This is a genomic window from Delftia sp. SD018, assembly GCF_017355445.1.
Lineage (GTDB): Bacteria > Pseudomonadota > Gammaproteobacteria > Burkholderiales > Burkholderiaceae_C > Comamonas > Comamonas acidovorans.
Map to the genome: position 1 here is coordinate 1 of NZ_JADDRN010000006.1, position 110774 is coordinate 110774.

Genomic DNA, 110774 nt, shown 5'->3' on the forward strand with positions numbered 1-110774 from the left:
TGGCGCTAGCCTGCCTGGCGTCCTTGCCCGGTGCCGCTTCGGCGCAGTCCAAGGTCGAGATCTTCGGCGTCGTCGATGTCGGCGTCACGCACCTGAACGGCTCCGGCCCCTCCAAGACCGGTCTGTCCACGGGCGGCGCCAACATCAGCCGCCTCGGCTTTCGCGGCACGGAAGAGCTGGGCGGCGGCCTGCGTGCGGGCTTCTGGCTGGAGGCGGGCATGGACGTGGACAGCGGCTCGGGCAAGGCCAGCGGTGGCGGCCTGAGCTTCAACCGCCGCTCCACCGTGAGCCTGTCGGGCGACTTCGGCGAAGTGCGCCTGGGCCGCGATGACTCGGCCACCTTCCTGAGCACGCTGATCTTCGACCCCTTCCTCACCAACGGCGTGGGCGGCACCATGGGCTTCACCATGCTGGGCATTCCCGGCACGGGCACGGCCACGGGCGGCGCGCCCATCCAGATCAGCAACGCGGTCAGCTACTTCCTGCCGCAGAACCTGGGCGGCTTCTACGGCCAGGTGCAGGTGGCCATGGGCGAGCAGGCGCGCAGCGCGCCCAACAAGAACCAGGGCGACTACCGCGGCCTGCGCTTCGGCTACCGCCAGGGCCCCTTCAACGGCGCGCTGGCCACGGGCAAGTTCTATGGCGACAGCGATGCGACCAACCTCACGGCCAGCAACGTGGGCCTGAGCTGGGACTTCGGCGTGGCCAAGCCCATGCTGCTGTGGGCCAGCGAAAAGCGCGGCGCCCTCAAGGTCACCGCCCTGCAGCTGGGCGTGACCGCGCCCGTGGGCATGGGCGAGTTCAAGGCCTCCTACGGCCACTACAACACCGACGGCAGCAATGCCGACTGGAACAAGATCAGCGTGGGCTACGGGCACAACCTGTCCAAGCGCACCCAGGTCTACGGCACGGTGGCCTTCCTCAAGAACAAGGACGGCGCGGCCAAGTCCATCGGCGTGCAGGGCCTGTCGGCCCCGGGCACCACGCTGGGCGGCCGCTCCTCCGGCTTCGAGGTGGGCGTGCGCCACTTCTTCTGATACAGCCCATCGGGCGATAGAGACTTGCCATGAAAGATATGCGTGCGGCCCGCTGGTGGGGGGTGATCAGCCTCTTCATCATCGTCGCCATCTCCTATGTGGACCGGATCAACCTTTCGATCCTCATCCTCGACCAGGGATTTCTGGACCACATCGGGCTGACGCACGACGACCGCACGCGCCAGGGCCTGCTGGCCACGGCCTTCATGGTGGGCTACGGCGTTTCTTCCTTCGTGTTGACGCCGTTTTGCGCGGCGCTCTTCGGCGTGCGCCGAAGCCTGGTGGTCGGCCTGCTGCTGTGGGGCGCCGTGTCCTTTCTGTCCCCGGCCATGAACAGCTATGGCCTGCTGCTGGCCTCGCGCATCCTGCTGGGCATCTCCGAAGGGCCGCTGTACTCGCTGGCGGGCAGCTACATCAAGGCGCATTTCCAGAGCCACGAGAACGGCCTGCCCAACTCCTTCGTGAACATGGGCACGGGCCTGGGGCTGGCGGTGGGCTATCCGCTGATCGGCTACCTGGTGGCCGGCCATGACTGGCAGACCTCGTTCCACGTGCTGGGCCTGATCAATGTGGCCATCGGCATCCCGCTGGTGCTGGCCTTCATCCGCATGCCCCGAGTGGACACCGGCATGCCGCGCCCGCGCTCGCTGGGCGAGGCGGTGGGCCAGGTCGGGCAGATCGTGCGCGGCGCCATGCACACGCGCTATCTGGTGCTGGTGGCCGTGCTGTCGGCGGCCTTCTTCTCCTACCTCTGGGGCAGCAGCAACTGGCTGCCGGCCTATCTGGAGTCGCGCGGCTTTTCGCTGCGCGAGATGGGCTGGCTGGCCTCGCTGCCCCAGTACGCCACGGTGCTGGCCGTGCTGGTCGGCGGCATCGTCATCGACCGCCTGCCGCGCCGCCAGGTGCCGCTGATCTTCGTCGGCGGCAGCCTGGGGCTGGCGCTGGCCATCTGGCTGGCCATCCACATGGACGACCGCTACGCGGCGGCCTACTGCCTGATCGCCGCCAACTTCTGCTGGGGCCTGATGAGCCCGGCCATTCCCAGCACCGTGCAGTACTGCGCGCGGCCCGAGCATGTGGCCAGCGCCTACGGCGTCGTCAACGGCACGGCGACCCTGGTGGCAGGCTTCATGCCTGCGCTCATGGGGGCCGTCATCGGCTGGACCTCGCATTCGGCCGGTGGCGGGTTCGTCGCAGGCTTCAGCCTGCTGGTGGGCACGCAGCTGGTGGTCATGGTCTGCGGCCTGGTGCTGTGGCTGCGCGAGCGCGGCCAGGGTACCGACGGTGCCAGCGATGCCCGGGACACGTCCGCGCGCACGGCCTGACCTGCACTACAGCGCGCCCGCTGCGGCGCACTGCTCCAGAAACGTCACCAGAGCCTGCACGCGCGCCGTGCGGCCCTTGCGCGTGGGCACCAGCAGGGTGACCGGCGCGCTGCCGAAATGCCAGTCGGGCAGCACGCGCACCAGCCGGCCCTCGGCAACGGCCTGCTCCATGTCCCATTGCGAACGCAGCACCAGGCCCAGGCCCTGCTCGGCCCAGTGGCGGGCCACGCCGCCATCGTTGGTGACGTAGGACGGCGTCACGCGCAGGGTCTGGCCGTCCGCGGCGCGCCGGCTGGCGGCCGGGCGCAGGTGCCACAGCGTCACGTCTTCCTCGTTCTCGCGGATGCAGATGCAGGCGTGCTGCAGCAATTCGCGCGGCGTGGCGGGCGTGCCGTGGCGGCGCAGGTAGTCGGGGCTGGCGCACAGCCAGCGGTCATTGGCGGCCAGTTCGCGCGCGACCCAGGAGGAGTCGCGCACCGCGCCGATGTGGACCACGGCATCGGCATCGTGGCGGTCGGGGAAAGGCGTTTCGCGCAGGTCCAGCTGCAGTTTCAGTTGCGGGTGCTGGCGCGTGAAGGGCACCAGGGCCGCGGCCAGCCGGCTGCGCCCGTAGCCAAAGGGCGCGGCAATGCGCAGCGTGCCGCCCAGCTGGCGGGCATCGCCGTGCAGCGAGTCGCGCAACTCCTCGATCTGGCCCAGCAGCCGCACGGCCTCGCGGGCGAAGCGCTCGCCCTCGGGCGTCAGCGCCAGGCGCCGCGCGCTGCGGTTGGCCAGGGACAGGCCCAGTTCGGCCTCCAGCCGGCGCAGCCGCATGGACAGGGCGGGCGGCGTCACATCGAGCGCACGGGCGGCGGCGCTCAGCGAGCTTTCGCGCAGCAGGGCGGCGGCAAGCTGCAGGTCTTCGATGGCAATCATTCAATTTGCCTTAACGATTGATGACGGCGGATTTAACCACGGGCACAGGTTCCATCCGTACAGTTCCAGGCCATGAACACCCCAGCCCCACTGACGGAACCGACCGCCGCCGCCTGGCCCCGTGCCGTGCTTTTTGACCTGCTGACCGCCTTGCTCGACTCCTGGACGGTATGGAACAGCGCTGCCGGCAGCGAAGCCGCCGGGCGCGACTGGCGCGCCGAGTACCTGCGCCTGACCTATGGCTGCGGCGCCTACCAGCCCTATGAAGACCTGGTGCGCGACGCGGCCCGCAACCGGGGCCTGCCCGCCTCGGCCGCCGACCGGCTGGAGGCGCAATGGGACCAGCTGCAGCCCTGGGATGGCGCGCGCGAGTTGCTGGCCGCCCTGCGCCCGCACTGCCGCCTGGCCGTGGTGACCAATTGCTCCGAACGCCTGGGTCAGCGTGCCGCCGCGCTGCTGGGCGTGGATTGGGACGTGGTGGTCACCTCCGAAGCAGCAGGCTTCTACAAGCCCGACCCCCGGCCCTACCAGCTGGCGCTGGACCGGCTGGGGCTGCCTGCGGACCAGGCCGCCTTCGTGGCCGGATCGGGCTATGACCTGTTCGGCACCTCGGCCGTGGGCCTGCGCACCTTCTGGCACAACCGCGTGGGTCTGTCGCGGCCCGATGGAGCGCCTGCCGCCGAAGCTGAAGCTTCCACGCTGGCCCCCGCCTTGCCCTGGCTGCGCGGCTTTGCCGCAGGCCGCTGACTGTGCCAAGTCTTTTTCAGGAGCCACCATGCAAGACACTCTTTTGACGCTGGACACGCCCGCTGCCGTGATCGACCTCGACCGCATGCAGCGCAATATCGCCCGCATGCAGCAGCGCATGGACGCGCAGGGCGTGCGCCTGCGCCCCCATGTGAAGACCAGCAAGAGCGTGCCCGTGGCCGCCGCGCAGCGTGCGGCCGGGGCCTCGGGCATCACGGTCTCCACCCTGAAGGAGGCCGAGCAGTTCTTTGCGGCAGGCACCACCGACATCCTGTATGCCGTGAGCATGGCGCCGCACCGCCTGCCGCAGGCCCTGCACCTGCGCCGGCGCGGCTGCGACCTCAAGCTCATCGTGGACAGCGTGGCGGCGGCCCAGGCCATTGCCGTCTTTGGCCGCGAGCAGGGCGAGGCCTTCGAGGTGTGGATAGAGATCGACACCGACGGCCACCGCTCCGGCGTGGGCGCAGACGATACGCCGCTGCTGCTGGCCATTGGCCGCACGCTGCACGACGGCGGCATGCGCCTGGGCGGGGTGCTCACGCATGCGGGCTCCAGCTACGAGCTGGATACGCCCGAGGCGCTGCAGGCCCTGGCCGAGCGCGAGCGCGCCGGCTGCGTGCAGGCTGCCGAGGCCCTGCGCGCGGCCGGCCTGCCGTGCCCCGTGGTCAGCGTGGGCTCCACGCCCACGGCGCTGGCGGCCAGCCGGCTGGACGGTGTGACCGAGGTGCGCGCAGGCGTCTACGTGTTCTTCGATCTGGTGATGCGCAACATCGGCGTGTGCACGGCTGAGGACGTGGCGCTGTCGGTGCTGGCCACCGTGATCGGCCACCAGGCCGACAAGGGCTGGGCCATCGTGGATGCGGGCTGGATGGCCATGAGCCGCGACCGTGGAACGGCCCGGCAGAAGCAGGATTTCGGCTACGGCCAGGTCTGCGACCTGCAGGGGCGGGTGATGCCGGGCTTCGTGCTCACGGGCGCCAACCAGGAGCACGGCATCCTGGCCCGGGCCGATGGCACGGCGGAGGCCGACATCGCCACGCGCTTTCCCCTGGGCACGCGGCTGCGCATCCTGCCCAACCATGCCTGCGCCACGGGCGCGCAGTTCCCGGCCTACCAGGCGCTGGCGGCAGATGGCTCGGTGCAAACCTGGGAGCGGCTCCATGGCTGGTGAAAACGGGATCGATCTGCGCCATGCATCGCCGAACCTGCCTGCGCCGGGCGGCCACTACAGCCACACGGCCACGGGCCAGGGGCTGGTCTTCGTGTCAGGGCAGCTGCCCATACGGCCCGACGGCACGCGCCTGGTGGATGCCGGTTTCGAGGACCAGGCCCGGCAGGCGCTGGCCAACCTGGCAGCGGCGCTGGAGCTGGCCGGCAGCGGTGTGCCGCGGCTGCTGCAGGTGCGCGTGTACCTGGACGACATGGCGCACTGGCCGGCCTTTGACCGCATCTACGCGGACTGGGCCGGCGCGCACCGGCCCGCGCGCGCCGTGGTGCCCACGGGGGCGCTGCATTTCGGGTTGAAGGTGGAGATCGAGGCCGTGGCGCTGGCCTGAGAAGGTGTTCCGGCCCGAGGGGGGCCGGCTGCCGCTACTTCAGCCAGCCGCGCTTGCGGAAGTAGAGCATGGGCCCCACGGCGCTGAGCACCATGAGCCCGATGACGTAGACATAGCCGAACTCCCATTCCAGCTCGGGCATGAACTTGAAGTTCATGCCGTAGACGCTGGCGATCAGCGTGGGCGGCAGCAGGGCCACGCTGGCCACCGAGAAGATCTTGATGATCTTGTTCTGGTTGATGTTGATGAAGCCGACCGTGGCATCCATCAGGAAGTTGATCTTGTCGAAGAGGAAGGCCGTGTGGCTGTCCAGCGATTCGATGTCGCGCAGGATCTGGCGCGCTTCCTCGAACTGCTCGGCATTGAGCATCTTGGAACGCATCATGAAGCTGACGGCGCGGCGCGTGTCCATGACGTTGCGGCGGATGCGACCGTTCAAGTCTTCCTGGCGCGCAATGGCGCCCAGCACCTCGCGGGCCACGTCGTCGGTCACGTCGCCGGACAGCACCATCTGGCTGGCTTTTTCGAGGTCGTCGTAGATGCGCTCCAGCGTGTCGGCCGAGTATTCGGCGTCGGCGTCGAAGAGCTTGAGCAGCACGTCCTTGGCCTCGTCGATCAGGCCCGGCGCGCGGCGTGCGCGCATGCGCAGCAGGCGAAAGACCGGCACGTCCTCGTCGTGGATGGAGAACAATACGCCGCAGCTGCGCAGGTTCTTGTTGTGCTCGTTGACGATGAAAGCCACGCGCACCGAACGCGGGTCCTCGTCATCGTCGATCAGGAAGTCGCTGCGGATGTGCAGCTCGCCGTTGTCTTCTTCGTAGAAGCGGGCCGATTCCTCGATGTCGTCGTCCATCGCATCCTCGGGGATGGACAGCTCGTAGTGCTGCTTGATCCAGCGCTTTTCCTCGACCGTGGGCGACTCCAGGTCCACCCAGATCGGCTTGAAGCGGGACAGCTCCTCCAGCGACTCGATCTCTTCTTGAACCAGGCGGCCATTGGCCAGCGTAAAGATGTTGAGCATAGGCTCACTCCAGGTGTTCTTCTCAGGCGTGCGGGGTATCGGAGGTGCTTTCAACCCCACAGGCCAACCGGGAGTTGAAAGCTACCAACTGGGGTAGGTTTCCACGGAGCTTTCTCCAAGATGCAAAGCGTTGGATTATGCAGCGTTGCGCTGCAGCATGCGGGCCGGCTGCGCTATTCGGAAGCGGCTCCAGGGGGCATCTGGCGGCCTGTCACAAAAGCCTGGGCATGGCACAGGTCGGCCCAGGCGCCAGCCTTGGCCTGGGGCGCGCGCAGCAGGTAGTTGGGGTCGTAGCTGACCACGGCGGGCACGCCCGCAATGCGGTGCGGCTCGGCGCGCAGGCGGCCCAGCGCCTCCTGGCGCTGCAGCACGGCACGCGCCGTGGCCAGGCCCAGCACCAGCACGCAGGCCGGGCGCAGATCGCGCAGCAGCGCCTCCAGCGATGGCTGCAGCGCCGGTACCTCGGGCGCCTCCTGTCCTTCGGCCGCAGGCTGCACGCGGTGCAGGGCGGCGCTGTACAGGCGCGGATGGTCCTGCAGGTTCAGCGCGCGCAGCATGTTGTCCAGCAGCCGGGCCGCGTCGCCTTCCAGCGCGGTGCGCGCGCAGTCGGGGCCGGGGCGCTGGGCGGGTGGCAGGGGCAGGGAGTTGGCGGGCGGCTCCAGCAGGATCAGCCAGCCGCCTTCGCCGCCATCACCGGCAGGCGGCGTTGCCGCATAAACGGGCCGCACGGGGCCCAGCCGCCAGCCCAGCCCCGGGGCGCCGGCCACGGGCTGCTGCACGTAGCGGCGCGGCGGGCGTTCGCGTTCGGGAATGACGGGTGCGGGAGGCGGCGGCGCCTGGACAGGCGCCTGAACAGGCACCTGAACGCGTGCGGGCGTTGGCGCGGCGACAGGCGCCCGTGCAGCAGGCGCCGGGGGGGGCGCCTCCTGCACGGGCGGCGGCACGGGGCGGGCCGCCGGCGGATCTGCCAGGGGCGCCGCTGCAGGCGCATCGGCGGGCGCAGCCAGGGCCTCGGACAGCACGGCGGGTGCGGTCTCGGGCTCGGGCAGCCAGACGGTGATGCCCATGGCGTGCAGCATGGCCCGCTGGCGGGTGTCTAGATTCAGGGCCATAGCTTGAGGCTCATGAGCACGGCATGCTCGCGCGGGCCGTCGTGCATGGGGTAGTAGTTCTTGCGCAGGCCCACCTCCTGGTAGCCATGCGCGGCGTAGATGCTGCGTGCGCGGACATTGCTCTCGCGCACTTCCAGCCAGATCCATTGGGCCTTGCGCTGGCGCGCCCACAGGGCCAGCGCGTCCAGCAGGATGCGGGCCCAGCCCTGGCGCTGGCGCGACGGGGCCACGGTGATGTTGAGCAGGTGGACCTCGTCGAGCACGATCATGGCGACGAAGTAGCCCACCAGTTCGCCCCGCGCATCGACCAGCAACTGCGCTTCATTGCCGGCCGCCATGGCATCGATGAAGTTGCCACGGGACCAGGGATGCGAGTAGGCCTGCTGCTCCACGGGCAGCAGCATGTCGAGCGACAGCACGTTCAGCGGCTCGAAGCGCACGCTGTCCCGCTCCGGCGCCGGAGCGTCGGTCAGGGGCGGCTGCGGCCGCGAGGGCTGTGGCGTGTGCGTGCTCATGGTGCGGGCGGGGTGGCCTCTGGAGTGGGCGTGGCCAGGGCCAGCGCGGCGGCCGCCTTGGCAGCCTCCCGCTCGGCCGTGGTCTGCGCGACTTTATCGCGGATGTAGCGCGGCAGGGCCTGGTCGGCCGGCAAGGCGCGGTCGGCCGCCAGCAGGGCCGGGGCCAGGCGCAGCATGGCGGCGGCGGTGGGCAGGGCGGCCAGGTGGCTGGCCTGGGGCGCCAGGCGCTCGCCGTAGGCGGCCAGGGCGTTGCCGGCCACCACGGTGCCGGGCGGCAGTTGCAGGGCCTCGGGCGCGCACAGGCCGAAGTCGCCGCTTTGCTCGCCAATGTCGTTCCAGCGGCCGCCGCTCCAGTGGTAGGCGGCGTGATAGACCTCGTTCATGCGCGCATCGATCACGGCGATGAGGTCGGTGCAGCCGTATTGCATGCGGGCCTGCTCGGCCAAGGCCAGCAGGCTGTCCATGGGCAGCACGGGCACGCGGGCGGCAAAGGCCAGCCCCTGGGCCACGGAGCAGGCCGTGCGCAGGCCCGTGAACGAGCCCGGACCCCGGCCGAAGACGATGGCCTGCAGCTCGGCGAATTCCAGGCCGGCCTGGGCCATCAGCGCCAGGATGGCGGGGATCAGCTCGGTCGAGGTCTGCGGGCCGCCGGGGCCGCTGTGCTCCCAGACGGCATCGCCGCGCTGCACGGCGATGGAGAGGGTGTCGGTACTGGTGTCTAGGGCAAGAAGATTCATGGCTTGGGGCAGGCGGCGGTGCCGCAGCAAGTGCAGGATTATCGGTGCCCCGCCCGTCCCGCGCCCGGCAGGGCTGCAATGACCGGCGTAGACTTGCCGGCCATGTTGCATCTTTCGCCGTCTTCTTCCCTTATTTCCTCGATTTCCTCCGCCTTCTCACTCGGAACGCCGCTTTCACGCCGGGGCCTGGCGGCCGCGCTGCTGGCGGCGTCTGTCCTGCCCGGCGTGGCAAGCGCCCAGGCCGATGCGCCCACCTCGCCGGCCTCGCTGTCCACCAAGACTGCACGCGAAAGCCGGCTGCCCCCGGCCGTGGAGGCGGCGCTTGCGCGCGCCAAGCTGCCGCGCGACGCGGTCTCGGCCCTGGTGGTCGAGGTCGATGGCCGGGCCGCCCCGCGCCTGGACTGGCAAAGCCACGTGGCCATGAACCCCGCCTCGGTCATGAAGCTGGTCACCACCTATGCGGCGCTGGACCAGCTGGGTCCTGCACATGTCTGGCGCACGCCCGTCTTCCTGGGCGGGCCGGTGCAGGACGGCGTGCTGCGCGGGCCGCTGTACATCCAGGGGCAGGGTGATCCCAAGCTTGTGATGGAGCGGCTGTGGCTGATGCTGCGCCGCCTGCAGGGCATGGGCATCAAGGTCATCGTGGGCGACATCGTGCTGGACCGCAGCGTGTTTTCCGTGAGCGGCCATGACGCGGCCACCTTCGACAACGAACCCTGGCGCCCCTACAACGTGGCGCCCGACGCGCTGCTGGTCAACTACAAGGCCGTGACCGTGGGCTTCACGCCCGACGCGGCGGCGGGCGTGGCGCGGCTGCAATACGATCCGCCGCTGGCCGGCATCCAGCAGCAGGAAACCGTGCCGCTGGCGCCGGCCGGCAGCGAATGCGGCGACTGGCGCGCCCGGCTGCAGCTGGACATGGCCGACCCGCTGCGCATCGCCTTTGCCGGCCCGTTCCCGGCCAGTTGCGGCGACAAGAGCTGGTCGCTGGCGCCGGCCCAGCCCGAGGCCTTCGCGGCCCGCGCCATCGAGGGCATGTGGCGCGAGCTGGGCGGCAAGCTCACCGGCACCGTGCACGACGGCCGCGTGCCGGCCGGGCTGCAGCCAGCGTTCCAGAGCGAATCGCCTTCGCTGGCCGAGGTGGTGCGCGACATCAACAAGTACAGCAACAACGTCATGGCCCAGCAGGTGTTCCTGACCATGGGCATGCAGCGCACGGGCGTGGCCAGCTTCGAGTCCTCGCGCCAGGCCCTGGGCCAGTGGTGGCAGGCGCGCTGGGGCGCGGCCGAGCAGCCCGTGGCCGACAACGGCGCCGGCCTGAGCCGCGAGGCGCGCATCACCGCCTCCGGCCTGGGCCGCATGCTGCAGCAGGCCTGGGCCTCGCCGGTGATGCCGGAGTTCGTGGCCTCCATGCCCATCGTCGGCGTGGATGGCACGCTGCGCCGCAGCCTCAGCCGGGCCCAGGGCATGGCGCACCTGAAGACCGGCACGCTGCGCGATGCCTCGGCCCTGGCCGGCTATGTGGACGGGGCCAGCGGCCGCCGCTACGTGCTGGTGGCCATGGCCAACCACGCCAACGCCCCGGCCGCGCGCGCGGCCTGGGATGCGCTGGTGGACTGGACGGCGCGCGACCGCTGATCGGGCGCCTTCGCGTCTTGTGCAGGGCCTGCTTTCGCAGGCCCTTTTTCATTGTTTTCCCAGCAAGGACGTTGTCCTACCCACGGGCGATGCGGCGGTCCTTATCGTCTGTTCGCCCGCGTGCGAATTGCCTTGTCGGCGTGCGATTTCTATCCGTAGTTGCCCGGTGTCGCCAATGCGCAAGTGTCGTTACGATGGCTTTAGCAAAAAAGCACGGTCGTGCTATTCATAACACTTCACGGAGATTCCATCTTGGCAAATCGTTATCGAATCCTCGCGGCCGCTCTGGCCACGGCCGGCCTGCTGGCCGCATGCGGCGGCGGCAGCGGCGCTGACACCACCCCCCGCGCCAAGATCACCTCCGTCAAGGTGATGGGCGACAGCCTCTCCGACAGCGGCACCTTCGGCTACAAGTTCACCGTGCAGAACGCCACGCTGACGGGCGCCGGCTCCAACCAGGTCTGGGCCGAGCGCGTGGCGGGCCTGTACAACATCTCCCTGTGCCCGCGTTTCAACGGCACGGCCTTCACGCCCAACACGGCCTGCAACAACTACGCCGTGGGCGGCGGCCGCATCAACTACACCAGCGCGCCCACGGCGCCCATCTCCATCACGCAGCAGATCCTGCTGGCCGGCGCGGCAGGCTTCACGGCCGATGACCTGGCGGTGATCGACGGCGGCGCCAATGACGCGGCCGATGTGATCGGCGCCTTCCTGGCCGCCTCCAGGGACCAGGGCGCCAACTTCAAGGCGCTGCTGTCCACCAAGATCGACGCGGCCACGCTGGGCGCGCTGCTGCAGCAGGGCCAGACCGGCATGGCCCAGGCCGGTGGCCTGTACATGCAGAACCTGGCCAAGGGCTTTGTCTCCAGCATCCAGACCAATGTGCTGGGCAAGGGCGCCACGCGCGTGGCCATCCTCAACGTGCCCGCCATCACGCTGACGCCGCGCTTCCAGCTGGTGCTGCAGTCCGTGGCCCAGCAGCAGGGCTCGGCCGCCGCCGCGCAGCTGGAGACCGTGTTCGACGGCTGGGTCAAGGCCTTCAACCAGCAGGTCGCGGCCGGTTTCACGGGTGAGAACCGCGTGGCCATCATCGACTTCTACAGCGAGTTCCGCCAGCAGATGGCCGACCCCGCCCAGTACGCCTACACCAACGTGAAAAAGGCGGCCTGCCCTGCCACCGGCGTGGGCGCCGACGGCCTGCCCACCTACAGCTTCCCGACCTGCACCGAGGCCGCGCTGTCCGCCTCCATTCCCGTGGGCGAGACCAGCGCCAACTGGTGGAAGAGCTATGCCTTTGCCGACAGCTTCCACCCCACGCCCTATGGCCACCAGCAGATGAGCCAGCTGGCCTCCCGCACCCTGGCCCGCGCAGGCTGGCTGTGATAGCAGACACGCAGCACGAGGAGACACATCCATGAAGACATTCCTGCGTATCACCGCCGCCGTGGCGATGGCCACGGCCTGCATGGCCGCCACCGCCCAGTCCGCCGGCACCTGGAGCGTGCGCCTGGGCGCCACGCGCATCGATCCCCAGACCAGCAGCGGCTGGCTGAGCACGCCCAGCTTCCCCGACACCCGCGTGGACGTGAAGGCCAACAGCCAGCTCACGGGCGGCGTGACCTACATGGTCACCAACAACTGGGCCATCGATGTGCCCATGGGCCTGCCGTTCAAGCACGACTTCGTGGGCGATGGCGCCATCTCCGGCACGGGCAAGCTCGGCCGCACCAAGGTGCTGCCCGCCACCGTGTTCGCGCAGTACCGCTTCGGCGAGGCCAACTCCGCCTTCCGCCCCTACCTGGGCCTGGGCGTGACCTATGCCAAGTTCTTCGGCGAGCGCACCACGGCCTCCCTCAACGGCCTGACTGGTGGCACGCTGGCCAACCCCACCACGGCCTCGGTGGACAGCAAGTGGGGCCTGACGCCCCAGATAGGCTTCGTCTACAACTTCAACGAGCGCTGGTTCCTGGACGTGGCCTACTACAAGAGCTTCCTGAAGACCACGGCACACCTGTCCTCGGGCCAGAGCGTGTCGCTCAAGCTCAACCCGAACGTCTACGCCATCGGCATCGGATACCGCTTCTGACAGGTCGCAGTCCCCAAAGAAAAACCAGCCCGCGGGCTGGTTTTTTCATGGAGCGGGCCTGTGCCTACTTGGCCGTGGGCATCACGAATTCCGCGCCCTTGGGCGTGCTCTCGGGCCAGCGCTGCATGATGCTCTTTTGGCGGGTGTAGAAGCGCACGCCTTCCTCGCCGTAGGCATGCATGTCGCCGAACAGGCTGCGCTTCCAGCCGCCAAAGCCGTGCCAGGCCATGGGAACGGGAATCGGCACGTTGATGCCGACCATGCCGACCTCGATGCGGCGGCCGAACTCGCGCGCCACGTTGCCGTCGCGTGTGAAGCAGGCCACGCCGTTGCCGAACTCATGGTCGTTGACCAGCTGCACGGCCTCGGCGAAGTCCTTGGCGCGCACCACGGCCAGCACGGGGCCGAAGATCTCTTCCTTGTAGATGCGCATGTCGGGCGTGACATGGTCGAACAGCGTGCCGCCCAGCCAGAAGCCGCCCGAGGTGTCGGTGCCCGTGGCGGCGCCGGCCGCCTTGCCGTCGAAGCCCCGGCCATCGACCAGCAGCTGCGCGCCTTCCTTGACGCCCAGGTCGATGTAGCCGCTGATGCGCTCGTGCGCGGCGCGCGTCACGATGGGGCCCATTTCCGCAGCCAGGTCCTCGCCGTCCAGCACCTTCAGCGCCTTGGTGCGCTCGATCAGGCGCGGCAGCAGCTGGTCGGCCACGTCGCCCACCAGCACGGCCACACTGATGGCCATGCAGCGCTCGCCGGCCGAGCCGTAGCCGGCGCCGATCAGTGCGTCCACGGCCTGCTCGATATCGGCGTCGGGCATGACCACCATGTGGTTCTTGGCGCCGCCCAGGGCCTGCACGCGCTTGCCGTGGCGGGCTCCCGTCTCATAGATGTAGTTGGCAATGGGCGTGGAGCCGACAAAGCTCACGGCCTTCACCTGGGGATGCTCGATCAGCGCATCCACGGCTTCCTTGTCGCCCTGGACCACGTTGAACACGCCGTCGGGCAGGCCGGCCTGCTTGAGAAGGTCGGCGATCAGCAGCGAGGGCGTGGGATCGATGGGGCTGGGCTTGAGCACGAAGGTGTTGCCCGCCGCAATGGCCACCGGGAACATCCACATCGGCACCATCACGGGGAAGTTGAACGGCGTCACGCCCGCCACCACGCCCAGCGGCTGGCGCAGCGTCCAGTTGTCGATGCCGGTGGAGACCTGGTCGGTGAAATCGCCCTTGAGCAGTTGCGGGATGCCGCAGGCGAACTCCACGATGTCGATGCCGCGGCTGACCTCGCCCTGCGCATCGGTGAAGACCTTGCCGTGCTCGGCCGTGATGGCGTGGGCCAGTTCGTCCTTGTGCTGGTTGAGCAGCTCGAGGAAGCGGAACATCACGCGCGCCCGGCGCAGCGGCGGCGTGTCGGCCCACTTGGGGAAGGCCGCCTGGGCGGACGCCACGGCGGCATCGACATCGGCGCGCGAGGCCAGGGCCACGCGGCCCGTGACCTGGCCGGTGGCCGGGTTGGTCACGTCCTGCTCGCGGCCGCTGGCACCTGCCGTGCGCTGGCCGTTGACGTAATGGACGATGGAAGCGAAGGAGGTGTTTGCGGTGTTCATGCCAGCCAGTCTAGGAGTGCGCCTTCGGCCTGCCTAGGCGCTGCGCTTGAATTGATTGTTCATTTTGCTGAACAATCCCTGCATGGCAAATGAAAAAACCGATGCCAAGGCCGAGGCCTTGTGGAGCCACCTGCACTGGCTGGTCGTGCTGGAGCAGCAAGGCAGCTTCACCTCGGCCGCCGCGCGCCTGGGCGTGAGCAAGGCGGCCATGAGCCAGCGCGTGGCCGAGCTGGAGCGCGCGGCCGGGGTGGCCCTGGTCACACGCACCACACGCAGCGTGCGCCTGACCGAAGCGGGCCAGCGCCTGGTGGACGAGACGCGCGGCGCCTTCGAGCACATCGCCGACAGCTTTGCGGGCGTGCGCGACCTGGCGGCCGAGCCGCGCGGCCTGCTGCGCGTGACCGCGCCCGTGGCCTTCTCGCGCCAGCAGCTCATGCCCCGGTTGCCGGCCTTCCTGCGCGCCCATCCGCAGATCCGGCTGGAGCTGGACCTGTCTGACCACCTGCGCTCGCTGGCGATGGAGGGCTTCGACATCGCCGTGCGCCATGCCTCCACCCCGCCCGAAACCCATGTGGCCTGGGCGCTGGCGCCCACGCGCTCGCTGCTGGTGGCCAGCACGGACTACCTGGCCGCGCACGGCACCCCGGCCACCCCGCAGGACCTGGCCGCGCACCAGTGCCTGCACTACCCGCGCACCCAGGGCGCCATGGCCTGGAGCTTCGTGCCCGCCTATGCCGGTGCGGACGCCGGTGCAGACGCCAGTGCAGACGCAGTACGCACCGTCGTGCCCGTGGCCGGCGGCTTTGCCGCCAACAACAGCGAAATGCTGCGCGACGCCGCCATGGCAGGCCTGGGCATCGCCCTGGTGCCCGACTTCAGCGCCCAGTCGGGCCTGGCCTCCGGCCATCTGCGCGAGGTCCTGCCCGGCTGGCGGCCCGTCGATGCCTTCGGCGAACACCTGTTCGCGATACGCCCCTACGCCAGCCACGTGCCGCGCGCGGTGGCGGTGTTCGTGGAGTTCCTGCGGGCGTCGTTTGCGGCGGGGTTCATCCGCTGAGGGCGAGCCCTCAGGCCTTGATCCCCAGCTTGTCCACCAATTGCTTGAACACCGCGTTGTCGCGGTCGATCACGGCCTTGAATTCGGGCTGGTCCAGGTAGCCCTCGCCCATGTTCTGCTTGGCCATGGTTTCGCGCAGGGCGGGGTCCTTGAGGGTCAGGGCCATGGCCTTGCGCAGGGTCTGGACCACGGCGTCGGGCGTGTTGCGGGGCACGGCCAGGCCGCGCCAGCCGCCGATGAGCAGGTCGATGCCGCGCTCCTTGAGCGTGGGCACGGCTTCCCAGCCGGCCTGTATGCGCTGCTCGGCCATGATGGCCAGCGGGCGGATCTTGCCGGCCGCCACATAGGTGGCCACCTCCACGGGCGTGACGGCCACGGCCTCGATGTGGCCGCCCAGCAGGTCGAGCACGGCAGGGTTGGCGCCGCGGTAGGGCGCGTGGTTGAACTTCACGCCCGCCTTGTCCTGCAGCGCGGCGGCGGCCAGGTGGCCCAGCGAGCCCGGGCCGGCATTGCCGATGCGCACGGCGGCCTCGTCCTTGCGCGCGGCGGCGATCAGTTCCTCTATGCTGCGATAGGGCGAGTCGGCACGCACGGCGATGGTGGCGGGGTCGGCGTTCAGGCGGGCCACGGGCAGCAGGGCGTCGGAGCTGATCTTGGTCAGCCCCATGTGCGGGATCATGGTCAGCTCGACGGTGATGATGCCGATCTTGTAGCCGTCCGGCCGGGCATTGGCCAGCTCGGTCCAGCCCACGGCGCCGCTGGCGCCTGCGCGGTTGAGCACGATCAGGTCCTGCGGCAGGTGCTTGCGCGCCACCTCGGCCAGCGCGCGTGCCAGCACGTCGGTGCCGCCGCCAGCGGCAAAGGGCACGATGAGTTCAATGGGGCGCTGGGGCCAGGCGCCGGCCGGTGCCTGCGCCATGGCGGGCAGGACCGGCGTTGCGGCCAGGGCGGCCAGCGAGTGGATGAATTGGCGGCGGGATGCGAGGGTCATGGCTTGTCTCCGGGATCTTTTTTATGTGGCGATGTCTGCGCTTCAATCCATTTTGATGTTGGCGGCCTTGATCACGCCGCTCCACAGCGCCTGTTCCGAGCGCACGAAACCTGCGAACTGCTGCGGCGTCATCTCCATGGGCTGTATGCCGATCTCTTCGAGCTTGGCACGCGTTTCGGGGTGGCGCAGGGCGGTGGCCAGGCTTTTGTTCAGGCGCTCGGTGAGCGCGGGGCTCAGGTGGGCGGGGCCGACGAAACCCTGCCAGGCATAGGCTTCGAAACCGGGCACGCCGGCCTCGGCCATGGTGGGCACGTCGGGCAGGATGGGCAGGCGCTGGGGCGTGGCCACGGCCAGCACGCGCAGCTTGCCCGCGCGGATGGCCGAGATGCTGGGCGGCAGGTCCACGAACATGGACTGGATCTGGCCGGCCATGAGGTCCTGCAGCGCCGGGGCCGAGCCCTTGTAGGCCACGTGCAGGATCTGGGTGCCCGTGCGCTGCTTGAACAGCTCCAGCGCCACGTGCAGCGGCGAGCCCGGGCCCGACGAGGCCGAGGAGATGCCACCCGGCTCCTTGCGCGCCATGGCCAGGAATTCCTGCACGTTCTTCGCAGGGAAGGACGGGTGCACGGCCAGCACCAGCGGCATGCGGCCCAGGCCGCCGATGTAGCTGAAGTCCTTGCCCGCGTCATAGCTCAGGCGCGCATACATGGCGGGGTTGAAGGCCAGCGTGCCCGAGTCGGCCGTGCCCAGCGTGTAGCCATCGGCCGGGGCGCGTGCGATCAGCGTGGCGCCGATGATGCTGGCTGCGCCGGGACGGTTGTCCACCACCACGGGCTGGCCCAGGTCCTTGCCCATCTGCACGGCCAGCTGGCGCGCGATCACGTCGGTGGTGCCGCCTGGGGCGTAGGGCACCACCCATTTGAGGGGCTGGGTGGGCCAGGCTGGCGCACTCTGGGAGGACGGGGCTGGGGCGGATTGCGCCTGGGCGGTGCCCATGCCCAGCGTCAGCAGGGCGCAGGAAAGCCAGGCCTGGCGGTGCAGGGCCATTGGGTTGAACAGCATTTTTTGTCTCCGGTGGTTTTTATGGGTGTCTGCTGCGCCGTGCGTCAGCGCGGCCGCAGCATCCATTCGTGCGCGGGGTCGTTGCGGAAGGCCCAGCGCCGCTCGGGCCCGGCCATGGTGTTGAGGTAGTAGAGGTCGTAGCCGTGCGGGGCCACGCAGGGGTGGTAGCCGCGCGGCACCATCACGGTGTCGCGGTGCTCCACCGCCATGGCTTCGTCGATGCTGCGGTCATCGGTGTAGACGCGCTGGAAGGCAAAGCCCTGGCTGGGGTTGAGCAGGTGGAAGTAGGTCTCCTCCAGCACGGTCTCGGCGTCCGGCGCGGCGGGGTCGGCGCTGTCGTGCTTGTGCGGCGGATAGCTGGACGAGTTGCCTGCGGGCGTGATGACCTCGACCACCAGCAGGGACTCGGCCGCCTCGGTCTCAGGCAGGATGTCGCAGACATGGCGCGTGTTGCTGCCCTGGCCGCGCACGCTGCGGCGCATGCTTTCGGGCGCGATCACGCGCGTGGCGTGGCGGCCCGTGGCGGGTGCGGCGCTCAAGGCAATGTCGGCCGGGCCGCGCGCCGTGATGCGCAGGCTTTGGCCGGGCGGCACGTAGACGGCCGTGGGCGCACTCTCCTCGAACACGCTGGCGCGGCTGCCCAGGGCGCTGAACGCCTGGCTGCCGACCTGCACGTCCACCTGGCCGGTGAGCACGGTGATGCAGTATTCCAGCGGTCCCGTGGACAGCTCCTCCTGCTCGCCCGCCTGCAGCCTCAGGGCCTTGAAGTGGATGTGCTTCCAGCCCGCACTGGCCGGCGTGATGTCGGTGACGATGCGGCCGGGCGCGGCCTTGACGAGCAGGCTCATGCCGCAGCTCCTTCGGTGATGTCCTGGGAGGTTTCCACGCGGCTGGCATCCCAGCCCGCGATCAGCGCACGGAAGTTGGCGGCGACGGCATCGCGCAGGCCGGCATCGTCCAGCTCGTTGCGCAGCCACTGCAGGGCCGGGCCGGCCCAGACGCTGCGGCCGATCATGAAACCCTTGACCACGGGCGCCTGCGCCTGGGCAAAGCCCTGCACCAGTTGATCCACTGGCTGGGACAGCCCCAGGATCACGGCGCCCCGGCACCAGGGGTCGCGTTCGTTCACCAGGGTGTCCAGCGCCTCCCAGTTCTCGCGCGCCATGGTGCCGACCTTCCACCATTCGGGCTTGAGGCCCAGGTCGTAGAAATGGCGTATGGCGCGCAGCACGGCCTCGCCCCGGTCGTCGGGCGCCAGCGTGTCCTTTGGCGGGATCACTTCCAGCAGCAGCTCATGGCCGCTGGCGCGCGTGGCGGTCCAGACCTGCTGCAGCCAGGCATCCTGCTCGGCGCGCAGTGCGGGCGTGTCGTCGGGGTGGTAGAAGACCAGGCATTTGACGGTATGGCTTTGCGGCCAGTGCAGCAGCTCGGAAGCCAGCGAGTCCGTGCCGTCAAAGCGCAGCGGGCGCGAGCCCGGCAGCTCGATGGGCCGGCCTATCCACCAGCCGCGTCCCGTGGCGTCGTGCAGCGCGGCCTCGCCCAGGTGATGGCGGCCGTCGATCAGCACGCCCATGCGGCCCGCGTTGCCCGGATCGCGCTCGACCTGGGCGACCACCTCGTTGATCAGCCGCTTGAGCGGGCGCAGCCGCGCGGGCGCTGCGCCGGCCTCGCGCGCCAGATCGTCGAACTGGCTGCGGTGGTCATAGGCCAGCACGCACAGCGCGGGCCACTGCGGCCGCGCGCGGCTGACGCGGTGCAGGTGGGACAGCTCGGGGTCCTGGTCGGGACGCGGATGGCGGTGGCCCGAGAACCAGTGCGCCAGCTCGGCCTGCGTGGGCATGGCCGGCGCGCAGCCATGGCGCGAGACCACGATGGCGCCGCAGGCGTTGGCAATCGCCGCAGATTCCTCCAGGCTCTTGCCGCGCAGCAGACCCGACAGCAGGCCCGAGGCAAAGGCATCGCCCGCGCCCAGCACATTGAGCACTTCCACGCGCTCGCCCAGCACCGTGGGCGCATCGGCGATCGCATCGGGCACCTCGCCCTCGATCAGCGAGCAGCCCAGCGGCCCGCGCTTGACCACGAAGACGGCGCGGCTGCATTCGCGCACGCGGCGCAGGCTGGCGATCAGGTCGCCCTCCACGCCGCCGGCGATCAGCCATTCCTCTTCGGTGCCGATGATGAGTTCGAACTGGCCCAGCTCGGCCTGCAGCCTGCGGCTGACCTCGGCGCTGGCCACATAGCGCGTCTCGCCGTCGCCGCGCGAGGCCAAGCCCCACAGCACGGGCCGGTAGTCGATGTCCAGCACGCGCACCAGGCCGTGGCGGCCTGCCATCTCCAGTGCCTTGCGGCTGGCGGCCAGCACGCCGGGTGCGCTCAGGTGGGTGCCCGTGATGGCCAGGCAGCGGCAGCGGGCCAGGAACGCCTCGCTGATGGCCTCGGCGTCCAGGGCCATGTCGGCGCAGTTCTCGCGGGCGAAGAGCAGGGGGAAGGTCTCCTGGTCCTTAATGCCCAGCAGCACCATGCCGGTCAGGCGCTGGGCATCGACCTGCACCTGGCTGGTGTCGCAGCCCTCGCGGCGCAGCGTCTCGACCAGGAAGCGGCCATTTTGTTCATCGCCCACGCGCGAAATCATGGCCGAGCGCAGCCCCAGGCGCGCCGTGCCGAAAGCCATGTTGCCCGAGGAGCCGCCCAGGTACTTGGCAAAGCTGCTGGCCTCCTCCAGGCTGCAGCCGATCTGCTGCGCGTAAAGGTCCACGGCCAGTCGGCCCAGGCAGGCCACGTCCAGCGGCCGGTCGGAGGGAAAGTTCAGCATGCTCATCGTCTTAGGCCTGTGCGTTGCGGACACCCGCGTGCGGGCCTGTCCATAATCGTTGCGTGCATGCGATCATAGATCGAAATAGAAAAAGTTTTCCATATATATGAAAAATAGAAAAACCCTTGGCGATGCAGGCGCCCCCTCGCTGGCCGGCCCCTACGCCGACCGCGCCGCCTTCCTCACCGTGCTGCGCGAAGGCTTCGAGGCCCTGAGCCGCCAGCTCAAGGCCATCGGCCGCCATGTGGAAATGCAGGGCGATCGCCTGGCCTTCGACGGCATCCAGGCCACGGCCGAGCAATGTGGCGTGCAGCCTTCGGCCGTGGTGCGCTTTGCCAAGCATTTCGGGTTCTCGGGGTACTCTGAACTGCAGGCGCTGTTCCGCGCCGATGCGGCGCGCCAGCTCTCGGCCCAGCATGACTACCAGGACCGCATCCGGGGCCTGATCGCCTCGGGCAACGAGCCACGCAGCAGCGCGCGCCTGGCGCACGAGGTCATCGAAGGCAGCATCGAAAGCCTGCAGGCCCTGCAGCGCGGCCTGCCGCCCGAGCAGTTCGAGGCGGCGGTGGACCTCATGCTGGATGCCCCCTCGCTGTGGCTGGCCGCCTCGCGCCGGGCCTTCCCCGTGGGCGCCTACCTGGCCTATGCGCTGCAGCACACCGAAAAGCCCGTGCACTGGCTGCACGGCCTGGGCGCCATGCAAAAGGGCGAGCTGCGCGCGCTGGCGCCCGGCGACGTGATGCTGGCCGTCTCCTTCGAGCCCTATGCGCCCGAAACGCTGGAAATGGTGGACGCGGCCCTGGCACGCGGCGCGCGCCTGCTGGCGCTGACCGACAGCCAGCTCAGCCCCCTGGCATCCCGCGCCACCGTCACCCTGCTGGCCCAGGACGCAGCCACTTTCGGCTTTCGCTCGCTGACCAGCACGCTGACCCTGGCGCAGTCGCTGTTCCTGGCGCTGGCCTACCGGATGGAGCTGGCGTACGAGCCGTCCCGCAAGCCTTAGAAGAGGGTGTGGGTGTTATCCGGCCGCCGCCGCGCGCAGCAGCCGGTCGCGCACGCCTTCCCAGTCCGGCGTGTCGGGCGGGGTCTCGATCCAGATCAGCCGGGCGCCGACTTCATCGAAGTCGCGCAGGGCGCCGAACAGCTCGCGCGCGGTGGCGGCGGCGTCGGCGGGCATGGCGCGCAGCGTGACGGCGCGCGAGGCGGTGCGCAGCGGTGTGCGGTGGTAGACGGCCAGGTTCCTGGCGTCGGCGCCCAGCACGTCCAGCCCGGCCTGCAGCTGCTTTGCGTCCATGAGGCGCACCTGGGCGTTGGGCGCGTAGTGGGCCAGCAGGGTGCCGGAGGCGCGTGGCGTGTTCTCCTGCAGCTCTTCCTTGGACAGGGGGCGCTGGCCGCAGGCACGTTCTATATCGTCGCGCGTGATGGCGCCGGGGCGCAGCAGCACGGGCACGCCGCGCGTGCAGTCCACGATGGTCGATTCAATTCCCACTTCGCAGGCGCCGCCGTCCAGCACCAGCAGCGTGTCGCCGAACTCGCCGGCCACATGGGCCGCCGTGGTGGGGCTGACGCGGCCGAACTTGTTGGCGCTGGGCGCCGACACGCCCCAGACGGGCGGCTGCAGCTGCTGGCAGGCGGCCAGCACGGCATGGGCGACGGGATGGGAGGGGCAGCGCAGGCCCACGCTGTCCTGGCCGCCGGTCGAGGCCCGGGCGGCCTGCGGCAGGCGCGGCAGGATCAGGGTCAGCGGGCCGGGCCAGAAGGCGTCGATCAGCTGCTGCGCGAACAGCGGCACTTCACGCGCATAGCGCGTAATGGCGCCGCTGTCGGCCACATGCACGATGAGCGGATGGTTGGGCGGCCTGCCCTTGGCGGTAAAGATCTGCGCGACGGCCGCGTCGTTGTCGGCGTCGGCCGCGAGGCCGTAGACGGTTTCCGTGGGCAGGCCCAGCAGTTCGCCGCGCTGCAGCGCCTGTGCGGCGGCCTGGACAGAGGCCGCCAGCGTTCCATCAAGAATCATCGCGCGGGCCTTCAGAACGGCTCCAGCCCCAAGATGGCAGCGGCCTGCAGCGCCACAGCGCGCACCGCTTCGGGCGTGGGTCCGGTGACGTTCAGGTGGCCCATCTTGCGGCCGCGCTTGGCGTCGTGCTTGCCGTACAGGTGCAGGTGACAGCCGGGCAGGGCCAGGACCTGGTCCCAGGCCGGCGCCTTGGCCTGTTCGCCGTCCTTGAACCACAGGTCGCCCAGCAGGTTCAGCATGATGGATGGGCTGTGCTGGCGCGGCTGCGTCAGCGGCAGGCCGGTCATGCAGCGCACCTGCAGCTCGAACTGCGAGACATCGCAGGCGTTCTGGCTGTAGTGGCCGCTGTTGTGCGGGCGCGGCGCGATCTCGTTGACCACGAGCATGCCGTCCTGCAGCACGAAGAATTCGACGCAGAGCACGCCCACGTAGTCCAGGCCATCGGCCACGGAACGTGCGGCGGCCAGCGCCTGCTCGACCTGGGCCTGCGGCAGGTTGCCTTCGTAGACCTCGGTGACGGAGAGGATGCCTTCGCGGTGCAGATTGCGCTGCACGGGCAGGTTGACCATGGAGCCGTCACGGCCGCGCGCCACGATGACCGAGCATTCATGGGCCAGCGGCAGCATTTTTTCCAGCACGCAGGCCACGCGGCCCAGTTGCTCCCAGGCGGTGGCCAGCTCGGCGGCGTTCTTCACGCGCACCTGGCCCTTGCCGTCGTAGCCCATGCGCGCGGTCTTGAGGATGCCGGGTAGCAGGCTGGCGTGCACGGCGGCCAGCTGGGCGGGCGTCTCGATCACCGCGTAGGGCGCGCAGGGCACGCCGCAGCGCACGAAGTGGGCCTTTTCCTGGGCGCGGTCCTGGGCAATGGCCACGGAGGAGCCAGCCGGCGAGACCGGCCGCTGGGCGGCCAGCAGGTTCAGCGCCGCGGCGGGCACGTTCTCGAATTCGGTGGTGACGGCGGCCGACAGGCGCGCCAGTTCGGCCAGACCCTGCGGGTCTTCGTAGCCGGTACGGATGTGGTGGTGGCTGACCAGGCCGGCAGGGCTGGTCGGGTCGGCGTCGAGCACGGCCGTGAAATAGCCCATGGCCTGGGCCGATTGCACGAACATGCGGCCCAGCTGGCCGCCACCCAGCACGCCCAGCGTGGCGCCCGGCAGGATCACATCTGCGCTCATACGGCCACCGGGGGAAGCGTCATCGCGCGCGCTGCGGCGGTCTGCTCGGCGCGGAAGGCTTCGAGCCTGGTGCGCAGGGCCGGGTCCTCATTGGCCAGCAGGGCCACGGCGAAGAGGGCCGCGTTGGCCGCACCGGCCGCGCCGATGGCGAAGGTGGCCACGGGCACGCCCTTTGGCATCTGCACGATGGAGTGCAGCGAGTCCACGCCCTGCAGGTGGCGGCTGGCTACGGGCACGCCGAGCACGGGCACCACGGTCTTGGCGGCGATCATGCCGGGCAGGTGGGCAGCGCCCCCCGCACCCGCGATGATGGCCTTCAGGCCACGGCCGGCAGCGGCCTCGGCGTAGGCGAACATGTCGTCGGGCATGCGGTGGGCCGAGACGACCTGGGCTTCATGGGCGATGCCAAATTGCTGAAGAATGGCAACTGCGTGCTGCATGGTCTCCCAGTCGCTGCTGGAGCCCATGACCACACCGATCTGGATGGAGTTCATGTCGTGAGGGCGCCTGCGGCCCGGCCTAGTGGAACCCGCGATTTTACTTTTTTAGTCCGGATCGGCCCGCATCCCCCTGCAAATCACCGCACGGCCGTGTGCTGCTCGCGCGCAAAACCCAGCACGCGCTGGCGAAACACATGGGCCAGCCAGGCCAGGGCCAGCCCCACCTGCACGGCCAGCGACAGCCACATTCCGCTGGTGACGGGCTTTGTCAGGCCGGCTGCCAGCGGCTGGGCCAGCACGGCGGCATCGGCCCCGGCCAGGCCAAAGGCCAGCAGCGGCAGCACGATGTTGACCAGCAGCCAGGTGACGGCAAACGCGGCCAGCGGCGATTTGATGCGCCCGGCCAGCAGGGAAAAGCCCGTGGCCAGCGCGGCATCGCGCAGCAACTGCGCCGTGGCCAGCGCCGCCAGTTGGGCCGCGCCCGGCACCATGGGCTGGCCGCCCGCGGGCCACAGCAGCCACAGCGCGCAGGCCAGCACGGCCAGCAGCCAGCTCACGGGCCACAGCGGCAGTGCTTCGAGCGCGCCACGCCAGCGCCCCTGCAGCACGCACCACTGCACCTGGCGCCAGCTGCGCAGGCCCTCGTCCATGCCGTGCAGGCAGACATAGGCCGTGCCCGCCAGCGCCAGCCCGGTGGTCCAAGCGAAGAAAGAGGCCGGGCCGGGGCCCTGCAACTGCATTGCATCGAGGTGCATGCCTCCAAAGGCCAGACCCGCCACGCACAGGCCCAGCGGCCAGGCCCAGGGCAGGGTGCGCACATCCAGCCGCGTGCACAGCAGCCGCCACAGGGCCAGCAGGCCCAGCCCCAGCGCGATGGCGCCGAACAGGTAGATGGCGCCGCGCCCGTGCAGCGGCACGGACCACCACAGCACAGGGCGGCCTTCTTCGCGGCCCAGCTGCTCGGTCAACCGGCCCAGGATGGGGCCGGGCAGCACCATCACGAACAGCAGCGGCACCAGCACGAAGCGGATGCGGCGCGCGGGCTGCTCCTTCGGTCCCCAGCCCATGAGCACGGAGTGCATGCTCCAGGCCTGCAGGGCCAGGCCCCACAGCACGGCCTGCAGCACGGCGTGCACGCCCCAGGCCAGCCCGCCCGGCTGGCCCGCCGAGGTGGCCAGCACGGCCAGCGCGCACCACAGCATGTACAGCCAGGCCGCCAGCGGGGCGCCCAGCAGTTTGCCCCAGGCCATCTGCCAGGGCGTCAGGGCCGACAGGCGCTGCCAGTCCCAGGTGTGCTGGTGCGCCTCTTCGTTGAGGCCGCGCCCGGCCAGCACGCTGCCCAGGCCGGCCGCGGCGATCCACATGCCGATCAGGGCGGCGACCAGCAGGGCATGCAGGCGGTCTTCGGGCTGGACCAGGACCATTGGCGTGGCCAGCAGCAAGGCGGTGAGCAGCAGGCTCCAGCCCAGTTGGGCGGGCCGCCAGTTGAGCCAGAGCTGGCGCTGGAATTCGGGGTTGTGCGTCATGGCTGCTCCGCAGGGCTGAGGGGGGCTGCGGCCTGCAGGCCGCGCGCGTAGCGGTCCTGCAGGCGCTCGCGCACAGGCGCCAGGCTGGCCACGGGCAGGCCGGCGCCAACCAGGCGGGCCAGCAGGTCGGCGCGTTCGCGTGGCGGCGTGGGCAGCCACAGCTGCAGATGGACCAGGCCCTGGTCATCGGGCTGCGGCACGGGGGTGTCGGGAAGGACCTGGTGCAGCTGCCGCGCCAGCGACCCGGCCGAGGCACCCAGGGGCGGCGCAAGCTCCAGCGCGTACAGCGCCAGCGGCACATCGCCGCCGGCGGCCGGCGCCTGAATGCCGCCGTGCAGGGCCTCGTGGCTTTCCACGCGGCCGCCGCGCAGGCTCAGGATGTGGGTGCAGTACTCGTCGAGTTCGCTGAGGATGTGGCTGGAGACGATCAGAGTCATGCCCTGGGCCTGCAGCGCCCGCATCAGCTGGGACAGGCTGGCGCGGGCCTCGGGGTCCAGGCCGCTGGCCGGCTCGTCCAGCAGCAGCACGCGCGGCTGGTGGACGATGGCCTGGCCGATGGCCACGCGCTGGCGCTGGCCGCGAGACAACTCGGTGGGCAGGCGCTCCAGCAGATCGGCCAGGCCCAGCTGCCCGGCCACGTGCGCCACGCGCTGCGGCGCCTCGGACGGGGGCACGCCCATGGACAGGGCCGCGTACTGCAGGCAGCGCCGCACGCTCAGGCGGTCATAGAGGCCGAAGAAATCCGACAGATAGCCCAGGTGCCGGTGCACTTCGCGGGGCTGCTCCTGCACCGCAATGCCATGCACCTCGACCTGGCCCGACAGCGGCTGGTCCAGCCCGGCGATGCAGCGCATCAGCGTGGATTTGCCGGCGCCGTTGGGCCCCACCAGGGCCGTGACGGTGCCTGCGGCGATATGGACGCTGACGCCATCGAGCGCGCGGTGGCCTGGGTACTCGAACACCAGCTGCGAAACCTTGATCAAGGCGAGCCCTCCCTCATTGCGTTGATGGCAGGCCGCAATGGCGGCACAGCGCGCCAATATAGCCCAGCGCTGCCACGCCGCGCCCTCGGCCGGGCGGCTTGAAATGCGCGCAGCCTGCTCCCATCTGGGGTGGCTGCCGCCCATGGCGTTCACGCCCTGGGCCTTGGAATTGCTGGAGAATCACACGGTCCGCATCGGAGGCATTCGGCCGCCGAACTCCGAACCGCCACAGTCCGCGCGCCCTGGCCGCGCGCCTTGCCACAGGGTCTGATCACATGATTGATGTCACCATTGAGAATTTCGAAGCCGAAGTCGTCGCCGCCTCCATGCAGGTGCCGGTGCTCGTCGACTTCTGGGCGCCCTGGTGCGGCCCGTGCAAGACGCTGGGCCCCATCCTGGAAAAGCTCGAAGTGGCCTACGAAGGCCGCTTCAAGCTGGTCAAGATCGACTCCGACCAGGAGCAGCAACTGGCCGGCATGTTCGGCATCCGCTCCATCCCGACCTGCATTCTGATGATGGGCGGCCGCCCCGTGGACGGCTTCATGGGCGCCCAGCCCGAAGGCAAGCTGCGCGAGTTCCTCGACAAGCACCTGCCCTCCGAAGGCGAGCTGGCCGCCGAGGCCGAAGCCGACGAGGCCCACCAGTTGCTGGAAGCCGGCGACACCCAGGCCGCCCTGCAAAAGCTGGCCGACGCCCTGGCCGCCGACCCGGCCAACGACGATGCGCGCTTCGACTACGTGCGCCTGCTGATCGCCACGGGCGGCTACGAAGAGGCCGGCGCCCTGCTGGCCGAGCCGCTCAAGCGCATTCCCCAGGCCACGCGCTTCGAGGCACTCAACCAGTGGCTGCAGTGCATGCTGTTCGTGCACAACGACGAGCGTGGCAACTGGGAGTTTGCGCAGTTCGACGCCGTCATCGCGCAGAACAAGCGCGACTTCGACACCCGCTTCGGCAAGGCCCGGGCCCTGGCCGCCGAAGGCCAATGGGCAGCCAGCATGGACGAACTGCTGGAAATCATCATGCGCGACAAGGATTGGAACGGCCAGGCCGCGCGCAAGCTCTACGTGGGCATCCTGGAGCTGCTTACGCCCCCGAAGCCCAAGAAGCAGGACGCCATCCCCGGCAAGAGCAGCGGCGGCATCGAGCTGCTGGGCAAGGCTGGCGCCGAGCAGGACGAAGCCACGCAACTGGTCAACAGCTATCGCCGCAAGCTCAGCATGGCGCTGAACTGAGACCGGCGCTGCACGGTGAAGAGACGGGGGAGCCTTGCGGCTCCCTTTTTTCATGGCGAGGGCTCAGGGTGCAACCAGTTCCTCGGCCTCATGCGCGCGGTGCAGCAACTGCACGAAGCCGGGCGCATCGGGCAGATGCACATCGGCCAGGCGCCTGACCGGAATGCCCGGGGACCACGAATTCATCACCACGGCGCCGGCCAGGGATGGCAGGTCGGCCCGGGTCAGCACGGCCTGGCGCTGCGCCACGCCCAGGCGCTGCAACTGGCGCCGCAGCATGGACTCGGTCGTGCCCGGCAGCACCTGGGCGCGCGGCCAGACCACGGCATCTCCATCCCAGAAGGCCAGGTTCCAGATGGTGGCCTCGCCAATGCGGCCGTGGCGGTCGGCAAAGGCGGCGTCGTCAAAGCCCTGGGCCACGGCGCGGCGCAGCAGGTGCGTCTTGGCCACCTCGCCCACATGCTTGAGGTGGGGCAGCATGCGCTCATGCTCGAACAGCGCCAGGCTCAAGGGCCCGGCGGGGCCCGAGGCAGGTGCCGAGGTGCGCACCAGCATGCGCGGCCGCGCATCGGCGGCCGTGAATTCCCCGGCAGGCGAGTACACCGTGGCGGTCAGCGACACATCCTGCGGACCACCGGCAAGCGCCGCCCGCAGCTGCGCCTTGACATGGTCATCGGACAAGGCCTGGCCGTACAGCTCCAGCGAGGCCTGGCGCAGGCGCTGCAGATGCAGGTCCAGCCCGCGCAGCCTGCCGCCGCGCACCTGCATAGCCGTGAAATGGGCATGGCCGGCAAAGGCCAGGGCGACGAGTTCGGCCGCCGTCGCGGGCTGCCCATCGATAAGGCTGGTGAAGAAAGAGGCGGTTTCCATGGGTTCATCCATCAAGTTTTCTTGATTGTTCGATGGCAGTCCCAAAAGAGGAAGCAAGTAGTATTCGGGGCTTCATCAAGAAAAATTTGAAGATCCATGCGCCAGCTTCCACCCGGCACGCGCGCTCTGCGCAGCTTCGAGGCTGCAGGGCGCCATCTGAACTTCACGCGCGCGGCCGACGAACTGGGGCTGACCCCGGCGGCGGTCAGCCACCAGATCAAGGAGATGGAGGAACAGCTGGGCCTCGTCCTCTTCACGCGCAACAGCCGCAGCATGCAGCTCACGCCCGCAGGCAGCGTGCTGCTGGAGGCCACGGCCGAGGCGCTGGGCCTGCTGCGGCGCGCCACCGGCCGGGCGCGCCCGCTGGCCCGGGGCGAGACGCGGCTGCGCCTGTCGCTGGGCGCGCGCTTTGCCACGCAGTGGCTGCTGCCCCGGCTGCCGCGTTTTCGCGCCGCGCATCCGCAGATCGAACTGAGCTTCGACATCTGCGACGAGGTGCGCGACTTCGACGCCGATGACATCGACGCCGCCATCCGCTTCGGCACCGGCCGTGATCCGCACACCCTGGCGGTGCGCCTGTTCGATGCCAGGGTGATCCCCGTCTGCAGCCCGGCCCTGCTGCAGTCCGGCCCGCCGCTGGCCCGGCCCGTTGATCTGCTGGCGCACACGCTGTGCCATGTCGATTGCCGGGTGGACGGCCAGGTCTGGCCGAACTGGCCCATGTGGATGGCGGCGGCCGGCGTGGAGGGCCTGGACGCAGGCCGCTGCATCGCCTTCACCGACTCCAGCCACGTCGTGCAGGCCGTGCTGGACGGCGGCGCCGTGGGCCTGGTCGAGCAGGACCTGGTGGCCGAAGACCTGGCCCGTGGCCGCCTGGTGCGCCTGTTCGACATCACCGTGGGCCTGGGCCCGGCCTACGCCTACCACCTGCTCTACCCCCGGCGCAGCCAGGGCCAGCCGGCCATCGAGGCGCTGCGTGCGTGGGTGCTGCAGGAGGCCGGGCTGGCAGGAGACGGGCCGCTGCCCGCCTGAGCCTGCGATTCAGGTCTTCGCAGGCTTGACCTTCTGGAACTGGAAATAGCCCTGGTTGAGAAGCACGGGCAGCAGCGGTGCCAGATAGACGATGAAGGCGCGTTCAAAAGCGTCCATCGCATGCTCTTCGGGCTCCCAGCCCAGCAGGGCGTGGACCACGGCGGGCTCGCGCCAGTACAATCCGGCCCAGATCAGCCAGAAGACCAGCATCGCCAGGCCCAGCCAACCGCGCCAGGCCGACTTGGGCTGGTCTGGCAGCAGGGCGGCTGCGGCGTTGTCAAAGCACAGGCTGCTGAACAGGGACACCACGGGTATGGCGAAGACCGTCAGCGGGATCAGCCAGGCGCGTTGCTCCAGGCTTAGCGCGCACACCGACAGGCAGAGGATGGCAATCACGAAGTGAGGTGACTGCGCCGTGCCCAGCACCATCAGGCGGTAGGGCAGCGCCAGGGTCCGTCGCAGGCCGATCAGCAGGATTTCGAGCATTCCCCGCAGGCTGGATGTGGCGCTTTGCCGCTCTCCATGGGCTTTTGCCTGGGTCTGGCGAAACCCATGCCATGCCAGCTCCAGGCGGTCGCCGTGGAAGCTGTGCACGATGGCACAGACCAGAAACCAGGTCGCGCCGGCCAGGGCTCCGGTCCAGGGCATGCCCTTGAACCATGGCAGGGCCTGCACGGCCAGGGCGCACCACAGCAGCAGAGGCGGCAAGGCCCTGCCAGCCGGGCTGGCGGGCAGCAGCGCCAGCCAGTAGGCAACCAGCACCAGCATCACGGCCACGAAGAGCAGCGGCGTGCTGTCCACCGAGGTGAAGAGCACGGGCCACATGCGGGCCTCCCAGATGCCGAAAATGGCCGTCGCCGTCACCATGAGCGCCACGGCAGTCCAGACCATCGCCAGCATCCTGTTGCGGCTGAGCCCCCCCTTCCACAGTGCCGCGTGCTGGGCGTGCTTGACGTGCAGCACCCCGCGATAGGCGTAGCCGGCCATCACGAACGTGCCATACCCGATGAGGAGGACCGCCATGAGTCGGACCCACCAGGGCTCATGGGCATATTCGCCCCAGGACATCAGCACGGACGAGAGAAAGACCACCAGGGCAGTCCGGAAGGCGCAGCCCATTTCCATGGCGTGGTCGGCAAGTGAATGCAGCGGCGGCTTCGGGACGCCGAGCGCATAGCGCTGCCCCGGGCTGAGCTCGTTCCACAGGCGGGCAAGCCGGCTGGGGGCGAGCATCGCCAGCAGGTAGATGCGCCACTTTGCAAGCTGCTGCACCAGTTGCCCGAACAGCGCGATTTGGCCGTAGTACTGCCTGAAGGCAGGATCGGGGTAGAAACGGGATTCCAGTTGGTCCAGTTGCTCCCGCAAGGCGGTGGCGCGGGCCTGCCCCATCCATTGCCAGGCGCGGAAATCCGTCTCCCAGGCGAAATACTCGGACAGGGCGCGCGCAAATGCCGGCGGAAGCTCGGGCACCTCGATCACCAACTGCGCAAACCAGTTGCAGGCGTCAGGACGCTGTGACAGGGGCAGCTTGTCCAGTTCCCGCCGCAGATTGGGCCAGCCGTTCAGCAGTGCATCAGGCCCTGCCTGTTTAAGGTAGTTGAGCGTTTCGTGCGCCAGATCCCTGGGCGGGATGAAGGCGGCTTCCTGTGCCTGGGGTTCTGCTGCGTCCGGGTTGCCGTGCAGAGGCTGAGTCCCGGGGCCCGGCGCCGGCTCCGACAGCGGTGCAGGCTCCTGTTCCTGCTGCGCAGGCTTGGCACTGGATACCTGCTCGACCGCAGCCGTGCTCGGCATCTGCGGATCGCCCGTGGCCGGTCGCCTGGCGTGCTGCAGGGCCAGGTCATAGGCCTCGCGCAGTGATTGATAGGCGGCCGCATCGTCATCGGGCCGCGTGTGCTTGAGCCTGGATGCGTAGGCCTTCTTGATGGCCGGCAGGTCGGTCGTGGCTTCAATGCCCAGTATTTGCCAGAAGCTCATAGCACGAAGCCCTTGTCGATGCTGTCCAGGTACTTCCTGAACTCGCCGCGCCACTGGCGGATCTGCTGCTCGTCCTGGCTGTCGAGAATGGCTTCGAAACGCGCCAGCGCGTGACCTATGTCCTGTCGTGCAGGGCCCAGCCTGTCTTCGTACAGCCGCTTGGCCCGGGCGACCAGATAAGCGTTTTCCTGTTTGTCGCGCGGATGGATCTTGAGTGCGCGCAGCTTGAGCAGGGCCTCCTGGATCTGCTCGTCGCTCAGGACATGATCGCTGCGCTTGATCAGCGTGCTGGTGGTCTGGCCGGTTGCCGGAATATGCCCTTCCACTTCGAGCAGACCATTGACGTCATAGGTGAAGCGGATATTGATGCTGATCTCGCCGCGTCCCTTCGCCGGTATCTCGACTTCCAGGTCGCCGAGTTTCAGGTTCTCGCTGCCCATGGGTGACTCGCCCTGGCGCACGTCGATGACGATGCGCGTCTGTCCATCCTGAACGGTGCTGTAGGTCTGGACACGCGATACCGGCACCGGCGTATTGCGTTCGATGATGGGTGAAAAGCGGTCGCTGTAATGCCGTCCATCGATATTTTCCGAACTCACGACTCCCAGCGAATAAGGCATCACATCGGTCAACACGATTTCGCTGAGTGCGGCATTGCGTGATTTGAGGCCGGCCTGAATGGCTGCGCCGTGTGCAATCGTTTCATCGGGATGGATGGTGCGCAGCGGCAGTCGGCCGAACAGGCGCGTGACCAACTGGCGGACCATGGGCATACGGCTGGCGCCCCCGACCAGTACCACTTCGTCCAGATTGGCAATGTCCAATTGCGCATCGAGCATGGCGCGTTCCAGCGGCCTGCGCAGTCGCTGCAGCAGGTCTGCGCAGCGGTTTTCATAGTCGACACGGCTGAGCGTCAATGCATGCGGCGTCTCCTGGTAGGTAAACCGCATTTCAGTCGACTCGCTCTCGCTGAGGTCGCGTTTGGCCTGTTCGGCGGCATGCCAGAGCCCCCCGTCCGAAGACAGGGTCTCCCGCGGAACGCTGCGCATGGCAGGCGTCTGCTCAATGAACCAATCTACCAATACCTGCGCGAAGTCCTCGCCGCCCAGGCGTGTGTCCCCGGCGCTGGCGCGCACTTCCACCACGCCTTCGAAGTACTCGAGCACGGAAACGTCAAAGGTGCCGCCGCCCAGATCGAACACCAGAAAGGTCGAGTGATCCGGCCTTTCCTGCAGGCCATAGGCGAGGCCGGCTGCCGTGGGCTCGTTGAGCAGCCGTTCCACCTTGATACCTGCCAATTGGCCAGCCGCCTGCGTGGCTTTGCGCTGTACATCGTTGAAATAGGCCGGCACGGTAATGATTGCCTCGGTCACGGGTTCGCCCAGATAGGCTTGCGCATCCGCCACCAGTGCGCCAATGACCAGCGCGCTCAATTCCTCGGCGCGCAGACGCTTGGGCCCCAGCACAACCGTGTGGTCCGTGCCCATCCAGCGTTTGAACGCCATGGCCGATTGTTGGGGATGCGTGGCAACACGTTCCCTGGCCGCCAGGCCCACCAGAATGGCACCATCGTCCGAAATGCTGATGGCCGACGGAGTCAGGAAATGGCCCAGCGAATTGGGTATGAGTTCGGTCTTGCCATCGCGATAAATGCTGATCAGGCTATTGGTGGTGCCCAGATCGATTCCAACTAGCATTGCGCTCCCTCTCAATGATGTGGGGAGGCATTTTGTCCGATGTCATAGGCCCCGACTATGGGATTTCGAGGGCTGGGCTGCCGCGATCAAAGAGTGTCGGCAAATCGCATCAACCCGCGCACCACGGCCTGCACGGCCGGGTCTTGTTGCGCGGCGCTGCGGCAGGCCAGGCCCAGCGGGCGTGTCAGGGCGGGGCTGAGTCCGCGCTGCTGCAGCGTGCGGCTGACGGCGTCCATGGGCTTCTCGCGCGGCAGGACCGTGGGGCCGTGGCCTGCTGCGACCAGGGCGCGTATGCCTTCGGGAAAGCTCATTTCCATGCGCGGCTGGGGCAGCAGGCCCGCCTGGGCGAACCATTGGGACAGCAGGCGGTGCATCTGGGTGCCGGCGGCAAAGCCAATCCAGGGCTGGGCGTTGAGCCATTCGGGCGTGATCTGGTCGGGCAGCGGCATCTGCGGCGGGGCAAACAGCTCCATGGGGTCGTTGCGCCAGGCCCGCATTTCCAGGCCTGAAGGCACGGGCTGGGGCAGCCCGACCAGGGCCAGGTCCAGGTGGCCAGTCGCCAGGCGCTGCATGGCCTGGGCGGAACTCGCGACTTCCAGGCGCAGTTCCACGCCGGGCGCGTGCTCGGCCAGCCATTGCAGCAGTTCGGGCAAAAGCAGGGGGCTGACGCCGGCCGAGGCGCCTATGCGCACGCTGGCGCCAAAGCCCTCGGCACGCTTGCGCACCTGGCGCAGCAGGGCCTCGCTATCAGCCAGCAGGCGGCGTCCGCCTTCGGCCAGCAAAGCGCCTGCGGGCGTCAGCTGCGCCTGGCGCTTGCCGCGCACCAGCAGCGGTGTGTCCAGGCGCGCTTCCAGCTCCTGGATGTGCAGGCTGACGGCGGGCGGCGACAGGTGAAGGGCCTGGGCGGCGGCAGCCAGCGTGCCCAGGTCGGCCACGGCCACCAGGGTCTGGAGCTGGTCAAGGTTCAGGCGTCGCATCAGGTTTCCTGAAGATGATGTTCCGAAGATTCGACTTTATCTAATCTGGGTGCGAATCCATCATCCCGTCCCGTATCAAGAACGAGGCCATGGAATGGAATTGAGCAATGCGGTGCTGGCCGCGGCCCTGGGGGCCGCGCTGATGAATGCGGGATGGAACAGCGCCATCAAGCTGGGCGGCGACAAGATGGTCGCCATGGCGCTGACCACGGGGCTGGCCAGCCTGTGGTCGCTGCTGGTGCTGCCCTGGCTGGACTGGCGCGCGGCGGGGTTGTGGGACGCATCGGTGTGGTGGTGGCTGGCGGCCTCGGTGGCCGTGCACACCGTCTACCACTTCGTGCTGCCGCGCGCCTACCAGCATGGCGAGTTCGGCGTGGTCTACCCGGTGGCGCGGGGCAGTGCGCCACTGTTCGTCACGCTGGGCGCGGCGCTGCTGGCCAGTGAGTGGCCGGGCGCGACCGGGCTGGCCGGCGTGCTGTGCCTGTCGCTGGGCGTGCTGGCGCTGTCGTTGCGCAGCGGCGCGGCCAGCGGTTATGGCGGCAGCGGCTATGCGCTGGCCACGGGAGCCATGATTGCCTGCTATACGGTCATCGACGGGCTGGGTGCGCGCGCATCCGGCTCCGCGCTGCTCTATGCAGCCCTGCTCACGCTGGGCGATGGCCTGGCCACGGTGCTGATCGTCGCCTGGCGGCGCGGCCCCGTCGTGCTGCGTGCCGATGCACGCACCTGGCGCCTGTGTGCCCTGGCCGCCGCCATGCAGCTGAGTGCCAGCTGGATGGCGACCTGGGCGCTGTCGCAGGCGCCCATGGGGCTGGTGTCTGCGCTGCGTGAAAGCAGCGTGCTGTTTGCGGGCTGGATTGCCGCCTGGCTGATGCGCGAGCGCCTGGGCCGCGTGCGCATGCTGGCCTCGGCGCTGGTGTTCGGCGGCATCGTGCTGGTGCGCTGGGGCGGTTGAGTCGCCCGGCGCCAACATCCGCTGCGTGCTCAGCCGTGGCTGATGCGCGTGCCCAGGAGCGTCAGGAACTGGGCGATCCAGGCCGGGTGTGCGGGCCAGGCGGGGGCGCTGACCAGGTTGCCTTCGGTATGCGCCTGGTCCACGCCGATGTCGGCGTAGGTGCCGCCGGCCAATTCGACTTCGGCACGGCAGGCCGGGTAGGCCGAGCAGGTGCGGCCCTTGAGCACGCCGGCTCCGGCCAGCAGCTGGGCGCCATGGCAGACGGCGGCCACGGGCTTGTTGTTGTCGAAGAAGTGGCGCACGGCGGCGCGCACGGCGTCGTAGTTGCGCAGGTACTCGGGGCCGCGTCCACCGGGAATCACCAGGGCGTCGTACTGCTCGGGCTTGATGTCGGCGAAGCTGGCGTTGAGCGTGAAGTTGTGGCCGGGCTTTTCGCTGTAGGTTTGCGCGCCCTCGAAATCATGGATGGCCGTCTTGATGTGTTCCCCGGCCTTCTTGTCGGGGCAGACCGCATGCACCGTGTGTCCCACGGCCTGCAGGGCCTGGAAGGGGACCATGGTTTCGTAGTCCTCGCAGTAGTCGCCACAGATCATCAGAATCTTCTTGCCAGCCATGTGCTTGCTCCTTCAGAAAAAGTCAGAGGAAGCGAACATTGTGGCAGCGTCGGTGACGCAGGCATGACCGGCTGCAAAAACGCAGGCCCGCAACGAAAAAGAGAGCCGAAGCTCTCTTTTGCGGGGAAAGGCGCGCGGGGCCGGGCTACGGCGGGCCGTCAGGCCGTCAGGCGCTGCAGGGCTTCGCGGTACTTGGCGGCCGTCTTCTCGGTCACTTCCTGGGGCAGGCGCGGGGCCGGAGCCTTCTTGTCCCAGGGCTTGCCGTTGACCTGGGCCTGCTCCAGCCAGTCGCGCACGAACTGCTTGTCGTAGCTGGGCGGGTTCTCGCCATTGGCCAGGGCCTGGGCATAGCCCTCCACGGGCCAGTAGCGCGAGCTGTCGGGCGTGAGGACTTCGTCCATCAGCACCAGTTCGCCGTTCTCGTCCAGGCCGAATTCGAACTTGGTGTCGGCAATGATCATGCCCTTTTCGAGGGCGATGGCCGCAGCTTCCTTGTAGATGCGGATGGCCGTATCGCGGATCTGGGAAGCCAGCTTCTCGCCGACCATCTCCACCGTGCGCTCGTAGGTGATGTTCTCGTCATGGTCGCCCATCTCGGCCTTGGCGGCCGGGGTGTAGATGGGCTCGGGCAGCTTGGCGGCGTTGGTCAGGCCTTCGGGCAGGGGCACGCCGCAGACCGAGCGCGATTCCTGGTATTCCTTCCAGCCGCTGCCGGCCAGGTAGCCGCGCACCACGGCCTCGATCAGCACGGGCTTGAGGCGCTTGACCAGCATGGAGCGGCCCGTGACCTGGGGCACTTCGGCGGGCGTGACCACGGACTCGGGCGCTTCGCCGGTCAGGTGGTTGGGGCAGATGTGGCCGAGCTTGTCGAACCAGAACAGCGCCATTTGCGTCAGCAGCTCGCCCTTGCCGGGGATGGGCTCGCCCATGATCACGTCGAAGGCCGACAGGCGGTCCGAGGCCACCATCAGGATGCGGTCATCGCCCACGGCATAGTTGTCGCGCACCTTGCCGCGCGCGAGCAGCGGCAGCGAGGCAATGTTGGAAGTGTGCAGGGCGGAGGGGCGGGACTGGGTGGTCATGTGAGGCAAGGGGCAATCTGGCAAAGAGGCTGCAGCGGCCGGATGGCTGCAAGCGGCACGCGCAGGAGCGCGATTCTAACCAACGGCGCCTCACGGTGACGGGCGGCCGTTGGCAAGCCCCACCCCAGGGGCGCAGCCTGGCAAACCCGCCGATTGTGCGCCCAATTGCATGGCGCGCAAAACCCGCCTCCAAGGCCCTGCACCGTCCTGCGCTATCGGCTTGCGGCGTTGCTTTTGGGCAGACCCCGGCGCATAGTGGATTCGCAAGCAAACGAATGCGCATTCCGGCCTGCAAGCACCTGTCCCTGCGGATCGTCTCCCGGTGGACCGGGCTGTCTTCATCCAGAGCAAGGAGTGTTTAGATATGAATCTGACGATTAGTGGGCATCACCTGGAGGTCACTCCCTCGCTGCGCAGTTACGTCATGGCCAAGCTCGAACGCATTCTTCGACACTTTGACCAGGTGGTGGATGTAAAGGTCTTGCTGACCGTTCATAACCAAAAGGAGAAGGAAAAGCGCCAACGTGCCGGTTGCACGCTGCGCGTCAAGGGCCAGGATCTTTTTGTCGAGACCTCTCACTTCGATCTCTACGCCGCCGTCGATGCGCTGGCTGACAAGCTGGACCGCGTGGTGGTGCGCTACAAGACCCGCCAGCAGGGCAGCCGCTATGGTTCGGCCAAGCGACTCGATGATGCTGGGCTGACCTTGGCGTCAGTCGGGTGACAGGTAAGGCGCCAGCCCTGTGCGGGCGCTTACAATACCTGCGCTTTTGTGGCTGATGAGCCACGCACGACCACCGCCCTTCGGGGCGGTTTTTGATGGGGGTCAGGGTTTCCCCACGGTTTCCGGCACTGCGGTGCATAATTGTTTCCCGAACCATGAACCGTCTTGCCTCCATCCTGCCCGCCGCTCAAGTGCTCGTGAGCGTCGACGTCACCAGCAAAAAGCGCGCTTTCGAAGAAGCAGGTCTGCTCTTCGAGAGCCTGCATGGCCTGTCCCGCGCACTCATCACCGACAGCCTGTTTGCACGCGAACGCCTGGGCTCGACGGGGCTCGGCCACGGCGTGGCCATTCCCCATGGGCGCATCAAGGGCCTGACCGCTCCCATGGCGGCCGTGTTCCAACTGGACAATCCCATTGGTTTCGATGCCCCCGATGAGCAGCCTGTGGGCCTGCTGATCTTTCTGCTGGTTCCCGAAGCGGCCACCCAGAAGCATCTGGAAATCCTGTCCGAAATCGCCGAGCTTCTCAGCGACAGCCAGCTGCGCGAGCGCCTGAAGTCCTGCGCCGATGCGGCCCGGCTGCATGGAATGATTGCCGGCTGGCAGTCCTCCGCTGCGCCCCTGGTCTAGTCTTCCAGACTTTTTCCTTCCCTTTTTCACGGGCCTTGCCATGAGACCCAGTGCCATCAGCGCCGATGTCCTGTTCGAGGAGTTCCGCTCCAGCCTGCGCTGGGAGTGGGTGGCGGGCCTGGGAGCCTCGGAGCGCCGTTTCGACGAGATGGCCGTGCGCTCGGCGCGCTCCGGCGCGGACCTCGTCGGCTACCTGAACTACATCCATCCCTACCGGTTGCAGGTGCTGGGCGAGCGCGAGATCGCCTATCTGAGCAATGCCACGCCGCAGGACTGCCAGCGCCGCGTGGCACGCATCGTCACGCTGGAGCCGCCCGTGCTGGTGCTGGCCGACGGGCAGACGGCGCCCGAGGCGCTGCTGTCCATGTGCGAGCGCGCCCACATTCCCATGTTCTCCACGCGCGAGCAGTCGGCCTTCGTGATCGATGTGCTGCGCGCCTACCTGGCCAAGCATTTCGCCGACCGCACGACCATGCATGGCGTGTTCATGGACATCCTGGGCATGGGTGTGCTGATCACGGGCGAGTCGGGCCTGGGCAAGAGCGAGCTGGGGCTGGAACTGGTGACGCGCGGCAACGGCCTGGTGGCCGATGACGCGGTGGACCTGTACCGCATCAACCAGACCACGATCGAGGGCAAGTGCCCCGAGCTGCTGCAGAACCTGCTGGAGGTGCGCGGCATCGGGCTGCTGGACATCCGCGCCATCTTTGGCGAGACGGCCGTGCGCCGCAAGATGCGCCTCAAGCTCATCGTTCACCTGGTGCGCAAGGAAACCATGGAGCGCGAGTACGAGCGCCTGCCGGCCGAGCCGCTGACGCAGGATGTGCTCGGCGTGCCCGTGCGCAAGGTGGTGATCCAGGTGGTGGCGGGCCGCAACATCGCCGTGCTGGTCGAGGCCGCCGTGCGCAATGCCATCTTGCAGCTGCGCGGCATCGACACCTACCAGGAATTCGTGCAGCGCCACCGCCGCGCCATGGAGCGCGGCGACACCTTCTAGCGACCTCTGGCGTCGCCGAGGGCGGGCCGCCTGTTGCCTGGCCCCCACTGTTTTCAACGCGATTGTTTGCTGGCCGTGCGCCCATGTTTGCGCGCGGTGCGTTGTTGCCGCTTTCTTAATAAGAATAATTCTCATTTTCTATAATTCGGGCAGATGCCGTATCCGGCCTGTGTCCGAGTGGCTCCGGGCTGGATGCGGCGCATTTCCTTCCGTCTCGAAAGCCCTCCCGGATGTCTTCCCGTACCCGCATCGGCCTGCCGCGCACAGGCGCCGTCAGCCCCTTCACCCCTGTTTGCACCCCTGTTTGCACGCTCCACCGCCTGGGCACCATCGCCCGTGTCTGCGCCATGGTGACTGCCGCGGCGCTGCCCGCGGGCGCCTGGGCCGCTGACGCCGAGCTGGGCGAGGTCACGGTGCGGGGCACCACCGATCCCCAGACCCTTCCCACGGTGGCCCCGGGCGGCCAGGTGGCCAAGGGGGCGGGCCTGGGCGTGCTGGGCCAGCGCGATGTGATGGACACGCCGTTCAACATCACTTCCTACACGGCCGAAGGCATTGCCAACCAGAACGCGGCCACGCTGATGTCGGTGCTGGAAAACGATCCTTCGGTGCGCTTCACCACCAACACCGGCCATGCCTACGAGAACTTCACCATCCGCGGCCTGGGTGTGAATGCCTCGGAGCTGGGCTTCAACGGCCTGTATGGCCTGGCGCCCGACGGCCACGTGCCCGTCGAGATGATCGAGCGCGTGGAGGTGCTCAAGGGCCCCGGTGCGCTGATGAGCGGCATGACGCCCGGCGGCGCCGTGGGCGGCACCATCAACCTGGTGACCAAGCGCCCGCTGGCCCAGGATCTCACGCGCGTGACCACCATGTTCAGCAGCGGCTCGCAGCTGGGCCTGCAGGCCGATGTCTCGCGCCGCTTCGGCCCCGAGCGCCGCCTGGGCATACGCGTCAACGGCAGCACCTCGAGCGGCGACACCGAGATCGACGGCCAGAACCGCCGCCATGGCCTGGGCGCGCTGGCGCTGGACTACCAGGGCGACGGCTTCACGCTCGGCCTGGATGCCTACAGCTACCGCTCCACCATCCGCGATGGCAGCCCGATGATGGTCAGCATGCAGAACCTCAAGCAGGTCATCGCGGCGCCCGACGCCACGACCAACCTGTTCCCCGGCATACACGCCAAGCAGCAAAGCGATGCGCTGATGCTGCGCGGCTCGGTGGACCTGGGCGCGGACTGGACGCTGTTCGGCTCCGCAGGCACGGCGCAGCATGCCTACGACGGCATGCTCAACGGCACGCGCGTGGTGCTGCGCGCCCAGGGCGACGGCTCGGCCGTGGGCCAGACCTACAACCAGTACGGCTATACCGACAGCACGGCGGCCGAGTTCGGCGTGCGCGGGCGCCTGCGCACGGGCGGCGTGAACCATCTGCTGGTGGCCTCCCTGAACTGGATGAACCAGAAGGGCGGGCGCGCGGCCGTGGCCACCAGCGCCAGCTACATCACCAACATCTACAACCCCGCGCCCATCACGCTGGCCGGCCCCTACGGCGCCATCAAGCAGGAGCGCGACGACGTGCTCAGCAGCCTGGCCCTGGCCGACACGCTGAGCTGGGGCGGCGATGCCGTGCAACTGACCGTGGGCGCACGCCTGCAGCGCGTGAACCAGAAGATGGCGGGCTACAACGAGCAGGCCGTCTCGCCCGCGCTGGGCCTGGTGGTCAAGCCCTGGGGCGATGCGGTCTCGCTGTATGCCAACCATGTGCAGGGCCTGAGCGCGGGCTCCATCGTCGGCGCCACCTATGCCAATGCCGGCGAAGTGTTCGCGCCCTACAAGACCAAGCAGTTCGAGATCGGCGCCAAGTGGCGCACGGGTGATTTCACGCAGACGGTCTCGCTGTTCCAGATCGAGCGGCCCTCGTCCGTGGTGGAGACCGCGACCAACCGCCTGCTGATGGATGGCGAGCAGCGCAACCGGGGCCTGGAGTGGAATGTCTTCGGCGAGCCGCTGCGCGGCACGCGCGTGCTGGGCGGCCTGGCCTACACCCAGGCCATCCAGAGCAAGACCCAGGGCGGCGCGCGCGATGGCTTCGGCGTCTACGGCGTGCCGCGCTGGACGGCCAACCTGGGCGGCGAATGGGACGTGCCCGCGCTGCCGGGCGCCACGCTCACCGGTCGCCTGATCTATACGGGCGCCCAGTGGGTGAATTCGGCCAACACGCTGAAGATGCCCAGCTGGACCCGCGTGGACGTGGGCGCGCGCTATGCCACCCGCATCGCGGCCAAACCCGTCACCTTCCGCGCCACGGTGGAGAACCTGTTCGACAAGTCCTACTGGGCCGGCAGCTTCAACGACAACTTCGCCACCACGGGCGGCCCGCGCACGGTGCGTGTCTCGGCCACGGTGGACTTCTGACGCCATGGCGCAAGCTGCACGACAAGGCCTGTGCCTGGCCGCCTCGCTGCTGTGCCTGCTGGGCGCAGCCGTCCATGCCGGTGAAGACATGACGGCAGCCGCATCGCGGCAGGCCCTGGCCGCACGGCCGGGCACGCTGGCGCCGGGCCAGGCGGCCACAGGGGTCCTGGCTGCCGGGGGGCGCGAGTCCTGGCGCGTCGATCTGCCCGCCGGCCACGTGGTCCAGGGTGAATTCGAAGGGCAGGGCGTGGCCCTGGACCTGGAGGATGCCCAGGGCCGGCACCTGCGCCGCCTGGCGCGGCCCGATGGCGGTGCGCAGTCGCTGATGTGGGTCACGGAGGGAGCCGGCAGGCAAAGGCTGGTGGCGCGCCACATCGCAACGGACGCGCTGATGGCCGGCGAGGTGAAATCCGCAGCCGGCCGCTTTGCGCTGCGGTTGACCTCCAGTCTTGCGCCGTTGGGCGCCAAGGCTGTGCAGGCCTCGGAGCGGCCTGCGCTGGAAAGCCCACGCCTACAGGCCCTGGCGCAGGCCATCCAGCGCGGCGCGGGTTCGGGCGTGGCGGCAGACGCCTTTTGGCGGCGCGTGCAGGAGGAGGGCACGCCGATGGTGGAGCCGCTGCCCGGCGGCCAGTCCCTGGTCACCTTCCTGTGGCGTGGCCAGCCGCGCGCCGGCATGCAGGGGGTTCGCCTGTTCGGCAGCCCGGCCGGCAATCACGATCCCTTGCAGCACCTCGACGGCAGCGATGTCTGGTGGGCCAGCTTCCGCATGGCCGACAACGCGCGGCTCAGTTACCGCCTGGCGCCCGATGTGCCGCTGATCGCAGGCTCGGCCATGGAGCAGCGCCGCGCCCTGCTGGCCACGGCGCAGCGCGATCCGCTCAATCCCAAGGTGTTTCCGCAGCCCCCCGAGGGCGGCTTCATCGACGCCTTCCAGGGCGCCTCCGTGCTGGAGCTGCCCAAGGCACCGCCCCAGCCCTGGGTGGCGCCGCGCGCGGGCGTGGCCCAGGGGGCGCTGGTGCAGCACCGCCTGTCCAGCCGCGTGCTGGGCAACAGCCGTGATGTCTGGACCTACCGCCCGGCGGGCGGCCAGGCGCCCGAGGCGCTTCTGGTGCTGTTCGACGGCAACGCCTATGCGAAGCAGGTGTCCACGCCCACCCTCATCGACAACCTCATGGCCGACGGCCTGATCCCGCCCACGGCCGTGGTGCTGGTGGACAACGCCAGCCCGCAGGCGCGCGGCAAGGAGTTGCCGCCCAACACCGCCTTCGCACGCTTTCTGGATGAGGAACTGATGCCCTGGGTGGGTGAACAGGGCCTGGGCCAGCCGGCGGCGCGCACGGTGATCGGTGGCTCCAGCTTTGGCGGCCTGGCCTCGGCCTATGCGGGTCTGGTCAATGCGCGCTGGTTCGGCAACGTGCTGAGCATGTCGGGATCGTTCTGGTGGTCGCCGGCCGGCGAGGTGCCGGGCTGGGTGCAGCGCCGCTATGCCCAGGAGCCACGCCAGCCCGTGCGCTTTTATCTGGATGCGGGCCGCTACGAGCGCGCACGCGGCGGGCAGGACGGCATCCTGGAAACCAACCGCCACCTGGCCGACGTGCTGCGCGCCAAGGGCTACGAGGTCACCCAGGCCGAGCACGAGACCAGCCATGACTACCTGCAGTGGCAGGGCTCGCTGGCCTGCGGCCTGGTGGCCCTGCTCAACCCCGGGCGCTTTGCCCAGGGCCTGCCGGCCTGCGAGCGCATGCCGGACGGCACGCCGGCACTTCCCTGATGCCGCAAAGGCCAATGTTTGAACTTCCTGGCAATACAGCAATCATTGCAAAGATGAACACCATGAATGCAAATCATTCCCGTCGCCGGATCCTGGCGAAGATGGGCCAGGGCCTGGGCTTGCTGGTAACGCTGCCGCTGGCGGCGCAGATGTCCCATGCCCAGACGGCAGCGGCTGGCAAGACCGTGACCGTGCCGCATGCCAAGGGCGAGATCCAGGTGCCCTTCAAGCCCGTGCGCGTGCTGGTGTTCGAGCTGGCGGCGCTGGACACGCTGCAGGCGCTGGGCGGCGAGGTGCGGGGAGTGCCCGAGTTCAAGATGCCGCCGCTGCTGGCCCGCTATGCCGATGCGAAATACGCACGCATCGGCAGCCTGTTCGAGCCCGACTACGAATCCATCAAGGCGCTGTCGCCCGACCTCATCATCGTGGGCGGCCGCTCCGAGGCCAAGTACAAGGAGCTGTCGCGCTTCGCGCCCGTGCTGGACCTCAGTGTCAGCGACCAGCACCAGATGGCGGACATCTACCGCAATATCCGCACGCTGGGCGCCGTCTACGGCCTGCAGGACAAGGCCGAGGCCGAGGTCAGGTCGGTGGAGCAGGCCATCGCCGCGCTGCATGGGAAGGCGCGGGACGCCGGCAAGGGGCTGGTGCTGCTGACCTCGGGCGGCAAGCTCAGTGCCTATGGGCCGGGTTCGCGCTTCGGCATGCTGCACGATGTGTTCGGCGTGAAGCCGGCCATCGACAACCTGACGGTGGCGCGCCATGGGCAGGTGGTCTCCTTCGAGTTCCTGCTCAAGACCAATCCCGACTGGCTGTTCGTCATCGACCGCGACGTGGCCATCGGCCAGGATGGCAAGACCGCCCAGCAACTGCTGGACAACCCGCTGGTGCGTGCCACCAAGGCATGGCGCGGCAAGCAGGTGGTCTATCTGAATGCGGCCAACTGGTACACCCTGTCCAACGCCGGGCCCGGCGCGCTGAAGGCCAATATCCAGCAACTGTCGGATGCCTTTGCCCGCACATGACCTCAAAGCATTGAGCCCGCCTGTCACCACCGCGGACGCCGCGCCCATGTCACGCCCCTCTCGCCAGGCCCTTGCCTGGCTTTTCGCGCTGGGCCTGTTGCTGGCGCTGTCGCTGGCCAGCCTGATGGTGGGCGCGGGCGACATGCACTGGAGCGTGCTGTGGTCGCGCAGCGAGGACGACCTGGCCAGCCAGGTGCTGGTGTACAGCCGCGTGCCGCGCACGCTGGCCCTGGTGCTGGCCGGCGCATCGATGGCGGTCTGCGGACTGCTCATGCAGATGCTGGCGCGCAACCATTTCGTGGAGCCTTCCACCGTGGGCACGGTGGAGTCGGCCAGCCTGGGCATGCTGGCCGCGTTTGTCTGGGTACCGCATTGGCCGGTGATGGCCAAGATGGGCATCTCGGCCGTGGCGGCGCTGCTGGGCACGGCGCTGTTCCTGGCCGTGCTCTCGCGCATCCGGCTGCGTTCGTCGTGGATGGTGCCCCTGGTCGGCCTGGTGCTGGCCGGCGTGCTGGAGGCAGCCGCCAGCTTTCTGGCGCTGCAATTCGACATGATGCAGGCGCTCAAGTCCTGGTCCAACGGCGATTTCTCGCTGGTGGTCCAAGGCCGCTACGAGTTGCTGTGGCTGTCGCTGGGCGTCACGGCCCTGGCCTGCCTGGCGGCCGACCGCTTCACCGTGGCGGGCCTGGGCGAGAGCTTTGCCACCAACCTGGGCCTGAACTACCGGCGCCTGGTGTGGCAAGGGCTGGTGGTGGTGGCCGTGGCCACCTCGGCCGTGGTGGTCACGGCCGGCAGCCTGCCCTTCGTGGGCTTGATCGTGCCCAACGTGGTGCGCCTGGTCCTGGGCGACAACGTGCGCCGCAGCGTGCTGTGGGTGGCGCTGATCGGCGCGGGCCTGACCGTGCTGTGCGACCTGGTCGGGCGGCTGCTGATCGCTCCCTATGAAATCCCCGTGGGCACCGTGCTGGGCGTGCTGGGCAGTGCCCTGTTCCTGGCGCTGATCCTGCGCCGCCGCAAGGACCGTGCATGAGCAGCGTGCCGCAATCCGTTGCTTCCGATGGGCCTGCAGCGCGCAGCTGGGGCCATGGCGCGCGCCTGGCGCTGCTGGGCGCGCTGGCCCTGCTGTGCCTGCTGGCCTTCATGACCGTGGGCGTCAAGACCGACTGGGCCTTCGTGCTGGAGCACCGGGGCGCCAAGGTGCTGACCATGGCGCTGGTGGCCTGTGCCATCGGCCTGTCCACCGTGGTGTTCCAGACCGTGTCGCACAACACCATCCTCACACCTTCCGTCATGGGGCTGGATGCGCTGTACCTGTTCGTGCAGGCGTCCATGGTGCTGATGCTGGGCGCGGCGGGCGTGTCCGCCATGGGCGAGGTCGGGCGCTATGCGCTCAACATCGTGCTGATGATGGGCTTCAGCGTGCTGCTGATGCGCTGGCTGTTCGTGGGCCATGCCAGCAGCCTGCATCTGATGCTGCTGGTGGGCATGGTGGGAGGCATCTTCTTTCGCAGCCTGGCCGGGCTGGCCATGCGCGTGCTCGATCCCAATGAGTTCACGGCGCTGCAGGACCGCATGTTCGCCAATTTCAACGCGGTGAACCTGCAGCTGCTGCTGCCGTCGCTGCTGCTGATTGCCCTGGGCAGCGCCTGGATCTGGCGCCAGCGCCGCGTGCTGGACGTGATCTCGCTGGGGCGCGATGCCGCCGTCAGCCTGGGCCTGGACTACGAGGGCCGCGTGCTGCGGCTGCTCGCCGTGGTGGCCTGCATGGTGGCCGTGTCCACGGCCCTGGTCGGCCCGGTGATCTTCTTCGGCCTGCTGGTCAGCAACATGGCCTATCACGCCATGGGCACGCGCCGCCATGCCTGGGTGCTGCCTGCGGCCGTGCTCTGGGGCTGCGTGCTGCTCATGGGCGGGCAGGTGCTGCTGGAGCAGCTTTTTCAATTCAATACCGTGCTGAGCATCGTGGTGGAGTTCCTGGGTGGAATCGTCTTCATCGTGCTGCTCATGCGCAAGGGGACCCAATGATCGAGGTGCGTGATCTGCTCAAGCGCCATGGCGGCACGGCAGTGCTGCAGGAGCTCAATTTCGATGTGCCCGAGCGGGCGCTGACGGCCATCATCGGGCCCAACGGGGCGGGCAAGTCCACGCTGCTGTCCCTGGTCAGCCGTCTCATGCCCATCACGGCGGGCAAGGTGCGGGTGGCCGGCCTCGACGTGGCCACCACGCCCACCGAGGCGCTGGCGCGCATCATGGCCATCCTGCGCCAGGACAACCAGAGCGCGCTGCGCCTGACGGTGCGCGACCTGGTGGGCTTTGGCCGCTTTCCGCACAGCAAGGGCCGGCTGGGCCCCGAAGACCTGCGCCATGTGGACGAGGCGCTGGAGTACCTGCAGCTCACGCCGCTGGCCGAGCGATTTCTCGACGAACTGTCAGGCGGCCAGCGCCAGCGCGCCTACATCGCCATGGTGCTGTGCCAGGACACGCCCTTCATCCTGCTGGACGAGCCGCTGAACAATCTGGACATGGCCCACGCCGTCAGCATGATGGGCCTGCTGCGCCGCGCCGTCACCGAGCGCGGCAAGACCGTGGTCATGGTGCTGCACGACATCAACTTCGCCTCCTGCTACGCCGACCACATCATCGCGCTCAAGGACGGCCGCCTGGCCGTGGCGGGCACGCCGGCCGAGGTCGTGCAGGACGAGGTTCTCAGCACCCTCTACGGCATCCCCGTCAGCGTGCATGAGGTCAAGGGCCGCAGGCTTTGCCATTACTTTGGTTGAACATGCGGCGTTTCGGGCTTGGCGCTTGAACCTGGCGCGGCCTGAGGCGAGGGACACCAAGCAAGGGCCTAAGCCGGCCGCGCCGCCCCGCCGCGAGGGTGTCGCCGGCTGCCCTTATGCCCCCCTCCCTCGCGAAGCGAGTAGAGAGGCGCCGTGCAACGGGGGGGGAAGGCGCGAAGCGACTCAGGGGGTGCTTTTCTTCTTCAACAGCATGGAATCGCCATAGCTGAAGAAGCGGTACTCCTTCGCAATCGCATGGCGGTACAGCGCCATCACCTGCTCGTAGCCCGCGAAGGCGCTGACCAGCATCATCAGCGTGCTCTTGGGCAGGTGGAAGTTGGTGATCAGCAGATCGACCACCTGGTACTCGAAGCCGGGCGTGATGAAGATGCGCGTGTCGCCGGAGAACTGGCCTGTCTGGGCCCAGGACTCCAGCGTGCGCACCGTGGTCGTGCCCACGGCGACGACGCGGCCGCCGCGCTGGCGGCAGCGTTCCAGCGCAGCCAGCGTGGCCAGCGGGATCTCGTACCACTCGCTGTGCATCTGGTGGTCGGCCAGGTTCTCGGTCTTCACGGGCTGGAAGGTGCCGGCGCCCACGTGCAGCGTGACGCTGGCGCGCTCGATGCCGCGCTCGGCCAGGCGGGCCAGCACGGCGTCGTCAAAGTGCAGGGCGGCCGTGGGCGCGGCCACGGCGCCGGGGCGGGCCGCGAAGACGGTCTGGTAGCGCTCGCTGTCTTCGGCGGCATCGGGGTCGTTGCCGGTGTCCTGGTGGCGCTCGATATAGGGCGGCAGCGGCAGGTGGCCGAAGCGCTCCATCAGCTCGTGCGGCGTCTCGCCGCGCGGGCCTTCGAAGCTCAGGTGGAACAGCGGGCCGTTCTCGTCGGGCCAGCGGCCGCGCAGCACGGCGTCGAAGCCGCCGCGGTTCTTGCCGCCGCACAGGTGGATGCGTGAGCCGGGCAGGGGCTTCTTGCTGACGCGCATGTGGGCCACGACATCGTTGCCTTCGAGCACGCGCTCGACCAGCAGCTCCAGCCGGCCGCCGCTGGCCTTCTCGCCGAAGATGCGCGCCTTGAGCACGCGCGTGTCGTTGAACACCAGCAGGTCGCCGGGCTGCAGCAGGTCGGGCAGCTCGTGGAAGATGCGGTCGATGGGCGGGGTGGCATCGTCGCGGCCGTCGAGCAGGCGCGAGGCGCTGCGCTGGGCGGCAGGATGCTGGGCGATCAGGTTCTCAGGAAGCTCGAAGTCGAAATCGCTGAGCGAAAACACACGGGACAGGGAGGACATGCAGTGCTTGAGGGCCGGACATGGCCCGTTCCAAGTTCGTTGAACGGAAGTCCGCCATTGTCGCAAACCCTGGGGTCATCCCCGGAATTTCGCGGCGGTCACTTGGCCATCTGGGCCTGCGTCTGGGGCTGGCGCTCGAACTCCAGCCACAGCGTCTCCAGATCCGGGAAGTCCCAGTTCGCCGGGTCTTCGCGCGCGATGATGCGGTCGTTGCCCTGGCTCTCGGACAGGTCCTCGATCTCGGGCGTGACGCGGCAGGCCTGGCGCAGCGAATAGAACACCTTGACGCGCGGCGCCAGCAGGCTGCCCGGCGAGGCATCGACCACGACGGCCAGGCGCTGCGAATGCAGGCGCACCAGCGAGCCCAGCGGATAGATGCCCACGGTCTGCACGAACTGCTCGAACAGCCGCTTGTCGAAATGGCGGGGGCTCCACTCGGCCATGCGCCGCAGCGCCTCCGAGGGCGGCCAGCCCTTCTTGTAGGGCCGGTCCGAGGTGATGGCGTCGTAGACATCGCAGATCGCCGTCATGCGCGCCAGCAGGCCGATGTCGCCCTGCTGCAGTCCGTCGGGGTAGCCGCTGCCGTCCACCTTTTCGTGGTGGTGCAGGCAGGCATCGATGACCTCGTCATCCAGGCCCAGCGGGCGCAGCAGCTGCTCGCCATGGCGTGGGTGGGCACGCATCAGCGCCCATTCCGCATCGTCCAGCGGCCCGGGCTTGTTGAGCACGGCGACCGGGATCGCGGTCTTACCCAGGTCATGCATGAGACCGGCCATGCCGGCCTTGCGCAGGCTGTGGTCGTCCAGGCCCATGCGCTTGGCCAGGGCCACCATCAGCGCGCACACGGCCAGGCTGTGCATGTAGGTGTAGTCGTCGGCCGTCTTCAGCCGTGCCAGGCCGATCAGGGCGTGGGGATTGCGCGCCACGGAGGCCGTCACATCGTCCACCAGCTGCCCGGCGGCCGTGGCGTCCACGGGCCGGCCCAGCCGCGCGTCGCTGAACAGGCGGCTGAGCAATTGCTTGGCCTGCACGCAGGTCTGGGCGGCGCGGCGCAGCTCGGTGGCGGTGGAGATGGGGGCCGTGCTCTGCTCGGAGACAGGGCGGGCGCTGTCCGGGATCTGGTGGCGAAGCTCGTCCTGCGGGTCAAAGCGCAGGCAAGGCACCTGGACACCCACGTCCAGGCCCTTGCGCACGTCGATCCAGACCTCCTGGATGGAGGTGGAGCGCAGGCGCTGGAGGTCGGCCTCGGAACGGAGCAGGAAACGGGTTCGCCAAAAAGGATGCTCCATCCAGGAGCCGCAGAACTCGTGCAGGAACATGCCCAGAGTGACATGCTGGACATTGATACGCTTCAACATGGCATTCGGTGGCGGGGTAACACTACGTAACGTCAGCGTGCATGGTAGCGGCTTCCCCAGAGACCCGGGGCCTCAAGGGTGCTTTGGGCAAGGGCATCCGGCATGAACGTGGCGTGTTGCCTACACCTGTATATTCATACACTATGCTGCATGCCCGCCCATGTCCATGCGCATGCTCTGAAACAGGATAGCCCATGCCCTTGAACGTCTCCTCTGCCTTCCCAGATCTGGGGCGCGACGCCCCCGGCGGCAAGGCCGCGCGTGCCGGCAAGGGAAAGGCCGCAGGCAAGGGCGGCAAGGCAGCGGGCAAGGCAGGAGACAAGGCAGGAGACAAGCCCGCAGCGCCCGCCAAGCCCGCAGCCAGCGCCGCGCAGAAGGCGCTGCAGAAGATGGGCCTGGTGCGCGACATCGATCTGGCCCTGCACCTGCCGCTGCGCTATGAGGACGAGACGCGCATCACCCCGCTGCGCAATGCCCGCGAGGGCGACACGGTGCAGATCGAGGCCACGGTGACCCACAGCGAGGTGCAACTGCGCCCGCGCCGCATGCTCAAGGTCACGGTGGACGATGGCACGGCCGAATGCGTGCTGACCTTCTTCAGCTTCTATCCCTCGCACCAGAAAACCCTGTCCGTGGGCGCGCGGCTGCGCATCCGCGGCGAGGTCAAGGGCGGCTTCTGGGGCCGGCAGATGCTGCACCCGGCGTTTCGCGCGGCGGGCGGCGACCTGCCCACGGCGCTCACGCCCGTCTATCCCACGGTGGCGGGCCTGCCCCAGGCCTACATCCGCCGCGCGGCGGTCACGGCCATGCTGCGCGCCGATCTCTCCGATACGCTGCCCCAGGGCGAGCATCCGCCCGTGGCGCAGTTCCATGGCAACGGCGGGCTGCCTCCGCTGTTCAGCCTGCGCGATGCGCTGCAGTTCCTGCACCACCCCACGCCCGATGTGGCCCTGGCCACGCTGGAAGACCATTCGCACCCGGCCTGGCAGCGCCTGAAGGCCGAGGAGCTGCTGGCCCAGCAACTGTCCCAATACGAGGCCAAGCGCGAACGCGCGCGGCTCAGGGCGCCCGTGCTGCGCGCCCAGCCCATGGACAGCGCCCAGGGCCTGGCGCGCCAGTTCCTGGACCAATTGCCCTTTGGCCTGACCGGCGCCCAGCAGCGCGTGGTGGCCGAGATCCTTGCCGACATGGAGCGCCGCATGCCCATGCACCGGCTGCTGCAGGGCGATGTGGGATCGGGCAAGACCGTGGTGGCGGCGCTGTCGGCCGTGGCCTGCATCGAGGCCGGCTGGCAGTGCGCGCTGATGGCGCCCACCGAAATCCTGGCCGAGCAGCATTTCGGCAAGCTGGTCGGCTGGCTGGAGCCGCTGCTGGCCCCGCTGGGCAAGCGCGTGGCCTGGCTGGCCGGCGCGCAGAAGAAGAAGGAACGCACCGCCATGCTGGAGCTGGTCCACAGCGGCGAGGCGGCCCTGGTCGTGGGCACGCACGCCGTCATCCAGGACCAGGTGCAGTTCAAGAACCTGGCGCTGGCCGTCATCGACGAGCAGCACCGCTTCGGCGTGGCCCAGCGGCTGGCGCTGCGCCAGAAGCTCGCGGCCTCGGGCATGGAGCCCCATCTGCTGATGATGAGCGCCACGCCCATCCCGCGCACCCTGGCCATGAGCTACTACGCCGACCTGGATGTGTCCACCATCGACGAGCTGCCGCCGGGCCGCACGCCCATCGTCACCAAGCTCATTGCCGACAGCCGCAAGGACGAGGTCATCGAGCGCATAGGCGCCCAGGTCGCGGAAGGGCGACAGGTCTACTGGGTCTGCCCGCTGATCGAGGAAAGCGAGGCGCTGGACCTGTCCAACGCCACGGCCACCCATGCCTATCTGAGCGAGATGCTGCCTGACGTCATGGTCGGCCTGCTGCACTCGCGCATGCCCACGGCCGAGAAGAAGGCCGTGATGGAGCTGTTCTCCGCCGGGGTCATGGGCGTGCTGGTCTCCACCACGGTGATCGAAGTGGGCGTGGATGTGCCCAACGCCTCGCTCATGGTCATCGAGCATGCGGAGCGCTTCGGCCTGTCGCAGCTGCACCAGCTGCGCGGCCGCGTGGGGCGGGGGGCGGCGGCCTCGGCCTGCGTGCTGCTGTATTCGGTGGGAGACAGTGGGCGCCTGGGCGAGACGGCCAAGGACCGGCTGCGTGCCATGGCCGAGACCAATGACGGCTTCGAGATCGCGCGGCGCGACCTGGAGATCCGCGGCCCCGGCGAATTCCTGGGCGCGCGGCAGTCCGGCGCGCCCATGCTGCGCTTCGCCGACTTGGAGCAGGACCTGATGCTGCTCGACTGGGCCCGCGAACTGGCGCCGCGCATGCTGGAGCAGCACCCGCAACTGGCCCAGCGCCATGTGGGCCGCTGGCTGGGCGGCAAGGCCGAATTCCTCAAGGCCTGATCGGTTCGTTCCATTCCTGCCGGGTGGTTGTGTTACGTATTTTTACGTGTCCAGGCGCTGCCTGGCAACGTCATCTTCCCCAGGCCCGCAGCCCGCGCCAGACATGGTTTCCACACGCGTTGTAGCCATCGAAATGGAGCGCTTCATGCCGTCCTGGCGGTGACAGCACCGTCCCGTTACGGCATTGAATATTTGTGACCTTTTGGTACATTGAGTCACAAAAAACAGGGTAGCTCCATCCGGGAGGGGATGGCCTGCCAAGCCTCCCCCACGGGGAGGACGGCCGCGATCACTCTTGTGTTGTCCCATTTTTCTGCGAATGAGGAGCTGCCAACATGAATGAAGCCGTTCAAGCGAATGAGATCGTCGAGACCTCCTGGCGCATGGGCCTGGTGGTCCTGTCCTATGGCATTGCCGTATTGGGCTCCTTCGTGGCCCTGACTGCGGCGCAGCGCATCCGGGGACGCGAGGGCATCAGCTGGCTGAACCTGCTGGCGGCAGGCACGGCGCTGGGCGGCATCGGCGTGTGGTCCATGCATTTCACGGGCATGCTGGCGCTGAACCTGGGAATGGGTTCGGGCTACTCCATGGTCGAAACCCTGCTGTCCCTGTGCGCCGCCGTTGCCGCCACCTCGGTGGCGCTGGCCTTTGTCGCGCGGCGGCCCGAAAGCGGGGCGCGCGTGCTGGGCGCGGGCACCCTGCTGGGCCTGGGCGTGGCCTTCATGCATTACCTGGGCATGTATGGCATGCGCTTTCCGGGCTTCATCGTCTGGTCCGTTCCCACCGTGCTGCTGTCCGTGGGCATTGCCGTGGCCGCGGCCAGCGCCGCGCTGTGGCTGTCGTTTCGCACCAGCTCGCTGGGCATGCGTGCGCTGGCCGCCGCCGTCATGGGCGCAGCGGTCTGTTCCATGCATTACACCGGCATGGCCGCAGCGGACTTCGTATGCATTTCAGAGACACAGCGTTATGCTAGGCCGCAAGGCTTTGCCGTGATCAGCGCCCTGGACCTTCCGGTCTTTACCGTGATCGTGGCCATAGGCCTGGCTGCATTGATAGGCATGGACCAGCTCATGCAGCAACGCGACCGGATGCGCCGGCCGTTGCACTAGGTGGATAAATACAAAAAGCCGGCGGGTCGGGGAGCGCGCAGTGGTCATGCGCGGACGAGGACTGGCACAATCGAATTAGGACAAATCCTAGAACCTGTGCAGGAACTTTTGAGGGGAGCACCCCGGCAAGCGGGCCGCAAGGCCTGATTGCACAAAGGTTCCGGCACAGGTTCTTGGTGTAAGACCATCGTATTTTCCGAGGCTCCCTCCCAGACACAGCTCGCCAATGACACTTACCGAACTCAAATACATCGTGGCCGTGGCACGTGAAAAGCATTTTGGCCGCGCCGCCGAAGCCTGTTATGTGTCCCAGCCCACGTTGTCCGTGGCGATCAAGAAGCTGGAGGAGGAGCTCGATGTCAAGCTCTTCGAGCGCAGTGCCGGCGAAGTGTCGGTCACGTCGCTGGGCGAGGAGATCATCCGTCAGGCGCAAAGCGTGCTGGAGCAGGCCGCCGAGATCAAGGAAATCGCCAAGCGCGGCAAGGACCCGCTGTCCGGCGTGCTCACGCTGGGTGTGATCTACACCATCGGCCCCTACCTGCTGCCGGACCTGGTGCGCAACTCCATCATGCGCACGCCGCAGATGCCGCTGATGCTGCAGGAGAACTACACCATCAAGCTGCTGGAGATGCTGCGCACCGGCGAGATCGACTGCGCCATCGTCGCCGAGCCCTTCCCCGACACCGGCCTGGCGCTGGCTCCGCTGTACGACGAGCCCTTCATGGCCGCCGTTCCCAGCACCCATGCGCTGGCCCAGAAGGACCATGTCTCCACCAGCGATCTCAAGAACGAGACCATGCTGCTGCTGGGCTCGGGCCACTGCTTCCGCGACCATGTGCTCCAGGTCTGTCCCGAGTTCGCACGCTATGCCAGCAATGCCGAAGGCATTCGCCGCACCTTCGAAGGCTCGTCGCTGGAGACCATCAAGCACATGGTGGCCGCCGGCATGGGCGTGACCCTGGTGCCGCGCCTGTCCGTGCCCGCCGATGCGCTGGAGACCACGGCGCGCCGCCGCAAGACCGACGAGCCGCACATCCGCTACCTGCCCATCCTCGAGGACGACGGCTCGGCCCCGCCGACACGCCGCGTGGTCCTGGCCTGGCGCCGCAGCTTCACGCGCTACGAGGCCATCGCCGCCCTGCGCAACGCCGTCTACGCCTGCGCCTTGCCCGGCGTCAAACGCCTGTCCTGATGACCGCACCGGCGCGTGCGCCGGGCCTGTGGGGCCGCCGCGCTTGCGTTATCGTTGCAACTGGCTCCCGGGCGACCTGCCGGGAGCATCTTCCGTTTGTACGAAGCTGAAAGGGATCCCATGGCCAAAAATGCCAGCAAAGACAAGTCCGGTGCAAAGAAGCCAGAGGCCGTGCAGGCCGACAAGGCAGTGCAGCCTGCAAAGGCCGCCCTGGCCGACGTGGCACCGGCGTCCGTGCGCTCCTCCGCCATCCATATCGGCATCAGCGACAAGGACCGCGCGGCCATCGCCAAGGGCCTGTCGGCCCTGCTGGCCGACACCTACACGCTGTATCTGACCACGCACAATTTCCACTGGAACGTCACCGGCCCGATGTTCAACACGCTGCACACCATGTTCATGGGGCAGTACACGGAGCTGTGGAACGCCGTCGACCCCATCGCCGAGCGCATCCGTGCGCTGGGCCATTTCGCGCCGGGCTCCTATGCCGACTTCGGCAAGCTCACCAGCCTGGCCGACGTGCCCCACGACCCGCCCAAGGCCCTGGAGATGGTGCGCATCCTGGTCGCCGGCCACGAGGCCGTGGCCCGCACGGCGCGCAGCCTGTTCCCCCTGGCCGACAAGGCCAGCGACGAACCCACGGCCGACCTGCTGACCCAGCGCCTGACCGTGCACGAGCAGACCGCCTGGATGCTGCGCGCCCTGCTCGAAGACTGATGCTGCGCAAACCCCAGTCTTCCCGCGTACCCACCCTGGCCCGGGAGTGATGCCACCGCATGCTCTGGACCTGGATTGACGCACACGCCGCCACGGGCGGCCTGTGCCTGGTACTGGCCGCCCTGGGCGGCCTTTTTTTCTATCTGCGCCTGCCTGCCACGGCCCGGCTGCGCCACGCAGGTCTGCCCATGCCGCGGGCCGCATGGCTGGGCCTGGCTGCCGCCGGCGTGCTGGCCTTGCTGGCACTGGCCGTGATGGTGCGCGACATGCTGGGCCTGGCCCAGCCCGCAGGCTGCGCCAACTGCACCGACTGGCCGGTGCTCGACGAGGCCCTGCACCTGTGGCTGGCCGGCCATGCCACCGATGCCTGGGTGCGCCCCGTGGTCGCCTTCACCCAGCTGGGCAATGTGGCCTGGATGGTGTCGCTGTCGGCCGCCGTGCTGGCGCTGCTGCTGTGGCGGCGCGACTGGCTGCATGCGGCCGCCTGGGTGGTGGCCACGGCTGGCGTGGGCCTGTGGATACGCGCCATCAAGACCAGCGTGGGCCGTCCGCGCCCCGTGGGTGGCTGGGTGCCTGAAGGCGGCTTCAGTTTCCCCAGCGGCCACAGCGCGGGCACCTTCGTGCTCTATCTGATGCTGGCCTGGCTGCTGCTGCCGTACCTGCGCCCGGCCTGGCGCTGGCCCGTGGGCCTGGCGGCCCTGGCTGTCGCCCTGGGCGTGGGCGCCAGCCGCGTGGTGCTGCGCGTGCACTATGCCAGCGATGTGCTGGCCGGCTGGCTGCTGGGCCTGGCCTGGATGGCACTGGTGATCTGTGCCGTGGAGTGGGCGCAAACCCGCGTTGCCGGCAGGCGCTGCTGAGGCGCGCCGCCGAGCCCGCCCGCCCAGCGGCGACAATGCGGGCATTTTCGAATGTGATGCGTGCGATGGTCGGCCCACGGCCGCCATCGGCGCCCAGACGCCATGCCCACCACCTCCTCTACGCCCATGCCTGCGCCCCGGCGCAGCAAACTGTCGCTCTATCTGGACCTGGTCCGCTTCAACCGGCCGGCCGGCTGGCTGGTCCTGGTCTGGCCCACGCTGGCCGCACTGTGGGTGGCAGCGGGCGGGTTTCCGGGCTGGCATCTGCTGGTGGTCTTCGTGCTGGGCACGGTGCTGATGCGCAGCGCCGGCTGCTGCATCAACGACATTGCCGACCGCGATTTCGACCGCCACGTCAAGCGCACCACGCAGCGGCCCATCACCTCGGGGCAGGTCTCGGTCAAGGAGGCCGCGCTGCTGGGCGCGGCCCTGGCCCTGGTCTCGCTGGGCCTGGTGCTGACCACGCGCTGGGAGGCCGTGGCCTGGTCCGTGCCCGCCGTGCTGTTCACCATCCTCTACCCGTTCACCAAACGCTTCTTCGCCATGCCCCAGGCCTTCCTGGGCATTGCCTTCAACTTCGGCATCGTCATCGCCTTCGCCGCCGTGCAGGGCCAGGTGCCGGCCACGGCCTGGATTCTGTGGCTCGCCAACATGTTCCTGGTGCTGGCCTATGACACCGAATACGCCATGGTGGACCGCGACGACGACCTCAGGATCGGCATGAAGACCTCGGCCATCACCCTGGGCCGCTTCGACGTGGTGGCCGTCATGGGCTTTTTCGTGCTCTGCGGCCTGCTCACTATCTGGGCGCTGGCGCCCTATGGCCTGGCCTGGCCTTTCTGGCTGGGCCTGGCCGTGGCCGCGGCCCAGGTGATCTGGCACTTCACCCTGATCCGCCACCGCACGCGCGAGGGCTGCTTCGTCGCTTTCAGCAAGAGCCACTGGATCGGTGCCAGCCTGTTCGCGGGCGTGGCGCTGGGGTTTGCGCTGCGCTGAGGGCTCAGCGCTGAAAAAACAAGGGAGGCCGGTGCCTCCCTTTTGCATGGAGCCTGGGGCGCGCTGCGCCGGGCTCAGCGGCCGAATTCGGCGGCCAGCTCCTTGGCCCGTGTTTCCGCTGCCCGCATGGCGGCCACGAAATGCTCGGGCACCTGTTGCGCCTGCATGTGGGTGATGGCGGCGTGGGTGGTGCCGCCCTTGCTGGTCACGCGCTGGCGCAGCACGTCGGCGCTTTCGGTGGAGCGGGCGGCCAGCTCCGATGCGCCCTGGAAGGTGGCCACGCCCAGGCGGTAGGACTGCTCGGCCGTGAGGCCCATGTCCACGCCGGCCTGTGTCATGGCTTCGAGAAACAGGAAGACATAGGCCGGTCCCGAGCCCGACAGCGCGGTCACGGCATCCAGGTGTGCTTCCTGGTCCACCCATACGAACTGGCCCGTGGTGGCAACGACCTGCTCGATGGCGCTCTTGCCTGCGGCATCGATCTCGGCGCGGGCGAACAGGCCCGTCATGCCCTTGCCCACCAGGGCTGGCGTGTTGGGCATGGCGCGCACGATGCGGCCCGTGCCCAGCCACTGGGCGATGGCGTCCGTGGGAATGCCGGCGGCCACGCTCAGGTGCAGGGCCTGGGCGGTGTGCGGCGCCACGGCCTGGGCGGCTTCCTTGAAGGTCTGGGGCTTGACGGCCCAGACCACGATGCCGGCACCGTCCAGCGCGCTGGCGGCGGCCGCGGCATCGGCATGCGCCGTGATGCCGAAGTTCGTGCGCAGCGCGTCGCGCGCAGCCTCGAAGGGTTCGACGACGACGATGCGGTCTGCGGATTGGCCCTGGCCGATCAGTCCGCCGATGATGGCGCTGGCCATGTTGCCGCCACCGATGAAGGCGATGACAGGGGAGGCTGTGGAAACGGTGTTCATGCTGGTGGCGGTGGAGAAGGAAAACGAAGAGTTTAGAGCGTGTTCCCACCGTGCCAGCGCATGTCCACGCCATGGCTGGCGGCCAGGTCCAGGGGCTGTGCCGGGGCGCCGGGCCGCTGGCGCAGGGTGAGCGCGCAAGGGCCCTCTCCGCGCGTGGCAAGGCGCTGGCGCAATGCGTCGGAGGCCGCCAGTGCCTGCGCGCCTTGCAGCAGCAGGTCGAACCCCGGCAATGCCAGCCGCGCGCCCTGGTTGTCCAGCCTCTGCAGCTGCAGGCCCGGGCCCAGCAGCGCCCGGTAGCGGTCCAGGCTGGCGTCCAGGTCGTGCACGGCGACGGTCAGCGAGGCCACGCCCAGCGCGCCGTTGGGATGCTCGCGCACGCTGCCTTCGGGCACGCGCAGGGCGCGCGGCGTGACGTCGCCGCACAGGAAGGGCAGGTCGGGCGTGGCGTGGCGCGCCGTCTGCCACAGCAGTTGCGCGCCATCGGGGCGCACGCGGCCTCCGTCCACGGGGCCGACCAGGGTATCCAGCCCCCGCCCGCGTGCCTCGGCCAGGGCCTGGGCGGTGCTTTGGGGCAGCAGGGCGAAGTCCACCAGCCCCTCGCCATGGTCGCGCAGCGTGCGGTACCAGCGCTCTTCGGGCGCCGGGGCGGTCCAGGCAATGATCTCCAGGTAGGCGCCGTCGGCAAACACGACCAGTGCGTTGTGCGAGGTGCGGCCCGGATGGCGGCCGCCGATGGCGACCTGGAAGCCCAGCGCGCGGTAGTCCGCCACGGCGGACTCGAGGTCGTGCACGGCGATGACGATGTGGTCCAGCGGAAGTGCCATGAATGCTCCTGTGTGGTGTTAGGGGGGTGCCGTCCGGATTCTCAGTCTTCGAGCTGGACCTTGTTGTCGCGCACGAAGCGGCCCCAGCGCTCATATTCCTGGCGCACCCAGCGGTCGAGGGCGGGTCCGTCCGTGGCCATGACTTCAAAGCCCGACTGCATGAGCTTGCTGCGGATGTCGGGCGTGTTCAGCGTGGCCTGGAAGTCTTCGGTGAGCTTGTGCACCGTGGCTGCCGGCGTGGCGGAAGGCGCGAACACGCCGATCCACGAGTAGGCCTCGAAGCCCGGGAAGCCGGACTCGGCCACGGTGGGCACGTCGGGCAGCTCGGGCAGGCGCTTGAGGCCGGTCACCGCCAGCGGCTTGATCTTGCCCGCCGAAATCTGGCCGCGCAGCGCCGCATAGCTGAGCAGGGTGAGGTCGGACACATTGCCGAGCACGGCCTGCACGGCCGGGCCGCCGCCGCCGTAGGGCACGTGCAGCACGTAGGTGCCCGAGCGGCGCTTGATGTCCTCCATCACCAGGTGGTTCATGGACCCCAGCCCGGTCGATGCGTAGCTGTATTTGCCCGGGTTGCGGCGCGCCAGCTCCAGGAAGCCGGCCAGGTCCCTGGCGGGCACCGAGGCCGAGGCACCGATCACCAGCGGGAAGCGCAGCGCCAGCGACACGCCCGTGAAGTCCTTGAAGGTGTCGTAGGGCAGCCGGGACTTGGCGATGGGATTGATGGCATGGGTGTCGAAGCTGAACAGCAGGGTGTTGCCGTCCGGGGCGGACTTGGCCACGTACTGGGTGGCGATCTGGCTGGCGGCGCCGGGGCGGTTCTCCACGATCACCGGGCGCCCGGCCACCTCACCCAGGCGCGGCTGCAGTATGCGGGCGGCGATGTCGGTGCTGCCCCCCGGCGGGAAGGTGATGACCAGCTTGAGCGGGGCGGCGCCCTGCGCGGATGCCGTGCCGGCCGGCCCCAGCAGGCATGCGGCGGCCGTGGCCAGCAGCAGCTGGCGGCGTGAGGGTGGATGGGGCATGGGAAGGCTCCTTTTCAAGCGCATTGGCGGGCAGGAAATCGGGAATCTGTGCGTGGGGCCTGGAGTCAACCCATCCACTGGCTCACCGGCACGGCCGTGTCCTGGAGCTCTTGCGAGATCACATCCACCAGCGCCGGGCCGTCGTGCATCAGCGCGGCCTTGAGCGCGGCTTCGAGATCTGCCGGGTCATGCACCTGCCAGGCCTTGACGCCGAAGGCCTCGGCCACGCGGGCATGGTGGGTGCGGTTGAAGTCGACGGAGAAGTAGCGTTCATCGTAGCCGGACTTCTGGCTGGCCTTGATCCAGCCGAACACGCTGTTGGAGAACACGATCATCTTCAGCGGCACATTGCGGCGCACGATGGTTTCCAGCTCGCCGCAGGTGAAGCCGAAGCTGCCGTCGCCCATGACCGCGACCACCACGGAACCGGGCTGGCCGATGGCGGCGCCAAAGCCGGCGGACATGGCAAAGCCCAGCGCCCCGTGCGCACGATTGGTGATGAAGTGCCGGCCGGCCTGGGGCGCGTCGAAATAGGCCGTGAAGTAGGGGCAGGGCGTGCCGGGGTCGGCCACCACGATGGCGCGCGCGGGCAGCAGGCGGTTGAGCGTGTCCACCACGCGCTCGGGCTTGATGGGCCGGTCCAGCGAGGCGGCCAGCGGCGCGAAGAAGGCCTGCTTGGCGGCGCGCGCGGTGGCCGCCAGCGTGGCGCCGTCCGCGGCATCGGCGGGGCGGCGGGAGATGCGTTGCTGCACGGCCGCGTGCAGCGCCTGCAGGCCCAGCAGGGCGTCGCCCACCAGGGCCACGTCGGTGCGGTAGTTGGTGCCTATGGTCATGGCGTCCACGTCCAGATGGACGATGGTCACCTTGCGCGAGGGCATCTGCCAGTGCTCGGTGGTGGTGGAGCCGGCACGGGCGCCGATGAACATCACCAGGTCCGCCTGCGCCACCACGGCGCGCGTGGCCTCGACGCCGCCATTGGTGCCCACCACGCCGGCATTGAGCGGATGGCTGCCCGCCAGGCTGCCCTGGCCGCTGACGCTGGAACACACGGGCGCGTTGAGCAGGGTGGCCAGCGCATCCAGTGCGGCGCTGGCGCCTGCGATCAGCACGCCGCCGCCGCAGATCAGCACGGGGCAGCGTGCCGCCACCAGGCGGTCGGCGGCCTCGGCCACGGCCGCCGGATCGGGCGCGGACCGGTAGGCCGGATAGTGGTCATGCCCTGGCTGGGCCCAGACATCGGCCGGATCCAGCGTGTGCTTTTGCACGTCATAGGGCAGGCAGATATGGGTGGCGCCGGGCCGGCCCGTGGTCATGGCGCGAAAGGCGCTGCGCACGGCGTGCGGAATCTGGTCCACGCGGTCGATGGTGGTATTCCACTTGGTCAGGGGCCTGTACAGCGCCTGCTGGTCCAGTTCGGTCAGCGGGAACTTGCCGCGCGCGCCCACGGAAACGTCCGAGGTGATGCCCAGCACGGGCACCGAGGACTCATTGGCCTCGGCCAGGCCGGGCAGCAGGTAGGTGGCGCCGCCGCCGCTGGGGCCTTCGCACACGCCCACCTTGCCGGTGACGCGCGCATAGGCGTCGGCCATGTAGCCGGCGCTGCGCTCATCCCGCGTGAGGATGTGGTCCATGCCGTGGTCCAGCCGCGCCATGGCGTCGTAGAAGGGCAGGCTGGTGTCGCCGCACAGGCCGAAGATGTGCTTGACGCCATTGAGCTGCAGCATGCGGACCATGGCGTCGGCGCCATTGAAAGCGGTGGTCATGTCGGGAGTCTCCAGGCAGGTTGGGTGATGGGGTTTTTAAGAATCCATTTAAGTATACTTAAAAGAATGCGCAGCGCCAAAGGGCACAATGGCGCCATGAAAATCTCCAACATCCGCCATGAACGGGGCTCCAGCGTCTACAGCACGCTGCGTGACATGGCCATCTCCTACGAATTCAAGCCGGGCGAGCGCCTGAGCGAAAGCGAACTGGCGCTGCGCCTGGGCGTGAGCCGCACGCCCGTGCGCGAGGCGCTGACGCGGCTGGTGGCCGATGGCTTTTTGCTGCCGGCCAGCCGCGGCTACATGCGGCGCGAGCTGGACGTGAAGGAGTCGCTGGACCTGTACGAGGCCCGCGTGGCCGTGGAGCGCGAATGCATGCGGCTGGCCGTGGAGCGCGCCTCCGATGCCCAGCTCGACGAGGCCCTGGCCTACCTGGAGCAGAGCCAGCGCGTGGCCTCCGATACGCCGATCCGGCAACTGGTGGACCTGGACGAGGGATTCCACCTGCGCATTGCCGACATGGCCGGCAACGCCGAGCTGCGGCGCATGCTGGCGAGCCTGAACGAGCGCATCCGCTTCATCCGGTGGATCGACATGGAGAACGTGGGGCGCGCCTCCACCCAGCACGAGCACCTGGAAATCCTGCAGGCCTTGAGCGACCGCGACGCCCAGGCCAGCGAGCGCCTGATGGCCGAGCACATCGGCCTGCGGCGCGAGCAGATCGTGGAGGCCATTGCGCGCGGTCTGACGCGCATCTACCTGCCGCAGGAACAGGTGCAGGCCACGCCCTGAAGCGCCTTCAGGGTGCGCAGGGCGTCGAGGGCCGGTAGGCGGTGATCAGGATCTGGTTGGCCTGCGCCGGGTTGAAGTTGTCGTCGCTGGCGAACACCAGCACGCGCGTGCCATCGGGCAGCGGCGGGCCCCAGGACATGGCTTCCATGTTGTCCAGCCGGCCGGGCTGCACGGTGGACAGATCGGCCACCAATTGCTTGACCGCCACCTGTGGCGGCGTTTGCGCAAAGCTGGCCAGGGCCAGCGTGTCAGGCGAATCCAGGCCGATGCGGTACAGCCGCGCGCCAAAGCCGTGGCCCGGGCTGTAGGAGCGCTCCAGCACCAGCAGATGGTCGGGACCGTCCGGCAGGATTTCGCTGATGCCGTTGACCTCGCGTTGGGGCAGGGCCCAGCTGGCGGCCGGCACGGCATCGGGCTGGTAGGCGATCTGGCGCAGCAGCCGGCCGTCGTCCAGGCTGACCAGGCTGATGCGCACGGGCGCGCCTGCCGTGGCGGCGCTGGCGCGCGGGCCGTCCTGGCGCAGCGGCGCCTCCAGGGCCAGCCAGGCCTGTTGGCCGTCCGGCGTCACGGCCAGCCCCTCGAAGCCGAAGTTCGAGCGCAGGCCCGGCCTGCCGTCCTCGACCTTGAATGCGTAGAACCACCGCGCGATCTGGCGGCCCGTGGCGTCGGTCCTCACCAGCGAGGTGCCAAAGCCCCGGCCCGGGTCGCCTTCGTCGGTCCACAGCATGCCGCCGTCCGGCAGCAGGCGGATGGCTTCGGGATCGGGGACAGGCTGGTGCGCGGGTGCGGCGTGGCGCGGGAGCAGCCGCTGGCCCTGGGCATCGCGCAGCGGGTGCACCTCGGTGATCCGCGCCTGCCAGGGATTGGAGCCGGCGCGCTGCCCGGCAGGAATGTGCTCCACGCGCAGCCGCATCCAGCGTGCGGGTCCGCGCGCCGAGCGGTCATCGCTGATGGCCACGTAGTCGCCGCGCTGCGCGTCGTAGTCCAGGCCGGAGATGCCGCCTGTGATGGCGCCGTCGATGGGCTCCTCACGCGCAAGGGTGGTGCTGCCCAGCCATTGCAGGCGTGCGCAGGCGGTGGGCTGCGGGACTGGCAGCGCCTGTGGTGGCGCGGCACAGCCTGCCAGCAACAGGCCGCAAAGAACCAGGCTGGCAAGCTGGCGCAAGAAAGTCGGCCTCAGGCCGCCAGCGCGGTCTGGGCCACCGCATGCTCCCAGCGCGCCATCAGCTCGTCGGCGCGGTGCTTGTCCAGCGTGGGCACGAAGCGGCGCTCGGCCTTCCACAGCGCCGACAGTTCCTCGGTGCTCTGGTACACGCCCGAGGACAGGCCCGCCAGGTAGGCAGCGCCCAGGGCCGTGGTCTCCACGCAGGCCGGGCGCACGACGGGAATGCCCAGCAGGTCGGCCTGGAACTGCATGAGCAGGTTGTTGACGCAGGCGCCGCCGTCCACGCGCAGTTCGCTGACCGGCGCGCCGCCGCTGGCCACCGCGTCGCGGCTCATGGCCAGCAGCAGGGCGGCGCTCTGGAAGGCGATGGATTCAAGCGCGGCCCGCGCGATGTGGGCGATGGTGGTGCCGCGCGTCAGGCCCGTGATGGTGCCGCGCGCATCGGGCTTCCAGTACGGTGCGCCCAGGCCCGTGAAGGCCGGCACCATCATCACGCCGCCCGAGTCGGGCACGCTCTCGGCCAGTTGCTGCACCTGGCCGCTGTGCTCAATGGCGCGCAGCCCGTCGCGCAGCCACTGGACCACAGCGCCGCCCACGAAGACGCTGCCTTCCAGCGCATAGGCTGGCGCAGCGGTGGGCTGTGCCGCAGCGGTGGTCAGCAGGCCGTTGGAGGAGGTCTGGAACACGCCGCCCGTGTGCATGAGCATGAAGCAGCCCGTGCCATAGGTGTTCTTGGCCATGCCGGCCGAAAAGCAGGCCTGGCCGAAGAGGGCGCTTTGCTGGTCGCCGGCCACGCCGCCGATGGCGATCTCGCCGCCCAGCACCTCGGCTGCCGTGCGGCCGAAATCGGCGGCGGAAGGCAGCACCTCGGGCATCAGCGCGCGCGGAATCTCCAGCAGCGCCAGCAGATCGTCGTCCCACTGGTTGGTGTGGACGTTGAACAGCATGGTGCGGCTGGCGTTGGAGACATCGGTCACATGGCGGCGTCCGCCCGTGAGCTGCCAGATCAGCCAGCTGTCCACGGTGCCGAAGGCCAGTTCGCCGCGCTCGGCGGCGGCGCGCGCGCCGTTGACGTTGTCCAGGATCCAGCGCAGCTTGGTGCCCGAGAAATAGGCGTCGATCAGCAGGCCCGTCTTGCGCTGGATGGTGTCGGCATGGCCGGCCTCGCGCAACTGGGCGCACAGCGGCTCGGCGCGGCGGTCCTGCCAGACGATGGCGTGGTGTATGGGCTGGCCCGTGGCGCGGTTCCAGACCACGGTGGTCTCGCGCTGGTTGGTGATGCCCAGGGCGCGGATGTCGGCCGCCGCCAGCCCGGCCTTGGCCAGGGCCTCGCGCGCCGTGGCCAGCTGGGTGCGCCAGATCTCGCGCGGATCGTGCTCGACCCAGCCGGGTCGGGGATAGATCTGCGGCAGCTCCAGCTGGGCCGAGGCCACGATGCGGCCCTGGGTGTCGAAGACGATGCTGCGCGAGCTGGAGGTGCCCTGGTCCAGGGCAAGCAGATAGGTCATGGTGCGGTATCCAGGAAAAGCAGGGCCGGTGCGCGTGTCCTGTGCGGGCGGTGGCGCAGCGGCTGCGGAAAACTTACTGCGCCACCACGCATTGCACTTCGGCTTCGCGCAGAAGGGCATCGAACGGGGCGGGGGGTGCGGTATCGGTGAACAGGCGGTCGATCTGGTCCAGGCGTGCCAGCTCCACCATGGCCTGGCGGTGGAACTTGCTGTGGTCGGCGGCCAGCCAGACCTCGCGCGACTGGGCAATGATGGTCTGGGCCACCTTGACCTCGCGCATATCGAAGTCGCGCAGGCTGCCATCGGGCTCGATGGCCGAGATGCCGATCAGGGCGATGTCCACCTTGAACTGGCGGATGAAGTCCACGGCCGCCTCGCCCACGATGCCCCGGTCGCGCGTGCGCACCACGCCGCCGGCCACGATGACTTCGCAGTCGGCGTTGGAGCTGAGGATGGCCGCCACGTTGAGGTTGTTGGTGATCACGCGCAGGCCCCGGTGCTTGAGCAGGGCCTGGGCCACGGCCTCGGTGGTGGTGCCGATGTTCAGGATCAGCGAGCAGCCGTTGGGAATGGCCTCGGCCACGGCGCGCGCAATGCGCGACTTGCCTTCGGCATGCAGCACCTGGCGCTGGGTGTGGCCCAGGTTCTCCACCGTGGCGCTGGGCACGCGCACGCCGCCGTGAAAGCGCACCATCAGGCCCGCATCGGCCAGCTTCTGTATGTCGCGGCGCACGGTCTGCAGGGTCACGCCCAGGATCTCGGCCAGCTGCTCCACCGAAGTGGACTGGCGGCTGCGCACTTCGTCGAGCAGCTGTAGTTGTCGGGGATTGGTGTTCACGGCGGCGATTCCAGATCTGGTGCGTTCTCAGGCAAACAAGGCGGGGCGACCGGTTTATAGCGCATTTGCCCCTGGCCGGCCGTGGGTTGGGGAACTTTAAAACGAAGAAAAAAGAACAGCACCTAGGGTATGTGTTGATGGGCTGCGATCTGGAAAGAACAAAAATGATCACGTTCTTGCTTTCGGATGGCGCGCAATCGCCGCCTTGAGCGAGATGTTTCTCCTTGTTCAATCGCTGCCCCCCGAGGCGGCCTCGTCAGTGAGGGCGGTCGTGGAACTGGTGTTGGAGAGAATCAGCAAACGCGTGGGCGGCCAGACCTGGCTGCACCCCATGCACCTTGAACTGGAAAGCGGCGCGGTGACCGTGCTGCTGGGTGCCACGCAGGCCGGCAAGACCAGCCTGATGCGCATCATGGCCGGCCTGGACGTGCCCACCGAAGGCCGTGTGCGCGCCGATGGCGTCGATGTGACCGGCATGCCCGTGCGCGAGCGCAACGTGGCCATGGTCTACCAGCAGTTCATCAACTATCCCTCGCTCACGGTGGCGGACAACATCGCCTCGCCGCTCAAGCTGCGCGGCGACCGCGACGTGGCGCAGCGCGTGCGCGCCCTGGCCGAGCGGCTGCACATCGAGATGTTCCTGGATCGCTACCCGGCCGAGCTGTCGGGCGGCCAGCAGCAGCGCGTGGCGCTGGCGCGCGCCCTGGCCAAGGGCGCTCCGCTGATGCTGCTGGACGAGCCCCTGGTCAACCTCGACTACAAGCTGCGCGAGGAACTGCGCGAGGAACTGACCCAGCTGTTCGCCACAGGCGACTCCACCGTGGTCTATGCCACCACCGAGCCCGGCGAGGCCCTGCTGCTGGGTGGTTACACGGCTGTGCTGCATGAGGGCGAACTGCTGCAGTACGGCCCCACGGCCGAGGTCTTCCATCAGCCGAATTCGCTGCGCGTGGCGCGCGCCTTCAGCGATCCGCCCATGAACCTGATCGTGGCCAGTGCCGTGGTGGGCGGGCTGGAACTGCCGGGCGGCACGCGGCTGCCCGTGGCGCTGCCTGCGGACCTGGCCGTGTCCGGCCAACTGACCCTGGGCCTGCGCGCCAGCGCGCTGCGTCTGCAGTCCCGGCCCGGCGATCTGGCACTGCAGGGCGTGGTGGAACTGGCCGAGATTTCGGGCTCCGACACCTTCGTGCATGCCACCACGCCCTGGGGCGAGCTGGTGGCCCAGGTCACGGGCGTGCACCATCTGGACCTGGGCAGCGCGGTCACGCTGCACCTGGATCCGGACCATGCCTACGTGTTCGGCACGGACGGCGCGCTGCTGCTGGCGCCGACGCGGCCCGGAGGACGATGAGATGGCCCGCATAGAACTCGATCTGGCCCACTCCTACAAGCCGAACCCGCAGCAGGACAGCGACTATGCGCTGCTGCCGCTGAGCATGGTCTTCGAGGACGGCGGCGCCTATGCGCTGCTCGGCCCCTCGGGCTGCGGCAAGACCACCATGCTCAACATCATGTCGGGCCTGCTGGTCCCCTCGCAGGGCAAGGTGCTGTTCGACGGCCGCGACATGACGCGCGCCACGCCTCAGGAACGCAACATCGCCCAGGTGTTCCAGTTCCCGGTGATCTACGACACCATGACCGTGGCCGAGAACCTGGCCTTTCCGCTGAGGAACCGCCGCATGCCCGAGGAGCGCATCCGCGCGCGGGTCGGCCAGATCGCCGAGATGCTGGAGATGAGCGGCCAGCTCGACCAGCGCGCGGCCGGCCTGTCGGCCGATGCCAAGCAGAAGATCTCGCTGGGCCGGGGCCTGGTGCGGCCCGATGTGTCGGCCGTGCTGTTCGACGAGCCGCTCACGGTGATCGACCCCCAGCTCAAGTGGCAGCTGCGCCGCAAGCTCAAGCAGATCCACCATGAACTGCGGCTCACGCTGATCTATGTGACGCACGACCAGGTGGAGGCCCTGACCTTTGCCGAGCACGTTGTGGTCATGACGCGTGGGCGCGCCGTGCAGGTGGGCACGCCCGCCCAGCTTTTCGAGCGGCCCAGCCACGCCTTCGTCGGCCACTTCATCGGCTCGCCGGGCATGAACTTCGTGCCGCTGCAGCAGGACGGCGGCCGGCTGCTGGCCGAGGGCCAGTACCTGCCCCTGCCCGAAGCGCTGGCCGGCGTTGCGCCCGGCCTGCCGCTGAGCCTGGGCATACGCCCCGAGTACCTGGCACTGGCCTCGGCCGACGCGCCCGGCGCCGTGGCCTGCACGGTGGAGCGCGTGCAGGACGTGGGCACGCACCAGCTGCTGGTGGCGCGCCTGGGCGAGCGGCTGCTCAAGCTGCGCTGCGGCGCCGATGCCGCGCTGCCGGCCGTGGGCGAGACCGTCTGGGTGCAATTGCAGGGCCCCCACACCTGCTACTACGTCAACGAGGAGTTGCAGGCATGAGCCAGACCGTCAAGCCCGTCAACCAGAAGGCCTGGCTGCTGATCCTGCCGGTCATCATCTGCGTGGCCTTCTCGGCCATCATCCCGCTGATGACGGTGGTGAACTACTCGGTGCAGGACATCATCAGTCCCGACCGGCGCGTGTTCGTGGGCACGGAATGGTTTGCCCAGGTCATGCGCGACGAGGAGCTGCACTCGGCCCTGCTGCGCCAGATCGGCTTTTCGCTGGCCGTGCTGCTGGTGGAGATCCCGCTGGGCATCGCGCTGGCCCTGTCCATGCCGGCCCAGGGCTGGAAGGCCTCGGCCGTGCTGGTCGTGGTCTCGCTGTCGCTGCTGATTCCGTGGAACGTGGTCGGCACCATCTGGCAGATCTACGGCCGCGCCGACATCGGCCTGCTGGGCGCGGCGCTCAACGCGCTGGGCGTGGACTACAACTACACGGGCAATGCCACCCATGCCTGGCTCACCGTGCTGGTCATGGATGTCTGGCACTGGACGCCGCTGGTGGCCCTGCTGTGCTACGCGGGCCTGCGCTCCATTCCCGACGCCTACTACCAGGCTGCGCGCATCGACGGCGCCAGCAAGTTCGCGGTGTTCCGCTACATCCAGCTGCCCAAGATGCGCGGCGTGCTGATGATTGCCGTGCTGCTGCGCTTCATGGACAGCTTCATGATCTACACCGAGCCCTTCGTGCTCACGGGCGGCGGGCCCGGCAATGCGACCACCTTCCTGTCGCAGTACCTGACGCAAAAGGCCGTGGGCCAGTTCGACCTCGGGCCGGCGGCTGCCTTCTCGCTGATCTATTTCCTCATCATCTTGCTGCTGTGCTTCATCCTCTACAACTGGATGCAGCGCGTGGGCACGGCAGACAAGGAAGGGGCAAAAGAATGATCACCACGCTCCCTTCGTTCACTGCCCCCCGAGGGGGCTCGGCCTCCCTTGGGGTGGCCCTGCGGGAGGCCGGACATGACTGAAGACCGCCGTTTCCACAAGCGAACGCTGTTCCTCGTCGCCTACCTGCTGTTCGCCGTGCTGCCCATCTACTGGATGGTCAACATGAGCTTCAAGACCAACGAGGAGATCCTGTCGAGCTTCTCGCTGTGGCCCCAGCATTTCACCTGGGCCAACTACCAAACCATCTTCACCGACGCCTCCTGGTACTCGGGCTACATCAACAGCCTGATCTACGTGGCCATCAACACCGTGATCTCGCTGACGGTGGCGCTGCCGGCGGCCTATGCGTTCTCGCGCTACCAGTTCCTGGGCGACAAACATGTGTTCTTCTGGCTGCTGACCAACCGCATGACGCCGCCGGCCGTCTTCCTGCTGCCCTTCTTCCAGCTCTACACCACGGTGGGCCTGATGGACACGCACATCGCCGTGGCCCTGGCCCACCTGCTGTTCAACGTGCCGCTGGCCGTCTGGATCCTGGAGGGCTTCATGAGCGGCATCCCGCGCGAGATCGACGAGACGGCCTATATCGACGGCTACTCCTTCCCGCGCTTTTTCCTCACCATCTTCCTGCCGCTGATCAAGGCCGGCGTGGGCGTGGCGGCCTTCTTCTGCTTCATGTTCAGCTGGGTGGAGCTGCTGCTGGCGCGCACGCTGACTAGCGTGAACGCCAAGCCCATCGTGGCGACCATGACGCGCACCGTCTCGGCCTCGGGCATGGACTGGGCGACGCTGGCGGCGGCCGGCGTGCTGACCATCGTGCCGGGCGCCATCGTGATCTGGTTTGTGCGGCATTACATCGCCAAGGGGTTCGCCATGGGAAGGGTGTGAGGCACCCCCTGAGTCGCTTGCGCGCCTTCCCCCTCTCTACCCGCTTCGCGGGGGAGGGGGACGACAGCCTCGCGGCGGGGCGGCCCTTGCTCGCTGTCCCTCGCTTGGGGCCGCGCCAGTTTCGACGGGCAGTGGTTTTTGTTTCTGAAAGGACTCGTCAATGTTTTCCTGGATGGCCTGGACGCTGCCGGTGGCGGTGTTCTTCAGTTGCATCGTGCTGATGCTGGTGGGCATGACGCTGTGGGAGTTGCGCAGCCCGACCGTGATGCGCAAGGGCTGGCTGCCGATGGCGACGACGCGCGGGGACCGGCTGTTCATCGGGTTGCTGCTGGCGGCCTATGTCAATCTGGCCTGGGTGGGCCTGGGCGAGAGGATGGTGCAGTGGTTCTCGCTGGAGGCCGAGCCTTCGGTGTGGATCAGCCTGGTGCTGTCCATGCTCGTGCTGGCCGTCGTGATGCGCAAAGGCTGATCACTTCATTCCATTTATCGACAGCCGGGTCCGAAGCTCCCCCGGGGCCCGCTGGTGCATGTGCATGTCGGGGAGACAGCAAGAATCTAGGAGACGGCAGATGAAACAACGACTTCATACCATCGCCCTCGCGGCGGCCCTGCTGGCGGCGGGGCAGGCGTCCTGGGCCGGAGAGGCGGAAGCCAAGAAGTGGATCGACGCGGAGTTCCAGCCCAGCACGCTGTCCAAGGACCAGCAGATGGCCGAGATGAAGTGGTTCATCGAGGCGGCCAAGAAGCTGCAGGCCAAGGGCGTCAAGGAGATCGCCGTGGTGTCCGAGACCATCACCACGCACGAGTACGAGAGCAAGACGCTGGCCAAGGCCTTCACCGAGATCACGGGCATCACCGTCAAGCACGACCTGATCCAGGAAGGCGACGTGGTCGAGAAGCTGCAGACCTCGATGCAGTCGGGCAAGTCCATCTATGACGGCTGGATCTCCGACTCCGACCTGATCGGCACGCACTACCGCTACGGCCGCATCATGAGCCTGACCGACTACATGGCCGGCGCCGGCAAGGACTTCACCAATCCGGGCCTGGACATCAAGGACTTCATCGGCACCAGCTTCACCACCGCGCCCGACGGCAAGCTCTACCAGCTGCCCGACCAGCAGTTCGCCAACCTCTACTGGTTCCGCGCCGACCTCTTCGAGCGCAAGGACCTCAAGGACAAGTTCAAGGCCAAGTACGGCTACGAGCTGGGCGTGCCGCTGAACTGGAGCGCCTACGAGGACATCGCCGAGTTCTTCACCAACGACGTCAAGCAGATCGACGGCAAGCCCATCTACGGCCACATGGACTACGGCAAGAAGGACCCGTCGCTGGGCTGGCGCTTCACCGATGCCTGGCTGTCCATGGCCGGCGCGGCCGACAAGGGCATTCCCAACGGCATGCCCGTCGATGAATGGGGCATCCGCGTGGCCGACGACAAGTGCACGCCCGTGGGCGCCTCGGTCTCGCGCGGGGGCGCCACCAACTCGCCGGCCGCCGTGTTCGCGCTCACCAAGTACGTGGACTGGATGAAGAAATACGCGCCCAAGGAAGCCATGGGCATGACCTTCGGTGAGTCCGGCCCCGTGCCGGCCCAGGGCCATATCGCGCAGCAGATCTTCTGGTACACCGCCTTCACGGCCGACATGACCAAGCCCGGCCTGCCTGTGGTCAATGCCGACGGCACGCCCAAATGGCGCATGGCGCCCGGCCCCAACGGCCCCTACTGGAAGGACGGCATGCAAAACGGCTACCAGGACGTGGGCAGCTGGACCTTCTTCAAGGACCATGACGCCAACCGCACGGCCGCCGCCTGGCTCTACGCGCAGTTCGTCACCGCCAAGACCACCAGCCTCAAGAAGACCATCGTCGGCCTGACGCCCATCCGCGAGAGCGACATCCGCTCCAAGGCCATGACCGACATGGCGCCCAAGCTCGGCGGCCTGGTCGAGTTCTACCGCAGCCCCGCCCGTGTGGCCTGGACGCCCACCGGCAACAACGTGCCCGACTACCCCAAGCTGGCCCAGCTGTGGTGGAAGAACGTGGCCCAGGCCGTCACCGGCGAGAAGACGCCCCAGGGCGCCATGGACAACCTGGCCGAGGAAATGGACCAGGTCATGTCCCGCCTGCAGCGTGCCGGCATGGCGCACTGCGCGCCCAAGCTCAACCCCAAGGGCGACCCGGCCAAGTGGCTCAGCGACAAGCAGGCGCCGTGGAAGAAGCTGGCCAATGAAAAGCCCAAGGGCGAGACGATTGCGTATGACACGCTGCTCAATGCCTGGAAAAACGGAAAAGTTCGGTAAAAGCACCCCCTGAGGCGCTGACGCGCCTTCCCCCGTATGCACGGCGCCCTCTCTCGCTTCGCGGGAGGGGGACGACGCCCTCGCCGCGAGGCGGCTCTTGCTCGGCGTCCCTGAGTTGGGCCGCGTCGGCTTTGGGCGCAATACCCTGCGCTGGCACCACAGTCCATCGTTGGGCGTCCTGGGTCGTCAAAAACACAAAACGAAAGATAGCGAAGAAAAAAATACAAAAACGAGCGAAAATAGCGGAAAACCCGATTCCGTCCCCTTCGCATTGGGCGCAGGCGTGGCGTCCCGGGTGCTGACATGGCGGCTACATGGCGCCCTGTTAACTTGCCCCACATTCCTTCGTCGAAGATCCATGTCCCTCGCTGCTTCCCCTCTGCCCACCGGCCGCGCCGCCCTGCTGGAACGCCTGGCCCAGCCTGAAACCTACGATCTGGCCATCATCGGCGGCGGTGCCACCGGCCTGGGCGTGGCCCTGGACGCGGCGGCGCGCGGGTTCAAGGTCGTGCTGGTGGAGTCGCATGACTTCGCCAAGGGCACGTCCTCGCGTGCAACCAAACTGGTCCATGGTGGCGTGCGTTACCTGGCCCAGGGCAACATTGCCCTGGTTCGCGAAGCGCTGCACGAGCGCACCACGCTGCTGCACAACGCGCCCCATCTGGCGCAGCCGCTGGCCTTCGTCATGCCGTCCTACAAGCTGCTGGACACGCCGTTCTACGGCATCGGCCTCAAGATGTATGACGCGCTGGCCGGCAAGGCGGGCCTGGGCGCCACCGAATTCCTCTCGCGCTCCAGCACCGTCAAGTGTTTGCCCACCGTGCGCCAGCAAGGCCTCAAGGGCGGCGTCAAATACTGGGACGGCCAGTTCGACGATGCCCGCCTGGCGCTGGCGCTGGCCCGCACGGCCGCTGCCAAGGGCGCGCTGCTGGTCAACTACTGCCCCGCGCTTGAACTGCTGCATGAAGGCGGCAAGGTCGCCGGCCTGGTCTGCGAAGACACGGAATCGGGCCGGCGCTTCACGCTGCGCGCCAAGTGCGTGGTCAACGCCACCGGCCCCTGGGTGGACCTGTTCCGCCAGCAGGATGCCGAGGCCCAGGGCCGTCCCGTCAAGCCCATGGTCGCGCCCAGCCAGGGCGTGCACGTGGTCGTGGACCGCGACTTCCTGCCCAGCGATCACGCCCTGCTCGTGCCCAAGACGGCCGATGGCCGCGTGCTCTTTGCCGTGCCCTGGCTGGGCAAGGTCATCCTGGGCACCACCGACACCCCGCGCAACGACCTGGCGCGCGAGCCCCTGCCGTTCCCCGAGGAGCTGGACTTCATCCTCACCGAGGCCGGACGCTATCTCACGCGCCAGCCCACGCTGGCCGACGTGCGCAGCATGTGGGTCGGCCTTCGCCCGCTGGTCAAGCCCCAGGACGACGATGGCGAGAACACCAAGAAGATCAGCCGCGAGCACACGGTCATGTCCAGCCGCACCGGCCTGGTCACCGTCACGGGCGGTAAATGGACCACCTACCGCGCCATGGCCGAAGACGTGCTCTCCGAATGCTTTGCCATCGGCCGCCTGCCGCACCGCCCCGGCGGCGTCACGGCCCGCCTGCCGCTGGCCGGTGCCCCGGCCGAATCCGCCGTGCACCACCGCATGAACCAGGTCCAGGGCCTGCACTCCTATGGCACGGAAGCCTCGGCAGTGGAGGCGTTGCCGGGCAACGACGAATGGCTGGCAGACGGCCTGAACGAAGCCATGGTGCGCTTTGCCGCGCGCTTCGAATACGCGCGCACCGTGGAAGACGTGCTGGCGCGCCGCAGCCGCCTGCTGTTCCTCGATGCGCGCAAGGCCGCCGAGGTGGCGCCGCGCGTGGCAGCCATCCTCCAGGAGGAGCTGGGGCAGGACGCCGGCCTGGCGGACTTCATGCCGCTGGCGGCCCAGTACCTGCCGGCCTGATTGCGGCTGAAGTCCCTCTCAAGCAAAACGCCCTGCACTGCAGGGCGTTTTGCTTTTGGAGGCAGATGCAAGCCAAGGAAAGATTGTCAAAATTGATGGATATCTATCTTTGATTGTTTTTATGAATCAGAATGCTGTCCATGGCATCTCGTGACGGTGCCGGCGAACAGCAGCCAGCACAAGGCTGACGAGGGAGGGGGAATGATGAAGAAAGCGCTTGAAAGTCCGTTTTCCGTAGGGCAAGGGCCGTGCCCGAGCCCAACGCGGTGGCCCCAAGCCGCTGCGATGTCTGCGCCGCCGTAGCACGCGCGGCCAGTCCGCAGCAGACGATTGCGTTGAGTCTGCCACCCTTTGCCGAGCCCGCCAGGCTCGGCTTTTTTATGGGCGTTTCCGATGGTGTGCGGCCATCGGCAGGCCCAGCTTGCTCCTGGGTTGATAGCGCTCTTGTGGGGGTTGCGCAACGCTGCCGGCCAGGGGTGGAAAAGGCAGCTAAGGGTTTGACGCGCAAAGGAATTTCTGGGACAATCCCATGCTTCACGTGAAAATCGTGAAGTTATCTGCCCAGTGGAAGCGTCGAGAAATGGTTTTCGGCGTGGACGACGGGCCCAAGACTGACTGGCTGCTCGCGGCCCTTGAGAAGACTCTGGGGCTGTCGAGTGTTTGCTGGAGCAAGTTGGGAATATTGAAATGATCCAAACAGAATCTCGGTTAGAGGTTGCCGACAACACCGGCGCGAAGTCTGTTCAGTGCATCAAAGTGCTGGGCGGTTCTCATCGTCGCTATGCGAGTGTTGGTGACATCATCAAGGTGACCATCAAGGAAGCTGCACCGCGTGGACGCGTCAAAAAAGGCGAGGTCTACAGCGCGGTCGTGGTGCGTACGGCGAAGGGTATTCGCCGTGCTGATGGCTCGCTCGTCAAGTTCGACGGCAACGCCGCCGTTCTGCTGAACGCCAAGCTGGAGCCTATCGGCACCCGCATCTTTGGCCCCGTGACTCGTGAACTGCGCAACGAAAAGTTCATGAAGATCGTGTCCCTGGCACCTGAAGTTCTCTAAAGGAAGCACCATGAACAAGATTCGCAAGGGCGACCAAATCATCGTGCTGACCGGCCGTGACAAGGGCAAGCAAGGCGTGGTCTCGGCTCGCAAGGACGACTCCCACCTGTTGATCGATGGCATCAACATGGTGAAGAAGCACGTCAAGCCGAACCCCATGAAGGGCACCACCGGCGGTATCGTGGAAAAGGCCATGCCTATCCACCAATCCAACGTGGCCATCTTCAATGCAGCGACCGGCAAGGCTGATCGCGTGGGCATCAAGGTGCAGGCCGACGGCACACGCGTTCGCGTGTTCAAGTCCAGCGGCGCCGAAATCAAGGCGGCCTAAGGGGTAACACATGGCACGACTGCAAAAACTGTATCGCGAAAAGATCGCGGCTGAACTCAAGGAAAAGTTCGGCTACACCTCCTCCATGGAAGTGCCCCGTCTGACCAAGATCACCCTGAACATGGGTGTGAGCGAAGCCGTGGCCGACAAGAAGGTGATGGACAACGCCGTGGCTGACCTGACCAAGATTGCTGGTCAGAAGCCCGTGGTGACCAAGGCCAAGAAGGCTATCGCCGGCTTCAAGATCCGTGAAGGCCAGGCCATTGGCTGCATGGTGACCCTGCGTGGCGTTCAGATGTATGAATTCCTGGACCGTTTCGTCACCGTGGCTCTGCCCCGCGTGCGTGACTTCCGTGGTATCTCCGGCCGTTCTTTCGACGGTCGCGGCAACTACAACGTCGGCGTCAAGGAACAGATCATCTTCCCCGAAATCGAGTACGACAAGGTGGACGCTCTGCGTGGTCTGAACATCAGCATCACGACGACAGCTCGGACCGACGATGAGTGCAAGGCACTGCTCGCCGCTTTCCGTTTCCCCTTCAAGAACTGAGGTGGCGCATGGCTAAAGTTGCATTGATCCAGCGCGAACTCAAGCGCGAAAAGCTGGCAGCCAAGTACGCTGCCAAATACGCAGAACTGAAGGCAATCGCCGCTGACGCAAAGCGCAGCGACGAAGAGCGCGACGCCGCTCGCCTGGGCCTGCAGAAGCTGCCCCGTAACGCGAACCCCACTCGCCAGCGCAACCGCTGCGAGATCACGGGTCGTCCCCGTGGCACCTTCCGTCAATTCGGTCTGGGCCGCGCCAAGATCCGTGAACTGGCCTTCGCTGGCGACATCCCCGGTGTCACCAAGGCCAGCTGGTAAGCAAGCAGGAGAGATTAAACATGAGCATGAGTGATCCCATCGCTGACTTGCTGACCCGCATCCGCAATGCACAAATGGTCTCCAAGACCACCGTGACGGCTCCTTCCTCCAAGGTCAAGGTTGCCATCGCCCAGGTGCTGAAGGATGAAGGCTACATCGACGGCTTCCAGGTGAAGACCGACGCTGGCAAGTCCGAACTCGAAATTACACTGAAGTACTACGCCGGCCGTCCGGTGATCGAGCGCATCGAGCGCGTGAGCCGTCCCGGCCTGCGCGTGTACAAGGGCCGTGACGCAATCCCCCAGGTCATGAACGGTATGGGCGTTGCCATCGTCACCACTCCCAAGGGCGTGATGACGGATCGCAAGGCACGCGCCACTGGCGTGGGCGGCGAAGTGCTGTGCTACGTGGCCTAACGGACATTAAGGAGAAATACTGAAATGTCTCGCGTAGCAAAGACTCCCGTGGCCATCCCCGCAGGCGTGGATGTGTCCATCAAAGACGACCAGATCAATGTGAAGGGCACCGGCGGCACGCTGTCGCAAGCCCAGAACGTTCTGGTGAAGATCTCCAACAACGAAGGCAAGCTGTCTTTCGAGCCCGTCAATGACTCGCGCGAAGCCAACGCCATGAGCGGCACCATGCGTCAGCTGGTGAACAACATGGTGGTGGGCGTGAGCAAGGGCTTCGAGAAGAAGCTGTCGCTGGTTGGCGTGGGTTTCAAGGCTTCGGCCTCGGGCTCCAAGCTGAACCTGGCGATCGGCTTTTCGCACCCGGTGAACTTCGAAATGCCGGCCGGCATCACTGTCACCACCCCCACACCGACCGAAATCTTGGTCAAGGGTGCTGACCGCCAGGCCGTTGGCCAAATGGCTGCTGAGATCCGTGCCGTTCGTCCTCCCGAGCCCTACAAGGGCAAGGGCATCCGTTACTCGGATGAGAAGGTCGTGATCAAAGAGACCAAGAAGAAGTAAGGAGCTGCATTATGTTGACCAAGAAAGAGCAGCGTCTCCGTCGTGCCCGCCAGACCCGCATCCGCATTGCACAGCAAGGCGTGGCACGTCTGAGCGTGAACCGTACGAACCTCCACATCTACGCAAGCGTGGTGTCGGAAGACGGCACCAAGGTGCTGGCTTCGGCCTCCACCGCCGAAGCCGAAGTGCGCACCCAACTGGGCGCCATCGGCAAGGGTGGGAACGTGGCTGCCGCTACGCTGATTGGCAAGCGCATTGCCGAGAAGGCGAAGGCTGCCGGCGTGGAGAAAGTGGCTTTCGATCGCGCTGGTTTCGCATACCACGGCCGCGTGAAGGCTTTGGCAGAAGCCGCTCGTGAAGCCGGCCTGCAGTTCTAAGCGGAGCGGATAGAAATGGCAAAGTTTTCTCCCAAGGTGCAAGACGAAGGTCGTGACGACGGTCTGCGCGAAAAAATGATCGCGGTGAACCGCGTCACCAAGGTTGTGAAGGGCGGTCGTATCCTCGGCTTCGCTGCACTGACCGTGGTTGGCGATGGTGATGGCCGCGTTGGCATGGGCAAGGGCAAGTCGAAGGAAGTGCCTGCAGCCGTGCAAAAGGCGATGGAAGAATCCCGTCGCAACATGATCAAGGTGTCTTTGAAGCACGGCACGATCCATCACACCGTGATGGGTCAGCATGGCGCAGCATCCGTGATGCTGAACCCCGCTCCCAAGGGTACCGGCATCATCGCCGGCGGCCCGATGCGCGCCGTTTTCGAAGTGCTGGGCATCACCGACATCGTGGCCAAGAGCCATGGTTCGTCGAATCCCTACAACATGGTCCGCGCGACTTTTGACGCTCTGAAGCACTCCACGACCCCTTCGGAAGTGGCAGCCAAGCGCGGCAAGTCGGTTGAAGACATCTTCACCGCCTGATCGGAGTCAATCACATGACAACGCAACAAACCGTGAAGGTGCAACTGGTGCGCAGCCCCATTGGCACCAAGGAATCGCACCGCGCCACCGTCCGTGGCCTGGGCCTGCGCAAGCTGAACAGCATCAGCGAACTGCAGGACACGCCTGCCGTGCGCGGCATGATCAACAAGATCAGCTACCTGGTCAAAGTTCTCTGAAAGGATTGATGATGGAACTCAATAGCATCAAGCCTGCAGAGGGCTCCAAGCACGCCAAGCGCCGTGTCGGTCGCGGCATCGGCTCCGGCCTGGGCAAGACTGCCGGCCGTGGTCACAAGGGTCAGAAGTCGCGTTCGGGTGGCTACCACAAGGTGGGCTTCGAAGGCGGTCAAATGCCTCTGCAGCGCCGTCTGCCCAAGCGTGGCTTCAAGTCGCATCTGCTGAAGTTCAATGCAGAAGTGACCCTGTCCGCTCTGGAACAGCTGGGCCTGGCCGAAGTCGATCTGGCAGCTCTGAAGCAAGCCGGTCTGGTTGGTGAAATCGCAAAGGTGGTCAAGATCATCAAGAGCGGTGAAATCAGCAAGGCTGTCAAGCTCAACGGCATCGGCGCTACCGCCGGCGCCAAGGCTGCCATCGAAGCTGCCGGTGGCAGCATCGCCTGATTAATGATCTGAAAGAAGACATCCGTGGCTACTAGCGCAGCTCAAATTGCAAAAACCGGAAAATTCGGCGATCTTCGCCGCCGTCTGGTTTTTCTGTTGCTCGCGCTGGTCGTTTACCGGATCGGGGCTCATATCCCCGTGCCGGGCATCGATCCAGCGCAGCTGCAGCAGCTGTTCAATGGCCAGCAGGGCGGCATTCTCAATCTGTTCAACATGTTCTCGGGTGGGGCGCTCTCGCGCTTCACGGTGTTCGCACTGGGGATCATGCCGTACATCTCGGCATCGATCATCATGCAGCTCATGACCTACGTGGTCCCTACATTCGAGCAGCTGAAAAAGGAAGGTGAATCGGGTCGTCGCAAGATCACCCAGTACACCCGCTACGGCACATTGGGCCTGGCGATTTTTCAGTCCCTGGGAATTGCCGTGGCTCTGGAAAGCTCCGCAGGTCTGGTTCTGAGCCCTGGCTTCGGCTTCCGCCTCACGGCGGTGGTCAGCCTGACGGCCGGCACCATGTTCCTGATGTGGCTCGGTGAACAGATCACGGAACGTGGTCTGGGCAACGGCATCTCGATCCTCATCTTTGGAGGTATCGCCGCAGGTCTGCCGAGCTCCATCGGTGGTCTGCTGGAGCTGGTGCGCACCGGTGCCATGAGCATCCTGGCCGCGATCTTCATCGTTCTCGTGGTGGCAGCCGTGACGTACTTCGTCGTGTTTGTCGAGCGGGGACAACGCAAGATCCTGGTGAACTATGCGCGTCGTCAGGTGGGTAACAAGGTGTATGGTGGCCAGTCTTCGCACTTGCCGCTGAAGCTGAACATGGCGGGGGTCATTCCTCCCATCTTCGCTTCCTCGATCATCTTGCTGCCGGCGACCGTTGTGAACTGGTTCAGTGCAGGGGAATCCATGCGCTGGCTGAAGGACATTGCTAGCACGCTGACCCCCGGTCAGCCGATCTATGTGATGCTCTACGCCACTGCCATCATCTTCTTCTGCTTCTTCTACACGGCCCTGGTGTTCAACAGCCGGGAAACCGCCGACAACCTGAAGAAGAGTGGTGCCTTCATCCCCGGGATCCGTCCCGGTGACCAGACGGCCCGCTACATTGACAAGATCCTGGTTCGCCTGACCCTGGCTGGCGCGGTGTACATCACATTCGTGTGCTTGTTGCCCGAGTTCCTGATCCTGAAGTACAACGTTCCGTTCTACTTCGGTGGCACATCACTGCTGATTATTGTGGTGGTGACCATGGACTTCATGGCCCAGGTGCAGAACTACATGATGTCGCAACAGTACGAATCGCTCCTCAAAAAGGCGAACTTCAAAGCGACACTTGGCAATTGAACTAAGTGATGGGCCTGGCCGGCGGTGCCGGCGGGTCCAGTAAGAGTTAGTAGACGCCCACTCGATCTATCCATCGCGGGCATGTTTCCCGGTCGATAGGCCGTAACGGATGTAGAGTTTTAGGAGAATGAAATGAGAGTTTCGGCTTCGGTCAAAAAAATCTGCCGTAACTGCAAGATCATCCGCCGCAAAGGTGTGGTGCGAGTGATCTGCACGGACCAGCGCCACAAGCAGCGCCAGGGTTGATAGGAAAGTTTGAGGACGAATAATGGCACGTATCGCTGGCATTAACATCCCGCCGCATCAGCACGCTGAAATCGGCCTGACCGCTATCTATGGGATCGGTCGCACCACTGCACGCAAGATCTGCGAAGCCGCTGGCATCGCATATTCCAAGAAAATCAAGGAACTGACTGACGGTGATCTGGAAAAGATCCGTGATCAGCTGACTTCCCTGACTCTGGAAGGTGATCTGCGTCGCGAAACAACGATGAACATCAAGCGTTTGATGGACATCGGTTGCTATCGCGGTTTCCGTCATCGTCGTGGCCTGCCCATGCGTGGTCAACGTACCCGCACGAATGCACGTACCCGCAAGGGTCCGCGCAAGGGTGCCGCGGCTTTGAAGAAATAAAGAGATTGAAAGATCACTATGGCTAAGTCTCCCGCAAACAACGCTGCACAGCGCGTTCGCAAGAAAGTCCGTAAGAACATTTCGGACGGCATTGCCCACGTGCACGCTTCGTTCAACAACACGATCATCACCATCACCGACCGCCAAGGCAACGCTCTGTCGTGGGCCTCGTCGGGTGGCCAGGGCTTCAAGGGTTCGCGCAAGTCGACTCCCTTCGCTGCCCAGGTGGCTTCGGAAGTGGCTGGTCGTGCTGCCATCGAACAGGGCATCAAGAACCTGGACGTCGAAATCAAGGGTCCCGGTCCTGGCCGTGAATCCTCGGTTCGCGCCCTGGGCGCCCTGGGCATCCGCATCACCTCCATCGCGGACGTGACGCCGGTTCCCCACAACGGCTGCCGCCCTCAAAAGCGCCGTCGTATCTAAGCTTTTTCACCAAGCCCACCGCCGCCCAGATGTGTAACATCGCGGGCGGCTCCCGTGCTTGTGCACGGCAGATGACACAAAGGAAATCAAGTGGCACGCTATATCGGCCCCAAGGCCAAACTCTCCCGCCGTGAAGGCACTGACCTGTTCCTGAAGAGCGCACGTCGCTCGATCGCCGACAAGTCCAAGTTCGACACCAAGCCCGGCCAGCACGGCCGCACTTCCGGTCAGCGTACTTCCGACTTCGGCTTGCAGCTGCGTGAAAAGCAGAAGGTCAAGCGCATGTACGGCGTGCTGGAAAAGCAATTCCGCCGCTACTTCGAAGCCGCTGACAAGAAGAAGGGCAACACCGGTGCCAATCTGCTGTCGCTGCTGGAGTCGCGTCTGGACAACGTGGTGTACCGCATGGGCTTCGGCTCGACCCGCTCGGAAGCGCGTCAGCTGGTGTCGCACAAGGCCATCACGGTCAACGGCCAATCCGTCAACATCCCTTCCTACATGGTGAAGGTGGGTGACGTGGTCGCCGTGCGTGAAAAGTCCAAGAAGCAGGCTCGTATCGTCGAAGCCCTGCAACTGGCTGGTCAAGTCGGTTTCCCCGCATGGGTGGAAGTGTCTGCCGACAAGGCTGAAGGCACGTTCAAGAAGTCGCCTGACCGCGACGAGTTCGGTGCAGACATCAACGAATCCCTGATCGTTGAGTTGTACTCGCGTTAATTCCGCGCAGCGACATTTCTGTAAAACCGTCCCCCAGCCGCGAGGCATCGCGCTGGGGTGCTTCACCAGCCTTACCGGTGTAACGAGCCGGGGGTATTGAGAGGAAGTCTGCATGCAAACCAATTTGCTGAAGCCCAAGACGATCAATGTCGAGCAGCTTGGCCACAATCGCGCCAAAGTTGTTCTGGAGCCGTTTGAGCGTGGCTACGGCCATACGCTGGGCAACGCCCTGCGCCGTGTCCTGCTCTCGTCCATGGTGGGTTACGCAGCGACGGAAGTGACGATTGCTGGTGTGTTGCACGAGTACTCGTCCATCGACGGTGTCCAGGAAGATGTGGTCAACATCCTGCTGAACCTCAAGGGTGTGGTGTTCAAGCTGCACAACCGCGATGAGGTCACGCTCTCGCTGCGCAAGGATGGCGAAGGCGTCGTGACGGCGCGCGACATCCAGACGCCCCACGACGTGGAAATCATCAACCCTGATCATGTCATCGCCAACCTGTCGCAAGGCGGCAAGCTGGACATGCAGATCAAGGTGGAGAAGGGCCGCGGCTATGTGCCCGGCAACGTGCGCCGCTATGGCGACGAGTCCACGAAGTCGATCGGCCGCATTGTGCTGGACGCTTCGTTCTCGCCCGTCAAGCGCGTGAGCTACGCCGTCGAATCGGCCCGCGTTGAACAACGCACCGACCTCGACAAGCTGGTGGTGGAGATCGAAACCAATGGTGCGATCACTGCCGAGGACGCCGTGCGCGCCTCCGCCAAGATCCTGGTGGAACAGCTCGCCGTGTTCGCTCAGCTGGACGGCGGCGATATCGCCAGCGTCTTCGATGCTCCGGCCGGTGGCCGTGGTGCCGCAACCGCCTTTGATCCCATCTTGCTGCGTCCCGTGGACGAGCTGGAACTCACCGTGCGTTCGGCCAACTGCCTCAAGGCAGAGAACATCTACTACATCGGCGACCTGATCCAGCGTACCGAAAACGAGCTGCTCAAGACCCCCAACCTGGGTCGCAAGTCGCTCAACGAGATCAAGGAAGTCCTGGCTTCCCGCGGTCTGACGCTGGGCATGAAGCTCGAGAACTGGCCGCCTGCTGGCCTGGAAAAGCGCTAAGCACTATAATTGCGGGCTCTCCTTTTTGGAGAGCCTCAGTGCCTCGGGCAGTACCTGATACGGCTGCTCGAATTAATCAACAACTTGCGCAAATTCGGTTGAGGCAAGCTGCAGATCCGGTAACGGGTCCAGGCTTGCATCCTTGTTTGCGCAAGCCCTAATTACATATTTTAGGAATAAAGCACCATGCGTCACGGTCACGGCCTCCGCAAACTCAATCGCACCTCTTCGCACCGCCTGGCGATGCTGAAGAACATGATGAATTCGCTCATTGAGCACGAAGCCATCAAGACCACCGTTCCCAAGGCCAAGGAACTGCGCCGCGTGATCGAGCCCATGATCACCCTGGCCAAGGTCGACACCGTTGCCAACCGCCGCCTGGCATTCGACCGCCTGCGCGACCGCGACAGCGTGACCAAGCTCTTCAACGAGCTGGGCCCCCGCTTCGCAAAGCGTCCTGGTGGCTACACCCGTATCCTGAAGATGGGCTTCCGCGTGGGCGACAACGCCCCCATGGCCTTCGTGGAACTGGTCGAGCGCGCTGAAGAAGGCGCCGCCGAAGCCAAGGCAGCTGAATAATCTGCTATAATTTTGGAATACCGCGCGATGGAGCAGTCTGGTAGCTCGTTGGGCTCATAACCCAAAGGTCGGAGGTTCAAATCCTTCTCGCGCAACCAAATTGAAAAGGGCTACGACAACTGTCGTAGCCCTTTTTTCATGCCCTCGCGCCAGGGCAAAGGCCAGGCGGACAGCCCGGCATCAGCCGCCCAGCTGGTTGCCGATGCGCTGGCCCAGCCGCAGGCGCACGCGGTGGGCGATTTCCTGGGCGACCTCGGGGCTGAGCACTTCGCTGATGTGCAGCAGCTCGGTGTAGTGCATGTACAGAAGGCCGCGCAGGGTCTTGAATGCGGCCTCGTGCTCGGCGCCGCAGACGCTGGCGTCATTGGCCAGCACGCGCTCCACCACACCGGCCTGCAGCAGCGGGATCTTGCAGATGACGGCGTGGCGGGCGATCTCCAGGTCGATTTCCTGGAGCCGGCATTCCCATTCCTCGGGCAAGAATCGGTTGGCTGGCATGTCGGCTTTTCTCCTTTTTTCACTGCATGGGTACACCGGGGCGAAAGGCACCCGGTCTGGGGATGCTGTCATGTGAGCGGGGCTCAGTGGCCTGGGTCGCCAGGTTTACTGGCCCGGCCTTGATGCCTGTCAAACTTCGGTGGCGCAGGCGCCCGCTGGAAGCCGGGTTCATGCTGCACTGCATCATGATGTCAGTCATGCGGCGCGGCCGCCAGTGCCCGTGCAGGCTGGTGGGCTTTTGCTCCCCCGGCAGGCCATGCTCTCTCGGCGCCGCTCCGGCAACGCAAAGGATCCACATGCTCGAGAAGATCGCCTCGCTGTTCCGCTATTTCAAGGCGGCCGTACCGTTCCGGCTGGTGCCGGCACTGATTGCCACCGCCGTGCTGTTCGGCCTGCTGCTGATGCCCGTGCCCGAGGGGCTGACGCCCAAGGGCTGGCAGCTGGTCGCCATTTTCCTGACCACCATCGTGGCCATCATCCTCAAGGTCATGCCCATTGGCGTGATGGCCTTGATGGCCATCGTCATCGTCTCGCTGTCCCAGGTCACCTCCGGCTCGTCCAAGGGTGCCATCACCGATGCGCTGAGCAGCTTTTCCAGCCCGCTGATCTGGCTGATCGTGGTGGCCATCCTGATCTCGCGCGGCCTCAAGAAGACGGGGCTGGGCAGCCGCATCGGCCTGATGTTCATCGCCCTGCTGGGCAAGCGCACCATCGGCATCGGCTACGGCCTGGCGATCTGCGAGCTGGTGCTGGCTCCGTTCACGCCCAGCAACACGGCGCGCGGCGGCGGCATCGTGCACCCGATCATGAAGTCCATCGCCAATGCCTTCGAGTCGGACCCGGCCAAGGGCACGCAGGGCAAGGTGGGCACCTACCTGGCCCTGGTCAACTACCACGCCAATCCCATCACCTCGGCCATGTTCCTGACCGCCACCGCGCCCAACCCGCTGGTGGTGGATTTCGTGGCCAAGGCCACGGGCCAGGCCCTGCACCTGAGCTGGACCACCTGGGCGCTGTACATGCTGCTGCCGGGCCTGCTGTGCCTGCTGCTGATGCCGCTGGTGATCTACCTGCTGTCGCCGCCCGAGCTCAAGGCCACGCCCAATGCCGTGGAGTACGCGCGCAGCGAGATGGCACGCATGGGGCCGCTGTCGGGCAAGGAGCGCGTGATGCTGGGCACCTTCGGCCTGATGCTGCTGCTGTGGGCCAACGTGCCGCAGATGCTGTTCGGCCCGGCCTTCGTGCTGGACCCCACCGTGGTCGCCTTCCTGGGCCTGTTCGTGCTGATCATCACGGGCACCATCGACTGGGATGACGTGCTGTCCGAGAAAAGCGCATGGGACACGCTGGTGTGGTTCGGCGCCCTGGTCATGCTGGCCGAGCAGCTCAACAAGCTCGGCGTGGTGTCCTGGTTTGCCGTGGGCATGAAGAACGCCATCGTCGCCAGCGGCCTGGACTGGCTGCCGGTGGCGGCCATCCTGGTGGGCGTGTTCGTGTTCTCGCACTACCTGTTCGCCAGCACCACGGCCCACATCAGCGCGATGATGCTGGCCTTCCTGACCGTGGGCGCGCAGCTGATTCCGGCCGACTATGTCGTGCCCTTCATGCTGATGATGACGGCCGGCTCGGCCATCATGATGACGCTGACCCACTACGCCACCGGCACTTCGCCCATCATCTTCGGCAGCGGCTATGTCACGCTGGGCAACTGGTGGCGCGTGGGAGCGGCCATGTGCGTGATTGAGCTGCTGATCTTTGCCGTGGTCGGCAGTGTCTGGTGGAAGCTGCTGGGCCTGTGGTGAGGGCGGGCGCCCTCAAGCCGTGGTCCGTGGCTCGCCCAGCGACAGCATGAGCCGGTTGGCCCAGTTGAAGAAGGCCGTGCCGTGCAGCACATCGGAGATGGCGGCATCGTCCAGGCCTGCGGTGCGCAGCGCATCAATGTGGGCGGGCTCCAGCGCAGGCGGCGTCTGGGTCAGCGCCACGGCCGCCGTGACGATGGCGTTCCAGCGCGGCCCCAGGTCCGTGCCCGGGCCTTCGTCGAGCAGGCGCTGCACGTCGCCGCCCCTGCGCGAGAAGTGCGTGGCAAAGCGCGCATGGACCGAGGCGCAGTAGATGCAGCCATTGGCGCGCGAGGTGGCCGCAGCGGCCAGCTCGCGCTCGGCGCGCGGCAGGCCGGCGTCGGGGTTGTAGAAGATGTCCTTGTCGGTGCGCGTGCGCGCGCCCAGCGTGTCGGGGTCGCGCGCCAGCAGACGGAAGTAGGGCGACTGCGCGCGTGAGGCATCGACCAGGCCTGCATGGTGGCGTTCTGTCAGCTCGCTTTCGTCCAGCGGCTCAATCCATGGCAGCCAGTCGAGTTGTTCCTGGGTGAAGACCTGGGGAGCGGCGGAGTTCGTTGAGGTCATGGCTGGGCTTGCAGGGTGTTGGGTTGATGGGCTGCCTGGGGCGCGGGGCGTGCAGCCAGCACGCGCAACCCCGCCACGACGCGGATCTGGAAGGACAGGAAGGACGCCAGCTGGGACAGGATGACGATGTCCGTCTCGCTCCAGCCCGCCTGTTGCAGCGCCCGAAGGGCCCCGGCGCTGGCGTCGCGCGGGTGGTAGGCCAGCAGGTGGGCATGGGCCAGCGCCGCGGCCAGGCGCGGGCCCAGCAGTGCGGCGTGGGCCGGGTCCACGGCATAGGCGGGGCCGGGCTGGTCCTCGCGGCTCAGCGGGCCTGCCGGGTAGCTGCCGTAGGGGCCGTGCGGGCCGCTGCCGGCCTGCAGGCTCTGGGCGCGGCCACGCACAACCTCGGAGGACACCACGGCTGCCAGTTCCGCATCCTCGGTGGCCAGCGCGCGTGTATAGAAGACGGCGCTGCGCGGCTCGCCATGCAGCCCGGCCGTGAAGGCGGCCAGGGCCAGCCGCTCGCGCAGCGAGACCGTGCCGGGCACGGGCTCGGCGGGCGTGAACAGGGCGGCAAAGCTTTGCTGGGCCTGCGTGCGTGCCTCGGTGCGGTGGCGGCGCACGCGGTCCAGGGCGCTGCCGGGGGTGATGTCGGCGAGGTGGTCGATCACGTCGCCGGGAAAGCGGGGCGTTGCGGTGGTGTTCATGGTCATGCGGCTTGCAGCAGTCCGGCCCGGACTGCGGGGAGGGAAGAAGGCGCTGGGGTGGACGTGGATGTGGACTCATCGGCACGGCGCCAGCCCAGGGCCGGTGCCACATGGGCGGCCGTCAGTTCGATGGAGCGCAGGATGGCGGCGTGCGGCGGGTCGATGGAATGCACCTGGAAGACGATGTCGCTCACGCGCGCCAGCGCCGTGTCGGCGCGCAGCGAGGCGATGACCTCGTCGGGCGTGCCCACATGCACGTCGTAGGCGGCGATGAGATCGGCCAGCGGCGCTTGCGGATCGACGCGGGCCGCCCACTGCGAGGGCTGGGCGGCATGGCGCAGGGCCACGCGGCGCAGGCCGGCCTCGGCCCAGCGCAGTGCCTCGTCGCGGCGGTCGGCCACGAACAGCGTGCGCGAGCCCAGGATGCGCGGCGCCCGCCCTGCGGGCAGGCGGGCGAGGTAGGCGTCGATGATGGGGTTCTGGATCTCGGACAGCGTGGCCTGCGGCGCGCCTTCGGGCCGTGGCTGGGTGCGCGACAGCATCAGGCCGTCGCCGTTGGCACCGGCCCGCGCGCCGCCCTCGGCCGAGAACGTGGCCTGCCAGACGCGCTCCAGCAGCTGCGGCGCGGCCGGGTACAGGCGCACGCCGCCGGCCAGCGCGCGCCCGGCCCAGGCGTCCTGCAGCACGCCGAAGTTGCGTGCGAAGACGGCGCCGCGCTCGGCGCCCTGCACGCCAAAGGCCTCGAAGGATTCGGCCGTGCCGCCCGTGCCCAGGCCCACCTCCAGGCGGCCGCCGGTCAGCAGGTCCAGCACGGCCGCGTCCTCGGCCACGCGCAGCGCGTTTTCCAGCGGCAGCGTGATCACGCCCGTGCCGATGCGGATGCGCCGCGTGCGCGCCGCCACATGGGCCAGAAAGACGAAGGGCGAGGGCAGGCCGCCCTCGCTTTCATGGAAATGGTGCTGGGCCACCCAGGCCGAGTCGAAGCCCTGGGCCTCGGCATGGGCGATCTGCTCGGCCACCAGGCGGTAGCGCTCGCCGGCCGGCGCATCGTCGAGCAGGCGGCTGAAGAAGCCCAGGCGCGGGCCGCTGCGGTGGGCGGCGCCAGCGTGTGTATCAGGCGGTATGAGGGACAAAATCAATGCTCCTTTTGCCGGGAATGGCGTCCATGAGTTCTCGTGTGTAGTCGCTGGTGGGGCGCTGGAACACTTCCTCCACGCTGCCCGCGTCCACCACCCGGCCCGCGCGCAGCACCGACACCGTGTCGGCGATCTGGCGCACCACGGCAAGGTCGTGCGAGATGAAGAGATAGGTCAGCCCCAGGTCCTGCTGCAGCTGGGCGAGCAGGGCGAGGATCTGCGCCTGCACGGTCACGTCCAGGGCCGATACGGCCTCGTCCAGCACCAGCACCTGCGGCTGCAGCACCAGGGCGCGCGCAATCGCCACGCGCTGGCGCTGGCCGCCCGACAGCGCATGCGGGCGCCGCGGCAGCACGGCGGCCGGCAGGCCCACGCGCTCCAGCATGTCGTGCACGCGCCGGCGGCGCTCACTGGCCGGCAGCGGGTCGAAGTTCAGCAGGGGCTCCTCGATGATGTCGAACACGCTCTGGCGCGGGTCCAGCGAACTGAACGGGTTCTGGTAGACCAGCTGCACGCGGCGGCGCAGCTGGCGCAGGGCCTCGCCGCGCAGGCCCGTGACCTCGGTGCCTTCGATGCGGATGCGGCCCGCCGTGGGCCTGCCCAGGCCCACGATGGCGCGGATGGTGGTGGTCTTGCCCGAGCCCGACTCGCCCACGATGGCATGCGTGCTGCCCCGGCGCACGCGCAGCGACACGCCGTCCACGGCACGGAAGATGCCGCGCCCGTGGGCCGAGGCATGGCCGGGGGCCACGAACTCGTGCACCAGGTCCTCGACTTCGATGGCCCAGTCATCGGCCGTGGAGGGCCTGGGCGTGCGGCGCGGCGCGGGCGCCAGCGAAGGCGCATCGGCCAGCAGCCGCCGCGTATAGGCGCTTTGCGGATTGCGCAGCAGCTCCAGCGTGGGGCCCTGCTCCTGGATGCGGCCGCCCTGCATGACGACCAGGCGGTGCGAGCGGTCGGCCGCCACGCCCAGGTCATGCGTGACCAGCAGCACGGCCGTGCCGGTCTCGCGGCGCAGCGCGTCGATCAGGTCCAGGATGCGCCGCTGCACGGTCACGTCCAGCGCGCTGGTGGGCTCGTCGGCAATGATGAGGGCGGGCCGCAGCGCAATCGCAATGGCGATCAGCACGCGCTGGCGCATGCCGCCCGACAGTTCGTGCGGATACTGGCGTGCGCGCAGCGCGGGCTGGGACAGGCCCACGCGGGCCAGCAACTCCAGCACGCGCGCCTCCACGGCCGTGCGGTCGCGCAGTCCGTGGATGCGCAGGATCTCGCCCACCTGGTCGCCCACCGTGCGCACGGGGTTCAGCGACATGGTGGGGTCCTGCGGCACCAGGCTGACCACGCGGCCGCGGATGGCGTTCCAGCGTGCGGCCGGCCAGCCCGAGACCTCGGTGCCCTGCAGGCGGATGCTGCCGTGCTCGCGGTGGCCGTTGTCGGCCAAAAGGCCGATCACGGCCTGGGCCGTGGTGGTCTTGCCCGAGCCCGATTCGCCGACCAGGGCCACCACCTCGCCCGGCGCCACGGAAAACGACACGCCGTGCACCACTCGCTGCGCCTGGCCTGCGGCATCGCGGTAGGCCACGGCCAGGTCCTGCACTTCGAGCACGGGGGCGGTCGTTGCCACCGCTGGTGCGGCGTGGATGCGTTCCTCGATGGCGGCGCTCATGCAGGCCTCCGTGCGAAGGCCGTGGCGATGCGGTTGGCCGCCAGCACCACGGCCACCACGATCAGGCCCGGCGCCGTGGTCAGCCACCAGGCGGTGGCGATGTAGTTGCGGCCTTCGGCGATCAGCAGCCCCCATTCGGGCGTGGGCGGCGGCGCGCCGTAGCCCAGAAAACCCAGCGTGGAAATCGCAAGGATCGCCGAGCCGAACTGCAGCGCCGCCATGGCGATGACCGAGGTCAGCGAGTTGGGCAGCACATGGCGCCACAGCACGGCGGCAAAGCGCCCGCCGCTGCCAAAGGCGGCCTCCACATAGTCGGAGCGGCGCACGCGCACCACCTCCGAGCGAACCAGGCGCGCGAAGCTGGCCACCGAGACCACGCCTACGGCAATGGCCGCGTTGATGGTGCCAAAGCCCAGCACGATGATGATGGTCAGCGACAGCAGCAGCGAAGGCACGGCCAGCAGCACATCGACCAGGCGCATCAGCGCATCTTCCGTGCGCCCGCCCGTGGCCCCGGCCAGCAGGCCGATCAGCGTGCCCACGGCCAGGCCCACGCCCACGGCCACGAAGGCGCCCGACAGCGAATGCACGGCGCCATGCACCACGCGCGCCCACAGGTCGCGCCCCAGCGCGTCCGTGCCCAGCCAGTGCGCGGCGCCGGGCGCCAGCAACTGCTGGCCGGCCTGGCCCGCGATCGGGTTCTGGTGGGCGAACCAGCCGGGCGCCAGCGCCCACAGCGCGGCCACGGCAATCACCAGCCAGGCCAGGGCCAGCGTGGGCGGCAGGCGTTTCAGGGATTGCAGGCGGGCCGGCAAGGCGAAGCTGCGGCGCGGGGCGGCTGGCGCAGGGGCCAGGGACGACGCTGGCAGCGCCATGGGAGTAGGAGTGGCGGGCGCGGCCTGGGCATCCAGGGCCGGGGAAAGAGCGCTTGAGACGGCAGTGTTCATGGCCGGTTCTCCACGGAATGGCGCAGGCGCGGATCAAGCAGCGGGTACAGCAGGTCCACGGCGAGGTTGATGAGTACGAAGGCGGCGGCCGAGACGACCACCACGGCCTGGAGCACGGCCGTGTCCTGGTTGCCCACGGCCTGCTGGGTCAGCGTGCCCAGGCCATTGAGGCCGAACACGGCCTCCGTCACCACGGCGCCGGCCAGCAGCTCGCCGAACAGCACGCCGGCAATGGTCAGCGTGGGCAGCAGGGCATTGCGTGCCACATGGCGCAGCAGCACCCAGCGGCGCGAGGCGCCCTTGGCCCGCGCCACGGCCACGAAGGGCTGGGCCAGCACGGCGTCGATGTTGCGCAGCAGCACCTGGGCCAGCGGCGCCGAGATCGGTACGGCCAGGGTCAGCGTGGGCAGCACCAGCCCTTCCCAGGGGCCGGGATTGATCACGGCGATCCAGCCCAGGCGGAATGACACCACCTGGATCAGCATGATCCCCAGCCAGAACACGGGCACCGAGACAAAGACCGAAGGCAGCGAATACAGCGCGTTGCGCAGCCAGGACAGGGGCGCCAGGCTGGCAGCCGCCGCCAGCGCCACGGCCAGCAGCGCGGCTGCGGCAAAGCCCAGGGCCGCGAGCTTGAGCGTGGGCGGCAGGCTGGTGGCCAGGCCCTGGCTCACCGGCACGCCGGCCTGCAGCGAATAGCCGAAATGGCCCGTGAGGAACTGGCCCAGCGTGTGCAGGTACTGCTGCCACACGGGCTGGTCCGAGCCGTAGGCGGCGCGGATGTCGGCAATCTCCTGCGGGCCCAGGCCCAGCTCGGGGTTCAGGAACTTGATCAGCACGGCATCGCCCGGCAGCAGCTGCAGCAGGATGAACGAGACCGTGAAGGCCGCCCACAGCACCAGGGCGGCCTGGGCGATGCGGCTGAGCAGATAGCGGCGCGGCATGGGAGCGGTTCCTCAGGGAGCGTTCCGGTCAGCGCCTGGCCAGCCAGGTGCTGTAGAAGCTGGGCCGGCCCACGGCCTCGAAGCCCACGTCGCGCACCCAGCCTGCGCCCGCAAAGGCCTGGGGTTCCTCGAAGATGGGGATCACATAGGCCTGGTCGATCAGGTAGTTCTGCACCTCGCCGGCCAGCGCCAGGCGCTTGGCGGCATCGGTCTCGGCCGCGATGGCGTCGAACAGGCCGTTGAGCTTGGTGTCCTCAAAGGACTTGACCTTCTGGCTCACGCCGCCCTTTTGCAGCAGCACGTTGCGGTTGGTCGGGTAGTAGTTGCTCTTGATCACGTCGGGATCGGCGCGGCCCACCATGCCGGGCAGCACGCCGGTCTTGTCGGGGTCCAGCGTGTCCACCGCGCGGCTGCCCGCGTCGCCCGACAGCACGTTGAGCTTGACCCCGATGCGCGCCCACTGCTGGGCCACGAGCTGCAGCGTCTCCTTGTTCTGCGGCTGGGGCAGGGACTCGTAGGTGGACAGCACGAAATCGCGGCCGTCCTTCTGGCGCAGGCCGTTGGCGCCCAGCGTCCAGCCGGCCTCGTCCAGCAGCTGTTTCGCCTTGGCCTCGTCATAGGCCAGCTTGGCCGACAGGTCCACGAAGCCGGCCGCCGTGGAGGCAATCACCGAGCGCGCCTGCGGATAGCGCGGCGAGAACAGCGTCTCCACGATCTCCTTGGCATTGGTGCCGTGCAGCAGCGCCTGGCGCACCTTGAGATCGGCCACCAGGGCGTTGTCCGGGCGGATGGCCACGCTGTTGTTCACGCCGCGCGTGGGCGGGGCGTAGATGCTGAACTTCTGGTCCTCGACGCGCTTTTCGTCATAGGCCTGGATCTGGCGGATCAGCCCGGCCTGCCCGGCCAGCAGCGCGCCGATGCGCACGCTGTCCTCGGGCGTGACGATGAACTTCACCTCGTCCAGCCGCGCGCGGCCCTGGTGGGCCAGCTTGGCGGGGCCCCAGGCATAGTCCTTGCGCACCTTGAGCACCAGCTCCTTGCCCAGCGTCTCGCTGGCCACCACGAAGGGGCCGGAGCCGATGATGCGCGTGGCGTCGCCCAGCTCCTCGAAGGGGCGGTCCAGCGTGGCCGGCGAGACCAGGCCCGAGCCGATCACCGAAGTGCCCTGCAGAAAGCCCGGCGAAGGCTTTCTGAAGAAGAACTTCACCGTCAGCGGGTCGATCACCTCGCTGCGCTCGTAGTTGTTGATCACCTCGGACACCGGCTGCTTGAGCGCCTTGTTGCCCAGGCCATAGGTGTCGAAGTTGCGCGCCACGGCCGCCGCGTCCAGCGGCGTGCCGTCGGAGAAAGTGACGCCGGGCCGCAGCTTGAAACTGTACTCGGTGGCGTCGGCATTCACGGTCCAGGACTCGGCGATCCAGGGCTGGATCTCCAGCGTCTTCGGGTCCTGGTAGGTCAGCTTGTCGGTGATCTGGTTGAGCACGCCGCCGTTGGGATAGAAGCCCCCGGCCGGCGGATAGAGGTTGGTATGGGCCTGCTGCTCCAGGTAGACCAGGGTGCCGCCTTCCACGGGGCCAGCAGCCGCGCCCGCCTGGGCCGTATCGGCCTGCCTGGAGCACGCCGCCAGCAGCAGGCTGCTGCCCGCCAATACCGCTATCGCGGCCTTCCATGCCACCTGACCCGCCTTCGATTGGGAAAACACGTTCGTACCTCGCCGCCGCTGGGGCGCTGAAAAACAAGACTGCCGGCCACAGGACCGGCTCCATGTTTTTCATGCTATCGATGCCAAATATTTGCGCTCATATATCGAGTTGCATCGATATTTGGAAAACGACTAAGGGATGGGGCCCCCGCATATCTGCCCAGTGCATAAGCGCAGACGGATTCGTTTGTTTGCCGCGCATGCGGCGGTCCCAACAATGGGCTGGTACTTCCTTCACCGAAAGCCCGTCCATGAGCCATCTCAACGAATACCTCGCCGAAAAGCGCGCCGCCGTGCTCGCCCGCAGCGCCGCCGTCGCGGCCGGCACGGCCCAGCCCGCCCGCCTCAAGGCCCATGTGCGCGCCGAGGGCCGCAGCGGCGTGCGCCGCCTGCGCATCCGCGAGCACCAGGTCATCAGCGACAGCCCGCCCGACTTCGCGGGCTACAACCTCGGCCCCAGCTCGCCCGAGCTGCAGCTGGGCGTGCTGGGCACCTGCGTCACCCACATCTTTCTGATCCAGGCGGCCGAGCGCCAGGTGCCCGTGGAGAGCCTGGAGGTCGAGGTCACGGGCATCATCGATCCGCGCGGCGGCAAGCCCGGCCACGAGGCCACGCCCATCTGGCCGCACGAGATCGGCTACACCGTGCACATCGACTCGCCCGCCAGCCGCGCCGAGATCGATGCGCTGTTCGAGGCCGTGGAGCGCACCTGCCCCATCCTCAACCTGCTGCGCAATCCGCAGAACATCCGCGCCGAAGTGCGCCATACCGACTCCAGCGCCGCCGCGCGCCTGGCAGCCTGAACACCGTGCGGAAAGCACCCCTGTCATGACCCTGCCACTCGACCACATCGTCATCGCGGTCCAGGACCTGGAACGCACCATTGCCGACTACACCGCGCTGGGCTTCAACGTGCTGCGCGGCGGCGAGCACCCGGGCCGCTCCACGCACAACGCCCTGGTGGTGTTTGCCGACGGCGCCTATTTCGAACTCATCGCCTGGCGCGCACCCGCGCCCGAGGAGCGCTGGTGGCAGCAGCTGCAGCGCCATGGCGAGGGCATTGTCGATTTCGCGCTGCTGCCCACCGAGACTGGCGCCGTGGTTGCCGCCGCCCAGGCGCGCGGCCTGGACTACGAGGCGCCCTACGAAGGCGGCCGCCTGCGCCCCGACGGCGCGCAGCTGCGCTGGCGCAATGCACGCGCCCGCAGCCAGGACCTGCCCTTTCTCTGCGGCGACCTCACGCCGCGCGCCCTGCGCGTGCCCGAGGGCGATGCACGCGTGCACCCCAACGGCGCCACCGGCGTGGCCCGGCTGTACGTGGCCGTGCATGACCTGCGCGCCAGCCTGGCACGCTGGCGCGCGCTGCTGGGCGAGGGCGCCGACATTGGCGAGGCCCGGCTGTCGGACGACGGCAGCGCCTACCGCGCATCGCTGAGGCTGGGCGCCACTGCGCTGGTGCTGGCTGCGCCTGCCCAGGGCGTTGCCACGGGCACCCTGGGCCACCGTCTGGCCACGCGCGGTGAAGGCCCTTATGCCATCGAGCTGCAGGTACGCCAGCCCGCGTCTGCGCTGGCGCTGGACGAGACCGCCACGCATGGCGCGCGCATCGTGCTGGCCCAGGTTTCCCCGGCCAGGGAAACCGCCGCCGCCTAGGCGAAATGCGTGGGCGCTAGAATGGCGCCCCGCTGACACCCATGCCCACCCCGGTGGGCGTTTTCGTTGCAGCCGCGGCCTTCCTTGAGGGGCGCCGTGGCGCGGCGCTGCTTGCCATGACGACTGCTTCCACTCCTGCCACGCTGGGCATAGATTTCGGTACCTCCAACTCCGCCATGGCCTGGCGCACCCCCGGCCAGACCGCACGCCTGCTGCCGCTGGAGGGCGATGCCTGCGGCATGCCCACGGCGCTGTTCTTCCATACGGACGAGCACAGCACCCATTTCGGGCGCGATGCCATGGCCCAGTACCTGGACGGCGAGCCGGGCCGGCTCATGCGCTCCCTCAAAAGCCTGCTGGGCAGTGCGCTGCTGCAGGAAAAGACGGCGGTGCACGACCAGTTCGTGAGCTACCAGGACATCATCGGCCTCTTCCTGCGCCGCGTGGCCGACCGGGCGCGTGCCTCGCTGGACGGCCGCCTGCCCGAGCGCGTGGTGCTGGGCCGGCCCGTGCATTTCGTGGACGACCATCCCGAGCGCGACCGCCAGGCGCAGCAGGCCCTGGCCGATGCCGCGCGCGCCGCAGGCCTGGGCGAAGTGGATTTCCAGATGGAGCCCATTGCCGCCGCGCTGGATTACGAGCAGCGCCTCACGCAGGAATCCGTGGTGCTGGTGGTGGACATCGGCGGCGGTACCTCCGACTTCACCGTCGTGCGCCTGGGCCCCGAGCAGGCCGGCCGCAGCGATCGCCGCGACGACATCCTGGCCACCAGCGGCGTGCACATCGGCGGCACGGACTTCGACCACCGGCTCAACCTGGCCCAGCTCATGCCGCTGCTGGGCTACCGGCACATCGGCCCCAGCGGCCGCGAAGTGCCCAGCCGCGTGTTCTTCGACCTCTCGACCTGGCACCTGATCCAGTGGCTGTACTCGCCCAAGGCCCTGGCCGAGGCGCGCAACCTGCGCACCGACTACAGCGACCAGCGCCTGCACAAGCGCCTGATGGAAGTGCTGGAACTGCGCGAAGGCCACCGCTTGGCCGCCGTGGTGGAGCAGGCCAAGATCGAGGCCTCCACGCGCCATGCCGAAGCGGCCATCGAGCTGGGCTGGCTGGAATCGGGCCTGTCCGCCGCCATCTCGCCCGAGGTGCTGCACGAGCAGCTGCAAGGCCCGCTGCAACAGGTCGTGGCCTGCGCCCAGGACTGCCTGCGCCTGGCCGGCGTGGCGCCCCAGGCGCTGGACGCCATCTACCTCACGGGCGGCTCATCGGCCCTGCGCACGCTGCGCGATGCGCTGCGCGAGGCCTTCCCCGGCGTGCCGCAGGTCGAAGGCGACCTGTTCGGTGGCGTGGCCACCGGCCTCGCGTATGCATAAGTCCCCCTGAGCGGCTGCGCCGCTTCCCCCTCTCGCTACGCGGGGGGGACGACACCCTCGCGGCGGGGCGGCCCTTGCTCGGTGTCCCTGAGGGTGAAGGCCACTGTGGTGCTGCCGCCTTGGGCTTAATCCTCTATCGGGTCCTCCTCGGCGGCCTGCTTGATCGCCAGCGCGGCGTCATAGAGGCGGTTGCGCGGTGCGCCCGTGATCTCGGCGGCCAGGCGCACGGCGGTCTTGGTGGGCAGCTCGGCCAGCAGCAGGCGCAGCACGCGCAGGGCGTCGGCGTCGGCCTCATCGCCACCCAGGGCCACCGGGTGCAGCACCACGGCGAATTCGCCCTTGCTGCGCTGGGGCACGGCCTGCAGCCAGGCCGGCAGCGCGCTGGCGGGCATGGTGGCAATGTCCTCGAACTGCTTGGTGATCTCGCGTGCCAGCGTCACCGGGCGCTCGCCCAGCGTGGCCAGGGCGGCGGCCAGGTCGGCAATGCGGTGGGGCGCCTCCAGCAGCACGGTGCAGCGCGGCTGCAGGGCCAGTTGCTGCACGGCGGCCAGGCGTTCGGCCGACTTGGTGGGCAGAAAGCCTGCGAAGACGAAACCTCCCTCGCCCTGCGAAGGCGTGACCGCGCCGGCCACGCTGATGGCGGCCGTGATGCTACTGGCGCCGGGCAGCGGAATGCAGCGCAGGCCCGCGGCCTGCACGGCTGCGCACAGGCGTGCGCCGGGGTCGCTGACGCCGGGCGTGCCCGCATCGCTGACATAGGCGATGCGCTGGCCCTGCTGCAGCCGCGCCACGATCTGCTGGGCCGCCTCGGCCTCGTTGTGCTGGTGCACGGCCAGCAGCTGGCTGCCGGGCCGGTCCAGTCCATAGGAGCGCAGCAGGCCCTGCGTGTGGCGCGTGTCCTCGCAGGCCACGCAGTCCACCAGCTGCAGTACATGCAGGGCGCGCAGGCTGATGTCGGCCAGGTTGCCGATGGGTGTGGCCACCACGTAGAGGGCGCCCTGCGGATAATGCTGGGATGCCGCAGCATCCTTGGCTGCGCCCAGCGCGGTGGCGAAAGAGGTAGTCAATGGGTTTCCTTGCGAAAAAGCCGGCAGGCGCGGGGCCGTCTGCCCTCACGACCCGGCATCGGGGCCAGCAGGCCGAGGATGCGGCGCTGGCCCATCTGCAGGCGGCCGGCCTGCGTCTGGTCGAGCGCAATTATCGGACGCCGGGCCGCGGCGGCGGCGAGATCGACCTCATCGTGCAGGCGCGCGACGGCACCGTGGTCTTCGTCGAGGTGCGCAGCCGCGGCACGCGCGCCTTCGGCGGTGCCGGCGCCAGCATCGGTGCCACCAAGCAGCGGCGCATCGTATTTGCGGCGCGCCACTACCTGATGCGCTGGTCCGCGCCGCCGCCATGCCGCTTCGACGTGGTGCTGGTCGAGCCCGGCGCCGGGTCCGCCGTGCAGTGGCTTCAGGCCGCCTTTGACGCCGAAGGCGCCTGATCCGTTACCGCTGCAGCACAAATAACGCCTGGCTACGAAAGACTTCAAGGGCGGCAGTTATCATCGGGCCTCCATGCTTGAGCAACGTATCCAACAGCATTTCATCGACAGCGCCGACCTGAAATACCAGGCCGCCCAGGCGCTGAGCCAGCCCATTGCGGCGGCAGTGCAGGCCATGCTGGCCTGCGTGACCAGTGGCGGCAAGGTTCTGGCCTGCGGCGCGGGCGCCTCTGCCAGCGATGCCCAACTCTTCGCCGCCCTGTGCGTGGCCGGCTTCGAACGCGACCGGCCCGAGCTGGCTGCCGTGGCCCTGGTCTCCGACGGCGGCCTGCTGGGCACCGTGGGCGCCACGGGCTCGGGCGGCAACGCCACCCAGTACCTGGCGCGCCAGATACGCGCCCTGGGCCAGCCCGGCGACCTGCTGCTGGTGCTGTCCGCCACGGGCAACGACGTGGCCGTGCTGGAGGCCCTGGATGCCGCCCATGAGCGCGACATGATGGCCGTGGTGCTGACCGGCCGCACGGGCGGCTCCCTGGCCGGCCGCGTGCGCGAGACCGATGTTCTGATCTGCGTGCCGCACGACCGTGCGGCGCGCGTGCGCGAAACCCATACGCTGGTGCTGCACTGCCTGTGCGACGGCGTGGATGCCCAGTTACTTGGTGAACAGGAGATGCCTCTATGAAGTTCCGTTGGTCCCGCGCCGCCTGCGGTGTGCTCGCCGTCGCGTCCCTGGGCGCCGCCCTGTCGGGCTGCGTCGCCCTGGTGGGCGGCAGCGCCGTGATGGCCGGCATGTCGGTGGCGGACCGCCGCACCACCGGCACCCAGGTGGAAGACCAGGGCATCGAGCTGCGCGCCAACAACCGCATCGCCGAAGTGCTGGGCGACAAGGCCCATGTCAACGTCACCAGCTACAACCGCCAGGTGCTGCTGACCGGCGAGGCCGGCAATGAGGCCGACCGCCAGACCATCGAGAAGCTCGTGCGCGAGCAGCCCACGGTGCGCAATGTCTTCAACGAAGTGGTGGTGGCTCCCTTCACCTCCACGCTGAGCCAGCGCTCCAAGGACACGCTGATCACCACCCAGGTCAAGGCCAGCCTGCTGGACGCCAAGGACATCCAGGCCTCGGCCTTCAAGGTCGTGACCGAGAACAAGGTCGTCTTCCTGATGGGCATCGTCACCCCGCGCGAAGCCAAGCGCGGTGCCGAGATTGCACGCGGCATCAACGACGTGACCAAGGTCGTGCGCGTGGTGGAAGTCATCTCCGAGGACGAACTGGCCCGCATGCAGCCCCAGTCCGCCCCCGTGGTCACCGACGACTCCGGCAAGGCCGCCGCAGCCAGCGCTCCCACAAGCCTCTCGGAAAGCAGCCTGTCCACCCCCGCAGGCGCCACCGCCACCCCGGTGAAGTGATCACCGCCGCCTGAAAGCAAAAGCCGGAACATGTTCCGGCTTTTTGTTTTGGACATAGGAAGATCTCGTTCCTCAGGGCATAGCACTTGAATCTGGCAGGGCCTAAAGCCAGGGACACCAAGCAAGGGCCGCCCCGCAGCGATGGTGTCGTCCCCCTCCCTTGCGAAGCAAGTAGAGAGGGGGAAGCGGCGTAAGCCGCTCAGGGGGTGAGCCTCTTGATGAGGCTGGAGGTATCCCAGCGCCTGCCCCCCATCTGCTGCACATCGGCATAGAACTGGTCCACCAGGGCCGTGACGGGCAGGCGCGCGCCGTTGCGCTGGGCTTCGGCCAGCACCAGGCCCAGGTCCTTGCGCATCCAGTCCACGGCAAAGCCGAAGTCGAACTTGCCTTCGGCCATGGTGCGGCCACGGTTGTCCATCTGCCAGCTCTGGGCGGCGCCCTTGCCGATGACATCGAGCACGCTGGGAATGTCCAGTCCCGCACGCTGGCCGAAGGCGATGGCCTCGGACAGGCCCTGGACCAGGCCGGCGATGCAGATCTGGTTGACCATCTTGGTGAGCTGGCCGGCGCCGCTGTCGCCCATCAGCGTGCAGGCGCGCGAGAAGGCCATGGCCACGGGCTGCATGGTGGCGAAGGCGGCCTGGTCGCCGCCGCACATCACGGTGAGCTGGCCGTTCTGGGCGCCGGCCTGGCCGCCCGAGACGGGGGCGTCGATGAACTGCAGGCCCAGCTCCAGCCCGGCCGCATGCAGCTCGCGCGCCACTTCGGCCGATGCCGTCGTGTGGTCGGCGAAGATGGCGCCGCGGCGCATGCCGGCGAAGGCGCCGTCCGGCCCCAGCACGACCGAGCGCAGGTCATCGTCATTGCCCACGCAGCTGAACACGATGTCGGCGCCGGCCACGGCCTCGCGCGGCGTGGCCGCATGGCCGCCGTTGAACTCCTCGCACCAGGCGCGGGCCTTGGCCGGCGTGCGGTTGTAGACCGTGACGCGGTGGCCCGCCGTGGCCAGGTGGCCGGCCATGGGGTAGCCCATGACGCCCAGCCCGAGGAAGGCCACGGAAAGAGGGGCGGTGTCCGCATAGCTGCGGGCGGCGATGGAGGAGTCGGACATGGAAGCAATCCTGAGAGGTGGTGGGAGGCGGGTGGCGCAGGGCCGCGTCCGGCGCGGCCCTGGAAGGAGCCGGCATGCCGGCTCAGCGCACTGAAGGCGCGGTCAGGGCGTGCATGGCACGCCCCTCAGACGATGGCGAAATGCTCGGTGCCCGCCGCCAGGTCCAGCGACTTGGCGCGCTGGCTGCCCAGCTTGATCTGCAGCCGCAAGTCGTTGACCGAGTCGGCATTGCGCAGTGCATCCTCGTAGGTGACCAGGTTGGACTCGAACAGGTCGAACAGCGCCTGGTCGAAGGTCTGCATGCCCAGGTTGCGGCTTTTCTTCATGATCTCCTTGATCTCGGTGACCTCGCCCTTGAAGATCAGGTCGGAGATCAGCGGCGAGTTGAGCATCACCTCGATGGCGGCCACGCGGCCCTTGCTGTCCTGCTTGGGCAGCAGGCGCTGGGAGACCATGGCGCGCAGGTTCAGCGACAGGTCCATCAACAGCTGCGGGCGGCGGTCCTCGGGGAAGAAGTTGACGATGCGGTCCAGCGCCTGGTTGGCGCTGTTGGCGTGCAGCGTGGCCAGACACAGGTGGCCGGTTTCCGAGAAGGCGATGGCGTGCTCCATGGTCTCGCGGTCGCGGATTTCGCCCATCAGGATCACGTCCGGCGCCTGGCGCAGGGAGTTCTTGAGCGCCGCGTCCCAGCTGTCCGTGTCCAGGCCCACTTCGCGCTGCGTGACCACACAGTTCTTGTGCGGGTGCACGAATTCGATGGGGTCCTCGATGGTCACGATGTGGCCGTAGGAGCTTTCGTTGCGCCAGTCCACCATGGCGGCCAGCGTGGTGGACTTGCCCGAGCCCGTGGCGCCGACCAGGATGCACAGGCCGCGCTTGGTCATGGCCACCTCCTTGAGCACCTGGGGCACGCCCAGGCTGTCGATGGTGGGCAGGGCCAGCGGAATCGTCCGCATCACCATGCCCACGCGGCCCTGCTGGATGAAGGCGTTGACGCGAAAGCGCCCTATGCCCGGCGGCGAGATGGCGAAGTTGCACTCCTTGGTGCGCTCGAAATCGGCGATCTGCTTGTCGCTCATGACCGAGCGCGCCAGCGTCAGCGTGTGCACGGGCGACAGCGGCTGCGGCGACACCTTGGTGATGCGCCCGTCGATCTTGATCGCCGGCGGGAATTCCGCCGTGATGAACAAGTCGCTGCCGTTGCGGCTGACCATGAGCTTGAGCAGGTCGTTGATGAACTTGGTGGCCTGATCTCTTTCCATTGCCGTATTCCCCCGGGCGTTGCGCGCCGTTGTGGCGCACAGGTTGTTTTGTTATTTGCAGGTAGGCCGGTCCGGCCCGCAGGGGCCAGGCGTCCTCATATTCAACTCACTCACTCACTGTCTATGTGTGCTGCTCTTCGCCCAGGCGCACGCTGATGGCGCGCAGCCGGAACGAGAGCTTGCGCGCCAGCAGCGCCATCAGCTTGGCGGCCAGCGCGGCGTCCTTGGCCATCATCTCGTCCAGCGCCTCGGCGCTGAGCACGCCGATCTCGCAGTCGGTCAGCGTGGTGCAGCTGGAAAAGCGCGGCCCGCCGTCCAGCAGCGACATCTCGCCCAGGATGTCGCCGGGCCGCGTCTGCGCCAGGCGCATGCGCTCGCCCCAGGGCTGCTGGCGCTCCACGGCGATCTGGCCGGACAGCACCACGGCCATGAAGCTGCCGTTCTCCTCCTGGCGGATCACGTCGCGTTGCGGTGCCACGGCCGCGTAGATGAAATATTCGCTCAGCCGCTGCAGGCTGGCCGCATCCAGCTGGCCCAGGTAGCGGTCGCGCGACCACAGCTGCTCCAGCTGGCCCCCGCCGCCGCGCGGCAGCCGCGTGGCCCCGACCTCGATGGCGCGCGCCTCCCAGGGAACGGGAGGAGTGTGCGGGTCCATGAAGCCATGCGCCGCCAGCGTGGTCGTGAAGAAGGCCGACTCGGAGGCCGGGGCCGAAGGCTCCTGGCCGCTTCGCAGCTTGCGGAAAATGCTTTTCATGGCGCGTGGCGAGAGGCTGGGCGGGTGGCGGTCAGCCCGGGAAGTTGTCCGGTATCTTGGCCTTGGCGCGGGCTTCCGCCGGGCTGATCAGGTTGCGCCGCACCAGATCGGTCAGGTTCTGGTCCAGCGTCTGCATGCCCACATTCTGACTCGTCTGGATGGTGGAGTACATCTGGGCCACCTTGGCCTCGCGGATCAGGTTGCGGATGGCGCTGGTGCCCAGCATGATTTCGTGGGCGGCGATGCGGCCCTGGCCGTCCTTGGTCTTGCACAGCGTCTGCGAGATCACGGCCTGCAGCGATTCGGAGAGCATGGCGCGCACCATCTCCTTTTCCTCGGCGGGGAAGACGTCGATGATGCGGTCGATGGTCTTGGCGGCGCTGGAGGTGTGCAGGGTGCCGAAGACCAGGTGGCCCGTCTCGGCTGCGGTCATGGCCAGGCGGATGGTTTCCAGGTCACGCATTTCGCCCACCAGGATGGCGTCCGGGTCCTCGCGCAGCGCCGAGCGCAGTGCGGCCGAGAACGACTGCGTCATCGGCCCGACTTCGCGCTGGTTGATCAGGCACTTCTTGGAGTCGTGCACGAATTCGATGGGGTCCTCCACCGTCAGGATGTGCCCGTACTCGGTCTCGTTGAGGTGGTTGACCATGCCGGCCAGCGTGGTGGACTTGCCCGAGCCCGTGGGGCCGGTCACCAGCACCAGGCCGCGCGGCTTCAGGGCCAGGTCGCCGAAGATGCGCGGTGCGTTGAGCTGCTCCAGCGTCAGGATCTTGCTGGGAATGGTCCGGAAGACGGCGGCCGCGCCCCGGTACTGGTTGAAGGCGTTGACACGGAAGCGCGCCAGCCCCTCGATCTCGAACGAGAAGTCCACCTCCAGGAACTCCTCGTAGGCCTTGCGTTGGGAGTCGCTCATGATGTCGTAGACCATGGCGTGGACCGTCTTGTGGTCCAGCGGATCGACATTGATGCGGCGCACATCGCCGTGCACACGGATCATCGGCGGCAGCCCCGCGGACAGGTGCAGGTCGGAGGCCTTGTTCTTGACGCTGAATGCCAGCAATTGGGTGATGTCCACGGAGTTTGCTCCCTCGTTTGGTACGCTGGCGGCAATTATGACGACGATTGAAAACAAGCTTCAACAGATTCACGAACGGATTGCCTCGGCCTGCGCGCAGGCGGGCAGGGCGTCCGGCTCGGTGCAATTGCTGTCCGTCTCCAAGACCTTCGGCGCCGACGCCGTGCGCGAGGCCGTGCTGGCCGGCGAGCGCAGCTTCGGCGAGAACTACATCCAGGAAGGAGTGGACAAGATCGCCGCCGTGCGCGCCATGGGCCTGCCGGGTGGCGAGGCCCTGCAATGGCATTGCATAGGCCCCATCCAGAGCAACAAGACACGCCTGGTGGCCGAGCATTTCGACTGGGCCCAGACCGTGGACCGCCTGAAGATCGCCGAGCGCCTGTCGGCCCAGCGCCCCGAGGGCCTGGCGCCGCTGCAGGTCTGCATCCAGCTGAACGTGGATGGCGGCGAGACCAAGGCCGGCGTGGCGCCGCAGCAGGCGCTGGAGCTGGCCGCCGCCATCGTGCAGCTGCCGCGCCTGGCGCTGCGCGGCGTGATGAGCATTCCCGACGATGCGCCGGGCTTCGAGGCCCAGCGCGAGGTGCATGCCCGCGCCACCGCCGTCTTCGAACAGATCCGCGCCAGCGGCCTGCCGGGGCTGGAGCGCTTCGACACGGTTTCCATGGGAATGACCGGCGACCTGGAAGCGGCCGTGGCCGCAGGCAGCACGATGGTGCGCGTGGGCAGCGGTATCTTCGGCCAGAGAAACTACGCCCCGCGCTGACCAGGGCGTAGCTGGCTTGGCTGGCGGGGCAGGCCGCCTCAGCGCCCGCCGGGCCGCTTCATCTGGCAGTCCGTGGGCAATTCCACCTGCTCGGGCGTGTAGACGGCATCGGTGCGAAAGCCGTAGTTCGTGCCTTCCCAGCCGGCCTTGACCAGCTTGCCGTCCACGGGCGCGATGGTGTTGACCACCTGGGGCAGCAGCAGCTGGTGGTCCTTGCCGCGCATGCGCACGGGGCCGACCACGGTGTCCATCTGCAAATCCTCCATGGCCAGCGCGATCTTCACGGGTTCGGTGGACTGTGCTTTGGCCATGGCGGCGGCCAGCATGCGCGGCACCAGGTCCATGCGCGGGGCCAGGAAGTCCTTGCCCATGCGGGCCTTGTATTCCTGGGCGCGGGCGTCGGCCAGCGGGCGGCCGGCCTGGCCCGGGTGCCATTCGGCCACCCAGGTCAGCTGGCCGATGCGGGTCTGGGCGAAGGATGTCACCGTGCCCGGCATGCCGCCCGCGCTGTGGTTGAAGTAGCGCAGGTCATAGCCCGAGTCGGCGGCTGACTTGAGCAGCAGGGTCAGGTCCTGGCCCCAGTTGCCCGTGATCACCGAGTCCGCACCTGTTTCCTTGATCTTGGCCACATAGGGCGCGAAGTCCTTGACCCGGCCTATGGGGTGGAGCATCTCGCCCGTGAACTGGATGTCGGGCCGGGCCGCGCTCACCATCTGGCGCCCGTAGGCCGCCCACTGCTTGCCGTGGGCGTAGTCCTGGTTGAGCAGGTAGACCTTGCGGATGCCCGGCTGGGTCTTGATGTAGCTGGCAATCGCCTGCATGCGCATGGCGGTGTTGGCATCGAACATGAAATGCCAGAAGCTGCAGGCCTTGCCCGTCAGCTCGGGGTCGATGGAGGAATGGTTGAGCACCAGCACTTCCTTGCCCGGATTGCGCTGGTTGTGGCGCGAGGCCGCCTGCACCAGGGCCGCCACCACCGAAGAGCCCGATCCCCCGGTCACCACCACGCGCGCGCCCTGGTCGATGGCCGCCTGCAGCGCGGCCTGGCTCTCCTGGGCCGAGAGCTTGCTGTCGAACTGCAGCAGCTGCAGCTTCGTGCCGTTGAACAGACCGCCCTTGGCGTTCACATCCTCGACCGCGTATTGCACGTGGTCGCGCATCAGCTCGCCTGTGCTGACGAAGGGGCCGGACAGCGGGTCGATGAAGGCGATCTTGAACGTCTCGCCGCCCTGGGCGTGGGCGGCCGTGGCGCACAGCAGGGCGGCGGCGAGAACGATGGATGGTTGGGAATATCGTCGGATGCAATGGCGGCGGATCGGCATGTCTTGTCTCCTCGAAGGAATGGTCGTCAGTCCTTGCCGGGCGGCTCGGCGCGGGGCCGGCTGCGCCGTGCAGGCGTCTTTTTCGCGGGGGATGCGGCAATGGCTTCGGGCGCGGTGGCTGGCGCCGTGCGCAGGCCCAGCACGCGGCTGGCCAGCTCGGTCAGCTCGGCCACCATCTCGGCCGTGCCCAGGCGGCCGCCGGGGCGGTACCAGTTGTAGAGAAAGCCCGGCAGGCTGCAGGCGGCCTGGGCGGTGATGCGTGTCTCGCGAAAGTCCAGGTGGCCGCTGGCGCGGCCTTCTTCGAGCAGCGCGCAGAACTGGCGGTAGAACTGGCGCGCCAGCGTGCGCGAGGCCTTCATGTACGCAGGGCTGAAGGCCTGGGGCTCGCGATAGGGAAAGAAGGCCGCCGGATAGTGGGCAATGGTGGCCGCGATCAGGCGCTGCAGGCCGTCCACGGCCTTCTCGTGCGCGGCGCGCGGATCGTCGGCCGCGAAGTCCAGCACCGTGAAGCAGGCCTCGGTGGGCGCCCAGCACAGGGTCTCGAAGATCTCCTGCTTGTTGCGGAAGTAGTAGTAGACGAAGGGCTTGGTCACGCCCAGGGCCTGGACGATCTGCTCCATCGTGGTGTTGGCGTAGCCGTTGCGGTCGAACAGGGCCTCGGCCGCCTTGAGGATGCGTTCGCGCTTTTCATCGGAGCCGGCCGTGGGAAGGCGCTGGCGGCCGCGCGGGGTGACAGGGGGCTTGGGCATGCGGGAAATCTCGTGTCGCGTCGGTGGCTGCGATGGTTATACCGATGGGTAGCAATGTTCTACCAGCGGGTATATATTGGCAAGCCGCTGGACCCCAAAACAAATCAAGGCTATCCCTTAGGACTGGTTCCGGGATGGCCAGACACCCAGGAGACAAGCATGGCGGATTCCGAGACCCTCATTCCCCTGCATGAGGCCCTGCGCCGCAATGCGCGCAACCACCCCGGCCGCGACGCCTACATCTGGTATGGCCGCCACATCAGCTGGGCCGAGGTGGATGCGGCCAGCGACGCCTTTGCCGCGCGGCTGCAGGCGCTGGGCGTGGGCCGGGGAGAGCCCGTGGCGCTGTTCATGAACAACTGCCCGCAGTACATCGTGGCGCACTACGGCATCCAGAAGGTCGGCGCCATCGTCTGCCCCTGCGGGCCGCTGAACAAGGAGCATGAGCTGCAGTACCAGCTCGATGACCTCAAGGCCCGCGTGATCGTCGCGGCCGATGTGCTGCTGCCCGTGGTGGACAAGGTGCGCGCCAGCACGGCGCTCAGGCATGTGCTGGCCGTGCGTTATGGCGACTGGCTTCCTGAATCGGCCACGCTGGCGCTGCCGCCCGAACTGCAGGCCCCCGTGCAGCCGCTGCCCGAGGGCGTGGAATCGTTCTGGGATGTCATGCACAGCGGCGCCAAGCCCGTGCCCGTCGATGTCGCCATGGACGATGTCTCGCTGATGACCTATACCTCGGGCACCACGGGCCTGCCCAAGGGCGCCATGCTCAGCTACGGCAACGCGGCCAGCAAGACGGCCGGCGCCTCCAGCGCCACGGGCGTGAACGCAGGGGACATGCTGCTGGCCGTGGCGCCGCTCTATCACATTGCCGGCATGTCCATGGGCGTGAACATGCCCGTGCACAGCGGCGCCACCTGCGTGCTGCTGCACCGCTTCGACCCGCTGGCCGTGGCCCAGGCCCTGGAGCGCTACCGCGTGACCTGGTGGTACAGCATCGCGCCCATGAACGTGGCCGTGATGCAGCTGCCGGGCGTGGAGACCATGGACTTTTCCGCGCTGCGCCGCAACACCGTGACCAGCTTCGGCATTGCCTACACCGAGGAACTGGCGCGGCAGTGGAAGCGCTTCACCCCGAACTGCATCTCCAGCGAGGCGGCCTATGGCCTGAGCGAGACCCACACCATGGACACCTCCATGCCGGGCGACGCCATCCGCTGGGGCACGCACGGCAAGCCGCTGCCCGGCAACGAGGTGCGTATCATCGACCCCGAGACCGGCGAGCCGCTGCCGGCCGGCGAAGTGGGCGAGATCACCATCCGCGGCCCCGGCAACTTCAAGGGCTACTGGAACAAGCCCGAGGCCACGGCCAGGACCCTGAAGAACGGCTGGGTGCACACGGGCGACATGGGCCGCATCGACGCCGATGGCTACCTGACCTTCATCGGCCGCTTCAAGGAAATGATCAAGGTCTCGGGCTACAGCGTCTTCCCCGAGGAGGTGGAAGCCATCCTCATCAAGCATCCGGCCGTGGCCCAGGCCGCCGTGATCGGCGTGCCCGACCCGCAAAAGGGCGAGGTCGTGCGCGCCTTCATCGTCACGCGGCCGGGCCAGCAGATCGCGGCCGAGGACCTGGTGCAGTGGTCGCGCGAGAACATGGCCAGCTACAAGGCGCCGCGCGAGGTGCGTTTCATCGAGGCGCTGCCCGCCACCGGAGCGGGCAAGGTGCTGCGTCGCTTGCTGCGCGATCAATGAGAAAGACCGAAGACCCATGTTCCAGAAGATCCTGATTGCCAACCGTGGCGAGATCTCGCTGCGCATCGTGCGCGCGCTGCGCGAGCTGGGTGTGCCGAGCCTGGCCGTCTATGCCGCAGACGATGCGCAGGCGCCCCATGTATCCGCTGCCGATGCAGCCGTGCCCCTGGGCGCCAGCGGCCCCTCGGCCTACCTGGACGGCGCCCACCTGCTGCGCATTGCGCGCGAGCACGGCTGCGACGGCATCCATCCGGGCTACGGCTTTCTCAGCGAGAACGCGGGCTTTGCGCAGGCCTGCGCCGATGCGGGCCTGCGCTTCATCGGCCCTGCACCCGCCCATCTGGCGCTGCTGGGCGACAAGGCCCGCGCGCGCGATCTGGCACGCCGCTGCGGCGTGCCGCTGATGCCGGGCAGCAGCGAGGCTGTCACGCTGGAACAGGCCCAGGCCTTCTTCGAGGCGCAGCAGGCCGGGGGCGCCAGCGGCATCATGGTCAAGGCCATCGGCGGCGGCGGCGGGCGCGGCATGCGCGCCGTGGCGCGCGCCGAGGACCTGCCTGCCGCCTATGAGCGCTGCCGCAGCGAGGCGCGCGCCGCCTTCGGCGTGGACGGCGTCTATGTGGAGCGGCTGATGACGGGCGCACGCCATATCGAGGTGCAGATCCTGGGCGACGGCGGTGCAGGCCCCATCGCGCTGGGCGAACGGGAATGCACGCTGCAGCGGCGCTTCCAGAAGCTGGTGGAGATCGCGCCCAGCCCCAGCCTGGCGCAGCCGCTGCGCGAGCGCATCACGCGCGACGCGCTGCGCATGGCTGCCGAGATCGGCTACGAGAGCCTGGGCACCTTCGAATTCCTGGTCGATGCCGCCTCCGACTCCCTGCCCTATGTCTTCATCGAGGCCAACCCGCGCCTGCAGGTCGAGCACACCATCACCGAGGAAGTCTTCGGCATCGACCTGGTGCAGGCCCAGATCCGCATTGCGGCGGGCGATCACCTGGGCGAGCTGGGCCTGGATGCCAGGACACCGCCCGCGCCGCGCGGCTATGCCATGCAGTGGCGCATCAATGCCGAGACGCTGGATGCCGCAGGCCAGTCGCGCCCCGGCAGCGGGCGCATAGGCGCGCTGCAGTGGCCGGCCGGGCCCGGCATCCGCATCGACACGCATGCGGTGGCGGGCGCCAGCCCCTCGCCGCACTACGACACGCTGCTGGCCAAGCTCATCGTGCACAGCAGCGGGCCGCGCTTTGAAGACGTGCTTCGCCGCGCACGTCGCGCGCTGGACGAATGCCGCATCGACGGGCTGGCCACCAACCTGCCGCTGCTGCAGGCGCTGGCCCGGCGGCCCGAGATGGCGTCGCAGGCCGTGCACACACGCTGGTTTGAAGAGGCCCTTCCCGAATTGGTGGCGGACGCCCAGGCGCTGGCCGAAGGCGCGCGCCGCACGGCTGCGGCCGCCGAGGTTCCGGTGGCGGCCGAGGCTGCTGGCGCGCCCGTCCCCGAAGGCGCCATCACGGCCCCCATGCCCGCGCGCATCGTGCAGTGGAGCGTGGCCGTGGGCGATGCCGTGGCTGCAGGCGCCGAACTGGGCGTGCTCGAAGCCATGAAGATGGAGCATGTGCTGCTGGCGCCGCAGGCCGGCACCATCACCCGACGGCTGGCCGAGGCCGGTGCCTATGTGGCCCAGGACCAGCCCCTGCTGGTGCTGGCCGCCGCCGAAGGCGTGCAGGCCGACGCACGCGCGCAGCAGTCCGCACAGGACCCGGACCACATCCGCGCCGACCTGCAGCGCGTCATCGACCGCCATGCCTTCACGCGCGATGCTGCCCGGCCCGAGGCCATGGCCAAACGCCATGCCCAGGGCAGCCGCAGCGCGCGCGAGAACATCGCCGATCTTTGCGATGAGGGCAGCTTCATCGAATACGGTGCGCTGGCCATTGCCGCGCAGACGCGCCGGCGCAGCATGGACGATCTGATCGCCAACACGCCGGCCGACGGCATGGTCACGGGCATGGGCTCCATCAACGGCGCGCAGTTCGGCCAGGAGCGCTCGCGCGCCGTCGTCATGTCCTATGACGCCACCGTGCTGGCGGGCACCCAGGGCGCGCGCAACCATGC

General features: G+C 67.9%; 109 protein-coding genes and 1 tRNA gene (1 of these 110 running past the window's edge). 65 read left to right on the forward strand and 45 right to left on the reverse strand.

Annotated elements, in window-relative coordinates; translation table 11 throughout:
• A partial coding sequence (locus INR38_RS08145; protein WP_207475797.1) for a porin occupies positions 1–1037 on the forward strand: 1037 nt, incomplete at its 5' end.
• 29 nt (positions 1038–1066) lie between these two features.
• Entirely contained in the window at positions 1067–2362 is a 1296-nt protein-coding gene (locus INR38_RS08150) for an MFS transporter (protein WP_207444602.1), read from the forward strand.
• A 6-nt stretch (positions 2363–2368) separates the two neighbouring features.
• Here the strand turns inward: INR38_RS08150 and INR38_RS08155 are convergent, their stop codons facing one another.
• Positions 2369–3277: a LysR family transcriptional regulator gene (locus INR38_RS08155; protein ID WP_207444601.1), complete on the reverse strand. Its 909-nt coding sequence runs from the start codon at positions 3275–3277 to the stop codon at positions 2369–2371.
• Between the two features lie 72 nt (positions 3278–3349).
• Between INR38_RS08155 and INR38_RS08160 the strand changes: the two genes are divergently transcribed.
• From INR38_RS08160 to INR38_RS08170, 3 genes are read left to right on the forward strand one after another with little or no spacing between them, the layout of a single operon-like run.
• A complete protein-coding gene (locus INR38_RS08160; protein ID WP_065348032.1) occupies positions 3350–4024 on the forward strand; it encodes an HAD-IA family hydrolase in 675 nt (224 codons plus the stop codon).
• A 28-nt stretch (positions 4025–4052) separates the two neighbouring features.
• Entirely contained in the window at positions 4053–5195 is a 1143-nt protein-coding gene (locus INR38_RS08165; RefSeq protein ID WP_207444600.1) for a DSD1 family PLP-dependent enzyme, read from the forward strand.
• Positions 5185–5580, forward strand: coding sequence for a RidA family protein (locus INR38_RS08170; protein ID WP_043822535.1), 396 nt, complete (start codon positions 5185–5187; stop codon positions 5578–5580). The genes INR38_RS08165 and INR38_RS08170 overlap by 11 nt, the downstream gene beginning before the upstream one ends.
• A gap of 34 nt (positions 5581–5614) precedes the next feature.
• Here INR38_RS08170 and corA read toward each other — a convergent pair whose 3' ends face one another.
• The 4 genes from corA to tsaB form a co-directional block, all read right to left on the reverse strand.
• Positions 5615–6601 carry a magnesium/cobalt transporter CorA gene (gene corA / locus INR38_RS08175; protein WP_013804498.1) on the reverse strand — a complete coding sequence of 329 codons (987 nt, stop codon included), beginning with the start codon at positions 6599–6601 and terminating at the stop codon, positions 5615–5617.
• A gap of 173 nt (positions 6602–6774) precedes the next feature.
• Positions 6775–7713, reverse strand: coding sequence for a uracil-DNA glycosylase family protein (locus INR38_RS08180; protein WP_207475798.1), 939 nt, complete (start codon positions 7711–7713; stop codon positions 6775–6777).
• A complete protein-coding gene (gene rimI / locus INR38_RS08185; RefSeq protein ID WP_013804496.1) occupies positions 7704–8228 on the reverse strand; it encodes a ribosomal protein S18-alanine N-acetyltransferase in 525 nt (174 codons plus the stop codon). The genes INR38_RS08180 and rimI overlap by 10 nt, the downstream gene beginning before the upstream one ends.
• A complete protein-coding gene (gene tsaB / locus INR38_RS08190) occupies positions 8225–8965 on the reverse strand; it encodes a tRNA (adenosine(37)-N6)-threonylcarbamoyltransferase complex dimerization subunit type 1 TsaB (protein ID WP_207443009.1) in 741 nt (246 codons plus the stop codon). The genes rimI and tsaB overlap by 4 nt, the downstream gene beginning before the upstream one ends.
• Before the next feature lie 102 nt (positions 8966–9067).
• Between tsaB and dacB the strand changes: the two genes are divergently transcribed.
• The 3 genes from dacB (at position 9068) to INR38_RS08205 (ending at position 12692) form a co-directional block, all read left to right on the forward strand.
• Positions 9068–10603: a D-alanyl-D-alanine carboxypeptidase/D-alanyl-D-alanine-endopeptidase gene (gene dacB, locus INR38_RS08195; protein WP_242699002.1), complete on the forward strand. Its 1536-nt coding sequence runs from the start codon at positions 9068–9070 to the stop codon at positions 10601–10603.
• 252 nt (positions 10604–10855) lie between these two features.
• On the forward strand, positions 10856–11989 hold the full coding sequence (locus INR38_RS08200; RefSeq protein WP_207443011.1) for an SGNH/GDSL hydrolase family protein: 1134 nt from the start codon (positions 10856–10858) through the stop codon (positions 11987–11989).
• 31 nt (positions 11990–12020) lie between these two features.
• Positions 12021–12692 (forward strand): OmpW family outer membrane protein, encoded by a 672-nt coding sequence (locus INR38_RS08205; RefSeq protein WP_013804492.1) that lies wholly within the window; start codon positions 12021–12023, stop codon positions 12690–12692.
• A gap of 64 nt (positions 12693–12756) precedes the next feature.
• Here INR38_RS08205 and INR38_RS08210 read toward each other — a convergent pair whose 3' ends face one another.
• Entirely contained in the window at positions 12757–14295 is a 1539-nt protein-coding gene (locus INR38_RS08210; protein ID WP_207443012.1) for a CoA-acylating methylmalonate-semialdehyde dehydrogenase, read from the reverse strand.
• 82 nt (positions 14296–14377) lie between these two features.
• Between INR38_RS08210 and INR38_RS08215 the strand changes: the two genes are divergently transcribed.
• Positions 14378–15352 carry a LysR family transcriptional regulator gene (locus INR38_RS08215; RefSeq protein WP_207443013.1) on the forward strand — a complete coding sequence of 325 codons (975 nt, stop codon included), beginning with the start codon at positions 14378–14380 and terminating at the stop codon, positions 15350–15352.
• Positions 15353–15362: 10 nt separating this feature from the next.
• Here the strand turns inward: INR38_RS08215 and INR38_RS08220 are convergent, their stop codons facing one another.
• Genes INR38_RS08220 through iolC form a run of 4 tightly spaced genes read right to left on the reverse strand, consistent with a single transcriptional unit; the run spans position 15363 to position 20223 of the window.
• Positions 15363–16343: a tripartite tricarboxylate transporter substrate binding protein gene (locus tag INR38_RS08220; RefSeq protein ID WP_183017304.1), complete on the reverse strand. Its 981-nt coding sequence runs from the start codon at positions 16341–16343 to the stop codon at positions 15363–15365.
• A 42-nt stretch (positions 16344–16385) separates the two neighbouring features.
• Positions 16386–17405, reverse strand: a complete 1020-nt coding sequence (locus INR38_RS08225; RefSeq protein ID WP_207443014.1) for a tripartite tricarboxylate transporter substrate binding protein — start codon at positions 17403–17405, stop codon at positions 16386–16388.
• A gap of 44 nt (positions 17406–17449) precedes the next feature.
• Positions 17450–18253: a 5-deoxy-glucuronate isomerase gene (iolB, locus tag INR38_RS08230; protein WP_063327454.1), complete on the reverse strand. Its 804-nt coding sequence runs from the start codon at positions 18251–18253 to the stop codon at positions 17450–17452.
• A complete protein-coding gene (iolC, locus tag INR38_RS08235; RefSeq protein ID WP_207443015.1) occupies positions 18250–20223 on the reverse strand; it encodes a 5-dehydro-2-deoxygluconokinase in 1974 nt (657 codons plus the stop codon). The genes iolB and iolC overlap by 4 nt, the downstream gene beginning before the upstream one ends.
• Before the next feature lie 100 nt (positions 20224–20323).
• Here iolC and INR38_RS08240 point away from each other — a divergent pair, with 100 nt between their 5' ends.
• Positions 20324–21220 carry a MurR/RpiR family transcriptional regulator gene (locus INR38_RS08240; protein ID WP_034389901.1) on the forward strand — a complete coding sequence of 299 codons (897 nt, stop codon included), beginning with the start codon at positions 20324–20326 and terminating at the stop codon, positions 21218–21220.
• 15 nt (positions 21221–21235) lie between these two features.
• On the opposite strand, the gene INR38_RS08245 is transcribed toward INR38_RS08240, so the two are convergent.
• The 5 genes from INR38_RS08245 to INR38_RS08265 form a co-directional block, all read right to left on the reverse strand.
• Complete coding sequence (locus INR38_RS08245; RefSeq protein ID WP_034389903.1) at positions 21236–22234, reverse strand: L-threonylcarbamoyladenylate synthase; 999 nt, start codon at positions 22232–22234, stop codon at positions 21236–21238.
• Positions 22235–22245: 11 nt separating this feature from the next.
• Positions 22246–23409, reverse strand: coding sequence for a 5-(carboxyamino)imidazole ribonucleotide synthase (locus tag INR38_RS08250; protein ID WP_043822521.1), 1164 nt, complete (start codon positions 23407–23409; stop codon positions 22246–22248).
• Complete coding sequence (purE, locus tag INR38_RS08255; protein ID WP_012202922.1) at positions 23406–23903, reverse strand: 5-(carboxyamino)imidazole ribonucleotide mutase; 498 nt, start codon at positions 23901–23903, stop codon at positions 23406–23408. The genes INR38_RS08250 and purE overlap by 4 nt, the downstream gene beginning before the upstream one ends.
• An 83-nt stretch (positions 23904–23986) precedes the next feature.
• Positions 23987–25375 carry a hypothetical protein gene (locus tag INR38_RS08260; RefSeq protein WP_207443016.1) on the reverse strand — a complete coding sequence of 463 codons (1389 nt, stop codon included), beginning with the start codon at positions 25373–25375 and terminating at the stop codon, positions 23987–23989.
• Entirely contained in the window at positions 25372–26358 is a 987-nt protein-coding gene (locus tag INR38_RS08265) for an ABC transporter ATP-binding protein (RefSeq protein ID WP_207443017.1), read from the reverse strand. The genes INR38_RS08260 and INR38_RS08265 overlap by 4 nt, the downstream gene beginning before the upstream one ends.
• Positions 26359–26633: 275 nt before the next feature.
• Between INR38_RS08265 and trxA the strand changes: the two genes are divergently transcribed.
• On the forward strand, positions 26634–27590 hold the full coding sequence (gene trxA, locus INR38_RS08270) for a thioredoxin (RefSeq protein ID WP_012202925.1): 957 nt from the start codon (positions 26634–26636) through the stop codon (positions 27588–27590).
• 63 nt (positions 27591–27653) lie between these two features.
• On the opposite strand, the gene INR38_RS08275 is transcribed toward trxA, so the two are convergent.
• Complete coding sequence (locus INR38_RS08275; RefSeq protein ID WP_207443018.1) at positions 27654–28460, reverse strand: aminotransferase class IV family protein; 807 nt, start codon at positions 28458–28460, stop codon at positions 27654–27656.
• Between the two features lie 96 nt (positions 28461–28556).
• On the opposite strand from INR38_RS08275, the gene INR38_RS08280 reads away from it, so the two are divergent.
• Positions 28557–29492, forward strand: coding sequence for a LysR substrate-binding domain-containing protein (locus INR38_RS08280; RefSeq protein ID WP_207443019.1), 936 nt, complete (start codon positions 28557–28559; stop codon positions 29490–29492).
• Between the two features lie 9 nt (positions 29493–29501).
• Here INR38_RS08280 and INR38_RS08285 read toward each other — a convergent pair whose 3' ends face one another.
• The 3 genes from INR38_RS08285 to INR38_RS08295 all read right to left on the reverse strand — a co-directional run bounded on the left by INR38_RS08285 (position 29502) and on the right by INR38_RS08295 (position 34140).
• Positions 29502–31466 (reverse strand): J domain-containing protein, encoded by a 1965-nt coding sequence (locus INR38_RS08285; RefSeq protein ID WP_207443020.1) that lies wholly within the window; start codon positions 31464–31466, stop codon positions 29502–29504.
• Positions 31463–33163: a molecular chaperone HscC gene (locus INR38_RS08290; RefSeq protein ID WP_207443021.1), complete on the reverse strand. Its 1701-nt coding sequence runs from the start codon at positions 33161–33163 to the stop codon at positions 31463–31465. Before INR38_RS08290 ends, INR38_RS08285 begins: the two co-directional genes overlap by 4 nt.
• 86 nt (positions 33164–33249) lie before the next feature.
• Positions 33250–34140 carry a LysR family transcriptional regulator gene (locus INR38_RS08295; protein ID WP_207443022.1) on the reverse strand — a complete coding sequence of 297 codons (891 nt, stop codon included), beginning with the start codon at positions 34138–34140 and terminating at the stop codon, positions 33250–33252.
• Between the two features lie 94 nt (positions 34141–34234).
• Here INR38_RS08295 and INR38_RS08300 point away from each other — a divergent pair, with 94 nt between their 5' ends.
• A complete protein-coding gene (locus INR38_RS08300; protein WP_207443023.1) occupies positions 34235–35095 on the forward strand; it encodes a DMT family transporter in 861 nt (286 codons plus the stop codon).
• Between the two features lie 29 nt (positions 35096–35124).
• Here INR38_RS08300 and INR38_RS08305 read toward each other — a convergent pair whose 3' ends face one another.
• Both INR38_RS08305 and INR38_RS08310 read right to left on the reverse strand, forming a co-directional pair.
• Positions 35125–35709, reverse strand: coding sequence for a DJ-1/PfpI family protein (locus INR38_RS08305; protein WP_012202930.1), 585 nt, complete (start codon positions 35707–35709; stop codon positions 35125–35127).
• Between the two features lie 158 nt (positions 35710–35867).
• Positions 35868–36791, reverse strand: a complete 924-nt coding sequence (locus tag INR38_RS08310; RefSeq protein ID WP_012202931.1) for a phosphoribosylaminoimidazolesuccinocarboxamide synthase — start codon at positions 36789–36791, stop codon at positions 35868–35870.
• 364 nt (positions 36792–37155) lie between these two features.
• On the opposite strand from INR38_RS08310, the gene raiA reads away from it, so the two are divergent.
• The 9 genes from raiA to INR38_RS08355 all read left to right on the forward strand — a co-directional run bounded on the left by raiA (position 37156) and on the right by INR38_RS08355 (position 47137).
• Positions 37156–37515 (forward strand): ribosome-associated translation inhibitor RaiA, encoded by a 360-nt coding sequence (raiA, locus tag INR38_RS08315; protein WP_012202932.1) that lies wholly within the window; start codon positions 37156–37158, stop codon positions 37513–37515.
• A gap of 155 nt (positions 37516–37670) precedes the next feature.
• Complete coding sequence (locus tag INR38_RS08320; protein ID WP_013804474.1) at positions 37671–38144, forward strand: PTS sugar transporter subunit IIA; 474 nt, start codon at positions 37671–37673, stop codon at positions 38142–38144.
• 40 nt (positions 38145–38184) lie between these two features.
• Entirely contained in the window at positions 38185–39141 is a 957-nt protein-coding gene (hprK, locus tag INR38_RS08325; RefSeq protein WP_012202934.1) for an HPr(Ser) kinase/phosphatase, read from the forward strand.
• 230 nt (positions 39142–39371) lie between these two features.
• Positions 39372–41561 carry a TonB-dependent siderophore receptor gene (locus INR38_RS08330; protein WP_207443024.1) on the forward strand — a complete coding sequence of 730 codons (2190 nt, stop codon included), beginning with the start codon at positions 39372–39374 and terminating at the stop codon, positions 41559–41561.
• Between the two features lie 4 nt (positions 41562–41565).
• The gene (locus tag INR38_RS08335) at positions 41566–43332 is read left to right on the forward strand and encodes an enterochelin esterase domain-containing protein (protein ID WP_207443025.1); all 1767 of its coding nucleotides are present in this window, start codon (positions 41566–41568) and stop codon (positions 43330–43332) included.
• 14 nt (positions 43333–43346) lie between these two features.
• Positions 43347–44357 carry a siderophore ABC transporter substrate-binding protein gene (locus INR38_RS08340; protein ID WP_207443026.1) on the forward strand — a complete coding sequence of 337 codons (1011 nt, stop codon included), beginning with the start codon at positions 43347–43349 and terminating at the stop codon, positions 44355–44357.
• Between the two features lie 46 nt (positions 44358–44403).
• Positions 44404–45387 carry an iron chelate uptake ABC transporter family permease subunit gene (locus INR38_RS08345; protein ID WP_063328031.1) on the forward strand — a complete coding sequence of 328 codons (984 nt, stop codon included), beginning with the start codon at positions 44404–44406 and terminating at the stop codon, positions 45385–45387.
• Positions 45384–46382, forward strand: a complete 999-nt coding sequence (locus INR38_RS08350; RefSeq protein WP_063327443.1) for an iron chelate uptake ABC transporter family permease subunit — start codon at positions 45384–45386, stop codon at positions 46380–46382. Before INR38_RS08345 ends, INR38_RS08350 begins: the two co-directional genes overlap by 4 nt.
• Positions 46379–47137: an ATP-binding cassette domain-containing protein gene (locus INR38_RS08355; RefSeq protein WP_197953804.1), complete on the forward strand. Its 759-nt coding sequence runs from the start codon at positions 46379–46381 to the stop codon at positions 47135–47137. Before INR38_RS08350 ends, INR38_RS08355 begins: the two co-directional genes overlap by 4 nt.
• 183 nt (positions 47138–47320) lie before the next feature.
• On the opposite strand, the gene queA is transcribed toward INR38_RS08355, so the two are convergent.
• Entirely contained in the window at positions 47321–48421 is a 1101-nt protein-coding gene (gene queA, locus INR38_RS08360; RefSeq protein WP_207443027.1) for a tRNA preQ1(34) S-adenosylmethionine ribosyltransferase-isomerase QueA, read from the reverse strand.
• 98 nt (positions 48422–48519) lie between these two features.
• The gene (locus INR38_RS08365) at positions 48520–49779 is read right to left on the reverse strand and encodes an HD-GYP domain-containing protein (RefSeq protein WP_034389930.1); all 1260 of its coding nucleotides are present in this window, start codon (positions 49777–49779) and stop codon (positions 48520–48522) included.
• 194 nt (positions 49780–49973) lie between these two features.
• Here INR38_RS08365 and recG point away from each other — a divergent pair, with 194 nt between their 5' ends.
• From recG to ubiA, 6 genes are all read left to right on the forward strand, one after another.
• Entirely contained in the window at positions 49974–52220 is a 2247-nt protein-coding gene (gene recG / locus INR38_RS08370) for an ATP-dependent DNA helicase RecG (RefSeq protein WP_207443028.1), read from the forward strand.
• A gap of 335 nt (positions 52221–52555) precedes the next feature.
• Positions 52556–53329, forward strand: coding sequence for an MHYT domain-containing protein (locus INR38_RS08375; RefSeq protein ID WP_207443029.1), 774 nt, complete (start codon positions 52556–52558; stop codon positions 53327–53329).
• A 226-nt stretch (positions 53330–53555) separates the two neighbouring features.
• On the forward strand, positions 53556–54521 hold the full coding sequence (locus INR38_RS08380; protein WP_013804463.1) for a LysR substrate-binding domain-containing protein: 966 nt from the start codon (positions 53556–53558) through the stop codon (positions 54519–54521).
• A 120-nt stretch (positions 54522–54641) separates the two neighbouring features.
• Positions 54642–55238 (forward strand): Dps family protein, encoded by a 597-nt coding sequence (locus tag INR38_RS08385; RefSeq protein WP_034389936.1) that lies wholly within the window; start codon positions 54642–54644, stop codon positions 55236–55238.
• A 59-nt stretch (positions 55239–55297) separates the two neighbouring features.
• Entirely contained in the window at positions 55298–56095 is a 798-nt protein-coding gene (locus INR38_RS08390) for a phosphatase PAP2 family protein (RefSeq protein WP_207443030.1), read from the forward strand.
• A 126-nt stretch (positions 56096–56221) separates the two neighbouring features.
• The gene (gene ubiA, locus INR38_RS08395) at positions 56222–57091 is read left to right on the forward strand and encodes a 4-hydroxybenzoate octaprenyltransferase (RefSeq protein ID WP_034398097.1); all 870 of its coding nucleotides are present in this window, start codon (positions 56222–56224) and stop codon (positions 57089–57091) included.
• A 74-nt stretch (positions 57092–57165) separates the two neighbouring features.
• On the opposite strand, the gene proC is transcribed toward ubiA, so the two are convergent.
• From proC to INR38_RS08415, 4 genes are all read right to left on the reverse strand, one after another.
• Complete coding sequence (gene proC, locus INR38_RS08400) at positions 57166–58005, reverse strand: pyrroline-5-carboxylate reductase (protein WP_207443031.1); 840 nt, start codon at positions 58003–58005, stop codon at positions 57166–57168.
• A 32-nt stretch (positions 58006–58037) separates the two neighbouring features.
• Positions 58038–58829 (reverse strand): VOC family protein, encoded by a 792-nt coding sequence (locus INR38_RS08405; RefSeq protein WP_207443032.1) that lies wholly within the window; start codon positions 58827–58829, stop codon positions 58038–58040.
• A 41-nt stretch (positions 58830–58870) separates the two neighbouring features.
• Entirely contained in the window at positions 58871–59851 is a 981-nt protein-coding gene (locus tag INR38_RS08410; protein WP_034389944.1) for a tripartite tricarboxylate transporter substrate binding protein, read from the reverse strand.
• Positions 59852–59916: 65 nt separating this feature from the next.
• Entirely contained in the window at positions 59917–61614 is a 1698-nt protein-coding gene (locus INR38_RS08415) for a thiamine pyrophosphate-binding protein (RefSeq protein WP_088165877.1), read from the reverse strand.
• A 96-nt stretch (positions 61615–61710) separates the two neighbouring features.
• Here INR38_RS08415 and INR38_RS08420 point away from each other — a divergent pair, with 96 nt between their 5' ends.
• Positions 61711–62406, forward strand: a complete 696-nt coding sequence (locus INR38_RS08420) for a GntR family transcriptional regulator (protein WP_207443033.1) — start codon at positions 61711–61713, stop codon at positions 62404–62406.
• Positions 62407–62413: 7 nt separating this feature from the next.
• Here the strand turns inward: INR38_RS08420 and INR38_RS08425 are convergent, their stop codons facing one another.
• The 3 genes from INR38_RS08425 to INR38_RS08435 form a co-directional block, all read right to left on the reverse strand.
• Positions 62414–63571, reverse strand: coding sequence for an esterase-like activity of phytase family protein (locus tag INR38_RS08425; protein ID WP_207443034.1), 1158 nt, complete (start codon positions 63569–63571; stop codon positions 62414–62416).
• An 11-nt stretch (positions 63572–63582) separates the two neighbouring features.
• Positions 63583–65079, reverse strand: a complete 1497-nt coding sequence (gene glpK, locus INR38_RS08430) for a glycerol kinase GlpK (RefSeq protein ID WP_207443035.1) — start codon at positions 65077–65079, stop codon at positions 63583–63585.
• A 73-nt stretch (positions 65080–65152) separates the two neighbouring features.
• A complete protein-coding gene (locus INR38_RS08435) occupies positions 65153–65917 on the reverse strand; it encodes a DeoR/GlpR family DNA-binding transcription regulator (protein WP_012202956.1) in 765 nt (254 codons plus the stop codon).
• Positions 65918–66188: 271 nt separating this feature from the next.
• On the opposite strand from INR38_RS08435, the gene INR38_RS08440 reads away from it, so the two are divergent.
• The 26 genes from INR38_RS08440 (at position 66189) to INR38_RS08565 (ending at position 84066) form a co-directional block, all read left to right on the forward strand.
• Complete coding sequence (locus INR38_RS08440) at positions 66189–67268, forward strand: ABC transporter ATP-binding protein (protein ID WP_207443036.1); 1080 nt, start codon at positions 66189–66191, stop codon at positions 67266–67268.
• 1 nt (position 67269) lies between these two features.
• A complete protein-coding gene (locus INR38_RS08445) occupies positions 67270–68352 on the forward strand; it encodes an ABC transporter ATP-binding protein (RefSeq protein WP_099752114.1) in 1083 nt (360 codons plus the stop codon).
• Positions 68349–69242 carry a sugar ABC transporter permease gene (locus tag INR38_RS08450; protein WP_013804449.1) on the forward strand — a complete coding sequence of 298 codons (894 nt, stop codon included), beginning with the start codon at positions 68349–68351 and terminating at the stop codon, positions 69240–69242. The genes INR38_RS08445 and INR38_RS08450 overlap by 4 nt, the downstream gene beginning before the upstream one ends.
• Positions 69243–69317: 75 nt before the next feature.
• Positions 69318–70133, forward strand: a complete 816-nt coding sequence (locus INR38_RS08455; RefSeq protein ID WP_013804448.1) for a carbohydrate ABC transporter permease — start codon at positions 69318–69320, stop codon at positions 70131–70133.
• A gap of 160 nt (positions 70134–70293) precedes the next feature.
• Positions 70294–70602, forward strand: a complete 309-nt coding sequence (locus INR38_RS08460) for a DUF2160 domain-containing protein (RefSeq protein ID WP_043820414.1) — start codon at positions 70294–70296, stop codon at positions 70600–70602.
• 100 nt (positions 70603–70702) lie between these two features.
• Complete coding sequence (locus INR38_RS08465; RefSeq protein WP_012202962.1) at positions 70703–72436, forward strand: ABC transporter substrate-binding protein; 1734 nt, start codon at positions 70703–70705, stop codon at positions 72434–72436.
• A gap of 358 nt (positions 72437–72794) precedes the next feature.
• On the forward strand, positions 72795–74384 hold the full coding sequence (locus tag INR38_RS08470) for a glycerol-3-phosphate dehydrogenase/oxidase (RefSeq protein WP_012202963.1): 1590 nt from the start codon (positions 72795–72797) through the stop codon (positions 74382–74384).
• A gap of 529 nt (positions 74385–74913) precedes the next feature.
• Complete coding sequence (locus INR38_RS08475) at positions 74914–75075, forward strand: hypothetical protein (RefSeq protein WP_013804445.1); 162 nt, start codon at positions 74914–74916, stop codon at positions 75073–75075.
• The gene (gene rplN / locus INR38_RS08480) at positions 75072–75440 is read left to right on the forward strand and encodes a 50S ribosomal protein L14 (RefSeq protein WP_012202964.1); all 369 of its coding nucleotides are present in this window, start codon (positions 75072–75074) and stop codon (positions 75438–75440) included. Before INR38_RS08475 ends, rplN begins: the two co-directional genes overlap by 4 nt.
• Positions 75441–75450: 10 nt before the next feature.
• Positions 75451–75771 carry a 50S ribosomal protein L24 gene (gene rplX, locus INR38_RS08485; RefSeq protein WP_012202965.1) on the forward strand — a complete coding sequence of 107 codons (321 nt, stop codon included), beginning with the start codon at positions 75451–75453 and terminating at the stop codon, positions 75769–75771.
• 10 nt (positions 75772–75781) lie between these two features.
• Positions 75782–76321, forward strand: coding sequence for a 50S ribosomal protein L5 (gene rplE / locus INR38_RS08490; RefSeq protein WP_012202966.1), 540 nt, complete (start codon positions 75782–75784; stop codon positions 76319–76321).
• An 8-nt stretch (positions 76322–76329) separates the two neighbouring features.
• A complete protein-coding gene (gene rpsN / locus INR38_RS08495; protein ID WP_012202967.1) occupies positions 76330–76635 on the forward strand; it encodes a 30S ribosomal protein S14 in 306 nt (101 codons plus the stop codon).
• Between the two features lie 20 nt (positions 76636–76655).
• Complete coding sequence (gene rpsH, locus INR38_RS08500; protein WP_012202968.1) at positions 76656–77051, forward strand: 30S ribosomal protein S8; 396 nt, start codon at positions 76656–76658, stop codon at positions 77049–77051.
• 24 nt (positions 77052–77075) lie between these two features.
• On the forward strand, positions 77076–77609 hold the full coding sequence (gene rplF, locus INR38_RS08505; RefSeq protein WP_013804444.1) for a 50S ribosomal protein L6: 534 nt from the start codon (positions 77076–77078) through the stop codon (positions 77607–77609).
• 11 nt (positions 77610–77620) lie between these two features.
• The gene (gene rplR, locus INR38_RS08510) at positions 77621–77986 is read left to right on the forward strand and encodes a 50S ribosomal protein L18 (protein ID WP_012202970.1); all 366 of its coding nucleotides are present in this window, start codon (positions 77621–77623) and stop codon (positions 77984–77986) included.
• Between the two features lie 15 nt (positions 77987–78001).
• Positions 78002–78523: a 30S ribosomal protein S5 gene (gene rpsE, locus INR38_RS08515; RefSeq protein WP_012202971.1), complete on the forward strand. Its 522-nt coding sequence runs from the start codon at positions 78002–78004 to the stop codon at positions 78521–78523.
• A 14-nt stretch (positions 78524–78537) separates the two neighbouring features.
• Positions 78538–78720, forward strand: a complete 183-nt coding sequence (rpmD, locus tag INR38_RS08520; protein ID WP_012202972.1) for a 50S ribosomal protein L30 — start codon at positions 78538–78540, stop codon at positions 78718–78720.
• Between the two features lie 11 nt (positions 78721–78731).
• On the forward strand, positions 78732–79163 hold the full coding sequence (gene rplO / locus INR38_RS08525) for a 50S ribosomal protein L15 (protein ID WP_012202973.1): 432 nt from the start codon (positions 78732–78734) through the stop codon (positions 79161–79163).
• 24 nt (positions 79164–79187) lie between these two features.
• Positions 79188–80507: a preprotein translocase subunit SecY gene (secY, locus tag INR38_RS08530; RefSeq protein ID WP_012202974.1), complete on the forward strand. Its 1320-nt coding sequence runs from the start codon at positions 79188–79190 to the stop codon at positions 80505–80507.
• A gap of 132 nt (positions 80508–80639) precedes the next feature.
• Positions 80640–80753, forward strand: a complete 114-nt coding sequence (gene rpmJ, locus INR38_RS08535; protein ID WP_003050535.1) for a 50S ribosomal protein L36 — start codon at positions 80640–80642, stop codon at positions 80751–80753.
• A 22-nt stretch (positions 80754–80775) separates the two neighbouring features.
• Positions 80776–81141 (forward strand): 30S ribosomal protein S13, encoded by a 366-nt coding sequence (gene rpsM / locus INR38_RS08540; RefSeq protein WP_012202975.1) that lies wholly within the window; start codon positions 80776–80778, stop codon positions 81139–81141.
• 18 nt (positions 81142–81159) lie between these two features.
• Entirely contained in the window at positions 81160–81564 is a 405-nt protein-coding gene (gene rpsK / locus INR38_RS08545; protein WP_012202976.1) for a 30S ribosomal protein S11, read from the forward strand.
• Positions 81565–81654: 90 nt separating this feature from the next.
• Complete coding sequence (gene rpsD / locus INR38_RS08550) at positions 81655–82278, forward strand: 30S ribosomal protein S4 (RefSeq protein WP_012202977.1); 624 nt, start codon at positions 81655–81657, stop codon at positions 82276–82278.
• A gap of 112 nt (positions 82279–82390) precedes the next feature.
• Positions 82391–83389, forward strand: a complete 999-nt coding sequence (gene rpoA / locus INR38_RS08555) for a DNA-directed RNA polymerase subunit alpha (protein ID WP_012202978.1) — start codon at positions 82391–82393, stop codon at positions 83387–83389.
• A 186-nt stretch (positions 83390–83575) separates the two neighbouring features.
• Positions 83576–83968, forward strand: a complete 393-nt coding sequence (rplQ, locus tag INR38_RS08560) for a 50S ribosomal protein L17 (protein ID WP_012202979.1) — start codon at positions 83576–83578, stop codon at positions 83966–83968.
• A 21-nt stretch (positions 83969–83989) separates the two neighbouring features.
• Positions 83990–84066: transfer RNA gene (locus INR38_RS08565), tRNA-Met, on the forward strand.
• Between the two features lie 82 nt (positions 84067–84148).
• Here the strand turns inward: INR38_RS08565 and INR38_RS08570 are convergent.
• On the reverse strand, positions 84149–84466 hold the full coding sequence (locus tag INR38_RS08570) for a hypothetical protein (protein ID WP_012202980.1): 318 nt from the start codon (positions 84464–84466) through the stop codon (positions 84149–84151).
• A gap of 296 nt (positions 84467–84762) precedes the next feature.
• On the opposite strand from INR38_RS08570, the gene INR38_RS08575 reads away from it, so the two are divergent.
• On the forward strand, positions 84763–86268 hold the full coding sequence (locus INR38_RS08575) for a DASS family sodium-coupled anion symporter (protein ID WP_034389959.1): 1506 nt from the start codon (positions 84763–84765) through the stop codon (positions 86266–86268).
• Between the two features lie 12 nt (positions 86269–86280).
• Here INR38_RS08575 and INR38_RS08580 read toward each other — a convergent pair whose 3' ends face one another.
• From INR38_RS08580 to INR38_RS08610, 7 genes are read right to left on the reverse strand one after another with little or no spacing between them, the layout of a single operon-like run.
• On the reverse strand, positions 86281–86868 hold the full coding sequence (locus INR38_RS08580) for an alkylhydroperoxidase domain protein (protein ID WP_012202982.1): 588 nt from the start codon (positions 86866–86868) through the stop codon (positions 86281–86283).
• Positions 86865–87560, reverse strand: a complete 696-nt coding sequence (locus INR38_RS08585) for a CMD domain protein (protein WP_207443037.1) — start codon at positions 87558–87560, stop codon at positions 86865–86867. The genes INR38_RS08580 and INR38_RS08585 overlap by 4 nt, the downstream gene beginning before the upstream one ends.
• Positions 87557–88687 (reverse strand): putative FMN-dependent luciferase-like monooxygenase, encoded by a 1131-nt coding sequence (locus INR38_RS08590; protein ID WP_207443038.1) that lies wholly within the window; start codon positions 88685–88687, stop codon positions 87557–87559. Before INR38_RS08590 ends, INR38_RS08585 begins: the two co-directional genes overlap by 4 nt.
• The gene (locus INR38_RS08595; protein WP_207443039.1) at positions 88668–90359 is read right to left on the reverse strand and encodes an ABC transporter ATP-binding protein; all 1692 of its coding nucleotides are present in this window, start codon (positions 90357–90359) and stop codon (positions 88668–88670) included. Before INR38_RS08595 ends, INR38_RS08590 begins: the two co-directional genes overlap by 20 nt.
• On the reverse strand, positions 90356–91306 hold the full coding sequence (locus INR38_RS08600) for an ABC transporter permease (RefSeq protein WP_207443040.1): 951 nt from the start codon (positions 91304–91306) through the stop codon (positions 90356–90358). The genes INR38_RS08595 and INR38_RS08600 overlap by 4 nt, the downstream gene beginning before the upstream one ends.
• Positions 91303–92250, reverse strand: a complete 948-nt coding sequence (locus tag INR38_RS08605; protein ID WP_043820406.1) for an ABC transporter permease — start codon at positions 92248–92250, stop codon at positions 91303–91305. Before INR38_RS08605 ends, INR38_RS08600 begins: the two co-directional genes overlap by 4 nt.
• Before the next feature lie 28 nt (positions 92251–92278).
• The gene (locus INR38_RS08610) at positions 92279–93952 is read right to left on the reverse strand and encodes a TIGR04028 family ABC transporter substrate-binding protein (protein WP_013804437.1); all 1674 of its coding nucleotides are present in this window, start codon (positions 93950–93952) and stop codon (positions 92279–92281) included.
• Positions 93953–94203: 251 nt separating this feature from the next.
• On the opposite strand from INR38_RS08610, the gene INR38_RS08615 reads away from it, so the two are divergent.
• From INR38_RS08615 to INR38_RS08625, 3 genes are all read left to right on the forward strand, one after another.
• Positions 94204–94755 (forward strand): OsmC family protein, encoded by a 552-nt coding sequence (locus tag INR38_RS08615; protein WP_207443041.1) that lies wholly within the window; start codon positions 94204–94206, stop codon positions 94753–94755.
• Between the two features lie 25 nt (positions 94756–94780).
• Positions 94781–95605: a VOC family protein gene (locus INR38_RS08620; RefSeq protein WP_207443042.1), complete on the forward strand. Its 825-nt coding sequence runs from the start codon at positions 94781–94783 to the stop codon at positions 95603–95605.
• A 116-nt stretch (positions 95606–95721) separates the two neighbouring features.
• Positions 95722–96978, forward strand: coding sequence for an Hsp70 family protein (locus INR38_RS08625; RefSeq protein ID WP_043796941.1), 1257 nt, complete (start codon positions 95722–95724; stop codon positions 96976–96978).
• Between the two features lie 125 nt (positions 96979–97103).
• On the opposite strand, the gene rsmI is transcribed toward INR38_RS08625, so the two are convergent.
• A complete protein-coding gene (gene rsmI, locus INR38_RS08630; RefSeq protein ID WP_012202992.1) occupies positions 97104–98045 on the reverse strand; it encodes a 16S rRNA (cytidine(1402)-2'-O)-methyltransferase in 942 nt (313 codons plus the stop codon).
• Between rsmI and INR38_RS08635 the strand changes: the two genes are divergently transcribed.
• From INR38_RS08635 to INR38_RS08645, 3 genes are all read left to right on the forward strand, one after another.
• Entirely contained in the window at positions 98045–98461 is a 417-nt protein-coding gene (locus INR38_RS08635) for a YraN family protein (RefSeq protein ID WP_013804432.1), read from the forward strand. The two genes, rsmI and INR38_RS08635, sit on opposite strands and share 1 nt — an antisense overlap.
• A 73-nt stretch (positions 98462–98534) precedes the next feature.
• Positions 98535–99143 (forward strand): SIS domain-containing protein, encoded by a 609-nt coding sequence (locus INR38_RS08640; RefSeq protein WP_012202994.1) that lies wholly within the window; start codon positions 98535–98537, stop codon positions 99141–99143.
• Positions 99140–99871 carry a BON domain-containing protein gene (locus INR38_RS08645; RefSeq protein WP_063327425.1) on the forward strand — a complete coding sequence of 244 codons (732 nt, stop codon included), beginning with the start codon at positions 99140–99142 and terminating at the stop codon, positions 99869–99871. Before INR38_RS08640 ends, INR38_RS08645 begins: the two co-directional genes overlap by 4 nt.
• Before the next feature lie 199 nt (positions 99872–100070).
• Here INR38_RS08645 and INR38_RS08650 read toward each other — a convergent pair whose 3' ends face one another.
• The 4 genes from INR38_RS08650 to INR38_RS08665 form a co-directional block, all read right to left on the reverse strand.
• Positions 100071–100982 (reverse strand): NAD(P)-dependent oxidoreductase, encoded by a 912-nt coding sequence (locus INR38_RS08650; protein ID WP_013804430.1) that lies wholly within the window; start codon positions 100980–100982, stop codon positions 100071–100073.
• 125 nt (positions 100983–101107) lie between these two features.
• The gene (locus tag INR38_RS08655; protein WP_012202997.1) at positions 101108–102244 is read right to left on the reverse strand and encodes a PilT/PilU family type 4a pilus ATPase; all 1137 of its coding nucleotides are present in this window, start codon (positions 102242–102244) and stop codon (positions 101108–101110) included.
• A gap of 121 nt (positions 102245–102365) precedes the next feature.
• Entirely contained in the window at positions 102366–102998 is a 633-nt protein-coding gene (locus tag INR38_RS08660; protein WP_012202998.1) for a cyclic nucleotide-binding domain-containing protein, read from the reverse strand.
• A gap of 31 nt (positions 102999–103029) precedes the next feature.
• Positions 103030–104073: a type IV pilus twitching motility protein PilT gene (locus INR38_RS08665; RefSeq protein WP_012202999.1), complete on the reverse strand. Its 1044-nt coding sequence runs from the start codon at positions 104071–104073 to the stop codon at positions 103030–103032.
• A 37-nt stretch (positions 104074–104110) separates the two neighbouring features.
• Between INR38_RS08665 and INR38_RS08670 the strand changes: the two genes are divergently transcribed.
• Entirely contained in the window at positions 104111–104836 is a 726-nt protein-coding gene (locus INR38_RS08670) for a YggS family pyridoxal phosphate-dependent enzyme (protein ID WP_034389983.1), read from the forward strand.
• Positions 104837–104874: 38 nt separating this feature from the next.
• On the opposite strand, the gene INR38_RS08675 is transcribed toward INR38_RS08670, so the two are convergent.
• Positions 104875–106158, reverse strand: coding sequence for a branched-chain amino acid ABC transporter substrate-binding protein (locus INR38_RS08675; protein ID WP_207443044.1), 1284 nt, complete (start codon positions 106156–106158; stop codon positions 104875–104877).
• A 26-nt stretch (positions 106159–106184) separates the two neighbouring features.
• Positions 106185–106907: a TetR/AcrR family transcriptional regulator gene (locus tag INR38_RS08680; protein WP_016446678.1), complete on the reverse strand. Its 723-nt coding sequence runs from the start codon at positions 106905–106907 to the stop codon at positions 106185–106187.
• Positions 106908–107066: 159 nt separating this feature from the next.
• On the opposite strand from INR38_RS08680, the gene INR38_RS08685 reads away from it, so the two are divergent.
• Together INR38_RS08685 and INR38_RS08690 are read left to right on the forward strand one after the other, a co-directional pair.
• A complete protein-coding gene (locus INR38_RS08685) occupies positions 107067–108662 on the forward strand; it encodes an AMP-binding protein (protein WP_207443045.1) in 1596 nt (531 codons plus the stop codon).
• Positions 108663–108678: 16 nt separating this feature from the next.
• Positions 108679–110774: the 5' portion of a carboxyl transferase domain-containing protein gene (locus INR38_RS08690; RefSeq protein WP_207443046.1), read on the forward strand. It continues 1198 nt past the right edge of the window; 2096 of the gene's 3294 nt are visible here — the first part of the coding sequence; the start codon lies at positions 108679–108681; the stop codon falls past the right edge of the window.

What these genes read in the sequence shown, in the direction of transcription:
- INR38_RS08420 (WP_207443033.1), top strand. Translation starts at nt 61,711, where the DNA reads ATGAAAATCTCCAACATCCGCCATGAACGGGGCTCCAGCGTCTACAGC.
- INR38_RS08650 (WP_013804430.1), bottom strand. Translation starts at nt 100,982, where the DNA reads ATGTCCGACTCCTCCATCGCCGCCCGCAGCTATGCGGACACCGCCCCT.
- INR38_RS08225 (WP_207443014.1), bottom strand. Translation starts at nt 17,405, where the DNA reads ATGCTGTTCAACCCAATGGCCCTGCACCGCCAGGCCTGGCTTTCCTGC.
- INR38_RS08635 (WP_013804432.1), top strand. Translation starts at nt 98,045, where the DNA reads ATGGGTTTCCTTGCGAAAAAGCCGGCAGGCGCGGGGCCGTCTGCCCTC.
- INR38_RS08160 (WP_065348032.1), top strand. Translation starts at nt 3,350, where the DNA reads ATGAACACCCCAGCCCCACTGACGGAACCGACCGCCGCCGCCTGGCCC.
- rimI (WP_013804496.1), bottom strand. Translation starts at nt 8,228, where the DNA reads ATGAGCACGCACACGCCACAGCCCTCGCGGCCGCAGCCGCCCCTGACC.
- INR38_RS08675 (WP_207443044.1), bottom strand. Translation starts at nt 106,158, where the DNA reads ATGCCGATCCGCCGCCATTGCATCCGACGATATTCCCAACCATCCATC.
- INR38_RS08580 (WP_012202982.1), bottom strand. Translation starts at nt 86,868, where the DNA reads ATGACCTCAACGAACTCCGCCGCTCCCCAGGTCTTCACCCAGGAACAA.
- INR38_RS08340 (WP_207443026.1), top strand. Translation starts at nt 43,347, where the DNA reads ATGTTTGAACTTCCTGGCAATACAGCAATCATTGCAAAGATGAACACC.
- tsaB (WP_207443009.1), bottom strand. Translation starts at nt 8,965, where the DNA reads ATGAATCTTCTTGCCCTAGACACCAGTACCGACACCCTCTCCATCGCC.
- INR38_RS08285 (WP_207443020.1), bottom strand. Translation starts at nt 31,466, where the DNA reads ATGAGCTTCTGGCAAATACTGGGCATTGAAGCCACGACCGACCTGCCG.
- corA (WP_013804498.1), bottom strand. Translation starts at nt 6,601, where the DNA reads ATGCTCAACATCTTTACGCTGGCCAATGGCCGCCTGGTTCAAGAAGAG.
- INR38_RS08375 (WP_207443029.1), top strand. Translation starts at nt 52,556, where the DNA reads ATGAATGAAGCCGTTCAAGCGAATGAGATCGTCGAGACCTCCTGGCGC.
- INR38_RS08335 (WP_207443025.1), top strand. Translation starts at nt 41,566, where the DNA reads ATGGCGCAAGCTGCACGACAAGGCCTGTGCCTGGCCGCCTCGCTGCTG.
- INR38_RS08365 (WP_034389930.1), bottom strand. Translation starts at nt 49,779, where the DNA reads ATGTTGAAGCGTATCAATGTCCAGCATGTCACTCTGGGCATGTTCCTG.
- dacB (WP_242699002.1), top strand. Translation starts at nt 9,068, where the DNA reads ATGTTGCATCTTTCGCCGTCTTCTTCCCTTATTTCCTCGATTTCCTCC.
- rplE (WP_012202966.1), top strand. Translation starts at nt 75,782, where the DNA reads ATGGCACGACTGCAAAAACTGTATCGCGAAAAGATCGCGGCTGAACTC.
- rplF (WP_013804444.1), top strand. Translation starts at nt 77,076, where the DNA reads ATGTCTCGCGTAGCAAAGACTCCCGTGGCCATCCCCGCAGGCGTGGAT.
- INR38_RS08575 (WP_034389959.1), top strand. Translation starts at nt 84,763, where the DNA reads ATGCTCGAGAAGATCGCCTCGCTGTTCCGCTATTTCAAGGCGGCCGTA.
- rpsN (WP_012202967.1), top strand. Translation starts at nt 76,330, where the DNA reads ATGGCTAAAGTTGCATTGATCCAGCGCGAACTCAAGCGCGAAAAGCTG.
- rplO (WP_012202973.1), top strand. Translation starts at nt 78,732, where the DNA reads ATGGAACTCAATAGCATCAAGCCTGCAGAGGGCTCCAAGCACGCCAAG.
- rpsH (WP_012202968.1), top strand. Translation starts at nt 76,656, where the DNA reads ATGAGCATGAGTGATCCCATCGCTGACTTGCTGACCCGCATCCGCAAT.
- INR38_RS08660 (WP_012202998.1), bottom strand. Translation starts at nt 102,998, where the DNA reads ATGAAAAGCATTTTCCGCAAGCTGCGAAGCGGCCAGGAGCCTTCGGCC.
- INR38_RS08620 (WP_207443042.1), top strand. Translation starts at nt 94,781, where the DNA reads ATGACCCTGCCACTCGACCACATCGTCATCGCGGTCCAGGACCTGGAA.
- INR38_RS08670 (WP_034389983.1), top strand. Translation starts at nt 104,111, where the DNA reads ATGACGACGATTGAAAACAAGCTTCAACAGATTCACGAACGGATTGCC.
- INR38_RS08655 (WP_012202997.1), bottom strand. Translation starts at nt 102,244, where the DNA reads ATGGAAAGAGATCAGGCCACCAAGTTCATCAACGACCTGCTCAAGCTC.
- INR38_RS08380 (WP_013804463.1), top strand. Translation starts at nt 53,556, where the DNA reads ATGACACTTACCGAACTCAAATACATCGTGGCCGTGGCACGTGAAAAG.
- INR38_RS08275 (WP_207443018.1), bottom strand. Translation starts at nt 28,460, where the DNA reads ATGGAAACCGCCTCTTTCTTCACCAGCCTTATCGATGGGCAGCCCGCG.
- INR38_RS08470 (WP_012202963.1), top strand. Translation starts at nt 72,795, where the DNA reads ATGTCCCTCGCTGCTTCCCCTCTGCCCACCGGCCGCGCCGCCCTGCTG.
- rplX (WP_012202965.1), top strand. Translation starts at nt 75,451, where the DNA reads ATGAACAAGATTCGCAAGGGCGACCAAATCATCGTGCTGACCGGCCGT.
- rplN (WP_012202964.1), top strand. Translation starts at nt 75,072, where the DNA reads ATGATCCAAACAGAATCTCGGTTAGAGGTTGCCGACAACACCGGCGCG.
- INR38_RS08585 (WP_207443037.1), bottom strand. Translation starts at nt 87,560, where the DNA reads ATGACCATGAACACCACCGCAACGCCCCGCTTTCCCGGCGACGTGATC.
- queA (WP_207443027.1), bottom strand. Translation starts at nt 48,421, where the DNA reads ATGTCCTCCCTGTCCCGTGTGTTTTCGCTCAGCGATTTCGACTTCGAG.
- INR38_RS08320 (WP_013804474.1), top strand. Translation starts at nt 37,671, where the DNA reads ATGAACCGTCTTGCCTCCATCCTGCCCGCCGCTCAAGTGCTCGTGAGC.
- INR38_RS08305 (WP_012202930.1), bottom strand. Translation starts at nt 35,709, where the DNA reads ATGGCTGGCAAGAAGATTCTGATGATCTGTGGCGACTACTGCGAGGAC.
- rpsE (WP_012202971.1), top strand. Translation starts at nt 78,002, where the DNA reads ATGGCAAAGTTTTCTCCCAAGGTGCAAGACGAAGGTCGTGACGACGGT.
- rpmD (WP_012202972.1), top strand. Translation starts at nt 78,538, where the DNA reads ATGACAACGCAACAAACCGTGAAGGTGCAACTGGTGCGCAGCCCCATT.
- INR38_RS08410 (WP_034389944.1), bottom strand. Translation starts at nt 59,851, where the DNA reads ATGCCCCATCCACCCTCACGCCGCCAGCTGCTGCTGGCCACGGCCGCC.
- INR38_RS08330 (WP_207443024.1), top strand. Translation starts at nt 39,372, where the DNA reads ATGTCTTCCCGTACCCGCATCGGCCTGCCGCGCACAGGCGCCGTCAGC.
- INR38_RS08450 (WP_013804449.1), top strand. Translation starts at nt 68,349, where the DNA reads ATGAGCCAGACCGTCAAGCCCGTCAACCAGAAGGCCTGGCTGCTGATC.
- rpoA (WP_012202978.1), top strand. Translation starts at nt 82,391, where the DNA reads ATGCAAACCAATTTGCTGAAGCCCAAGACGATCAATGTCGAGCAGCTT.
- rpsK (WP_012202976.1), top strand. Translation starts at nt 81,160, where the DNA reads ATGGCTAAGTCTCCCGCAAACAACGCTGCACAGCGCGTTCGCAAGAAA.
- rpsM (WP_012202975.1), top strand. Translation starts at nt 80,776, where the DNA reads ATGGCACGTATCGCTGGCATTAACATCCCGCCGCATCAGCACGCTGAA.
- purE (WP_012202922.1), bottom strand. Translation starts at nt 23,903, where the DNA reads ATGAACTCCATCCAGATCGGTGTGGTCATGGGCTCCAGCAGCGACTGG.
- INR38_RS08180 (WP_207475798.1), bottom strand. Translation starts at nt 7,713, where the DNA reads ATGGCCCTGAATCTAGACACCCGCCAGCGGGCCATGCTGCACGCCATG.
- INR38_RS08385 (WP_034389936.1), top strand. Translation starts at nt 54,642, where the DNA reads ATGGCCAAAAATGCCAGCAAAGACAAGTCCGGTGCAAAGAAGCCAGAG.
- rplR (WP_012202970.1), top strand. Translation starts at nt 77,621, where the DNA reads ATGTTGACCAAGAAAGAGCAGCGTCTCCGTCGTGCCCGCCAGACCCGC.
- INR38_RS08245 (WP_034389903.1), bottom strand. Translation starts at nt 22,234, where the DNA reads ATGATTCTTGATGGAACGCTGGCGGCCTCTGTCCAGGCCGCCGCACAG.
- INR38_RS08240 (WP_034389901.1), top strand. Translation starts at nt 20,324, where the DNA reads ATGAAAAATAGAAAAACCCTTGGCGATGCAGGCGCCCCCTCGCTGGCC.
- INR38_RS08215 (WP_207443013.1), top strand. Translation starts at nt 14,378, where the DNA reads ATGGCAAATGAAAAAACCGATGCCAAGGCCGAGGCCTTGTGGAGCCAC.
- INR38_RS08170 (WP_043822535.1), top strand. Translation starts at nt 5,185, where the DNA reads ATGGCTGGTGAAAACGGGATCGATCTGCGCCATGCATCGCCGAACCTG.
- INR38_RS08150 (WP_207444602.1), top strand. Translation starts at nt 1,067, where the DNA reads ATGAAAGATATGCGTGCGGCCCGCTGGTGGGGGGTGATCAGCCTCTTC.
- rplQ (WP_012202979.1), top strand. Translation starts at nt 83,576, where the DNA reads ATGCGTCACGGTCACGGCCTCCGCAAACTCAATCGCACCTCTTCGCAC.
- INR38_RS08615 (WP_207443041.1), top strand. Translation starts at nt 94,204, where the DNA reads ATGAGCCATCTCAACGAATACCTCGCCGAAAAGCGCGCCGCCGTGCTC.
- iolC (WP_207443015.1), bottom strand. Translation starts at nt 20,223, where the DNA reads ATGAGCATGCTGAACTTTCCCTCCGACCGGCCGCTGGACGTGGCCTGC.
- INR38_RS08290 (WP_207443021.1), bottom strand. Translation starts at nt 33,163, where the DNA reads ATGCTAGTTGGAATCGATCTGGGCACCACCAATAGCCTGATCAGCATT.
- INR38_RS08280 (WP_207443019.1), top strand. Translation starts at nt 28,557, where the DNA reads ATGCGCCAGCTTCCACCCGGCACGCGCGCTCTGCGCAGCTTCGAGGCT.
- INR38_RS08260 (WP_207443016.1), bottom strand. Translation starts at nt 25,375, where the DNA reads ATGACGCACAACCCCGAATTCCAGCGCCAGCTCTGGCTCAACTGGCGG.
- proC (WP_207443031.1), bottom strand. Translation starts at nt 58,005, where the DNA reads ATGAACACCGTTTCCACAGCCTCCCCTGTCATCGCCTTCATCGGTGGC.
- INR38_RS08350 (WP_063327443.1), top strand. Translation starts at nt 45,384, where the DNA reads ATGAGCAGCGTGCCGCAATCCGTTGCTTCCGATGGGCCTGCAGCGCGC.
- trxA (WP_012202925.1), top strand. Translation starts at nt 26,634, where the DNA reads ATGATTGATGTCACCATTGAGAATTTCGAAGCCGAAGTCGTCGCCGCC.
- INR38_RS08205 (WP_013804492.1), top strand. Translation starts at nt 12,021, where the DNA reads ATGAAGACATTCCTGCGTATCACCGCCGCCGTGGCGATGGCCACGGCC.
- INR38_RS08250 (WP_043822521.1), bottom strand. Translation starts at nt 23,409, where the DNA reads ATGAGCGCAGATGTGATCCTGCCGGGCGCCACGCTGGGCGTGCTGGGT.
- INR38_RS08165 (WP_207444600.1), top strand. Translation starts at nt 4,053, where the DNA reads ATGCAAGACACTCTTTTGACGCTGGACACGCCCGCTGCCGTGATCGAC.
- INR38_RS08345 (WP_063328031.1), top strand. Translation starts at nt 44,404, where the DNA reads ATGTCACGCCCCTCTCGCCAGGCCCTTGCCTGGCTTTTCGCGCTGGGC.
- iolB (WP_063327454.1), bottom strand. Translation starts at nt 18,253, where the DNA reads ATGAGCCTGCTCGTCAAGGCCGCGCCCGGCCGCATCGTCACCGACATC.
- INR38_RS08355 (WP_197953804.1), top strand. Translation starts at nt 46,379, where the DNA reads ATGATCGAGGTGCGTGATCTGCTCAAGCGCCATGGCGGCACGGCAGTG.
- INR38_RS08625 (WP_043796941.1), top strand. Translation starts at nt 95,722, where the DNA reads ATGACGACTGCTTCCACTCCTGCCACGCTGGGCATAGATTTCGGTACC.
- raiA (WP_012202932.1), top strand. Translation starts at nt 37,156, where the DNA reads ATGAATCTGACGATTAGTGGGCATCACCTGGAGGTCACTCCCTCGCTG.
- INR38_RS08570 (WP_012202980.1), bottom strand. Translation starts at nt 84,466, where the DNA reads ATGCCAGCCAACCGATTCTTGCCCGAGGAATGGGAATGCCGGCTCCAG.
- INR38_RS08640 (WP_012202994.1), top strand. Translation starts at nt 98,535, where the DNA reads ATGCTTGAGCAACGTATCCAACAGCATTTCATCGACAGCGCCGACCTG.
- INR38_RS08465 (WP_012202962.1), top strand. Translation starts at nt 70,703, where the DNA reads ATGAAACAACGACTTCATACCATCGCCCTCGCGGCGGCCCTGCTGGCG.
- INR38_RS08415 (WP_088165877.1), bottom strand. Translation starts at nt 61,614, where the DNA reads ATGACCACCGCTTTCAATGGCGCCGACGCCATGGTCCGCATGCTGCAG.
- INR38_RS08210 (WP_207443012.1), bottom strand. Translation starts at nt 14,295, where the DNA reads ATGAACACCGCAAACACCTCCTTCGCTTCCATCGTCCATTACGTCAAC.
- rpmJ (WP_003050535.1), top strand. Translation starts at nt 80,640, where the DNA reads ATGAGAGTTTCGGCTTCGGTCAAAAAAATCTGCCGTAACTGCAAGATC.
- INR38_RS08445 (WP_099752114.1), top strand. Translation starts at nt 67,270, where the DNA reads ATGGCCCGCATAGAACTCGATCTGGCCCACTCCTACAAGCCGAACCCG.
- INR38_RS08595 (WP_207443039.1), bottom strand. Translation starts at nt 90,359, where the DNA reads ATGAGCGCCGCCATCGAGGAACGCATCCACGCCGCACCAGCGGTGGCA.
- INR38_RS08295 (WP_207443022.1), bottom strand. Translation starts at nt 34,140, where the DNA reads ATGCGACGCCTGAACCTTGACCAGCTCCAGACCCTGGTGGCCGTGGCC.
- ubiA (WP_034398097.1), top strand. Translation starts at nt 56,222, where the DNA reads ATGCCTGCGCCCCGGCGCAGCAAACTGTCGCTCTATCTGGACCTGGTC.
- INR38_RS08155 (WP_207444601.1), bottom strand. Translation starts at nt 3,277, where the DNA reads ATGATTGCCATCGAAGACCTGCAGCTTGCCGCCGCCCTGCTGCGCGAA.
- INR38_RS08600 (WP_207443040.1), bottom strand. Translation starts at nt 91,306, where the DNA reads ATGAACACTGCCGTCTCAAGCGCTCTTTCCCCGGCCCTGGATGCCCAG.
- INR38_RS08300 (WP_207443023.1), top strand. Translation starts at nt 34,235, where the DNA reads ATGGAATTGAGCAATGCGGTGCTGGCCGCGGCCCTGGGGGCCGCGCTG.
- glpK (WP_207443035.1), bottom strand. Translation starts at nt 65,079, where the DNA reads ATGACCTATCTGCTTGCCCTGGACCAGGGCACCTCCAGCTCGCGCAGC.
- INR38_RS08605 (WP_043820406.1), bottom strand. Translation starts at nt 92,250, where the DNA reads ATGCCGCGCCGCTATCTGCTCAGCCGCATCGCCCAGGCCGCCCTGGTG.
- recG (WP_207443028.1), top strand. Translation starts at nt 49,974, where the DNA reads ATGCCCTTGAACGTCTCCTCTGCCTTCCCAGATCTGGGGCGCGACGCC.
- INR38_RS08460 (WP_043820414.1), top strand. Translation starts at nt 70,294, where the DNA reads ATGTTTTCCTGGATGGCCTGGACGCTGCCGGTGGCGGTGTTCTTCAGT.
- INR38_RS08680 (WP_016446678.1), bottom strand. Translation starts at nt 106,907, where the DNA reads ATGCCCAAGCCCCCTGTCACCCCGCGCGGCCGCCAGCGCCTTCCCACG.
- INR38_RS08685 (WP_207443045.1), top strand. Translation starts at nt 107,067, where the DNA reads ATGGCGGATTCCGAGACCCTCATTCCCCTGCATGAGGCCCTGCGCCGC.
- INR38_RS08220 (WP_183017304.1), bottom strand. Translation starts at nt 16,343, where the DNA reads ATGACCCTCGCATCCCGCCGCCAATTCATCCACTCGCTGGCCGCCCTG.
- INR38_RS08475 (WP_013804445.1), top strand. Translation starts at nt 74,914, where the DNA reads ATGCTTCACGTGAAAATCGTGAAGTTATCTGCCCAGTGGAAGCGTCGA.
- hprK (WP_012202934.1), top strand. Translation starts at nt 38,185, where the DNA reads ATGAGACCCAGTGCCATCAGCGCCGATGTCCTGTTCGAGGAGTTCCGC.
- INR38_RS08455 (WP_013804448.1), top strand. Translation starts at nt 69,318, where the DNA reads ATGACTGAAGACCGCCGTTTCCACAAGCGAACGCTGTTCCTCGTCGCC.
- INR38_RS08390 (WP_207443030.1), top strand. Translation starts at nt 55,298, where the DNA reads ATGCTCTGGACCTGGATTGACGCACACGCCGCCACGGGCGGCCTGTGC.
- INR38_RS08645 (WP_063327425.1), top strand. Translation starts at nt 99,140, where the DNA reads ATGAAGTTCCGTTGGTCCCGCGCCGCCTGCGGTGTGCTCGCCGTCGCG.
- INR38_RS08405 (WP_207443032.1), bottom strand. Translation starts at nt 58,829, where the DNA reads ATGGCACTTCCGCTGGACCACATCGTCATCGCCGTGCACGACCTCGAG.
- INR38_RS08310 (WP_012202931.1), bottom strand. Translation starts at nt 36,791, where the DNA reads ATGACCACCCAGTCCCGCCCCTCCGCCCTGCACACTTCCAACATTGCC.